Source organism: Pseudooceanicola sediminis (assembly GCF_003575965.1).
Classification (GTDB): domain Bacteria; phylum Pseudomonadota; class Alphaproteobacteria; order Rhodobacterales; family Rhodobacteraceae; genus Pseudooceanicola; species Pseudooceanicola sediminis.
The window spans coordinates 112,883-228,225 of the sequence record NZ_QWJJ01000004.1 but is presented as its reverse complement, the minus strand read 5'-3'; the positions used below and the strand labels follow the sequence as shown (position 1 = coordinate 228,225).

General features: G+C 63.6%; 102 protein-coding genes and 3 tRNA genes (2 of these 105 running past the window's edge). 47 read left to right on the top strand and 58 right to left on the bottom strand.

Annotated elements, in window-relative coordinates; all coding sequences use genetic code 11:
• From DL237_RS06195 to DL237_RS06185, 3 genes are all read right to left on the bottom strand, one after another.
• Positions 1-18, bottom strand: the 5' portion of a protein-coding gene (locus DL237_RS06195; RefSeq protein ID WP_119398166.1) for a M23 family metallopeptidase. The gene continues 1,308 nt to the left of window position 1, outside the view; only the first 18 of its 1,326 coding nucleotides appear in the window; it begins with the start codon at positions 16-18; the stop codon falls past the left edge of the window.
• A 413-nt stretch (positions 19-431) separates the two neighbouring features.
• Positions 432-1,271, bottom strand: coding sequence for a ferritin-like domain-containing protein (locus DL237_RS06190; RefSeq protein ID WP_233544884.1), 840 nt, complete (start codon positions 1,269-1,271; stop codon positions 432-434).
• A 579-nt stretch (positions 1,272-1,850) separates the two neighbouring features.
• On the bottom strand, positions 1,851-2,312 hold the full coding sequence (locus DL237_RS06185; RefSeq protein ID WP_119398165.1) for a peroxiredoxin: 462 nt from the start codon (positions 2,310-2,312) through the stop codon (positions 1,851-1,853).
• Between the two features lie 482 nt (positions 2,313-2,794).
• Here DL237_RS06185 and DL237_RS06180 point away from each other — a divergent pair, with 482 nt between their 5' ends.
• The 6 genes from DL237_RS06180 (at position 2,795) to uvrA (ending at position 14,236) form a co-directional block, all read left to right on the top strand.
• The gene (locus tag DL237_RS06180) at positions 2,795-6,295 is read left to right on the top strand and encodes a YhdP family protein (protein ID WP_158585594.1); all 3,501 of its coding nucleotides are present in this window, start codon (positions 2,795-2,797) and stop codon (positions 6,293-6,295) included.
• A gap of 65 nt (positions 6,296-6,360) precedes the next feature.
• The gene (gene queA / locus DL237_RS06175; RefSeq protein ID WP_119398163.1) at positions 6,361-7,416 is read left to right on the top strand and encodes a tRNA preQ1(34) S-adenosylmethionine ribosyltransferase-isomerase QueA; all 1,056 of its coding nucleotides are present in this window, start codon (positions 6,361-6,363) and stop codon (positions 7,414-7,416) included.
• 124 nt (positions 7,417-7,540) lie between these two features.
• A complete protein-coding gene (locus tag DL237_RS06170) occupies positions 7,541-8,806 on the top strand; it encodes an MFS transporter (protein ID WP_119398162.1) in 1,266 nt (421 codons plus the stop codon).
• A gap of 104 nt (positions 8,807-8,910) precedes the next feature.
• Positions 8,911-9,489 carry a DUF924 family protein gene (locus DL237_RS06165; RefSeq protein ID WP_119398161.1) on the top strand — a complete coding sequence of 193 codons (579 nt, stop codon included), beginning with the start codon at positions 8,911-8,913 and terminating at the stop codon, positions 9,487-9,489.
• Between the two features lie 307 nt (positions 9,490-9,796).
• Positions 9,797-11,191 (top strand): dihydrolipoyl dehydrogenase, encoded by a 1,395-nt coding sequence (lpdA, locus tag DL237_RS06160; protein WP_119398160.1) that lies wholly within the window; start codon positions 9,797-9,799, stop codon positions 11,189-11,191.
• A gap of 177 nt (positions 11,192-11,368) precedes the next feature.
• On the top strand, positions 11,369-14,236 hold the full coding sequence (gene uvrA / locus DL237_RS06155) for an excinuclease ABC subunit UvrA (RefSeq protein WP_119398159.1): 2,868 nt from the start codon (positions 11,369-11,371) through the stop codon (positions 14,234-14,236).
• Between the two features lie 135 nt (positions 14,237-14,371).
• On the opposite strand, the gene DL237_RS06150 is transcribed toward uvrA, so the two are convergent.
• The 6 genes from DL237_RS06150 to DL237_RS06125 form a co-directional block, all read right to left on the bottom strand.
• A complete protein-coding gene (locus DL237_RS06150) occupies positions 14,372-14,812 on the bottom strand; it encodes a hypothetical protein (RefSeq protein WP_119398158.1) in 441 nt (146 codons plus the stop codon).
• 70 nt (positions 14,813-14,882) lie between these two features.
• Entirely contained in the window at positions 14,883-15,272 is a 390-nt protein-coding gene (locus DL237_RS06145) for a hypothetical protein (RefSeq protein WP_119398157.1), read from the bottom strand.
• A 168-nt stretch (positions 15,273-15,440) separates the two neighbouring features.
• The gene (locus tag DL237_RS06140) at positions 15,441-15,905 is read right to left on the bottom strand and encodes a hypothetical protein (RefSeq protein ID WP_119398156.1); all 465 of its coding nucleotides are present in this window, start codon (positions 15,903-15,905) and stop codon (positions 15,441-15,443) included.
• Positions 15,906-16,019: 114 nt separating this feature from the next.
• Positions 16,020-16,895, bottom strand: a complete 876-nt coding sequence (gene mmsB, locus DL237_RS06135; RefSeq protein WP_119398155.1) for a 3-hydroxyisobutyrate dehydrogenase — start codon at positions 16,893-16,895, stop codon at positions 16,020-16,022.
• A gap of 40 nt (positions 16,896-16,935) precedes the next feature.
• Complete coding sequence (locus DL237_RS06130; RefSeq protein WP_119398154.1) at positions 16,936-17,979, bottom strand: enoyl-CoA hydratase/isomerase family protein; 1,044 nt, start codon at positions 17,977-17,979, stop codon at positions 16,936-16,938.
• Positions 17,976-19,115 (bottom strand): acyl-CoA dehydrogenase family protein, encoded by a 1,140-nt coding sequence (locus DL237_RS06125; protein WP_119398153.1) that lies wholly within the window; start codon positions 19,113-19,115, stop codon positions 17,976-17,978. The genes DL237_RS06130 and DL237_RS06125 overlap by 4 nt, the downstream gene beginning before the upstream one ends.
• A 191-nt stretch (positions 19,116-19,306) precedes the next feature.
• Here DL237_RS06125 and DL237_RS06120 point away from each other — a divergent pair, with 191 nt between their 5' ends.
• On the top strand, positions 19,307-19,765 hold the full coding sequence (locus tag DL237_RS06120; RefSeq protein ID WP_158585593.1) for a YkgJ family cysteine cluster protein: 459 nt from the start codon (positions 19,307-19,309) through the stop codon (positions 19,763-19,765).
• Between the two features lie 66 nt (positions 19,766-19,831).
• On the opposite strand, the gene DL237_RS06115 is transcribed toward DL237_RS06120, so the two are convergent.
• Together DL237_RS06115 and DL237_RS06110 are read right to left on the bottom strand one after the other, a co-directional pair.
• Positions 19,832-20,383, bottom strand: a complete 552-nt coding sequence (locus DL237_RS06115; RefSeq protein ID WP_119398151.1) for an RICIN domain-containing protein — start codon at positions 20,381-20,383, stop codon at positions 19,832-19,834.
• A 145-nt stretch (positions 20,384-20,528) separates the two neighbouring features.
• The gene (locus DL237_RS06110) at positions 20,529-22,028 is read right to left on the bottom strand and encodes a CoA-acylating methylmalonate-semialdehyde dehydrogenase (RefSeq protein ID WP_119398150.1); all 1,500 of its coding nucleotides are present in this window, start codon (positions 22,026-22,028) and stop codon (positions 20,529-20,531) included.
• Positions 22,029-22,132: 104 nt separating this feature from the next.
• Between DL237_RS06110 and DL237_RS06105 the strand changes: the two genes are divergently transcribed.
• From DL237_RS06105 to coaD, 3 genes are all read left to right on the top strand, one after another.
• Complete coding sequence (locus DL237_RS06105; RefSeq protein WP_119398149.1) at positions 22,133-23,026, top strand: LysR family transcriptional regulator; 894 nt, start codon at positions 22,133-22,135, stop codon at positions 23,024-23,026.
• A gap of 64 nt (positions 23,027-23,090) precedes the next feature.
• Positions 23,091-23,525, top strand: a complete 435-nt coding sequence (locus tag DL237_RS06100) for a CBS domain-containing protein (RefSeq protein WP_119398148.1) — start codon at positions 23,091-23,093, stop codon at positions 23,523-23,525.
• A gap of 197 nt (positions 23,526-23,722) precedes the next feature.
• Positions 23,723-24,214 (top strand): pantetheine-phosphate adenylyltransferase, encoded by a 492-nt coding sequence (gene coaD / locus DL237_RS06095; RefSeq protein ID WP_119398147.1) that lies wholly within the window; start codon positions 23,723-23,725, stop codon positions 24,212-24,214.
• A 3-nt stretch (positions 24,215-24,217) separates the two neighbouring features.
• On the opposite strand, the gene DL237_RS06090 is transcribed toward coaD, so the two are convergent.
• The 5 genes from DL237_RS06090 to tkt form a co-directional block, all read right to left on the bottom strand.
• The gene (locus DL237_RS06090; protein WP_119398146.1) at positions 24,218-25,180 is read right to left on the bottom strand and encodes an alpha/beta fold hydrolase; all 963 of its coding nucleotides are present in this window, start codon (positions 25,178-25,180) and stop codon (positions 24,218-24,220) included.
• A gap of 55 nt (positions 25,181-25,235) precedes the next feature.
• On the bottom strand, positions 25,236-25,379 hold the full coding sequence (locus DL237_RS20705) for a hypothetical protein (protein WP_199671990.1): 144 nt from the start codon (positions 25,377-25,379) through the stop codon (positions 25,236-25,238).
• A gap of 150 nt (positions 25,380-25,529) precedes the next feature.
• Positions 25,530-26,537, bottom strand: coding sequence for a type I glyceraldehyde-3-phosphate dehydrogenase (gene gap, locus DL237_RS06085; RefSeq protein ID WP_119398145.1), 1,008 nt, complete (start codon positions 26,535-26,537; stop codon positions 25,530-25,532).
• 167 nt (positions 26,538-26,704) lie between these two features.
• Entirely contained in the window at positions 26,705-27,709 is a 1,005-nt protein-coding gene (gap, locus tag DL237_RS06080; protein ID WP_119398144.1) for a type I glyceraldehyde-3-phosphate dehydrogenase, read from the bottom strand.
• Between the two features lie 647 nt (positions 27,710-28,356).
• Entirely contained in the window at positions 28,357-30,372 is a 2,016-nt protein-coding gene (gene tkt / locus DL237_RS06075) for a transketolase (RefSeq protein WP_119398143.1), read from the bottom strand.
• 348 nt (positions 30,373-30,720) lie between these two features.
• On the opposite strand from tkt, the gene DL237_RS06070 reads away from it, so the two are divergent.
• From DL237_RS06070 to DL237_RS06060, 3 genes are read left to right on the top strand one after another with little or no spacing between them, the layout of a single operon-like run.
• A complete protein-coding gene (locus DL237_RS06070) occupies positions 30,721-31,272 on the top strand; it encodes a hypothetical protein (protein WP_119398142.1) in 552 nt (183 codons plus the stop codon).
• Positions 31,272-31,670 carry a cell division protein ZapA gene (locus DL237_RS06065; RefSeq protein WP_119398141.1) on the top strand — a complete coding sequence of 133 codons (399 nt, stop codon included), beginning with the start codon at positions 31,272-31,274 and terminating at the stop codon, positions 31,668-31,670. Before DL237_RS06070 ends, DL237_RS06065 begins: the two co-directional genes overlap by 1 nt.
• 33 nt (positions 31,671-31,703) lie before the next feature.
• Complete coding sequence (locus DL237_RS06060) at positions 31,704-32,045, top strand: MliC family protein (RefSeq protein ID WP_119398140.1); 342 nt, start codon at positions 31,704-31,706, stop codon at positions 32,043-32,045.
• An 11-nt stretch (positions 32,046-32,056) separates the two neighbouring features.
• Here the strand turns inward: DL237_RS06060 and grxD are convergent, their stop codons facing one another.
• The 7 genes from grxD to DL237_RS06025 form a co-directional block, all read right to left on the bottom strand.
• Complete coding sequence (gene grxD, locus DL237_RS06055) at positions 32,057-32,419, bottom strand: Grx4 family monothiol glutaredoxin (RefSeq protein ID WP_119398139.1); 363 nt, start codon at positions 32,417-32,419, stop codon at positions 32,057-32,059.
• 130 nt (positions 32,420-32,549) lie between these two features.
• The gene (locus DL237_RS06050; RefSeq protein WP_119398138.1) at positions 32,550-32,783 is read right to left on the bottom strand and encodes a BolA/IbaG family iron-sulfur metabolism protein; all 234 of its coding nucleotides are present in this window, start codon (positions 32,781-32,783) and stop codon (positions 32,550-32,552) included.
• A gap of 243 nt (positions 32,784-33,026) precedes the next feature.
• The gene (gene purL, locus DL237_RS06045; RefSeq protein WP_119398137.1) at positions 33,027-35,186 is read right to left on the bottom strand and encodes a phosphoribosylformylglycinamidine synthase subunit PurL; all 2,160 of its coding nucleotides are present in this window, start codon (positions 35,184-35,186) and stop codon (positions 33,027-33,029) included.
• A 273-nt stretch (positions 35,187-35,459) separates the two neighbouring features.
• Positions 35,460-35,774, bottom strand: a complete 315-nt coding sequence (locus tag DL237_RS06040; RefSeq protein WP_119398136.1) for a hypothetical protein — start codon at positions 35,772-35,774, stop codon at positions 35,460-35,462.
• Positions 35,775-36,160: 386 nt separating this feature from the next.
• Positions 36,161-36,730: a hypothetical protein gene (locus DL237_RS06035; protein WP_119398135.1), complete on the bottom strand. Its 570-nt coding sequence runs from the start codon at positions 36,728-36,730 to the stop codon at positions 36,161-36,163.
• A 654-nt stretch (positions 36,731-37,384) separates the two neighbouring features.
• Positions 37,385-37,690: a hypothetical protein gene (locus DL237_RS06030; RefSeq protein WP_119398134.1), complete on the bottom strand. Its 306-nt coding sequence runs from the start codon at positions 37,688-37,690 to the stop codon at positions 37,385-37,387.
• A 649-nt stretch (positions 37,691-38,339) separates the two neighbouring features.
• On the bottom strand, positions 38,340-39,260 hold the full coding sequence (locus tag DL237_RS06025; RefSeq protein ID WP_119398242.1) for a LysR family transcriptional regulator: 921 nt from the start codon (positions 39,258-39,260) through the stop codon (positions 38,340-38,342).
• Positions 39,261-39,470: 210 nt separating this feature from the next.
• Between DL237_RS06025 and DL237_RS06020 the strand changes: the two genes are divergently transcribed.
• The 10 genes from DL237_RS06020 (at position 39,471) to DL237_RS05975 (ending at position 50,976) form a co-directional block, all read left to right on the top strand.
• On the top strand, positions 39,471-42,893 hold the full coding sequence (locus DL237_RS06020) for an indolepyruvate ferredoxin oxidoreductase family protein (RefSeq protein ID WP_119398133.1): 3,423 nt from the start codon (positions 39,471-39,473) through the stop codon (positions 42,891-42,893).
• Between the two features lie 85 nt (positions 42,894-42,978).
• Positions 42,979-43,902 carry a lysophospholipid acyltransferase family protein gene (locus DL237_RS06015; RefSeq protein WP_119398132.1) on the top strand — a complete coding sequence of 308 codons (924 nt, stop codon included), beginning with the start codon at positions 42,979-42,981 and terminating at the stop codon, positions 43,900-43,902.
• 43 nt (positions 43,903-43,945) lie between these two features.
• Entirely contained in the window at positions 43,946-44,758 is an 813-nt protein-coding gene (locus DL237_RS06010) for a glutamate racemase (RefSeq protein ID WP_119398131.1), read from the top strand.
• A 106-nt stretch (positions 44,759-44,864) separates the two neighbouring features.
• Complete coding sequence (gene argC / locus DL237_RS06005) at positions 44,865-45,893, top strand: N-acetyl-gamma-glutamyl-phosphate reductase (RefSeq protein ID WP_119398130.1); 1,029 nt, start codon at positions 44,865-44,867, stop codon at positions 45,891-45,893.
• A 9-nt stretch (positions 45,894-45,902) separates the two neighbouring features.
• Positions 45,903-46,361 (top strand): cytochrome c maturation protein CcmE, encoded by a 459-nt coding sequence (gene ccmE / locus DL237_RS06000; protein ID WP_119398129.1) that lies wholly within the window; start codon positions 45,903-45,905, stop codon positions 46,359-46,361.
• Positions 46,362-46,445: 84 nt separating this feature from the next.
• Positions 46,446-47,060 carry a holin-associated N-acetylmuramidase gene (locus DL237_RS05995; protein WP_119398128.1) on the top strand — a complete coding sequence of 205 codons (615 nt, stop codon included), beginning with the start codon at positions 46,446-46,448 and terminating at the stop codon, positions 47,058-47,060.
• Positions 47,051-47,602 (top strand): holin family protein, encoded by a 552-nt coding sequence (locus DL237_RS05990; RefSeq protein WP_119398127.1) that lies wholly within the window; start codon positions 47,051-47,053, stop codon positions 47,600-47,602. The genes DL237_RS05995 and DL237_RS05990 overlap by 10 nt, the downstream gene beginning before the upstream one ends.
• Positions 47,603-47,706: 104 nt before the next feature.
• The gene (locus DL237_RS05985; RefSeq protein ID WP_119398126.1) at positions 47,707-49,668 is read left to right on the top strand and encodes a heme lyase CcmF/NrfE family subunit; all 1,962 of its coding nucleotides are present in this window, start codon (positions 47,707-47,709) and stop codon (positions 49,666-49,668) included.
• Positions 49,668-50,126, top strand: coding sequence for a cytochrome c-type biogenesis protein (locus DL237_RS05980; protein WP_119398241.1), 459 nt, complete (start codon positions 49,668-49,670; stop codon positions 50,124-50,126). The genes DL237_RS05985 and DL237_RS05980 overlap by 1 nt, the downstream gene beginning before the upstream one ends.
• Positions 50,127-50,199: 73 nt before the next feature.
• Positions 50,200-50,976: an enoyl-CoA hydratase-related protein gene (locus DL237_RS05975; RefSeq protein WP_119398125.1), complete on the top strand. Its 777-nt coding sequence runs from the start codon at positions 50,200-50,202 to the stop codon at positions 50,974-50,976.
• Positions 50,977-51,128: 152 nt separating this feature from the next.
• Here the strand turns inward: DL237_RS05975 and gltA are convergent, their stop codons facing one another.
• Positions 51,129-52,424, bottom strand: coding sequence for a citrate synthase (gene gltA, locus DL237_RS05970; protein WP_119398124.1), 1,296 nt, complete (start codon positions 52,422-52,424; stop codon positions 51,129-51,131).
• Positions 52,425-52,502: 78 nt separating this feature from the next.
• Positions 52,503-53,909: a glutamate--tRNA ligase gene (gltX, locus tag DL237_RS05965; RefSeq protein WP_119398123.1), complete on the bottom strand. Its 1,407-nt coding sequence runs from the start codon at positions 53,907-53,909 to the stop codon at positions 52,503-52,505.
• 93 nt (positions 53,910-54,002) lie between these two features.
• On the opposite strand from gltX, the gene DL237_RS05960 reads away from it, so the two are divergent.
• Positions 54,003-56,156 (top strand): ComEC/Rec2 family competence protein, encoded by a 2,154-nt coding sequence (locus tag DL237_RS05960; RefSeq protein ID WP_119398240.1) that lies wholly within the window; start codon positions 54,003-54,005, stop codon positions 56,154-56,156.
• 3 nt (positions 56,157-56,159) lie between these two features.
• On the opposite strand, the gene lexA is transcribed toward DL237_RS05960, so the two are convergent.
• From lexA to trpD, 6 genes are all read right to left on the bottom strand, one after another.
• Positions 56,160-56,867, bottom strand: coding sequence for a transcriptional repressor LexA (gene lexA / locus DL237_RS05955; RefSeq protein WP_119398122.1), 708 nt, complete (start codon positions 56,865-56,867; stop codon positions 56,160-56,162).
• A 97-nt stretch (positions 56,868-56,964) separates the two neighbouring features.
• Positions 56,965-58,149 (bottom strand): molybdopterin molybdotransferase MoeA, encoded by a 1,185-nt coding sequence (locus DL237_RS05950; RefSeq protein ID WP_119398121.1) that lies wholly within the window; start codon positions 58,147-58,149, stop codon positions 56,965-56,967.
• A complete protein-coding gene (moaC, locus tag DL237_RS05945; RefSeq protein ID WP_119398120.1) occupies positions 58,146-58,619 on the bottom strand; it encodes a cyclic pyranopterin monophosphate synthase MoaC in 474 nt (157 codons plus the stop codon). The genes DL237_RS05950 and moaC overlap by 4 nt, the downstream gene beginning before the upstream one ends.
• On the bottom strand, positions 58,619-59,431 hold the full coding sequence (gene trpC / locus DL237_RS05940) for an indole-3-glycerol phosphate synthase TrpC (protein ID WP_119398119.1): 813 nt from the start codon (positions 59,429-59,431) through the stop codon (positions 58,619-58,621). The genes moaC and trpC overlap by 1 nt, the downstream gene beginning before the upstream one ends.
• Positions 59,428-60,099, bottom strand: coding sequence for a uracil-DNA glycosylase (locus tag DL237_RS05935; protein WP_119398118.1), 672 nt, complete (start codon positions 60,097-60,099; stop codon positions 59,428-59,430). The genes trpC and DL237_RS05935 overlap by 4 nt, the downstream gene beginning before the upstream one ends.
• On the bottom strand, positions 60,096-61,115 hold the full coding sequence (gene trpD / locus DL237_RS05930) for an anthranilate phosphoribosyltransferase (protein WP_119398117.1): 1,020 nt from the start codon (positions 61,113-61,115) through the stop codon (positions 60,096-60,098). The genes DL237_RS05935 and trpD overlap by 4 nt, the downstream gene beginning before the upstream one ends.
• Before the next feature lie 308 nt (positions 61,116-61,423).
• On the opposite strand from trpD, the gene DL237_RS05925 reads away from it, so the two are divergent.
• Complete coding sequence (locus tag DL237_RS05925; RefSeq protein WP_119398116.1) at positions 61,424-63,082, top strand: divergent polysaccharide deacetylase family protein; 1,659 nt, start codon at positions 61,424-61,426, stop codon at positions 63,080-63,082.
• A gap of 87 nt (positions 63,083-63,169) precedes the next feature.
• Here DL237_RS05925 and DL237_RS05920 read toward each other — a convergent pair whose 3' ends face one another.
• From DL237_RS05920 to DL237_RS05910, 3 genes are all read right to left on the bottom strand, one after another.
• Positions 63,170-65,008 (bottom strand): peptidyl-prolyl cis-trans isomerase, encoded by a 1,839-nt coding sequence (locus DL237_RS05920; protein WP_119398115.1) that lies wholly within the window; start codon positions 65,006-65,008, stop codon positions 63,170-63,172.
• 141 nt (positions 65,009-65,149) lie between these two features.
• Positions 65,150-66,331, bottom strand: a complete 1,182-nt coding sequence (locus DL237_RS05915) for an aminotransferase (RefSeq protein ID WP_119398114.1) — start codon at positions 66,329-66,331, stop codon at positions 65,150-65,152.
• Positions 66,332-66,606: 275 nt separating this feature from the next.
• Positions 66,607-67,059: a winged helix-turn-helix transcriptional regulator gene (locus DL237_RS05910; protein WP_119398113.1), complete on the bottom strand. Its 453-nt coding sequence runs from the start codon at positions 67,057-67,059 to the stop codon at positions 66,607-66,609.
• Between the two features lie 111 nt (positions 67,060-67,170).
• On the opposite strand from DL237_RS05910, the gene DL237_RS05905 reads away from it, so the two are divergent.
• Positions 67,171-68,037 (top strand): NmrA family NAD(P)-binding protein, encoded by an 867-nt coding sequence (locus DL237_RS05905; protein WP_119398112.1) that lies wholly within the window; start codon positions 67,171-67,173, stop codon positions 68,035-68,037.
• A gap of 266 nt (positions 68,038-68,303) precedes the next feature.
• On the opposite strand, the gene gpt is transcribed toward DL237_RS05905, so the two are convergent.
• Together gpt and fabI are read right to left on the bottom strand one after the other, a co-directional pair.
• Positions 68,304-68,807 carry a xanthine phosphoribosyltransferase gene (gpt, locus tag DL237_RS05900; RefSeq protein WP_119398111.1) on the bottom strand — a complete coding sequence of 168 codons (504 nt, stop codon included), beginning with the start codon at positions 68,805-68,807 and terminating at the stop codon, positions 68,304-68,306.
• Positions 68,808-68,824: 17 nt separating this feature from the next.
• The gene (gene fabI / locus DL237_RS05895; RefSeq protein ID WP_119398110.1) at positions 68,825-69,631 is read right to left on the bottom strand and encodes an enoyl-ACP reductase FabI; all 807 of its coding nucleotides are present in this window, start codon (positions 69,629-69,631) and stop codon (positions 68,825-68,827) included.
• A gap of 161 nt (positions 69,632-69,792) precedes the next feature.
• On the opposite strand from fabI, the gene pdxH reads away from it, so the two are divergent.
• From pdxH to DL237_RS05855, 8 genes are all read left to right on the top strand, one after another.
• Positions 69,793-70,398: a pyridoxamine 5'-phosphate oxidase gene (gene pdxH, locus DL237_RS05890; protein ID WP_119398109.1), complete on the top strand. Its 606-nt coding sequence runs from the start codon at positions 69,793-69,795 to the stop codon at positions 70,396-70,398.
• A 122-nt stretch (positions 70,399-70,520) separates the two neighbouring features.
• A complete protein-coding gene (locus DL237_RS05885) occupies positions 70,521-71,075 on the top strand; it encodes a cold-shock protein (RefSeq protein ID WP_119398108.1) in 555 nt (184 codons plus the stop codon).
• Between the two features lie 144 nt (positions 71,076-71,219).
• The gene (locus tag DL237_RS05880; RefSeq protein WP_321185956.1) at positions 71,220-71,726 is read left to right on the top strand and encodes a DUF192 domain-containing protein; all 507 of its coding nucleotides are present in this window, start codon (positions 71,220-71,222) and stop codon (positions 71,724-71,726) included.
• A 157-nt stretch (positions 71,727-71,883) separates the two neighbouring features.
• A tRNA-Pro gene (locus DL237_RS05875) sits at positions 71,884-71,960 on the top strand.
• 203 nt (positions 71,961-72,163) lie between these two features.
• Positions 72,164-72,721, top strand: coding sequence for a cytochrome b (locus DL237_RS05870; protein WP_233544883.1), 558 nt, complete (start codon positions 72,164-72,166; stop codon positions 72,719-72,721).
• Between the two features lie 571 nt (positions 72,722-73,292).
• A complete protein-coding gene (locus DL237_RS05865; RefSeq protein WP_119398107.1) occupies positions 73,293-76,955 on the top strand; it encodes a vitamin B12-dependent ribonucleotide reductase in 3,663 nt (1,220 codons plus the stop codon).
• A 112-nt stretch (positions 76,956-77,067) separates the two neighbouring features.
• Positions 77,068-77,313, top strand: coding sequence for a hypothetical protein (locus DL237_RS05860; RefSeq protein ID WP_119398106.1), 246 nt, complete (start codon positions 77,068-77,070; stop codon positions 77,311-77,313).
• 310 nt (positions 77,314-77,623) lie between these two features.
• Positions 77,624-80,587, top strand: coding sequence for a transporter substrate-binding domain-containing protein (locus DL237_RS05855; protein WP_158585592.1), 2,964 nt, complete (start codon positions 77,624-77,626; stop codon positions 80,585-80,587).
• Positions 80,588-80,604: 17 nt separating this feature from the next.
• On the opposite strand, the gene DL237_RS05850 is transcribed toward DL237_RS05855, so the two are convergent.
• From DL237_RS05850 to DL237_RS05825, 6 genes are all read right to left on the bottom strand, one after another.
• Positions 80,605-81,933 carry a branched-chain amino acid ABC transporter permease gene (locus tag DL237_RS05850; protein WP_119398104.1) on the bottom strand — a complete coding sequence of 443 codons (1,329 nt, stop codon included), beginning with the start codon at positions 81,931-81,933 and terminating at the stop codon, positions 80,605-80,607.
• Positions 81,930-82,937 (bottom strand): branched-chain amino acid ABC transporter permease, encoded by a 1,008-nt coding sequence (locus tag DL237_RS05845; RefSeq protein WP_119398103.1) that lies wholly within the window; start codon positions 82,935-82,937, stop codon positions 81,930-81,932. The genes DL237_RS05850 and DL237_RS05845 overlap by 4 nt, the downstream gene beginning before the upstream one ends.
• A 3-nt stretch (positions 82,938-82,940) precedes the next feature.
• Positions 82,941-83,645 carry an ABC transporter ATP-binding protein gene (locus DL237_RS05840; protein ID WP_119398102.1) on the bottom strand — a complete coding sequence of 235 codons (705 nt, stop codon included), beginning with the start codon at positions 83,643-83,645 and terminating at the stop codon, positions 82,941-82,943.
• Positions 83,642-84,427, bottom strand: a complete 786-nt coding sequence (locus tag DL237_RS05835; protein WP_119398101.1) for an ABC transporter ATP-binding protein — start codon at positions 84,425-84,427, stop codon at positions 83,642-83,644. Before DL237_RS05835 ends, DL237_RS05840 begins: the two co-directional genes overlap by 4 nt.
• Positions 84,428-84,532: 105 nt before the next feature.
• A complete protein-coding gene (locus tag DL237_RS05830; protein ID WP_119398100.1) occupies positions 84,533-85,717 on the bottom strand; it encodes an ABC transporter substrate-binding protein in 1,185 nt (394 codons plus the stop codon).
• Positions 85,718-85,863: 146 nt separating this feature from the next.
• Positions 85,864-86,775: a LysR family transcriptional regulator gene (locus DL237_RS05825; protein WP_119398099.1), complete on the bottom strand. Its 912-nt coding sequence runs from the start codon at positions 86,773-86,775 to the stop codon at positions 85,864-85,866.
• A gap of 100 nt (positions 86,776-86,875) precedes the next feature.
• On the opposite strand from DL237_RS05825, the gene DL237_RS05820 reads away from it, so the two are divergent.
• Positions 86,876-87,868, top strand: a complete 993-nt coding sequence (locus DL237_RS05820; RefSeq protein ID WP_119398098.1) for an NAD(P)H-binding protein — start codon at positions 86,876-86,878, stop codon at positions 87,866-87,868.
• 120 nt (positions 87,869-87,988) lie between these two features.
• Positions 87,989-88,474 carry a flavin reductase family protein gene (locus DL237_RS05815; RefSeq protein WP_119398097.1) on the top strand — a complete coding sequence of 162 codons (486 nt, stop codon included), beginning with the start codon at positions 87,989-87,991 and terminating at the stop codon, positions 88,472-88,474.
• A gap of 61 nt (positions 88,475-88,535) precedes the next feature.
• Here the strand turns inward: DL237_RS05815 and rutA (DL237_RS05810) are convergent, their stop codons facing one another.
• From rutA (DL237_RS05810) to DL237_RS05800, 3 genes are all read right to left on the bottom strand, one after another.
• Complete coding sequence (rutA, locus tag DL237_RS05810) at positions 88,536-89,618, bottom strand: pyrimidine utilization protein A (RefSeq protein WP_119398096.1); 1,083 nt, start codon at positions 89,616-89,618, stop codon at positions 88,536-88,538.
• Positions 89,619-89,886: 268 nt separating this feature from the next.
• Positions 89,887-90,990, bottom strand: coding sequence for a pyrimidine utilization protein A (gene rutA / locus DL237_RS05805; protein ID WP_119398095.1), 1,104 nt, complete (start codon positions 90,988-90,990; stop codon positions 89,887-89,889).
• Positions 90,991-91,001: 11 nt separating this feature from the next.
• Positions 91,002-92,543 (bottom strand): MFS transporter, encoded by a 1,542-nt coding sequence (locus tag DL237_RS05800; RefSeq protein ID WP_119398094.1) that lies wholly within the window; start codon positions 92,541-92,543, stop codon positions 91,002-91,004.
• 212 nt (positions 92,544-92,755) lie between these two features.
• Between DL237_RS05800 and DL237_RS05795 the strand changes: the two genes are divergently transcribed.
• From DL237_RS05795 to DL237_RS05785, 3 genes are all read left to right on the top strand, one after another.
• On the top strand, positions 92,756-93,442 hold the full coding sequence (locus DL237_RS05795; protein WP_119398093.1) for an isochorismatase family protein: 687 nt from the start codon (positions 92,756-92,758) through the stop codon (positions 93,440-93,442).
• Between the two features lie 12 nt (positions 93,443-93,454).
• Positions 93,455-94,354 (top strand): nitrilase-related carbon-nitrogen hydrolase, encoded by a 900-nt coding sequence (locus tag DL237_RS05790; RefSeq protein ID WP_199671989.1) that lies wholly within the window; start codon positions 93,455-93,457, stop codon positions 94,352-94,354.
• Between the two features lie 222 nt (positions 94,355-94,576).
• The gene (locus DL237_RS05785; RefSeq protein WP_158585591.1) at positions 94,577-95,482 is read left to right on the top strand and encodes a LysR substrate-binding domain-containing protein; all 906 of its coding nucleotides are present in this window, start codon (positions 94,577-94,579) and stop codon (positions 95,480-95,482) included.
• A 77-nt stretch (positions 95,483-95,559) separates the two neighbouring features.
• On the opposite strand, the gene DL237_RS05780 is transcribed toward DL237_RS05785, so the two are convergent.
• From DL237_RS05780 to DL237_RS05765, 4 genes are all read right to left on the bottom strand, one after another.
• Positions 95,560-96,633 (bottom strand): ABC transporter ATP-binding protein, encoded by a 1,074-nt coding sequence (locus DL237_RS05780; protein ID WP_119398091.1) that lies wholly within the window; start codon positions 96,631-96,633, stop codon positions 95,560-95,562.
• Complete coding sequence (locus tag DL237_RS05775; protein ID WP_119398090.1) at positions 96,630-97,472, bottom strand: ABC transporter permease; 843 nt, start codon at positions 97,470-97,472, stop codon at positions 96,630-96,632. Before DL237_RS05775 ends, DL237_RS05780 begins: the two co-directional genes overlap by 4 nt.
• A 13-nt stretch (positions 97,473-97,485) precedes the next feature.
• Positions 97,486-98,346, bottom strand: a complete 861-nt coding sequence (locus tag DL237_RS05770) for an ABC transporter permease (RefSeq protein ID WP_119398089.1) — start codon at positions 98,344-98,346, stop codon at positions 97,486-97,488.
• Positions 98,347-98,411: 65 nt separating this feature from the next.
• Complete coding sequence (locus tag DL237_RS05765; protein ID WP_119398088.1) at positions 98,412-99,731, bottom strand: ABC transporter substrate-binding protein; 1,320 nt, start codon at positions 99,729-99,731, stop codon at positions 98,412-98,414.
• A 275-nt stretch (positions 99,732-100,006) separates the two neighbouring features.
• Between DL237_RS05765 and DL237_RS05760 the strand changes: the two genes are divergently transcribed.
• The 5 genes from DL237_RS05760 to DL237_RS05740 all read left to right on the top strand — a co-directional run bounded on the left by DL237_RS05760 (position 100,007) and on the right by DL237_RS05740 (position 102,969).
• Entirely contained in the window at positions 100,007-101,311 is a 1,305-nt protein-coding gene (locus DL237_RS05760; RefSeq protein ID WP_199671988.1) for an amidase, read from the top strand.
• Positions 101,312-101,404: 93 nt separating this feature from the next.
• Entirely contained in the window at positions 101,405-101,896 is a 492-nt protein-coding gene (locus DL237_RS05755; protein WP_119398087.1) for a flavin reductase, read from the top strand.
• An 18-nt stretch (positions 101,897-101,914) separates the two neighbouring features.
• Positions 101,915-102,508 (top strand): 3,4-dihydroxy-2-butanone-4-phosphate synthase, encoded by a 594-nt coding sequence (locus tag DL237_RS05750; RefSeq protein WP_158585590.1) that lies wholly within the window; start codon positions 101,915-101,917, stop codon positions 102,506-102,508.
• Positions 102,509-102,643: 135 nt separating this feature from the next.
• A tRNA-Asp gene (locus DL237_RS05745) sits at positions 102,644-102,720 on the top strand.
• 172 nt (positions 102,721-102,892) lie between these two features.
• A tRNA-Asp gene (locus DL237_RS05740) sits at positions 102,893-102,969 on the top strand.
• 321 nt (positions 102,970-103,290) lie between these two features.
• Here the strand turns inward: DL237_RS05740 and DL237_RS05735 are convergent.
• The 9 genes from DL237_RS05735 to DL237_RS05695 all read right to left on the bottom strand — a co-directional run bounded on the left by DL237_RS05735 (position 103,291) and on the right by DL237_RS05695 (position 112,508).
• On the bottom strand, positions 103,291-104,148 hold the full coding sequence (locus DL237_RS05735; RefSeq protein ID WP_119398085.1) for a TIGR03915 family putative DNA repair protein: 858 nt from the start codon (positions 104,146-104,148) through the stop codon (positions 103,291-103,293).
• Complete coding sequence (locus tag DL237_RS05730) at positions 104,145-105,395, bottom strand: putative DNA modification/repair radical SAM protein (protein WP_119398084.1); 1,251 nt, start codon at positions 105,393-105,395, stop codon at positions 104,145-104,147. Before DL237_RS05730 ends, DL237_RS05735 begins: the two co-directional genes overlap by 4 nt.
• A 515-nt stretch (positions 105,396-105,910) precedes the next feature.
• Positions 105,911-106,930, bottom strand: a complete 1,020-nt coding sequence (locus tag DL237_RS05725) for an NAD(P)-dependent oxidoreductase (protein ID WP_119398083.1) — start codon at positions 106,928-106,930, stop codon at positions 105,911-105,913.
• Entirely contained in the window at positions 106,923-107,618 is a 696-nt protein-coding gene (locus tag DL237_RS05720; protein WP_119398082.1) for a GntR family transcriptional regulator, read from the bottom strand. Before DL237_RS05720 ends, DL237_RS05725 begins: the two co-directional genes overlap by 8 nt.
• Positions 107,619-107,622: 4 nt before the next feature.
• Complete coding sequence (locus tag DL237_RS05715) at positions 107,623-108,402, bottom strand: ABC transporter permease (protein ID WP_199671987.1); 780 nt, start codon at positions 108,400-108,402, stop codon at positions 107,623-107,625.
• A gap of 3 nt (positions 108,403-108,405) precedes the next feature.
• Complete coding sequence (locus tag DL237_RS05710; RefSeq protein WP_119398081.1) at positions 108,406-109,245, bottom strand: ABC transporter permease; 840 nt, start codon at positions 109,243-109,245, stop codon at positions 108,406-108,408.
• The gene (locus DL237_RS05705; RefSeq protein WP_119398080.1) at positions 109,242-110,324 is read right to left on the bottom strand and encodes an ABC transporter ATP-binding protein; all 1,083 of its coding nucleotides are present in this window, start codon (positions 110,322-110,324) and stop codon (positions 109,242-109,244) included. The genes DL237_RS05710 and DL237_RS05705 overlap by 4 nt, the downstream gene beginning before the upstream one ends.
• Positions 110,325-110,437: 113 nt before the next feature.
• Positions 110,438-111,484 (bottom strand): ABC transporter substrate-binding protein, encoded by a 1,047-nt coding sequence (locus DL237_RS05700; RefSeq protein WP_119398079.1) that lies wholly within the window; start codon positions 111,482-111,484, stop codon positions 110,438-110,440.
• Between the two features lie 49 nt (positions 111,485-111,533).
• Positions 111,534-112,508 carry an isopenicillin N synthase family dioxygenase gene (locus DL237_RS05695; RefSeq protein WP_233544882.1) on the bottom strand — a complete coding sequence of 325 codons (975 nt, stop codon included), beginning with the start codon at positions 112,506-112,508 and terminating at the stop codon, positions 111,534-111,536.
• A 165-nt stretch (positions 112,509-112,673) separates the two neighbouring features.
• On the opposite strand from DL237_RS05695, the gene DL237_RS05690 reads away from it, so the two are divergent.
• The 3 genes from DL237_RS05690 to DL237_RS05680 form a co-directional block, all read left to right on the top strand.
• Entirely contained in the window at positions 112,674-113,624 is a 951-nt protein-coding gene (locus DL237_RS05690; protein WP_119398078.1) for a nucleoside hydrolase, read from the top strand.
• A gap of 350 nt (positions 113,625-113,974) precedes the next feature.
• Positions 113,975-114,967, top strand: a complete 993-nt coding sequence (locus tag DL237_RS05685) for a TRAP transporter substrate-binding protein (protein WP_119398077.1) — start codon at positions 113,975-113,977, stop codon at positions 114,965-114,967.
• A 3-nt stretch (positions 114,968-114,970) separates the two neighbouring features.
• On the top strand, positions 114,971-115,343 hold the 5' portion of the coding sequence (locus DL237_RS05680; RefSeq protein WP_119398076.1) for a cupin domain-containing protein. The gene runs 2 nt beyond the window's last position; 373 of the gene's 375 nt are visible here — the first part of the coding sequence; its start codon is at positions 114,971-114,973; its stop codon straddles the right edge of the window (only 1 of its three bases is visible, at position 115,343).

Below are 115,343 nucleotides of genomic sequence, written 5' to 3'. Positions count from 1 at the left end.
TGCTAGCCGTGTCCTCACGAGGTCAATGTCCCTTGTCGTTCCCCTGCGCCCGTCGTTCATGGTCCCCACCGGGGCGCTTGAAACCTGTTACCCAAGCGACAGCCATGCGGCAACCTTTTTGGCCGGACCGCCTTCGCAGAGAGGCGAAAATTCGCGGATCTGGCGAATAGCCGCCGAAAATAAGCGATGTTTCCAAACTTTCGCGCGCGAAACAAATGGCGCGATCAGTTTGATCGGGGGGTGCGGTGCCTGGGGGGTGGCGTGGCGCGACCGGCGTGCGCAAGGGCGCGAGGGCTTTGCGGATCGAGGACAGGCTGGGGCAGGAGACAGGCTGGGGCGGGAGACAGGCAGGGGCGGGATCGGGTCGGTGGGATGCGTGCCGGCCGGACCTTGCGCGGAGGGCCGTTGCGCGGCCGACGCCGATCCTGAGCTCAGTCCGTCGCGCTGTCGTCCTGTTCGGTGAGGGGCCAGTAGAAATCTGGCGGCAGGCCTGCCTCGGCGCGCTTTTCCGCGTTGAAGGGGGGCTTGAGGACACCGTGGAAATATTTGCGCACGAGGGCGTGGAACATCGGCTTGGGGTCATGTTCGTGCCGCCCACAGAGGTAGTGAAACCATTTCGACCCGTAGGCGACATGGCCGACCTCCTCGGCGTAGATCGTCTCAAGCGCCTGAACCGCCTGTGTAATATCGGCCTTGCGGAAGATCTCGATCATCCCGGGGGTGACGTCGAGGCCGCGTGCCTCGAGAACCATGGGCACCACGGCGAGGCGCCCGAAGAGATCGTCGACCGTGTCTTCGGCGGCGCGCCACATCCCGGCGTGGGCAGGCAGCGCGCCATAGTGGGATCCGAGCGCCTCGAGGCAGTCGCACATCAGGTTGAAATGCTTGCTTTCCTCGTCTGCCGCGCGCACCCAGTCGTCATAGAAGCCCTGTGGCATCGGGACATGGCCGAAGCGGGCGATGATATCCCAGTGCAGATCGACGGCGTTGAGCTCGATATGCGCGACCGCGTGCAACAGGGCGATGCGCCCCGCCGCTGTGCCGGGACGGCGCCGCGGAACGTCACGGGGCGCGCGCAGGTCGGGTTTCTCCGGGCGGGCGGGTTGCAGCGGCGGGGACGCGGTGCCGACGGGGATCGGCGTTCCGGCGTCGCGCGCGGCCCGCCAGCGCGCGGCGTGGGCATGCGAGAGCGCCGTCTTGGCGCGGCCGTCGTCGGTGCTGAGCACCTCGACCGCCATGTCTGTGAGGGTCTGCGGGCGAACGGTTGCCATTTGGGATCTCTGTCATTCGGGGCATATGCCGGTGGGGGAAGAGGCTGTGTGCCAGTGAGGCTAGGGCGCGCGTCGGTGGGGGACGTCGGTGCGGGGCGGTATGACCTGTGCAAGTCATTGAAACCAAAGAAAAGCCACGTCGGTATCCTGACGGTTTCGAAACGGTATCTGAACGGTGTTTCAAACGCCACTGCTGGGGGCGGGTGAGAGGGGCTGAGGGGCGGCGTGGCGGGGCGTTTCGGGGGCTGGGTTTTTCGGGGGCTGGGCGGTTCAAGAGGGCGGCGAGGTTTGGCGTGAGGCGGGGTGAAGGGCGTTGCAGACGGACCTTGCAAGGGCCGCGCGATTGGGCGGGACGGGAGGGGGCGCTGCCCCCGCCAGGCTTCGCCTGTCCCCCCGGGGTATTTACGGCCAGATGACGGGGAGGCCAAGGGACCGTCATATCGCGGGGAGGCAGAGGGGGCCCAGGGTCGGTGAGCGGGGTGTCGGTGGGATGAGGCGGCAGGCCGCGGTGGGGGCTGGCTTGCCTGTGGCGGGAGGGGGACGGCGCGCGGTCGTGTCGCCATCCCCGGGGTGCGGGCGTCAGAGCGCGCGGACGGCAGACAGGACCTCTTCGGCGTGGCCGGGAACCTTGACCTTGTGCCAGGCCCGCCGGACGGTGCCGCTGCCATCGAGCAGGAAGGTGGCCCGTTCGATCCCCATGTAGGTCTTGCCGTACATGTTCTTTTCCACCCATACGCCCCAGTCTTCGCACACGGTGCCGTCGGCATCCGAGAGCAGGTCCGTCCCGAGATCATGCTTGGCGACGAACTTTTCATGTTTGGCGACGGTGTCCTTGGAAATGCCCAGAACGCGGGCGCCAGCGGCCTGAAATTCGGCGGCGAGGGCGGTGAAATCCTTGTTCTCGGTCGTGCAGCCGGGGGTATCGTCGCGCGGATAGAAAAAGACCACCACAGGGGACGGGCGCAGGTCTGAGAGGGTGACGCTGCTGCCGTTGGTGCCGGGCAGGGTGAAGTCGGGGGCGATATCGCCTTCGATGGGCATAGTTTTGCCTTTCCTGAGAAACATTTCGTGCTTCCATATTAAGCGGCGGCGGAAGAGATTAAAGGCATCGTCCGAGATCGGTCGCAAATTCGCGTCACGGGATGGATCGCGTGCCGTCGAGCGGGCACGAGGGGCGCGCCGGGGCAGCTGGCGCAATGACGGGACAGGTAATGGACGACAGGCACAGGTCCGCAGGGGCCGACAGGGAGAGCGCGGGAGATGCCGGGGACCGGGGGGTGGTTCCCGGCCCCGAGAATGCGCATCCCGATGCCCCGCCGTCTATGAGCCGCGGTGTGCCTGGCGGAGCGCCATCGCGAGAAGGTGCCGGGGGAGATCGGGAAGGCGCCGCGGCAAAAGAAGACGGGGCAGGCATAGACAAGGCAGGGAGTGAGGCCGCCAGTGAGGCCGCTGTGGGGACTGAACACTCGCGCCCGGGCAGGAAGGGACGCCTGCGCTTGCGTGCGCGGCGGAAGGCGCGTGTCGTGGGAGAGGCATCTCAGGACGGCGGGTCGCAGGACGGTGGGGTGCAGGACGGGACGGCGACGCAAGCGGACGCGCCCGCCGGGGGCAGGAGACGGTCGCGCTATCGCAGTCGGTACAACAGCCATCATGGACGCAAGCGGCACTGGACCTATCGCAGTTGCGAGACCCTGTTTCTGCTGACCCTGCGCGCGGTCTTTGCCATTGCGCTGGTGGTTCTGGGGGTGAGCACGCTGTATGTCGCAGGCGATGGCGGAAAGCTGCAGGTGCCCGAATGGGTGCGGGCGGAGATCGAGCGCAAGATCGAGGCGCAGACGCCCGGTCTGGATGTCGGGTTCGAGCAATTGTCGCTGGTGGTCGAACAGGGCTGGCAGCCCCGCGTGCAACTGAGCGGGGTCACCCTGTCGATGGGGGACGGGCGCACCCGTCTGACGCTGGCGGACATGTCGGCCCGCATGGCCATGGAACCGCTGCTGCTGGGGCGTCTGCAACCGCGCGAGATTGCGCTGTCGGGGGTTCATCTACGGGTGAGGCGCAATGCCGACGGAGCCTTTGACGTGCTGTCGCACACGGGCGGGATGGCGGCCGAGGGGGGGCTGTCGGGCCAGGATGCCGCCGCCGCGACCCCTGGCGGCAACGGTGGCGCAACCGGTGCCGCGAATGGCGATCAGGACGCCGGGGCGCTGGAGGCCGGGCGGGATCTGGTCGAAGCGCTGGACGAGTTCAAGGCGCTGCTGGGCACCGAGGCGCTGGCCCGTCTGACGCGGATCGACGGGCAGGGCCTGACGATGGTCTACGAGGATCTGCGTGCCGGGCGGCGATGGTCGCTGGATGGCGGGCGGCTGAGCCTGGACAGGGACGGCGCGGGGCTGCGCATCGGCGGGGATTTCGCCCTGCTGGGGGGGCGATCCTATGCGACGGTGATCGAGACGAGCTATACCACGACGCTGGACAGTCCGAGCGGCCAGTTCGCCCTGTCGGTGCAGGACATGCCCGCCGCTGACCTGGCGACGCAGAGCCCGGCGCTGGCGTGGCTGGGGGTGCTGGATGCGCCCTTGTCGGGTGCGCTGCGGGTTGGTTTCGATGAGACGGGGGCGGTTGGCCCCCTGAACGCGACGTTGCAGATCGGGGCGGGGGTGTTGCAGCCGACACAGGGCACGCGGCCGGTTCCCTTCAATGCCGCGCGCACCTATTTCACCTACGATCCCGCCAGCCAGTCGTTGCGGTTTTCAGAGCTGTCGGTGGACAGTCGCTGGGTTCGGTTGGAGGGCGACGGCGAGTTGAAGCTGACAGGCGCGGAAGGCGGGCCGGTTGCGCTGGTCGGGCAATTGCGCGCGACGGACGTGGTGGCGGATCCTGCGGACCTGTTTCCCGAACCGGTGCACCTGGAGGGGGCGCAGCTGGACCTGCGGTTGCAGCTGGATCCCTTTCGGCTGAGCCTGGGGGCGCTGACGCTGCGCCAGGGCGCGGAGCGGATGGTGCTGCGGGGTGACATGGCTGCCGATGCCAGCGGGTGGGGGTTGCACCTGGATGGCCATATGGACGCGATACAGGCGCGCGACCTGCTGCCCTATTGGCCACCGTCGGCGGTGGGAAAGACGCGTGAGTGGATCGATCAGAACGTACAGGACGGTCTGCTGGAAAACCTGCAACTGGGGGTTCGGGCCAGCGAGGGCGGCAAGCCCGACATCTACCTGGGGTTCGAATTCCGTGATCTGACGGCGCGTTTCCTGAAGACGCTGCCCCCGGTCACCGGCGCGCGCGGCCACGCCAGCCTGTTGCGCAACCGGTTCGTGATCGAAGCGACAGAGGGTCAGGTTGCGGCGCCCAAGGGCGCGGGTACGGCGGCGCCGGTGGACATCGCGGGCACGTCCTTCGTGGTGGCGGACGTGACCGAGAAGCCAAGCATCGGCACCGTGCACCTGCGCACGCAGAGCGCGTTGCGCGACACGCTGGCGCTGCTGGACGAGGAGCCTTTCCGGTTTCTGAGCAAGGCCGGCAAGCCGGTCGACCTGGCCGAGGGAGAGGCCGCGGTGCAGGCCGATATCACCTTTCCTCTGATCAAGCGCCTGCCGCTGGAGGAGGTCAAGCTGAGCCTGAACGCCGCCTTGCGCGACGTGGCCAGCGACCAGTTGATGCCGGGGCGGATGCTGCGGGCGCAGAGCCTTTCGGTCACGGGCGATACGGGCACGCTGCGGATTGCCGGGGCGGGCACGCTGGACGGGGTCGCCTTTGATGGCGCGTGGAACACGGCGCTGGGCGCGGGGGCAACCGGGTCGGAGATCGACGCGGTGGTGACGCTGGACGACCGGTTCGCGGGGGCGTTCCTGGCCGGTATGCCCGAGGGCACCATGACCGGCGCGGGCAGCGGCCAGTTGCATGTCGACCTGCCCAAGGGGGGCGTTCCGAGCTTTCGGCTGACCTCGGATCTGCGGGGGGTGGGCCTGCGCATCGATGGGATCGGATGGCGCCTGGGCGAAGCGGCGACGGCGGATCTGGCGGTGTCGGGCACATTGGGCACGCCGGTATCTATCGACGGATTGCACCTGGAGGCACCGGGTCTGAGCGCCGACGGCAGGATCGAGCTGACCAGCGCGGGCAAGCTGGAGGCAGCACGGTTCGAGCGTGTCCGGGTCGGGCGATGGCTGGACGCGCCGGTGGTGCTGAGCGCGCGCGCTGAGGGACAGGCCCCGGGCGTCGCGATCAACGGAGGGTCTCTCGACCTGCGCCATTTGCCGGTTTTACCGACCGGCGGCGGCAGTGGCGGGCCGGTGTCGGCGCGTTTCGACCGATTGACGGTGACCAACTCCCTGCGACTGGACGGTTTCGACGGCGATTTTTCAACCGTGGGCGGGATCACCGGGGCGTTTACCGGCCGCGTCAACGGCGGGCCCGCGGTGCAGGGTCGGGTGATCCGCGACGGGGGGGACGAGGTCGTGCGCATCGATGCGGCCAACGCGGGCGACGTGATCGCGGCCGCGGGTCTTTTGTCGAAAGGGCGTGGGGGCGCGCTGGCGCTGGAGCTGCGTCCAACAGGAGAGAAGGGCAATTTCGATGGCAAGCTGGTGGTCAAGGACCTGTCGATCCAGGACGCCCCGGCGATGGCGGCGTTGCTGAGTTCGATCAGCGTCGTCGGCCTGGTGGAGCAGATGGCCGGGCAGGGCATCCTGTTTTCCGATGTCGAGGCCGATTTCCGCCTGACGCCGGACATGCTGTACCTGCGCAAATCCAGTGCCATCGGTGCCTCCATGGGGATCTCGATGGATGGCACCTATGATCTGGGCGCCAAGACGATGAACATGCAGGGCGTGGTGTCGCCGTTTTACGTGCTGAACGGCATCGGCGCCTTTCTGACCCGCAAGGGCGAGGGGCTGTTCGGGATGAATTTCACGCTGAACGGCCCTGCGTCGGCGCCCAAGGTCGGGGTCAACCCGCTGTCGCTGCTGACGCCGGGGATGTTCCGCGAGATCTTTCGCAGACCTGCGCCCCGCGTTCCAGAGTAGCGGCGGCGCATTGCGAAGCGGGGCCGTTTCGGTGTAGCGCAGCACGCGCTGCCAGGAGAGACGACATGCACCTATCCGATTTCGATTTCGACCTGCCGGAACGGCTGATCGCGACGCGGCCCGCGAAACCGCGGTCTTCGGCGCGGCTGCTGGTTGCGCAGGGGGACACGATCACCGATGCCGTGGTGCGTGACCTCGGCGATTGGCTGCGCCCCGGCGACAGGCTGGTGCTGAACGACACAAAGGTGATCCCGGCGCGCCTGTCCGGCGTGCGCGCCCGCACATCCGATGCAGGCGACACGCAGGCGCAGATCGAGGTGACCCTGCTGGAACCGCGTGCCGATGGCACCTGGGCGGCGCTGCTGAAACCCCTGCGCAAGGTGAGGGAGGGCGAGGTGATCCGCTTTTCGGCGCGCCTGTCGGCTGTGCTGGAGGCCAAGCAGGACGGGCAGGGCTTGCTGCGGTTCGACCTGACGGGCGAGGATTTCGATGCGGCCCTGGCCGAGGCCGGGAACATGCCGCTGCCACCCTATATCGCGGCGCTGCGCGCGCCGGACGCGCAGGACAAGGATGACTACCAGACGGTCTGGGCCAAGAATACCGGTGCTGTGGCCGCCCCAACGGCGTCGCTGCATTTCGACGATGACCTGCTGGGGCGGCTGCGCGCAATGGGCGTCGGGTTCACCCATGTCACGCTGCATGTCGGGGCGGGCACGTTCCTGCCGGTCAAGGTCGAGGACGTGACGACCCACAAGATGCACGCCGAATGGGGCGAGGTGAGCGATGTGGCCGCCGCCGAGATTGCCGCGACCAAGGCGGCCGGGGGCCGTGTGATCCCGGTCGGCACCACGGCGCTGCGGCTGATCGAAAGCGCGGCGCAGGCCAGCGGCGCGATTGCCCCCTGGCAGGGCGAGACGGATATCTTCATCTATCCCGGGTTCCGCTTTGCCGTGTCGGACGCGCTGATGACAAACTTTCACCTGCCCAAGAGCACGCTGATGATGTTGGTCTCGGCCTTGATGGGGCCGGATGTGATCCGGCAGATCTACGCCCATGCGGTTACCGAAAATTACCGATTCTTCTCGTACGGAGATGCGTCTCTGTTGATCCCGCGCGCCTGACGTGAAAAGGCAGGTCGCAGAGATTTTCGCGCGTCGGCGCGTATTAACGTGAATTTGCCGTTCTCATGACCGTTCACGCCGTTGCAGGCCCGGTCAGTTCGGTGCCCTGAAAGGGAGAAGCCGGATGATCCAGGTTCTTAGAAACTCTTGGGCCTTGCTGCTCGGTCTTATGCTGCTGATGCTGGGCAATGGCCTGCAAGGCACCTTGCTGGGTGTGCGCGGCGAGATCGAGGGGTTTTCGACCTTTCACATGTCGCTGGTCATGTCGACGTATTTCGCGGGTTTTCTGGGCGGGTCGCGCCTGGCGCCGGGGATGATCCGGCGGGTCGGGCACGTGCGGGTGTTCGCGGCGCTGGCCTCGTTCATCTCGGCCGTGCTGATCCTGTATCCGGCCTATGCCAACCCCTATGCCTGGATGATCGAACGGCTGATCATCGGGTTCTGCTTTTCCGGGGTGTATGTCACCACGGAAAGCTGGCTGAACAATGCCGCCACCAACGAGACGCGCGGTCAGTCCCTGGCGCTGTATTCCATCGTGCAGGTGCTCGGCATCCTGAGCGCGCAGGGCATTCTGCTGCTGGGTGACCCGGCGGGGTTCGTTCTGTTCATCGTGCCGTCGATCCTGGTTTCGATTTCCTTTGCGCCGATCCTGCTGTCGATTTCACCGACACCGGCGTTCGAGAGTACCAAGCCGATGTCGCTGGTCGAACTGTTCAAGACCTCTCCGCTGAGTATCGTGGGCGTGTTCCTGGTGGGGGGCGCGTTTTCGGCGCAGTTCGGCATGGCGGCCGTTTTCGGCACCCAGGCTGGGATGAGCATTCCGCAGATTTCGCTGTTCATCTCGATGTTCTACGTCGGGGCGGTGCTGGCGCTGTTTCCGCTGGGCTGGCTGTCGGACCGGATGGACCGGCGCTTGCTGATCGGATGCGAGGCCGTGGTGGCCGGGTTCGGCGCGTTGCTGGGCTACGTCTTCGGCGACAGCTTTATCGTGCTGCTGGTGGCGGCGGCGATCATCGGGGCAATGACCAACCCGCTGTATTCGCTGCTTTTGGCCTATCTGAACGACTACCTGGACAGCGATCAGATGGCGGCGGGCAGCGCGGGCATGATGTTCGTCAACGGATTGGGCGCGATCGGCGGCCCCGTGCTGACCGGTTGGGTCATGACGCTGGTGGGGCCGGGCGGCTTTTTCCTGTTTATCGCGGCGCTGCTGCTGGCGACCGCCGGCTACGCCGCCTATCGCATGACGCGCCGTCCCAGCCTGTCGTCGGACGACACCGGGGCCTACGTGGCCGTGATGATGTCATCGTCGCCGGTCGTGGTCGAAGCGGCGCAGGAATGGGCAGCGGATGCGGCTGAAGACGCTTCGGACGATGAAACTGCTGCTTGAGGGCCGGGTTCGCGCCGGAAAGAGGCAAATTTGCCATTTCAATATGGAAAAACCTCTGTAAGGCTGCAACCAAAGGCGTAATGGCTAAAGGAGAGGAGTCCGCCATGATTGCCCCAGAAGAGGTGCTTTCTTTCTGGCTTGACGAAGTTGGGCCGGAGGGTTGGTACACCGGTGGAGACGAGATCGATCAGACCATACGCGACCGGTTCGGCGCCGCATGGCAGAATGCGTGCGATGGTGCCTACGGGCTGTGGCTGACCTATCCCAGCGGTGCGCTGGCCTATATCATCCTCATGGATCAGTTTCCGCGCAACATGTTCCGCGGCGAGGGCAAGGCCTTCAAGAGCGACGCGGTGGCGCTGGCCGCGGCCAAGATGGCGATCCGCCACGGCTGGGACATGCGTATCAACGAACCTGCGCGGCAGTTCTTTTACCTGCCCCTGATGCATTCGGAAAACCTGTGCGATCAGGATCGCTGCATTCGCCTGATGGTGGATCGGATGCCCGAGACGGGCGGCAGCAACATGCTGCACGCCCAGGCGCACCGCGAAGTGATCCGCAAGTTCGGCCGCTTTCCCTATCGCAACGAGGCGCTCGACCGTGCCTTTACCGCGCCCGAGGCCGCCTATATCGAAGAGGGCGGATATGGCGAGACGGTGAAAAAGCTTCAGGCGGCCGGCTGACAGGCAGCGGTCGCGCCTTTTCGGTCCGCATCTTTTCGTTTTGACATGACGCCGCGCCCGGCATCCCGGGGGCGGCGTTTTGCATGTGGGGGCAGGACAGGCATCCATCCAATCCCCGACGCTTGTTGTTTGACAGCGGCTCGCAGGGTTGTGACAGTGGCACCAGCGCGGCGTCCCGTGGTAGCGGGGCGTTGCATGGCAGCGTATCGGTCAGCGCCAGGCGGAAACGCCCGAGCGTTCTTGTGGGTTGCGGAGAGATAGTTTAACATCAAACTATCTTCGAAACGAGTTTGCAGCGGAGGGGCACATGGCGTCCAAATCTTTCGATTTCATCGTGATCGGGGCAGGTCCGGGCGGATATGTCTCGGCTATCCGCGCCGCACAGCTCGGGTTGAACGTGGCGATCGTCGAACGCGAGAACCTGGGCGGCATCTGCCTGAACTGGGGCTGTATCCCGACCAAGGCGCTGCTGCGGTCCTCCGAGGTGTTCCACCTGATGGAGCGCGCCAAGGATTTCGGGTTGTCGGCGGACAAGTTCGACTTTGACCTGGATGCGGTGGTCAAGCGGTCGCGCGGCGTCGCGGCGCAGATGGAAGGCGGCGTGAAGCACCTTCTGAAAAAGAACAAGGTCACCACGATCATGGGCGAGGCGAAACTGGCCGGCAAGGGCAAGGTTTCCGTCAAGACCGACAAGGGCACCGAGGAGCTGACCGCCAAGCATATCGTCGTCGCCACCGGCGCGCGGGCGCGTGAGCTGCCGGGGTTGGAGGCCGACGGTGATCTGGTCTGGACCTACCGCCATGCGCTGAAGCCGCCACGGATGCCCAAAAAGCTGCTGGTGATCGGGTCGGGCGCGATCGGCATCGAATTCGCCAGCTTTTACAACACCTTTGGCGCGGACACGACCGTGGTCGAGGTGATGGACCGGGTGCTGCCGGTGGAGGACGCGGAAATCAGCGCCTTTGCCAAGAAGCAGTTCGTCAAGCAAGGCATGAAGATCATGGAGAAATCCGGGGTCAAGCAGCTGGATCGCAGCAAGGGCAAGGTGGTCGCCCATATCGAAACCGGCGGCAAGATCGAGAAGATGGAGTTCGACACCGTGATCTCGGCTGTCGGGATCGTCGGCAACACCGAGGGCCTTGGCCTTGAGGACCTGGGCGTCAAGATCGACCGCACCCACGTCGTGACGGACGAATTCTGCCGCACCTCGGTCGAAGGTCTCTATGCCATCGGCGATATCGCGGGCGCGCCCTGGCTGGCGCACAAGGCCAGCCACGAGGGCGTTCTGGTGGCGGAACTGGCGGCGGGCGGGCATCCGCACCCCATCAAGCCGGGCAGCATCGCGGGCTGCACCTATTGCCACCCGCAGGTCGCCAGCGTCGGTCTGACCGAAGCCAAGGCGAAAGAGCAGGGGTACGAGCTGAAGGTCGGCAAGTTCCCGTTTATCGGCAATGGCAAGGCCGTCGCGCTTGGCGAGCAGGAGGGCTTTATCAAGACGGTCTTCGACGCCAAGACGGGCGAATTGCTGGGTGCACATATGGTCGGGGCCGAAGTGACCGAGCTGATTCAGGGCTATGTCATCGGGCGTCAGCTGGAGACAACGGAGGAAGATCTGATGAACACCGTCTTCCCGCACCCGACGCTGAGCGAAATGATGCACGAGGCGGTCCTTGCCGCCTACGGTCGCGAGATCCATATGTGATCTGTCACCAGTCGCGCAAATCTGGGGGCGTCCTGTGGGGCGCCCTTTTGCTTTTCAGGTGGGCAGCGCCGCTGCGATGCGGCGAAAACGAACAAGTTCGTGGAATGTTCTTCAATTGCTCTTGGAAGATTGCCGCGCTTAAACTAGATTTCAACCATTCACCCGAGGGGGCCTGTAATGGCGGAACAGAAGAATATCGAGGTGCGCGGCGCGCGCGAGCATAACCTGAAGAACATCGACGTGGACATTCCACGCGATCAGCTGGTTGTGATCACGGGTCTGTCGGGGTCGGGCAAGTCGAGCCTGGCGTTCGACACGATCTATGCCGAAGGCCAGCGCCGCTATGTCGAGAGCCTGTCGGCCTATGCGCGTCAGTTCCTGGACATGATGGAAAAGCCGGACGTGGACCATATCAGCGGTCTGTCCCCGGCGATTTCGATCGAACAGAAGACGACCAGCAAGAACCCGCGTTCGACCGTGGGCACCGTGACCGAGATCTACGACTATCTGCGGCTGCTCTATGCGCGGTCCGGCACGCCGTTCAGCCCGGCGACCGGCTTGCCCATCGAGGCGCAACAGGTGCAGGACATGGTTGATCGCGTGATGGGCATGGAGGAGGGCACGCGCGCCTTTCTGCTGGCGCCGATCGTGCGCGACCGCAAGGGCGAATACCGCAAGGAATTCATAGAGTTACGCAAGCAGGGGTTTCAGCGCGTCAAGGTGGACAACACCTTTTACGAATTGGACGAGCCGCCGAAGCTGGACAAGAAGTACCGCCACGACATCGATGTGGTCGTTGACCGGATCGTGGTGCGTGAGGGGATGGAGACGCGGCTGGCGGATTCGTTCCGTACTGCTCTGGACCTGGCAGAAGGCATCGCCGTACTGGAAACCGCGCCGCGCGAGGACGACGGCGCAGAGCCGGAGCGGGTTACCTTCAGCGAGAATTTCTCTTGCCCTGTCAGCGGGTTTTCCATTCCGTCCATCGAACCGCGGTTGTTTTCGTTCAACGCGCCGGACGGGGCCTGCCCGCATTGCGACGGGTTGGGGATGGAGCTGTTCTTCGATGAGCGGCTGATGGTGCCGGACGCGCAGCTGAAGATTGCGGATGGTGCGATTGCGCCGTGGCGCAAGGGCAAGTCGCCGTATTTCATCCAGACCATCGAAGCACTGGCCAAGCACTATGATTTCGATCCGAACACCCGGTGGAAGGATCTGCCGGCCAAGGTTCAGAAGGCGTTCCTCTATGGGTCTGGCGAAGAGGAGATTGCCTTTCGCTATGACGAAGGCGGGCGCGTCTACAACGTCACGCGGACGTTCGAGGGCGTCGTGCCGAACATGGAGCGGCGTTATCGCGAAACCGACAGCAACTGGGTGCGCGAAGAGTTCGAGCGCTATCAGAACAATCGCCCATGCGGCGTCTGTCATGGGTTCCGCCTGAAGCCGGAGGCGCTGGCGGTCAAGATTGCGGGCCTGCACGTGGGTCATGTCGTGCAGATGTCCATCCGCGAGTCCCTGGACTGGATCCAGACGGTGCCGGAGCAGCTGAGCAAGCAGAAAGGCGAGATCGCCCGACCGATCATCAAGGAGATACGGGAGCGTCTCGGTTTCCTGAATAACGTGGGATTGGAATATCTTACGCTGGCACGTTCAAGTGGTACATTAAGTGGTGGCGAGAGCCAGCGCATCCGCTTGGCCAGCCAGATCGGGTCGGGTTTGACGGGGGTTCTGTATGTGCTGGATGAACCTTCCATCGGGCTGCACCAGCGTGACAACGGCCGTCTGCTCGAGACCCTGAAGAACCTGCGCGATCAGGGCAACTCGGTCCTGGTGGTGGAACACGACGAAGAAGCGATCCGCGAAGCCGATTATGTCTTTGACATCGGCCCGGGTGCCGGGGTGCACGGCGGGCATGTCGTCGCGAAGGGGACGCCGGATGAAATCGCGGCCAACGCGGACAGCATGACCGGGCGCTATCTGTCGGGCAAACGCGCCATCGAGGTGCCGTCCGTGCGCCGCGAAGGCAACGGCAAGGCGATCGAGGTGGTCAAGGCGACCGGCAACAACCTGAAAAACGTCTCGGCCAAGTTCCCGATGGGGATGTTTGTCTGTGTCAGTGGCGTATCGGGGGGCGGCAAGTCGACGCTGACGATCGAGACGCTGTTCAAGACGGCCAGCATGAGGCTGAATGGCGCCCGCCAGACGCCGGCACCCTGCGAAACGATCAAGGGGCTGGAGCATCTGGACAAGGTGATCGACATCGATCAGCGGCCCATCGGGCGTACACCGCGCAGTAACCCGGCCACCTATACCGGCGCCTTTACCCCGATCCGCGACTGGTTCGCCGGTCTGCCTGAGGCCAAGGCGCGCGGGTACAAGCCCGGGCGGTTCAGCTTCAACATCAAGGGTGGGCGGTGCGAGGCCTGTCAGGGTGACGGCGTCATCAAGATCGAGATGCACTTTCTTGCCGATGTCTATGTCACCTGCGAAACCTGCCATGGCAAGCGGTACAACCGCGAGACCTTGGAAGTTAAGTTCAAGAACAAAAGCATAGCGGACGTTCTTGATATGACGGTCGAAGATGCGCAGGCGTTTTTCCAGGCGGTGCCCAGCATCCGCGAAAAGATGGATGCGCTGGTCCGTGTGGGTCTTGGTTACGTCAAGGTGGGTCAGCAGGCGACGACCCTGTCAGGCGGCGAGGCACAGCGCGTCAAGCTGTCCAAGGAGCTGTCGCGCAGGGCGACCGGGCGCACCCTTTATATCCTGGATGAACCGACGACCGGTCTGCATTTCGAGGATGTGCGCAAGCTGCTTGAGGTGCTTCACGAGCTGGTGGATCAGGGCAACACGGTTGTCGTGATCGAGCATAACCTGGATGTCATCAAGACGGCGGACTGGATCATCGACATCGGGCCCGAGGGTGGGGATGGCGGCGGCGAGGTGGTGGCCATCGGCACACCCGAGGACGTGGCCGCCGTCGAGGCAAGCCATACGGGGCGTTACCTGAAGGGCATGCTGAAGAATGCCAAGGTGGCGGCGGAATAGGATATTGCCGCCCGCCCGCGAAATCGGCGCGCGCGGGTGGGGCAATATTCAGTCGCAGGGGATCAAAAGAAAGGGGCGTGCTGGTGATCAGCACGCCCCTTTTTGTCGGGTTGTCATGTCGCCAAGCGGGTTTTATCAACCGCGCGCCTGGTAGAGCATGTTGGCCTCTTGCGTGACGCGATCAATCACCTGGCGCGTGCCGAGATCGGCGCGGTAGATTTGCCCGTCGACGTCGAAATACACCCAGCCGTCCTGCGCGCTCGGCAGGCCATAGCGGGCGGTGTTCAGCAGTACCATGTATTGATAGGGCAGCACGTCGCCTGACTGAAACGCCTGCGCGGTGTTTTCGGTCGCGCCATTGCGCAGGACATTGCCTTCATCACTGTTGAGCGCAGGATTGGAGCCGGGGCGCACGTCGGGCTGAAGGTCGGTGCTGATGGGTTCTGCCGAGATGCAGGCGATGCCTTCGCTCACCGCGTCGCAACTGCGTGCGTTGGCGGCTGTGGCGATCATCAGGGGGAGGGCCAGCGACATCGCGAGCAGGGTCGGCAGGCGCAAAGCAGAATGCGTCATCATCAGGGTCCGTTTCTTGTTTTGTCTGGGTAAAGGCGGTCAGGGGGCAGCCCTGACGCGGCGTAGGTCGTGATCAGTTCAGGATGTCGGAGACAGCACCGATCAGCCGCACGATTTCCATGGTCTGCGAATTCACTTCAACCACGCGATTGTCGACGCGGTAATAGGTGGCATAGGGGTCAAGGCCATACAGACCGGGTTCGCGAACGCGGATAACGTCATCATACCCGGGGTTGATACGGTCCCCAATGACATAGGGCATGACCTTCTTTGCCAGACCGGGCGGCACGCAGGCCGGGGATTTCTTGGCAAGGCCCGGAGGGCATCCACGTGTTTTGGAGTGGGAGGACGCCTTGAAAACCATGGCATCATCAGGGATGAATGCGTTCGCTGATTGCGGCATCGCGGCGAGGGTCGCGGTGCCGAGTGCGACAGTAAGGGCGAGGGGGATCATGTGCTTCATCGGTCTCTCCTTTTCAGCTTTCCCATGTACCGCGTTGCGGCAGGCCGGGATGGCGCCCCGGTGACGGGGGTTCGGCTTGTTTCCGCCGTCTGAAAAGAGAACTCTGGTGCATCCCGAAAAGTTCCGGGGTGCACGTATACTTTGTTAATATTAATGTGGTTCGCGATGTTAGCGGGTGTTTGCCAGCACCGCAAACAGGCCCAGGATCGCGAGGATCGCGCCGGTGTCGTCATTCACGCGGACGATCTTGTCGCCGTCGCGGCGATAGGATTGTCCTTTTGGCAACCTGGGCAATTCTGAGCGTTCGTGCGCAGTAAGCTGGTGGAACTTGCGACCGTCGCGGTTGTCCCTGTGAGCCGTATCGTGTGAGCCTTTGCGGGTGTCGCGCGGTTCGGACTTGACCCTTTGATCCCGACTCGATTGCGGGGCACCGGGTTTGGCCGGGGTCGAATGGCTATTGTCGCGCTGGTTGCTGTTGCTGGATGGCGCGCGCTGATCGGTGCAGGTCTGGCCCTTGCCGCAGTCGTCGGCGGGGCCGGGACTGCGTGCGAGGGCGGGCGCGGATGCCATGCCCAGGGCAAGGCTGCCGGCGAGCATGGTGCGGATGGCGTTACGGACGATGGGATGTGTCATGAAAGGATCCTCTTTGCCTGTCGTTTATTGTGATCGGTTCACGGTTAAACGTGCAGAGAGGATCCTTCCGTCTTGGCCAGCATCCGCTTGGGCCAATTGTTGCCGAGCCGAGGTCTAGCTGCTGCGACCTCGGGCGCGGAAGCGGGGCAACATGGCGCTGAAATCACGGCCCTTGCCGTCTTCCTCTTCGACAAAGCGGGCATAGAGGCGTTCGGCGGCCGCCCCCATGGGGGTGTCGGCATCTGCGCCCTGGGCTGCCAACTGGGACAGGCGCAGGTCCTTCAGCATCAGATCGGCGGCAAATCCCGGTTCATAGCCGTTGTCGGCGGGGGATTTCGGGCCGATGCCGGGGGCGGGACAGTAGCTGTTCATGGACCAGGAGGCGCCGGACGAGGTCGACACCACGTCGAACATGGCCTGACGGTCGAGGCCGAGCTTGTCGGCGAGCGCGAAGGCTTCGCAGGTGGCGATCATCGTCACGCCGAGGATCATGTTGTTGCAGATCTTGGCCGCCTGACCATTGCCGGAGGGGCCGCAATGCACGGCTTTCTGTCCCATTATGTCGAACAGGGGTTTCGCCATGGCAAAGGCCGCGTCCGAGGCACCGACCATGAAGGTCAGCGTGCCCGCGTCCGCGCCACCGGTGCCACCGGAGACAGGCGCGTCGGCGGCCAGCAGACCGTGACTTTCTGCAAGGTCGGCCACGGCGCGGGCGCTTTCGACATCGACGGTCGAGCAATCGAGGTGGCAGGCACCGGGCGTCATCGCGGGCAGAATTTCCGCCGCGACGCGGCGCAGGATGTCACCATTCGGCAGCATGGTGATCACCACGTCACGCCCGGCTGCGGCCTGTGCCGCGCTTCTGGCGGTGGCAAGACCCTCGATATGTACGTCGGCTGTGTCGTAGCCGGTGACGGTATGCCCTGCCGCAGCCAGGTTGCGCGCCATGGGTCCCCCCATGTTGCCGAGGCCGATAAATCCGATGTTCATGTCTGCTCCTCCTCCCAAAGGGCGCACCGACGCGGTGATGTCAGGGTGCGCTGTCGAATGTCAGTTCCTGCGCACCCAGAGGGGCGAGCATGTCGTTCACGCTCTGCTCGGGCACCTGCGTCAGCGCGTGACGCCATTTCGGTTTGCGGTCGCGGTCGATGATCTGGGCACGGATCCCTTCCAGAAAGTCGCCGTGCTGCATCGCGCGGTAGGTAAAGCGGTACTCCAGCGACAGTGCATCGCGGATATTGTCGCTGCCGTGCAGGCGCGTCAGCATTTCCAGCGCGCAGGCCATCGACAGGGGGGCGTTGCGCTGGATCGCCTTGAGGGCGGCAGCGGCGAATTCGTCATATATCTCCTCCTCAAGCGCGGCGATGATCGCGGGCAAATCGCGGCTGCCGAACAAGGCGTCGATCAGGGCGGCCTCGGCGCTGATGCGGCCCGGTTCGGGTTTGCGCGACGCCGCGCGGATGGCATCGGTGCGGCCAGTTGAAATCAAGGTGGATTTCAGCGCATCCCATGCGTCAGCGGGCACGAAGTGATCGGCAAAACCGGCGTGGATCGCGTCGGCTGGCCCCATCCTGGCGGCAGTCAGCGCCAGGTAATCGCCCAGCCGCCCCGGTGCATTGGCCAGCAGCAAAGACCCGCCGACATCGGGAACCAGGCCGATACCGACCTCGGGCATGGCGATCTGGGTGCTTTCACAGGTGATACGATGACTGGCGTGGCAGCCCACCCCGACACCGCCGCCCATGACAAAACCGTGCAGGAAGGTCACGACGGGTTTGGGGTATTCGGCGAGGCGCGCGTTCATGCGGTATTCGTCGCGCCAGAAGGTGCGGCCATAGCTGAAATCGCCTGCGATTCCGGTATCGTACATCTGTCGGATGTCACCCCCGGCGCAAAATGCCTTGTCGCCCGCCGCGTCGATGATCACCAGCGCAACCTCGTCGTCGTGCGCCCAGTCTAGCAGCGCCGCCTCGATCGCCAGGCCCATGTCGTAGGTCAGGGCGTTCAGCGCACCCTCTCGCGTCAGGGTGATATGGCCTGCGCGTCCCGTCTTGCAAATATTGATATCACTCATGCCTTGAGCATCGTCCTTGCTGTGATCAGCCGCATGATTTCGTTCGTGCCCTCAAGGATTTCGTGGACACGCAGATCCCGCACCAGCTTCTCGATTCCATAGTCGGCAAGATAGCCGTAGCCACCGTGGAGTTGCAGACATTGATTGACGATATGCGAGCCTGCCTCGGTGACGAATTTCTTGGCCATGGCGCAGTATTTCGAGGCGTCAGGGGCGTTCGTGTCCAGCTTCCACGCAGCCTGACGCAGAAAAACGCGCGCGGCCTGAAGCTCGATCTCGATATCGGCCAGCCGGAATTGCAGTGCCTGGAACTGGTCGAGGCTGGAGCCGAAGGCGCGGCGTTCGGACATGTAGGTCAGGGTCGCGTGCAGCGCGGCCTGCGCGGCCCCGAGCGAACAGGCCGAGATGTTCAGGCGCCCACCGTCCAGCCCGGCCATGGCATAGGTAAATCCCTTGCCCTCTTCGCCGAGCAGGTTTTCGGTCGGAACGGGACAGGCATCCATCTGAACGGCGCGTGTCGGCTGGCTGCGCCACCCCATCTTCTGTTCCAGGCCGCCAAAGGACAGGCCCGCAGTATCAGCGGGCAGATAGAGGCAGGAAATGCCACGAGGGCCAGCGTCGCCCGTCCGCGCCATCACCAGATAGCCATCGGAATAGCCCCCGCCTGAGATGAAGGCCTTGGTGCCCGACAGGGTATAGCCGTCGTCGGTGCGAACGGCGCGGGATTTCAGCGCCGCCGCGTCCGATCCGGAGCCGGGCTCCGTCAGGCAGTAGGAAAGGACCGTTTCCATGGTCAGGGCCTTGGGCAGGACGGAGTCGCGCAGGGCGTCGTCGGCATAGCTGTCCAGCATCTTGGCGCACATGTTGTGGATCGACAGAAACGCCGCGACAGACGGGCAGGCCATCGACAGGGCCTCGAACACCAATGTCGCGTCCAGGCGGGTCAGGCCGGCCCCACCGTGTTCTTCGCTGACGTAGAGGCCACCAAAGCCGAAATCCGCCATGTCGGGCCACAGGCTTTTCGGGATCTCTCCGGCTTCCTCCCATGTGCGGGCATTCGGCGCGATCCTGTCCTGGCCAAAGGCATAGGCCATGTCGAAAATGGCCTGCTGTTCTTCGCTCAATGCGAAATCCATCGGTCTCCTCCCTGCCGTCGGATGCGACCGATGCCTCCTCAAACGCCGGTCTGTTGCCAGCCGATACCGAGTGGCGGAAAAGGTCAAGGTGATGTTGAAGACCCTTTGCGTTTCCCGCGGGCCGCTGTAATGAGAATCCTGCGCATCGCCGTCGGACCTGTAGCCGCCGGCCGGCGCCTGGGTTCCTGAAATTGTCAAAAGAATCATATGATTGTGTCGCGTGCGGCGCCTGTTGCTTTGGCGGCCACGATAAATACATCCAACTGTTTGCCGAAGATCTTGACCGTGGATTGCCTGATCGGGCCGTGGTCACGCTTGAGGGCAAGACATACATGAAGATGGAGGGGGGCCACTGTGCGCAGCTGATCCCGCTGCCGGGTGGTGGCCTTGCCTGCGCGGTCTATTCGATGCGACCAACCGCCTGCCGGGCCTTTCGGGCGGGCAGCTTTGAATGCGGGCGCAGCCGGCATCACCGCATGGCACAAGCGGATGCGGTGCGGCTGCCCCTCGCGGACATTGTCGCCGTACCACCGCAGTTTACGCCCGCCGATATTCCAGACGCTGCCAATATGCCCGACAGGCCACAGGACAGGCCGCAGGAGGGTGCGGTAAATTCCGTGCCGCCCAGCGAGGGGCCGTTTGCCGCCTGAGGTAGGGGGAAATCTGAGCGAGGCGAAAAGCCTGCGCAGAACCGGCCGCCCTGTTGGATGCCGGTTCTAGTCGCGTTCCCAGCTGTCTGTCGGTTGAATGTGCCAAAGTTGACCAGTGTAGCCGCCGCATTTCAGCAGGATCGGCTGGTTGTCATCGGGTCCGCCGTTGAACACGTCCAGGCACATGCTGGGACCATGCAGGCGCGTGCTGAGCCGCAGATAGCCCATTTCGCCCTGGGTGATCCGCCAGAGCTGCCCGTTGAAATCACTGCACGGGGCCAATTGCGCCTCGCCCCGGTCGGGGCCGCTTGTCACGACGTCGAGGCACATCGAAGCCCCGCGAAACATGGTGCTGAGGCGCCAGAACCCGTGGCCCGCAGGTTGAATGCGCCAGTATTGGCCTGAAACGCCGGAAACCGAGGCGAGTCGCGGCTGGTCGGTCTTCGGGCCACCGTTGACGATGTCGAGGCTCATCGCTGGGCCGCGAAACATGGTACTGAGGCGATAGTATCGCTGACCTTCGAAGTCGGGCGCAGTCGCGGCGCGGGAGTCCTGCGCGAACATGCCCGCCACGGCGATAGTCATCCCCATCAAGGCCTTAGTCCAGACAGGACGCATCTTCAGTCTCCTTGCTCGCGCTGATGTCGGTCTGACAAGTTAGCCTGTTAAGGGCAAAGGAAGGGTTTCACGATTCCCATGTCTGAACAAATAAGGAGGGGGCGGCCAAAGGCCACCCCCGACACGTCACTGTAGCGTGAAATTTCTATTCCATCGCCTTAAAATTGAACTCACCACCATCTTTGATGCCGGAAAACCACCGCGCGGTCACCGTTTTCGTCTTGGTGTAGAAGCGGAACGCGTCCGGTCCGTACTGATTGAGGTCACCGAAAGCCGACTTTTTCCAGCCGCCGAAACTGAAGTAGGACAGCGGCACGGGGATCGGAAAGTTGATGCCGACCATCCCGACATTGACGCGGCTGGCAAAGTCGCGCGCGGTATCGCCATCGGCGGTGAAGATCGAGGTGCCGTTACCGTATTCGTTGTCCATCGTCAGCTTGAGCGCTTCTTCGTAGCTGTCAGTGCGGACCTGGCTGAGGACGGGGCCAAAGATCTCCTGCTTGTAGATCTCCATGTCGGGGGTGACATTGTCGAACAACGTCGGGCCTACGAAATAGCCGTCCTCGTACCCCTGAAGGGAGAAGCCGCGCCCGTCGGTCACCAGCGTCGCGCCCTGGTCGACACCCGACGTGATCAGCCCGTCGATCTTTTGTTTCGACGCGGCGGTGATCACCGGGCCATAGTCGACATCGTCACCCGCCGTATAGGGCCCGACCTTGAGGTTTTCGATACGGGGTACCAGTTTCTCGATCAGCTTGTCAGCCGTTGCCTTGCCGACGGGCACAGCCACCGAGATCGCCATGCAGCGTTCGCCGGCCGCGCCGAAACCGGAGCCGACCAGCGCATCCGCGGCCTTGTCCATGTCTGCGTCGGGCATGATGATCATGTGGTTCTTTGCACCGCCAAAGCATTGGGCGCGTTTGCCATTTGTTGCGGCGCGGCCGTAGATGTATTGGGCAATCGGGGTCGACCCGACAAAGCCGACAGCCTGAATGGTGTCATTGTCGAGCAGGGCATCGACCGCTTCCTTGTCACCATGCACGACTTGCAAGACGCCTTCGGGCAGACCCGCTTCGACGAACAGCTCCGCCAGGCGGATGGCGCAGGACGGCGTGCGTTCGGAGGGCTTGAGCACCATGGCGTTGCCGCAGGCGATGGCCGGCGCCATCTTCCACAAGGGGATCATGGCGGGGAAGTTGAAGGGGGTGATGCCGGCGACGACACCGAGGGGCTGGCGCATCGAATAGAGATCGATGCCGGGGCCACCGGAATCCATGAACTCGCCCTTGAGCATGCTGGGGGCGCCCATGCAGACCTCGACCACCTCAAGACCACGTTGTACGTCGCCCCGGGCGTCGGGAAGAGTCTTGCCATGTTCGCGGCTGATCAACTCTGCCAATTCGTCCATGTGTTCGTTGATCAGCTGGCCGAACTTCATCATCACGCGGGCGCGGCGCTGCGGGTTCGTCGCGGCCCAGCCCTTTTGCGCCTCTGCCGCCTTGGCGACGACGGCGTCGACCTCGGCCGGGGTGGCCAGCGGCACGCGCGCCTGCACTTCGCCGGTGGCGGGGTTGTAGACATCGCTGAAGCGGCCCGAGGTGCCGGCGACTGCGGCGCCGTTGATGTAGTGACTAAGCTCTTGCATGGGATCCTCCAAGATCAGTTGGGCGCAACGTAGTCTTGCATTTCTGCGTGTTAAAGAGGAATTTCTTCAAACGGGTTTTGCAAGAATACTGGTGTGGTGCGGCGATGAATTGGGACGATTTGCGGTATTTTCTGAGTGTAGCACGAATGGAGAGCCTTTCCGGCGCTGCGCGACACCTCAAGATCGACCCGGCAACGGTCGGACGTCGTATCGCGCGGCTGGAAGAGGCGGTAGGCGCCGCCCTGTTCGCCAAAAGCCCGCAGGGCTATGCGCTGACGGATGCGGGCCAGCGCCTGATGGCCCATGCGACGCGGGCCGAGGCCGCCCTGGTTGCGGGCGAGGCGGAAATTGCCGGGCAGGGCGCTGCAGGCCTGTCTGGGCAGATCCGTATCGGTGCACCGGACGGGGTCGCCAATTTCCTGTTGCCGCAGGTCTGCGCCGGTATCGTGGACGAAAACCCGGATCTGGAGGTGCAGATCGTCGCGCTGCCGAGGTTGTTCAATCTGTCCAGACGAGAGGCGGACATCGCCATTACCGTCAGCGCCCCGACCGCGGGCCGACTGACGGTTCAGAAGATCAGCGATTATCATCTGCATCTTGCTGCAACGCGTGGGTACCTGGCTGACCACCCGCCCATCACGCGCCTGGCCGATCTGGCGCGGCATCGGTTGGTGGGATACATCCCCGACATGATATTTGACAAGGAACTGGACTATCTGAGCGAGCTCGGGGCGGACCGCGTGCCTCTGGCTTCGAACTCGGTTTCGGTTCAGTTTCACTGGGTGGTACAGGGATGTGGCATCGGCATAATCCATGACTTTTCGCGCCGCGGTTACCCGGGGCTGGTCAAGGTCCTGCCAGATGTGGTCAGCCTGAAGCGCAGTTTCTACCTGGTGCGTCACGCCGATGACGGTCGGCTTGAACGGATGAACCGATTTGCGGCGCTGCTTGCTGAGCGATTGAAAGCGGAAATCGCTCATTGTGAAGCGCTTGCTTGACTTGGCCTGCACACTACCGGAGGCTTGTTGTCGAGGAGTGAGGTTCAACCAAGGGAGGAATCGCATGCTGGTTCAGCAGATTCTAAAAGGCAAATCCACCGAGGGTGTGTTCACCGTCAGCCCGGATACACCCGTGCATGAAGTGGCCCGGCTGTTGGCGGAAAAACGCATCGGCGGCCTGGTTGTCAGCACGGATGGCAAGCACGCCGAGGGCATCCTGTCGGAACGTGATATCGTGCGGGCCCTTGCCGCACGCGGGGCAAGTTGCCTGGAGATGGCGACTTCGGCCCTGATGACCAAAGATCCGATCTGCTGCACGCTGGACATGATGTCCGACGAGGTGCTGCGCAAGATGACCGAGGGCCGGTTTCGCCACATGCCGGTGACCAAGGACGGGGAGCTGGTGGGCATCGTGACGATCGGTGATGTGGTCAAGGCGCGGCTGACGCAACTATCGGCCGAGAAGGATGCGCTGGAAGGCATGATCATGGGGCATTGAGCCGTCCCTTGACGGGGCGGTGAAACAGCCGGGCGCCACCTGACAGGTGGCGCCTTTTTCATGTCGGGCAGGGGTGTTGCGTGATGCACCCGGGTGGCGTTTGGGGTATTGAGACGTGAAAGTTTCAAGTCGCCCCTTGCAATCGGATGCGCAATATTGTTGCGTGCGGCAAAGGCAAAACCCGTGGAGAGCCCCTCATGCGTATCGGACTGTATCCCGGAACCTTTGATCCCATCACCCTTGGCCATATCGACATTATCCGCCGCGCCGCCGCCTTGGTGGACCGGCTGGTCATCGGGGTGGCGATCAACCGTGACAAGGGGCCGCTGTTTTCGCTCGAAGAGCGTGTGGGGATGATCGAAGCCGAATGCGGGGCGTTGTCGCGCCAGACCGGAACGGAAATCATCGTGCACCCATTCGAGAACCTGCTGATCCAATGCGCGCGCGACGTGGGTGCGGGCATCATCGTGCGTGGTTTGCGGGCGGTGGCGGATTTTGAATATGAATACCAGATGGTCGGGATGAACCGGTCGCTGGATTCCTCGGTCGAGACAGCGTTCCTGATGGCCGATGCCAAGCACCAGGCCATCGCGTCCAAGCTGGTCAAGGAAATCTGCCGTCTGGACGGGGATGTCTCGAAATTCGTCCCCGCCGCCGTCAATGACAAGTTGAAGGCGAAATTCGCCTGACCCTCAGTCGCGCGGCATGTCGCGTGATGCCTGGCGGATGAAATCGGCGCATGCGTCAGGCTGGGTGACGGGCAGCATGTGCCCGCCTTCGATCAGCGTCAAGGAAATCCGGGGGTGCATCGCGACCAGCTCCTTTCCCTGACGGGTATGATCCAGGGTGCGATCCTGGGCACCATAAAGGATGCGAACGGGCAGGGTGAGGCCGTCGTAATTTTCGGACATCTGCTTTAGACCGCGACCCGAGGCCATGAAATCGCGGCTGGTATTGAAAAAATGCCGTGGACGCAGGCCAAGAAGCCCGCCGCCCTGGGTGGGGGCGCTGGCAGGCATCGCCTCGGGCCCGTAGATCTGATCGAGCACCACGGCTGCGTTGCGAAAACCGCCGGGCGTCGCCAGCGTCCAGGCCACCAGCCACCGCAGCCAGTTGCTTGAGATCTTGAGATTGTTGAAAGCCGCCGCCGGAGCGTCCTTGGACGGCAGGGTCAGTGGCGCCAGCAAGGCAAGCCCACGCAACTTTTCCGGAGCATGAAGTGCCATGGCGAGCGAGATCGCACCGCCGAGTGAGTGCCCGACGACGATCGGTTTTTCGATCTTTAACGCCTCCATCACCTCGAACATCAGTGTGGCATTTTCGGCGTGTCCGGTGGGGGCATTGTCGGGGCGATCGGAATAACCCATGCCGGGGCGGTCGATGGCGATGACACGATGGTCCCGCGCCAGGTTGTCGATCAGTCCGCAGTCGAAATTGCCCAGCTGGCCGCCGAGACCATGTATCAGAAGGATCGCCGGACCGGTGCCTCGGTCGACATAATGCAGTTTACCTGTGGAAATCCGCGTGAACTGCCCACGCGGCGGCACGATTTTTTCGATGCGTATTTTCCAGCGCAGCGTATAGGACAGCAGGCCGATGCCCCACAGCAATGCCACGAACAGAAGGATCGCGAGGAGTGTCAGAAGTGTGCTCATTCAGTCCGTCCTGGATGTCTTGGGCTGGGTCCGTCCTGGGCCGAAACTGGGCTGTCTAGCGCCAGAAGGCAATCCATTCCAGAAAGACGGACATCTTGCGCAGCAGGAACAGGCTGTATGTGCCATCGGCAAGGACCGCATCGGCACCCAACCCCGCCAGGATGAGCGCGCTGAGGACGATCGCGGTCGTGTTGGTCATTGCGGCCTCTGCATCCTGAGTGTCGTGATCATTGCCCAGGGCAAAGGATTGGGCAAGACGCGTATTTCAAGGCAAAGGAAAACCCCGACCGCAGGTTTTGCGGGCGGGGCAGCGATACGAAACAGGGAACTTGCAAGTCAGGGTCTTATCTTAGCGGATCAACCCGCCAACGACGCCGGCCATGTCGGCCATGCGGTTGGAAAAGCCCCATTCGTTGTCATACCATGACAGGATGCGCACCATGGTGCCGCCGATGACCTTGGTCTGGTCCAGCGCCACGGTCGAGGATCGCGGATCATGGTTGAGGTCGACCGACACCAGTTTTTCGGTCGTCACACCCAGAATCCCTTTGAGGGGGCCGGATTCCGACGCCTTGACCAGGGCCGCGTTGATTTCTTCTGCGGTGGTTTCGCGCGAGGCGGTGAACGTCAAGTCGACGCAGGAGACGTTGGGCGTGGGGACGCGGATTGCGACGCCGTCGAGCTTGCCCTTGAGCTCGGGCAGAACCAGGCCGACCGCCTTTGCAGCACCTGTCGATGTCGGGATCATCGACATCGCCGCAGCACGGGCGCGGTAGAGGTCAGAGTGTGCCCGGTCCAGCGTCGGCTGATCGCCGGTGTAGGAGTGGATCGTCGTCATGAAGCCATGTTCGATCCCGACGGTGTCGTTCAGCACCTTGGCCACCGGGGACAGGCAGTTCGTGGTGCAGGACGCATTCGAGATCACCATGTGATCCGAGGTTACCGAGCCATGGTTGACACCGTAGACGGCAGTGACGTCGGCGTCGGTGCAGGGGGCCGAAACCAGGACGCGGGCCGACCCGTTTTCAAGGTGGCGCGCTGCCGTGTCACGCTTGGTGAAAAAGCCGGTGCATTCCAGCGCCACGTCGACGCCCTTCCAGGGCAGCTCCTCGGGGTTGCGGATGGCGGTGACCTTGATCTTGCCCTGCCCCATGTCCATCCAGTCGTCGCCGGTCTTTACTTCGCCGTTGAAACGGCCATGCACGCTGTCATAGCGAAACAGGTGGGCATTGGTTTCAACCGACGTCAGATCGTTGACGCCGACGACTTCTATATCGGTGCGGCCGCTTTCAGCGATGGCGCGCAGCACGTTGCGCCCGATGCGACCGAACCCGTTAATCGCGACAGTGGTGACCATGATCCTGTTCCTTTCTTCCGCGCAGAGGCGGGTGTTTTGCAGGTTAGCGCTAACACGTTTGGCCTGAAAATCCACCCTTTGGGGCTAAAGGTCAAGAGGTGCGTGCCCAAACGACAAAGGGCCCGCCAGAATACCTCTGGCAGGCCCTTCATGGACGCATGGACAGCTTAGTGTTGCAGGTGACCAAGGGCCGCGGCGACATCGGCCATGCGGCAGGAAAAGCCCCATTCGTTGTCATACCACGACAGCACGCGCACAAGACGGCCGCCAGAGACCTTGGTCTGGTCGGGCGCAAAGATCGAACTTTGTTCGGTATGGCAGAAATCGATGGAAACCTTGGGTTCGGGGTCATAACCCAGAACATGGCCCATGTGGCCGGCGGCAGCTTCGCGCACCACTTCGTTGACGTCGTTCACGGTGACGTCTTTTTTCGCAATGAACGTCAGGTCGACGCAGGACACATTCGGCGTCGGGACGCGGATCGAGGACCCATCCAGTTTGCCGGCCAGTTCCGGCAAGACCAGGCCGATGGCCTTGGCGGCGCCGGTCGAGGTGGGAATCTGGCTCATCGCGGCGGCGCGGGCGCGGTAGAGATCCTTGTGGCGGCGGTCCATCGTTGGCTGATCGCCGGTGTAGGAGTGGATGGTGGTCATGATGCCGCTCTCGATGCCGATGGCGTCGTTCAGCACCTTTGCCAGAGGCGCCAGGCAGTTGGTGGTGCAGGATCCGTTGGAGATGACCGTATCGCTCTCGACCAGGCTGCGGTGGTTGACGCCATAGACGATCGTTTTCGAGACGTTGGTCGCAGGGGCCGAAATCAGTACGGCCTTGGCCCCGCGTTCACGGTGGATATTGGCCTTGATGCCGTCGTTGAACTGGCCGGTGCATTCCAGCACGACGTCGACGCCTTCCCAATCCAGTTCGGACGGATCGTAGGTGGAAAAGACTTCCATCGGGCCGCGTCCGATGTCCATCGTATTGCCGGCGACCTTGACCTCGTTCCCGAAGCGGCCGTGCACGGAGTCGTATTTCAGCAGATGCGCGTTGGTTTCGATCGGGCCGGTGGCATTGATCTTGACGACATGGACATCGTTGCGGGCGGCTTCGGCGATATGCGCAAGGGTGCAACGCCCGATACGGCCAAAGCCATTGATCCCCAGTGTGATGGTCATCCCGATGTCTCCTGCATGTCAGCTTGGCCCTGTCTATAGACGCGGGTTGTCGCAAGAGTAAGACAAAATTCTATTTAAGGACAAAGTGTTAGCGGAAACATCATCGGTTTTTCAATGGTTGCGCTAACCCTTGGGCAGGGTTCGCGCTAACAGTTTGCGCCAACGGTCGAGAGGTGTTGGGGGCACCGCCCGGGAAGAGAATCTCCGGGATTGAGGCGCGGCAGTGGCACGTCGGTATTTGGGCGGTATCTGAGCGGTAACCGGACGGTGCACGCCGCCTTGGCGGGCGTTGCGTGCCGAAGGCGCGGGCGCGGTATCGGCGCCTCCGCGGCCGGCGCGTGGCAAGACCGGATCGTGAGAGGGCGCATTCGCGACGGGGGCAAACTGCCACGTCGGCGCGCGGCGTCGCCGGAACCGGGTCATGGGGAAATACCGAGAGGCCGGCACGCGCAAAGCCGGATCCTGCAAGAGCGGGGCGCCGAAGTTCCGAAACGCCGGACCCCGCAAGGACGGTCTGCGACCTGCCGGAACGCAGAGTGTCGCGATGGCGAAGAGGGGGGGGGAGCTGTGAAGGGGGTGAAACGCGAAAAGGCCGGGCGGGGAAACGATCCCTTGCCCGGCCTTTTGCAATTCGGTGCGGTCGTGCGTCAGAGCAGCGCCTTGACCTTTTCGGCAATCGCCTCGGCGGTGATGCCGAATTTTTCGTACAGCGTTTCGGCAGGGGCAGAGGCACCAAAGCCCTCCATCCCGACGAACGCCGACTTGGCCTCGCGGCCGCGTTCGCCCATCAGCCACTTGTCCCAGCCCAGGCGCACGCCTGCCTCGACCGCGACGCGGACAGGACCGGCGGGCAGCACGCGCTTGCGGATCGCTTCGTCCTGCGCCTCGAACAGTTCCCAGCAGGGCATGGAGACGACACGGGTGCCGATGCCCTCGGCCTCCAGCAGCGCGCGGGCATCCATGGCGATGGCCACTTCGGAGCCGGTGGCCAGCAGGATCGCCTGACGTTTGCCGGTCGCATCGGCCATGACGTAGGCACCCTGGGCCGAAAGGTTCTTGTTCTTGTGATCCGTGCGCAGCGTCGGCACGTTCTGGCGCGTCAGCGACAGGGTGGACGGGGTGCCTGTCTGGCTGAGCGCCAGTTCCCACGCTTCGGCGGTTTCAACCACATCGGCGGGGCGGAACACCAGCATGTTGGGCGTGGCGCGCAGCATCGCCAGGTGTTCGACCGGCTGGTGCGTCGGGCCATCTTCGCCCAGGCCGATGGAATCGTGGGTCATGACGTAGATGGTCGAGGTGCGCATCAGCGCCGACAGGCGCATCGCGGGGCGGGCATAATCGGTAAAGCACATGAAGGTGCCCGAATAAGGTTTTAGCCCGCCGTGCAGCGCCATGCCGTTCATCGCGGAGGCCATGCCGTGTTCGCGGATGCCCCAGTGCACGAAGCGTCCCTTGCGGTTGTCGACGTCGAAGACACCGAGGTCGGCCGTGAGCGTGTTGTTCGAGCCGGTCAGGTCAGCCGATCCGCCGACGGTCTCGTCCATCACGGGGTTGATCACCTCAAGCGCCATTTCGGACGCCTTGCGGGTCGCGACGTTCGGCTGGCTTTCGGAAACCTGCTTTTTCAGGGCGCGCACGACGGCGGCCAGCTTGTTCGGCACTTCGCCCGCAAGGCGGCGGTTGAATTCGCCCTGGCGACGTTCGGACAAGGCCGCGAAACGCTCTTGCCATGCGGTGTATTCCGACGCGCCGCGCGCGCCGATCGCTTCCCACGCCGATTTGACATCGGCGGGGACTTCGAACGCGCCGCTGGTCCAGCCATAGGCGGCCTTGGCGGCGGCCATCTGATCGGGGTTGGTCAACGCGCCGTGGCCCTTGGAGGTGTCCTGTGCGGCGTGGCCCAGGGCGATATGGGTCTTGCAGGCGATCATCGAGGGCTTGCCGGCGTTCTTGGCGGCCGTGATCGCGGCGTCGATCGCTTCGGGGTCGTGACCGTCGATTTCCTGCACATGCCAGCCCGCCGCCTTGAAGCGCAGGGGCTGATCGGTGCGGTCGGACAGGTCTACCGTGCCGTCGATGGTGATATTGTTGTTGTCCCAGAAGACGATGAGCTTGGAGAGTTCATGACGCCCGGCAAGGGCGATCGCCTCCTGGCTGACGCCCTCCATCAGGCAGCCGTCGCCGGCGATGACATAGGTGTGGTGATCCACGACCTTTTTCGAGAACTGGGCGCGCAGCATTTCCTCGGCCATGGCAAAGCCGACCGAGTTGGCCAGGCCCTGACCCAGCGGGCCGGTCGTCGTCTCGATTGCGTCGGCCAGGAAGTTTTCCGGGTGGCCGGCGGTGCGGGCGCCCCACTGGCGGAAATTGCGCAGCTCTTCTATGGGGAACTGTTCGTAGCCGGTCAGGTGCAACAGGGAATAGAGCAGCATCGAGCCGTGGCCCGCCGACAGGATGAAACGGTCGCGGTCCGGCCAGTTCGGCTGGCTCGCGTCGAATTTCAGGTGCTTTTCGAACAGCACGGTCGCGACATCTGCCATGCCCATCGGCATCCCGGAGTGACCGGAATTGGCGGCGGCAACGGCATCAAGGGTCAACGCGCGGATTGCGGTGGCCTTGGACCAATGTTCGGGATGGGCGGAGCGCAGGGCGTCAATATCCACGGCAGGTTTCCTCTGTCCTGGGGGCGGTGATAGCCGAAATGTTAGCGCTGCTCTTATCAGCCGCACAGTGAAAGGCAAGCAGAGCCGGGCATTTCGGCCAGAAAACGCGGGCTATTTGGGAAAGTCCGGGGCATTCGCTACACTTGCCGTATGTCAACCTGGACCTATGATTCGCCAGATAAGTCAAAAGGCTGGGCGGATTGCTTCACGTGACGCCGGACGATATGAAAACCCGGATGCAAGTGCGCGCGGACCGGGATAAGACAGCCGGAACCAAGGGTTGGCATCGCGATTTTCCGGTGGTTGCCGGGACAGTTGCGCGGGTTGGCCGCAGTTTGATGAGGGCAGATGAGTAATCTCGAAGACTTGCAGGGCCGCATTCTTGCGGCGATGGAGCGCATAGGCGCGGGCCTTGACGGGCTGGAGCCGGTCAGGGAGGCGCCGGAACCTGCCGCACCGGGCGAAAGCGTGGAAGACCTGATGCAGGCGCTTGAGGACGAGCGCTATGTCAGTGCCCAGCTGGAAGAGCGCGTCCGTGCTCTGCATGAGCGCCAGGACGAGCTGGAGGCCGAGCTTGAGACCGCGCGCAACGCGCCAGCGGTGCTGCCGGTGGATGATACCGCCGCCGAGGTGATTGCCGCACTTGGCCAGATGGAAAACGAAATCAACAAGTTGCGGGCCGTGAACGCGCATCTGCGTGAAAACAACCGGGCGATGCGCGACGTGCTGGCCAGCGGTGCCGGCGTCGAGGCCGACCTGCTGAGCGCCTCGGTCGAGGCCGAAGTGGAGGCCCTGCGGGCGGATCATGCCGCGGCACAGGCGCAGGCCGAGGCTATTCTGGCCGCGCTGGCGCCCTTCGTCGCAGAACCCGAAACTGATCCCGAAACCGGAGAGAGCTGATGCCTGAAGTCGAAATTTCCGTTGGTGGCCGCACGTTTGATGTCGCCTGCCAGGAGGGCGAGGAAGCGTTTCTTCAGGCGGCGGCGGCGATGCTGGACAGCGAAGCCTCTGTTCTTGTTGAACAAACCGGGCGTATCCCCGAAACCCGCATGTTGCTGATGTCGGGCCTGATGCTGGCGGATCGGACCGCCGGGGTCGAAGACAAGGTCAAGGGGCTGGAAGACGAGATCGCGGCGCTGAAGGCCGAGCTGACCGCGTTGAAAAGCGCCCCGCCGCCTGAGCCGCAGCGTGTCGAGGTGCCGGTGGTCCCAAATAGCGTGACCGATACGCTGGCTGAACTGGCGGCACAGGCCGAAGCGCTGGCCGACCGGGTGGAGGAGCGCGGCACGGCGAGCTGAGCTGCGCAGGTGTCTGACAATAAGGTGTTGAATATGTTGCGAATTGCGCTGATGTCGCTGATGCTCTCGGGGCTGTCCGGGCCGCTTTTGGCACAGGAGAACCCGCTGATCCGGGCGATCTATACCTGCGAGCGCGGGGTGCAGATCCCGGTGGTCTACATCAACGGCGACACGTCGGTCGCGGTGCTGTGGGCCGAGGGGCAGCTGATCACGCTGGAGCGCGCCGAGTCGGGGTCTGGTGCGCGCTATATGACGCCACCGAACACCTCGGGGTATGTCTGGTGGAGCAAGGGCAACACCGGCAAACTTGACTGGTTTGACAATGACATAGGCGAAGAGGTCACCCTCTTCGCCTTCTGTGAAACCGAGGAATAAACCCCGGTGCGTCAGCCGTTGGCGGCGCGGATCTTTTCGGCGGCGTCCTTGTCGTAGGAAACGCCGTTTTCCTCGAACAGGCTGTCGAGTTCGCCCGACAGGGTCATTTCCGTGATGATGTCGCAGCCGCCGACGAATTCACCCTTGACGTAGAGCTGGGGAATGGTGGGCCAGTCGGAGTAATCCTTGATGCCTTGACGAATGTCTGCATCGGCCAGGACGTTCACGTCGGAATAGGTCACGCCCATGTAGTTGAGCACCCCGGCGACGCGGCTGGAAAACCCGCATTGCGGCATTTCCTTAGTGCCCTTCATGAACAGAACGACGTCGTTTGCTTTTACGACGTCAGAGATTTTTTCTTTAACATCAGTCATTTGGTGTCTCCGTTTGGACGGGCGCGGCGGCTGCGGCAGCCGGTCCGCGTTTGATCGTGATCAGCCAGATATGGCGGCCATCCTAGCGCATTTCACGCGAATTGAAACCGCTCTGACGGGCGGGGCCCTGTCAGGGGGCGCGGGTGGTCAGGGCGAGGGCGTGCAGTTCGCCTGCGGGGCCGTCCATCTTGCCCTTCAACGCCGCATAAACCTCGCGTTGCTGCTGGACGCGGTTCTTGCCACGAAAGCTTTCGTCCACGATCATGGCCGAGAAATGGGCACCATCGTCGCCCTGCACCTCGATCTGCGCATTGGGGAAGCTTTCGCGGATAAGTGCTTCGATATCCGAGGCCTGAATTGACATGCAACTCTCCGTATTCGTCGTCGTGGAAAATGTAGGCCTTGCCGGGTGTGTCCGCAAGAGCCGTGGTTTTTGCCCCCCCTTCGAATGGCGCCCAAGGGCGGTCAAAAAGGGGGGGCGGTATCCGAGCGGTGCCGTGTCGGTATCACGTCGGTATTGTCGCGCGACATTTCAACCGGGCCAGATCAGCACAATCGTCAGCACGATCGGCTGGCCTGGCCCGGCGGCGATGCCGCGTCCTTGCCGTCAGGCGAAGGCGGCAGCGAAGCTGGAGCGATAGAGCGCGGCAAGATCCGACAGCGGCGCGGACTGGCCACCGAAGGTCACGTTGTCGCCGCCGAACTTGCCAACCGAGTGCAGCGGCACCCCGGCACGACCGGCATTGACCATCAGCGCCTCGGCTGAATCGAAGTTGCAGGCGATCAGGTAGCGGCCCTGATCCTCGCCAAACAGCTCTGCCTGGTCGGAGGTGGTCAGGGTGACGCCGGAGCCGGCGGCCTCGGCCATCTCGAAGGCGGCGAGGGCGAGGCCCCCGTCGGAGATATCGGTGCAGGCGGTGATCCAGTCGGTGTTTTCGCGAATGAAGGTGCCGTTGCGCTTTTCGACCTCAAGGTCGACCGGCGGGGCGTCGCCCTCGACCCGGTTGAAAACTTCGGCCAGCAGGGCGGACTGGCCCAGGTGGCTGCCAAGATCGCCCACCATCAGCAGAACGTGACCGTCGCGGGCCTTGCCGGTGATCGCCTTTGACGCATCGGCAATCAGGCCGACCGCGCCGATGGTCGGCGTCGGCAGGATGCCCGAGCCGTCAGTTTCGTTGTAGAGCGACACGTTGCCCGAGACGATCGGCATGTCGAGCGCGGCAACCGCAAGGCCGATGCCTTGGATCGCGCCGACGAACTGGCCCATGATCTCGGGCTTTTCGGGGTTGCCGAAGTTCAGGTTGTCGGTGCTGGCGAGGGGCAGGGCGCCGACGGCAGAGAGGTTGCGGTACGCCTCGGCCACCGCCTGCTTGCCACCCTCGACCGGGTTCGCCTTGACGTAGCGCGGTGTCACGTCGGAGGTGAAGGCGAGGGCCTTTTTCGTGCCATGCACCCGGATGATGCCGGAGCCGAGGCCGGGACCGCGGGTGGTATCGGCCATCACCATCGAATCGTATTGGTCATAGACCCAGTGTTTCGAGGCGTAGTTGGGCGAGGAGATCAGCGCGCGCAGCCCGTCGATGGGATCGACGGAGGGAATTTCGAGCAGCGGTTCGGCGGGCGGGGTCGGCACATGCGGGCGGTCGTATTCGGGGGCATTGCCCGAGAGCGCGCGCAGGGGCAGATCGGCCATCACCTGACCGTTGTGTTCGATGAGAAAGCGATCCTCGGCAATCGTCTCGCCCACGATGGCGAAATCGAGATCCCATTTTTCGAAAACGGCGCGGGCGACGTCTTCTTTTTCGGGGCGCAGCACCATGAGCATCCGCTCCTGGCTCTCTGACAGCATCATCTCGTAGGCGGTCATGTTTTCTTCGCGGCAGGGCACGAGGTTGAGGTTGAGCTTGACGCCCAGCTGCCCCTTGTCGCCCATTTCCACCGCCGAGCAGGTCAGGCCCGCCGCGCCCATGTCCTGGATCGAGATGACCGCGCCGGTCTGCATCAGTTCCAGGCAGGCCTCCATCAGGCGTTTTTCGGTGAAGGGGTCACCGACCTGAACAGTGGGGCGCTTTTCCTCGATCGTGTCGTCGAATTCGGCAGAGGCCATGGTGGCGCCGCCGACGCCATCGCGCCCGGTCTTGGCGCCAAGGTAGACGACGGGCATTCCGACACCGGAGGCGGCGGAGTAGAAGATCTTGTCGGCATCGGCCAGCCCGGCGGCAAAGGCGTTGACCAGGCAGTTGCCGTTGTAGGCGGGGTCAAAGCGGACCTCGCCACCCACGGTGGGCACGCCGAAGCAGTTGCCGTAACCGCCGACACCTTCCACGACGCCGTGCACGAGCTGCCTGGTTTTTGCCAGCGCCGGGTCGCCAAAGGAGAGCGAGTTCATCGCGGCGACGGGGCGCGCGCCCATGGTAAAGACATCGCGCAGGATGCCGCCGACGCCGGTCGCCGCGCCCTGATAGGGTTCGATGTAGGAGGGGTGGTTGTGGCTTTCCATCTTGAAGACGACGGCCTGGCCATCGCCGATGTCGACCACGCCGGCGTTTTCGCCGGGGCCGCAGATGACCTGCGGGCCGGTGGTGGGCAAGGTGCGCAGCCATTTCTTGGAAGACTTGTAGGAGCAATGTTCATTCCACATTGCCGAAAAGATGCCGAGTTCCGTGAACGTCGGTTCGCGCCCGATGATGCGAAGGACTTCGGCATATTCCTCGGGTTTGATCCCGTGGCTCGCGATCAACGCTTCGGTGATTGCCGGTTCTTGCATGATTGTCCCCTCTGACGATGGGCCCCGATTTACGCGACTGGCGCGCGATGGGAAAGGGCTTGGCGCAAAAATGCCGCTGCTGTTGTGTCGTTGCGCGGCACGGCGGGGGATCGGCATGGTTTCAGGGCATCGGAGGGGGCCGAAGGGGGGGGACGCAGCGGTCTGACGCCCCGTGCGCCGACCCCGGACATAAGAGAAGGGGACGCGGCCTGCGCCACGTCCCCTTTCACGCCCCGGTCGGGGCTGAGCGATTCACCTGTGAACGGTTGCCGATCAGAAGCGGGTTTCGGCAGGGTTGGCGGGGACGATGTCGCCGCGGCGGTCATAGGTGGTGTTGCTTGCCAGGGGGATGCCCCGGGTCACGACCATCGGCGCATCGCCGCGTTTGGCGGGCACGATTTCGCCGCGACGGTCGTAGGTGAACTCGGTCGCCACGGTGTTGGATTTTTCGGTGTGGCTGATCGGTGCGGACAGGCGACCGCTGCGTTCGTATGCGGTGGTGTCACGAGCATTGGTCGCGGCCATCGCGGAGAGCGGCAGAAGCGTGGCAACAACGGCACCGGAGATGATTTTTGTAAACGTGGTCATGATCTTGGTCCTTTTCAATCTTTTGCCGGACGATCCCGTCTCGGCGTCTGTAGAGTATCTAGGGGCGCCGATGGGACTTCGGTATGGGCGGCAGTGAACAGCGCGGCTGCATGTGCGCACCGACTGAAAGTGATCCGGCCGGAACGCGATCCGGCGAGCCGGATTGCCACCTGCGGGGGAGGGGAGAGCAGCGGGGGAGACGGGCGGATTCGCGCGGGTGTGGCGCGGATCCTGTTATGCTCAAACCCTGAACTGCGGCCGGCACGCCGGGGGCGGAGACGGGACCGGGATACAAAAAAGGGACCCGGTTTCCCGGATCCCTTTTTCGTCTTGTCGGTCTTGAGCTGGCCCGAACCGTCTCAGGTCGGGGCCGAAATCACCTACTATCAGTTGGTGATGGACTCTTCGCCGGTTTTGGCCTGGAAGGTCGCCTTGATGGCGTCAAAGTCGCCGGTCATGACCAGATTGCCGTCGGTGTTGATCTTGCTGACGGGCAGGATGGCACGCATGGAAGAGGTTTCCAGCATTTCGTCCAGGGCCACTTCGGCCAGCAGGTCACCGTTGGGCTGTTCATAGACGCTGTTCACGGCGCCGACCGATTTGTTGTCGCTGGAGACGACCAGTTGACCGTCAAGCGGCGAGTCGACCAGCTTGGCGTTGGCCAGCAGCGAGTCGAAGTCGCCTTCAGCGACCGGGATCATGTCGGGGCCGTTGGCCTTGGTCGCGATGATGGCGTCGGAGAAGCGCTTGGCCGGATCCATTTCGCCCTGACGGTCGTATTCTTCGTCCGTCACGACTTTGCCGTCGTTCATGCTGGTGACGTCTTTTGCGGACGTGCGACCGGAGTCTTGCTGCGTCGCGTCGTCGCTGTTCAGGGTTTGGGTCTGGGCAACTGCCGCGAGGGGCAGAAGAGCTGCAACGGATGCGCCGGCGAGGAATTTTGCAAAGGTGTTCATGGTCTTACTCCTTAGGTTCGTTCGTCGTTATCGTTGGGAATGCAATGCGCGGTGAGGCGAATGGTTCCGCCGAAATCGCACACATCACGCTCCCGTGATTTGCCGTGAGAGGTGGATTTCGGACGCCGCGCGCTCAGCGATCGAGAATTTCATGAGCCGTTACGGGGTGATAGCCCCGAGGCAGGGCGCCGCGACATGTGCAAAAAACAAAATGTACTTTTCTTGAATGAAGGACGGAATCCCAGGCTGTGCCGGCCTGATGGCGGGCCGCAGGCCGCGCGCGGGCGGTGCATTACCGGGCAGGTCCGTGCAGTCGCGGGGGGATCGGGCCGCACGACACGGCTGTTGAATCGCATGGGCCCAGGGCGTGACGCGTGGGCCAGCGCGGGACAGGCGCAACAATCGGGCGGTTCACAGGTGGAGCAGGGCAAGCGGGCGCGGCGCGGCGATGCGCATGCCGGAAGGCGACGATGCGTATCTCGGCTGGCAGGCATAAGGGCGCGGGGGCGGACATATAGAAAGGGACGCGGTTCACCGCATCCCTTTTCAGGCCCGTGTCCGGGCGGGTGATCAATCACGCGGGGCGATCAATCTTGCGTTGCGATGGCCATCCGTCGTTCTGCCAGACGACCGGCACCGTCTTCTTGGCCGGGCTTATTGGTTGGGGTGCGCCGGAACGAACTCACCACGACGGTCGTAGGTCAGGTTGGTTGCAACGCTGTTGCCTTTGGTCACGGTCAGGGGCTGGTCGCCGGGCTTTGCAGGGACGATCTCGCCGCGGTTGTCGTAGGTGTACTGCGTCGCCACGGTGGTGGAATCCGCGTTGCGGGTGATCGGTGCCGACAGGCGGTTGCTACGGCTGTAGGTCGCGTCGTCTTGTGCATTGGTGTTGGCGAATGCCGACAGCGGCAGAAGAGCGACAACGGCGGCGCCGGAGAGGATTTTCGTGAAGGTAGTCATAGCTTTAGTCCTTTTCAGATTGTCGCCGGGACGATCCCGTCTCGGCGTCTGTGAAGGATCTATGACGGAGGAGCGGCATCCGCTATATGCCGAGATGAACAGTTCAGTTTGCAAAAATGCACAGGGTGACACCCCTTGAAATCACAAGGCGCGCCACGTCGAAAAAACCGGACGTTCAGAGCATGAGACGTGCCGAATCGCTCGGCCCTCCGCAGGGGGCATCTCTGGCATATTTCGTGGGGGATAAAAAAAAGGCCGGACACGAAGTCCGGCCAAGTCCAACAGGGAGGTATGAAGATGATGCGCTGGTAAGCAGCACCATCGTCGAAAGCTGAAATATGCGCCGGAGTTGAAACGATCAAGTCCGAAAATACCCCCATTTCAACATGCCTGCCATGCGCCGGGCGCAAGGGCGGGCTGCGGCGGCGCGGCGCTGACCCTTGAGGGTGGCGCGGGCGGATGGGGTGTATCGGCGGTTCGGGGCGTGTTTCCCTGTTATTGTCAGGCCTTTCGGCCCTGGCCGCCATGGCGCGGGCGAGGCCCGACGCGCCAGCCCCGCGCCCTGGTCATGGCTGGGGGAGGGAGGTGCGACATCTATGCGGGGCGTTTTCCACCGGCGGGATCGTGCGCTCGCCTATGATGCGCATGGTCAGTCGTCCTCGCTCTCACGCTCGCGCAGCTCTCGCAGGTTGCGGCGGTGCGAGATGATTTCCTCCTGCACGAAATCGCGGAAGGCGGCGACGCGCTTGGAATGGCGCAACTCTTCCGGGAAGGCGAGGAAAACGGGGACTTCGACGGATTCGATATCAGGGAAGACCCGTTCGAGATTCGGGAAATCCTCAATCAGGTAATCCGGCAGCACGCCGATGCCGAGGTCGTGGATGACCCCTTGCAGCACGCCGAAGTAATTGTTCACGGTCAGGTTGGAATGCACATCGTTCGCCAGCAGGCGGTTGATCAGCGACGCCCCGGCCGAAACCTGCGGTGCGCTTGGCGCCTGGCAGATCAGGCGGTGCGAAGACAGCTCCTCCAACCGTTCGGGGCGACCCATCTTGGCGAGGTAGCCCGAGCTGGCATAGCACCGCATCCGGATCGACATCAGCCGCTTGCGGATCAGGTCGGCCTGCGAGGGTTCCTTCATGCGCACGGCCACGTCGGCCTCGCGCATCGGCAGGTCGAGCACGCGTTCCTCAAGCATCAGGTCGATCTTGAGGTCGGGGTACTTGTCATAGAGTTTCGGCAGGCGCGGCGCCAGCCAGAGCGTACCGAAGCCGACGGCGGTTGTGACGCGCAGCTCTCCGAAGACCTCTTCTTCGGAATCGCGAATGCGGGCGGTGGCGGTATCGAGCCGTTTGGCCATGGAGCGCGTGGCATCGAACAGCAGTTCGCCCTGTTCGGTCAGAATCAGCCCGCGCGCATGACGGTGAAACAGCGTTGTGTTCAGGCTTTCCTCAAGCCCGCGGATCTGGCGGGAGACGGCGGATTGAGACAGATGCAGCGCATCCCCGGCGTGGGTGAGACTGCCAGCATCCGCAACTGCGTGGAAAATTCTGAGCTTGTCCCAGTCCATCATACCCAATTCTGTTGTTCCTGATCAGATGCGAAAATGTTCATCGCATTCAATGATTACGTCAATGATAACGGGGAAGATACCCGTTTTCGTCGGGCCCCCCATAGCGGCGACTATAGGGCAGTGACAGGAATTTTTTGAATTTTGCTTTCAAAGGTCACCCATCGTGACCTAACGTTGCCCTATATTAAGGCAAGAGGAGGCACAATCATGACCCAACCTCGGATCAGCCTGAACGACAGGTTCGACCTGACCAAGTCCCCGGTGCTGCTGAATGGTACGCAGGCACTGGTGCGGCTCATGCTGGCACAGAAACAACGCGACCGAACACGCGGGTTGAACACCGCGGGCTTTGTCACCGGCTATCGCGGGTCCCCGCTGGGCGCGGTGGACCAGCAGATGCTGCGGGCGCAAAAGATCCTGACCGAGAATGATGTGCGTTTTCAGGAGGGCCTGAACGAGGATCTGGCCGCGACGGCCCTGTGGGGCAGCCAGCAGGCCGAGCTGCGCGGCGAGGGGCGGTACGACGGTGTCTTCGGGTTGTGGTACGGCAAGGGGCCGGGGGTGGACCGGTCGGGCGACGCGATGCGCCATGCCAACATGGCCGGGACTGCGGCGCATGGCGGCGTGCTGATGGCCATGGGCGACGATCATACCGGCGAAAGCAGCACCGTGCTGCACCAGAGCGAATGGGCGCTGGTGGATGCCTACATGCCCATCGTCAGCCCCGCCGGTGTGCAGGAGATCATGGACCTTGGCATCTATGGTTATGCGCTGAGCCGGTTTTCCGGCCTCTGGGTCGGCCTGAAGACGATGAAGGACACGGTCGAGGCGACGAGCGTCGTCGATGGCGATCCCGAACGGATGCAGATCACCTTGCCCGAGTTCGACATGCCCGAGGGCGGGTTGAACATCCGCCTTGGCGACAGCCCGCCCGCGCAGGAAGCGCGGATGATCGACTATAAACGCTATGCGGCAGAGGCGTTTGCCCGTGCCAACCGGATCGACAAACGGGTCTGGGGCAAGCCGGGGGCCAAGATCGGCTTTGTCGCCGCGGGCAAGAACTGGCTGGATCTGCAACATGCGCTGAGCCTGCTGGGCGTCGACGAGGCCGAGGCCGAGCGCCTGGGCATCACAACCTACAAGGTGGCGCAGGTCTGGCCGCTGGACATGCTGTCGTTTCACGACTGGGCCGAGGGGCTGGACCTGATCGTCGTGGTCGAGGAAAAGCGCAAGCTGATCGAGGTGCAGGTCAAGGAGGCGATCTTTGACGACCGCCGGGGCCGTCGCGTCTATGGCTGGCACAAGGGCGGGGGCGCGGGCAACATGCACGGGCCGGAGCTGTTCCAGACAAAGCTGGCGCTGGACCCGGTGATGATTGCAGAGCGTCTGGGCGCGATCCTGATCGAGGAGGGGCGCGACACCGACCGGATCAAGGCGGGGCTGTCGGCGCTTGGCGAGGTGCGGCGCAACGATAATGTCACCGATATTGCCGCGCGCCTGCCGTATTTCTGTTCGGGGTGTCCGCACAATTCGTCCACCAAGGTGCCGGAGGGCAGCCGCGCCTATGCCGGGATCGGCTGTCACTACATGGTGCAATGGATGGACCGCAAGACCGAAGGCTTTACCCACATGGGGGCCGAGGGCGCGAACTGGATCGGCGAGGCGCCGTTTTCGACGCGGGATCATGTGTTCCAGAACCTCGGGGATGGCACCTATAACCACTCCGGGGTTCAGGCGATCCGGGCCGCTTTGGCCAGTGGCGTGAACATCACCTACAAGATCCTGTTCAATGATGCCGTGGCGATGACCGGGGGCCAGGCGAACGAGGGCGGGCTGACCGCCTATCGCATCGCGCGCGAATTGCTGGCCATGGGTGTCACCCACGTGGCCGCCGTCTATGATGAAAAGGAAGAGCTGGACCTGACGCTGTTTCCGAAAGAGGTCAAGCTGAGTGAACGCGCTGACCTGGAAGAGGTGCAGAAAACCTGCACCGGCATCGAGGGCGTCAGTGCCATCATCTACGTGCAGACCTGCGCCGCCGAAAAACGCCGCCGCCGCAAGAAGGGCAAGTTTCCCGACCCCGACAAGCGCGTGTTCATCAACACCGACGTTTGCGAGGGCTGTGGCGATTGCGGCGTGCAGTCAAACTGCGTCTCTATCGTGCCGGTCGAGACCGAGCTGGGGCGCAAGCGGGCGATTGATCAGTCCAGCTGCAACAAGGATTTCAGCTGCCTCAAGGGGTTCTGCCCCAGTTTCGTGACGCTGGAGGGGGCGGTCGTACGCAAGGAGGCCGCCGACACGACCGCGCTGGAGCTGCCCGAGATGCCCGCACCTGAGGTCGCGCCGATCGTGGGGACGCATAATATCGTGCTGACCGGCGTGGGCGGCACCGGTATCGTCACCATCGGTGCGGTGCTGGCGCAGGCCGCGCAGATCGACGGCAAGGGCGCCGGCATGATGGAAATGGCGGGCCTGGCCCAGAAGGGGGGCGCGGTGCACATCCACCTGCGACTGGCCGAAACGCCGGACGCGATCAACGCCATTCGCGTGGCAACAGGCGAGGCGGATGCGCTGATCGGGGGGGATCTGGTGGTGTCGGCGGGGTCGAAAACGCTGGGTCTGATGCGCAGCGGCACGGCCGGTGGCGTGGTCAACAGCCACGAGATCATCACCGGCGATTTCACCCGCAACACCGAATTCGCGCTGCCTGCCGACCGTCTGGCGCTGCAATTGCAGGCGCGTCTGAACGACCGGCTGAGCCTGTTCGACAGTTCCGATCTGGCGAAGGCGACGATGGGCGACAGCATTTATTCCAACATGATGCTGTGCGGCGCGGCCTGGCAAAGGGGGCTGGTGCCGCTGAGCCATGACGCGATCCTTCAGGCGATCACGCTGAACGGGCAGGCGGTGGAGGCGAACAAGCGTGCCTTTGAGATTGGTCGTTGGGCGGTGCTGCATCCCGAACAGGCCGCGGCGATGCTGACGCCGAAAGTGGCCGAAGCGCCCAAGTCACTGGAGGAGCGCATTGCCTTTCGCGAGGCGCACCTGGTGGCCTATCAGAACAAGGCCTTGGCCCGGCGCTATCGTGCGGCGGTGGAGCGGTTCAGCGACGCGGCGCTGAAGGAAGCGGTGGCGAAAAGCTATCACAAGGTGCTGGCCTACAAGGACGAATACGAGGTGGCGCGGTTGCTGCTGGACACGCGCCGTAAGGCCGAGAAGGAGTTTTCGGGCGATTTCCGCATGACCTATCACCTGGCCCCACCCGTGGTCGAAAAGATCGGCAAGGACGGGCGCCCGGCCAAGCGCACCTTTGGTCAGTGGATGGGCGTACCCTTGGCGGTGATGGCGCGGCTGAAAGTCCTGCGCGGAGGGCCGCTCGATCTGTTCGGGCGCACCGGGGAACGCAGGATGGAGCGGGCGCTGATCAGCCAGTACGAGGCCGACATGGACAGGCTGCTGGCCGGTTATGACCCCGAAATGGCTGAAACCGCCCTTGCGCTGGCTGAATTGCCGCAGTCGATCCGCGGTTACGGTCCGGTCAAGGCAGCCAACGAAGCCCGGGCGGCGAAACAGCGCGAGGCGTTGCTGGCCGCACTGCAAGACGGGCCTGTGCGGGCCGCTGCCGAATAAAGGGGATCTTCATACAAAGCTGGAACGAATCCGGGGAGGTGACTAGATAGATCGAATACGCTGCTGATAGCCCGGATAACCAGCCATGACTGCGACTGTCCTGCCAAACCCTGATGGCGCGCGCCCCCCAACCCGGCGACAGGTCGCGCGTGAGCTGTCCTATGCCCATAGTGCGGCCACCAGGGCCGGTCGTGCGGTTATCCGTGTCATGGAAAATGTCCTGGGCCGTCATGCGCTGATCCGGCGCGCGGACGGCTACGATCGCGACATGGAGGAGGCCGGGCGTGATTTCTGGTCGATCATCATGGAGCGCTACGGGCTGAGCCTGAACGTGATCGGTGGGTCGATGGACAATATCCCCGCGACGGGGCCGCTGATCCTGATCGCCAATCATCCCTACGGTATCCTGGACGGGTTGATGATGGGGCACATCCTTCAGGAACGGCGGGGCGATTTCCGGGTGCTGGCCAACCGCGTGTTCAACAAGTCCAGCGATCTTGACCGCGTGATCCTGCCGATCAGCTTTGACGAGACCCGCGAAGCGGTGGCGATGAACCTGCAAACCCGCAAGGAATCGCTGCGCTATCTGGGGCAGGGCGGGGCGATCGGGGTGTTTCCCGGCGGCACGGTCAGCACCGGGCTAAAACCGTTTTCGCACCCCATGGACCCCGGATGGCGCGGCTTTACCGCCCGCATGATCGCCAAAAGCGGTGCAACGGTGGTGCCGGTGTTTTTCGATGGCCATACCTCCCGGCTGTTCCAGATTGCCAGCCATCTGCATTCAACCCTGCGGATGGGGCTGCTGCTGCGTGAATTCCGGACGCGCATCGACCTGCCGGTAAATGTGGTGATCGGTGAGCCGATTGCCCCGCAGGTGTTGGGCGGGTTGTCTGGCGACACGAAAGCAATGATGGATTTCCTGCGCAAAGCGACCTATGACCTGTCGCCGAAGCCGTTGAAAACCTACGATTACGGTTTCGAATTCGATCTGAAATATCGGGCGCAATAGCCCACGGGGCGGTCCCCTCGGCACGGAATGGCAGGCGTGGAACATGGCAGTTGGTATCTTTGATTCGGGTCTGGGCGGGCTGACCGTGCTGGACGCTTGCACAAAGCGTCTGCCGGACGTGCCCTTTGTCTATTACGGCGACAATGCCTGTGCGCCCTACGGTGTGCGTGACGCCGACGATATCTTTGAGCTGACCAAGAAGGGCACGCAGCGCCTGTTCGATGCGGGCTGCGATCTGGTGATCCTGGCGTGCAATACCGCCAGCGCCGCGGCCTTGCGCCGTATGCAGGAAAGCTGGGTGCCGCAGGACAAGCGCGTGCTGGGCGTCTTCGTGCCGCTGATCGAGGCGCTGACGGAGCGTCAGTGGGGCGACAATTCGCCGCCACGTGAAGTCGCGGTGGAGCATGTGGCGCTGTTTGCCACGCCTGCGACCGTGTCGAGCCGCGCCTTTCAGCGCGAGCTGGCGTTTCGCGCCATCGGCGTCGATGTCGAGGCACAGGCCTGCGGTGGCCTGGTCGATGCGATCGAGGAAGGCGACATGATCCTGGCCGAGGCGCTGGTGAAATCCCACGTCGAGGCATTGCAACGCAAGATGCCGAAACCGCAGGCCGCGATCCTTGGCTGTACGCATTATCCTTTGATGGAAGAGGTGTTCCAGGCCGCACTGGGGCCAGATGTCTCGGTCTATTCGCAGGCCAACCTCGTCGCGGAATCGCTGGCCGATTATCTGGTTCGGCGGCCGCAGATGCGCGGCCCGGGCGAGGTGTCGATGTTTCTGACCACGGGAAATCCGGGCCGCGTATCGACCCATGCGACGCAGTTCCTGCGACGACGGATCGATTTCCACGCCGCCTGAGCGCGCCCGGCACCCTGTTGCCCGTGCGCCGCGACCCATTGAAACACCTTGAATGCACGCGGCCCATGCCGCATGTAAGTCTCGTTTACGCGTCTGCGGGGAAACCATGACCAAGAAGATCGCAATCATCGGCGCCTCGGGGTATACCGGGGCCGAGCTTATCCGCCTGATCGCCACCCATCCCGGGATGGAGATTGCTGCGCTGGCCGCCAATTCAAAGGCCGGTCAGAGCATGGATTCGGTCTATCCCCATCTGCGACACCTGAGATTGCCGGATCTTGTGACGGTGGATCAGATCGACTTTGACCGGATCGACCTGGCGTTCTGCGCCCTGCCGCACAAGACCAGCCAGGAGGTGATCCGCGATCTGCCGAAGACGCTGAAGATCGTCGACCTTTCGGCGGATTTCCGGCTGCGTGATCCGGCCGAGTACGAAAAATGGTATGGCAACGCCCATGCGGCGGTCGAGATGCAGCGAGAGGCGGTCTATGGTCTGACCGAGTTCTATCGCGACGAGATCCGCGCCGCACGTCTGGTGGCCGGCACCGGCTGCAACGCCGCGACAGGTCAGTTCACCGTTCGCCCGCTGATCGAAGCGGGGGTGATCGATCTGGACGAGATCATCCTGGACATGAAATGTGCCGTCTCAGGCGCCGGGCGCAGCCTGAAGGAAAACCTGCTGCACGCCGAGCTGAGCGAGGGCTACAATGCCTATGCCGTCGGCGGCACGCATCGCCATCTGGGCGAGTTCGACCAGGAATTCTCAAGGCTGGCCGGTCGGGCGGTCAAGGTGCAGTTCACGCCGCACCTGATGCCCGCGAACCGTGGCATCCTGTGCACCGCCTATCTGAAAGGCGAAGCGCAGGCCATTCATGCCGCGTTGCAGGCCGCCTATGCGAATGAACCTTTCATCGAGGTCCTGCCCTTTGGCGAGACGCCCTCGACCCATCACATCCGGGGGTCGAACTTTGTGCACATCGGGGTGACCGGCGACCGTATCGGCGGGCGGGCCATCGTGGTGTCCGCACTGGATAACCTGTGCAAGGGGTCGAGCGGGCAGGCGATCCAGAATGCCAACCTGATGCTGGGCCTGCCTGAAACCGAGGGGCTGATGATGGCCCCGCTGTTCCCGTAAGGCGCGCCGATGCGCGGGCTGAAAAAGAAGCGGCGGATACAGGTCATCGTTCTCGCGGCGATCGCGCTGATCGCGTCGACCGCGTTGGTCGGCTATGCCATGCGCGACGGCATCAACTTTTTCCGTTCGCCAAGCCAGATCATGGCCGATATTCCCGCCCCGACCGAGCGGTTCCGCCTGGGCGGTCTGGTGGAAGAGGGCACCCTGACCCGCGACGCGGGCGAGGTCATCCATTTTGCGGTGACGGATGGCGGGGCGTCGGTCCCGGTTGTCTACAGGGGTATCCTGCCGGATCTGTTTGGCGAGGGACAGGGCATGATCGGGACGGGGCGCTACGTGAACGGCGTATTCGAAGCGACTGAGATCCTTGCCAAACATGATGAGAGCTACATGCCGAAAGAGGTGGTGGACGCGCTGAAGGAACAGGGTGTCTACAAGCCGGCAGACGGCGCGCAAGGTGGCAGCTGAGCGCGAGCGTACGCTGCGGGAAGGCCTGGTTAACCGGGCGTGTCCCATCCTCGGCACGGTGAAAATCGTGCAGGAGACGCGACCATGTCCACCGAGGTACATCGCATTGCAGAACAGATCGTGGCCCGTGAAGGTGGCTACGTCAACGACCCCGACGATCCGGGCGGGGCGACGAATTTCGGCGTGACGCTGGCGACGATGCGGCGGCTCGGGCTGGATCTGGATCACGACGGTGACGTGAACGTCGCAGATATCAGGGCGCTGAAGCGGGACCAGGCAGTCGGCATTTTTGTCGATCACTACTTTCACCGCCCCGGCATCGACAGGTTGCCGGAAACGCTGTGGGCCAGTGTCTTTGACATGCACGTCAACGCCGGGTCGAATGCCGTCAAGATCCTGCAGCGTCTGCTGTGCCAGATGGGGTGGGATGTCAGCGTCGACGGGATCATCGGACCGCAGACGATCCGCGCCAGCCTCGCGGCGGATCAGGACGCCCCGGACCTGTTGGCGGATGCCTATGGAATCGCGCGGCGGAACTATTATTTCCAGATCGCGGACAAACGCGCAGCCAGCCGCAAGTATGTATGCGCCCGCAACGGCGGCAAGGGCGGTTGGATCCGCCGCGCGGAGGAGTTCATTTCGCCGCGCTATCACCTCACGGAGAGCGACTTTCAGCGGAGGGTCGCGCAATGGGGTTGATCGATATCGTCTTTGGCACGCTGTTCGGCAGCGGCCGCAACGTGGTGCGGGAGACGGCGGAGGTTTTCCGGGTCAATGCAGAGGCGGCATCGCAGCGTGAAAACGAGGCGGTGAATGCGGCGCTGCAACAGCACGCCGGCGAGTTTCGCGATGCACGGCAAGGTTTTGATCGCTTCATGGACGGGTTGAACCGCTTGCCACGCCCGGTAATGGCGCTTGGGTGTATCGGGCTGATGGGGGCGTCTATGGCCAGTCCGGTGTGGTTCGCGGAGCGCATGCAGGGTCTTGCGCTGGTGCCCGAGGCATTGTGGTGGCTGATCGGGGCGGTCGTATCGTTCTACTTTGGCGCCCGCCATCAGGCGAAAGGTCAGGAATTTCAGCGCGATATCGTACAGAGCGCCGCGCGTCTGCCACAGGTCAGCAAAGCGATCGATCAGATGGAAAGCCTGCGCAAGACTGCGCCACCGGCCAGCGTGGCACAGGGGGAACCTAGTGTGGGCGATCCCAACCCGGCGCTGGCGGCCTGGCACGCCCGCAACTGAGGGCATTGGGGGACGCACGGCGAAACAAGGGGCGCGACAATTCGGTCGCGCCCCTACGCGTATTTGAATTGGCTAGAGTGCTGCCCGCGCCCTATAACCGGCACATGTTTACAGAGCTTGGCCATTTCACCCTGATCCTTGCCTTCGTGGTCGCGATCTTTCAGACATTCGTACCGCTGATCGGCGCGCAGAGGCGCTGGCCGGGATGGATGGCGGCAGGAGAGACGGCGGCGATTACCCAGTTTTTGCTGGTCGGATTTTCCTTCGCCGCGCTTATGCACGCATTTGTCACCTCTGACTTTTCATTGCGATTGGTGGTCGAGAATTCGCATTCGGCGAAACCGTTGCTGTACAAGATCAGCGGTGTGTGGGGGAATCACGAAGGCTCGATGCTGCTGTGGATCCTGATCGTAGCCCTGTTTGGCGCTGCGGCTGCATTGTTTGGTACCAATCTGCCGCCGACATTGCGCGCAAGGGTGTTGGCGGTGCAGGGGGCCATAGGGGTGGCGTTTCTGGCGTTCAGCCTGTTCACCTCCAATCCGTTCCTGCGTCTTGCCGTGCCGCCGTTTGATGGCAACGATCTGAACCCGCTGTTGCAGGACCCCGGTCTGGCGTTCCATCCGCCGTTTCTCTACCTCGGCTATGTCGGGCTCTCGATGAGCTTTTCCTTCGCCGTTGCTGCCCTGATCGAGGGGCGTGTTGATGCGGCATGGGGACGCTGGGTGCGCCCCTGGACTCTGGCGGCTTGGATTTTCCTGACCATCGGCATCGCCCTGGGCTCGTGGTGGGCCTATTACGAACTGGGCTGGGGCGGGTTCTGGTTCTGGGATCCCGTGGAAAACGCCAGCTTCATGCCGTGGCTGATCGCCGGGGCCCTGCTGCATTCGGCCATCGTTGTCGAAAAGCGCGAAAGCCTGAAGGCCTGGACCGTACTGCTGGCGATCATCGCGTTCGGGTTTTCGCTGATCGGGGCGTTCATCACCCGGTCGGGCGTCCTCACGTCGGTTCATGCCTTTGCCACCGACCCAGAGCGGGGGGTGTTTCTGCTGGGCATTCTGGCGCTGTTCATGGGTGGCGCGCTGACGCTGTTCGCCGCACGGGCCGAGGCGATGACCTCAAAGGGCGTGTTTTCCACGGTCAGCCGGGAATCGGGCCTGGTGTTGAACAACCTGCTGCTGGGGGTTGCGGCCTTTGTCGTCTTTACCGGCACGATTTGGCCGCTGGTGGCCGAGATGTTCTTTGACCGCAAGCTGTCGGTGGGCGAGCCGTTTTTCAACGTGGCCTTCACGCCCTTCATGGTGGCCATTGGTGCGGCGCTGCCGGTCGGGGCGATGTTGCCATGGAAGCGGGCCAGGCTGGGGCGGGTGTTGCGCAAGCTGGTGCCCGCAGCGGTGCTGGCGGTTGCGGTGGCGGCGCTGGTCTGGGCGATGCAGTCCGGACGGTCGGCCCTTGGACCGGTCGGGATGTTGCTGGCCACCTGGCTGGTGGCGGGGGCGGTGACCGATCTGTTGAACCGCACCGGCACGGGAGGGCTGTGGCGGCTGCGGCGTTTGCCCCGCGCCGATTGGGGGCGTGCCGTTGCGCACGGCGGCCTTGGTGTTTGCATCGCCGGGGTTTCAGCGATGCTGGCCTGGCAGCAGGAAGATATCCGTGTCGTGCAATTGGGGGATACTGTCGATCTGGCTGGCTATCAGATCACGCTGAATTCCGTTTCGCGCATCGAGGGGCCCAATTACATCTCTACCATGGGGGATGTGACGCTGGCCCGGGGAGGAGGGGACATCGCGACGCTGCACCCGGAAAAGCGGTTTTACCCGGTGGCGGGCATGCCAACGACCGAGGCCGCGATCAACAACGGTATCCTGCGCGATATCTATGTGGTGGTGGGCGACGAGCAGGCCGGCGGTGGTTGGGCAATGCGCAGTTATTACAAACCGTTGGCCAGCTGGATATGGGGTGGCGCCTTGCTGATGGCGCTCGGCGGGGCGTTGAGTCTGTCTGACAGGCGCTACCGCGTCGCGGCGGGTGCGGCAAAGCCCACCCGCGCCGAGGTGCCAGCCCAATGATGCGGTGCGGGCTGATCCTCCTGGCGGTCTGGATGGCGCTGTCCGGTCCCGTCCTGGCGGTGCAGCCGGACGAGATCCTGTCAGATCCGGCGCTGGAGACGCGGGCTCGCGACATTTCGCGGGGCCTGCGTTGCCTGGTTTGCCGGAACGAGAATATCGACGATTCCAATGCAGACCTTGCACGCGATCTGCGGATTCTGGTGCGCGAACGACTGGTGGCGGGCGACAGCGACGCCGAGGTCGTGGATTTCATCGTTGCGCGCTATGGTGAATATGTCTTGCTTATGCCGACAGCCGGCGGGGCGAACTGGGTCCTGTGGGGCGCGGGGCCGGGCATGTTGCTGATCGGTCTCGGGATCGGAGTGCTGTTCATTCGCAGGCGGGGGCGGCCGGGAGATGAGCCGGCGGGACTGACAGAGGAAGAGGATGCGCGCCTGCAGGAAATTCTGCGCGATTGACGCAGTGTTTCGGTTTGACGGATTGCCGTCTTCTGGTTCTCTGCGCAAATGTTCATGAGGGAGGACCGACACCGTGACCTATCAGACCATTACGTTGGACATTGCCGACGACATCGCCGTTCTTAAGCTGAACAGGCCGGAGGTGATGAATGCGCTGAACAGCCAGATGCGGGCCGAAATTACCGATGCGGCGCGCAACGTAGCAGACAAGGCGCGTGTTCTGGTCCTGACGGCCGAGGGCCGCGCCTTTTGTTCCGGGCAGGATCTTTCGGACCGGGCCAATGTCGCGAACCCGGATCTGGAGCGGACGCTGCGTGATGAATACCTGCCCATGCTGCGCGCCATTGTCGACTGCCCGATCCCGACGATCAGCGCGGTGAACGGTGCGGCTGCGGGGGCCGGGGCGAACCTGGCGCTGTGTGCCGATGTGGTGATCGCGACGCAGAGCGCCTATTTCCTGCAGGCGTTCAGCCGTATCGGTCTGATCCCGGACGCGGGCGGCACCTACTGGATGCCGCGCAGCATGGGCAGTGCAAAGGCGATGGGGGCCGCATTGTTCGCCGACAAAATCAGTGCGCGGCAGGCCGATGACTGGGGCATGATCTGGGAGGCCGTTGCGGATGAGGAGTTTGAAAAGGTCTGGCAGGGTCGTGCTGCGCATTTGGCGCAGGGACCGACGGTGGCCTATCAGCAGATCAAGCAGGTGATCCGCGGCAATTGGGACCGCACACTGGAAGAGCAGCTGGCGGCCGAGGGCAAGGGGCAGGGCATCTGCGGCAATTCCCGTGACTTCAAGGAAGGCGTGATGTCGTTCCTGGAAAAGCGAGCGCCCAAGTTCGAGGGACGGTAGGGGGCGCTGCCCCCGCCTGGCGGCCCCCCGGGGTATTTTAGGCCAGATGACGAGAGCCAGGTCGCGCAGATGAAAAGAGGGCGGTGCCAAAAGCACCGCCCTTTTACAGTCAAGGCCGTTTGCGTCAGGGCCCTGTCAGTGTGCAGACTCGCTCAGCGGTTTTCGACATCCACGTAGTCGCGCATCGTGGCGCCGGTGTAGAGTTGGCGCGGGCGACCGATGCGCATGGTCGGATCCTCGATCATCTCTTTCCACTGCGAGATCCAGCCGATGGTGCGCGACAGCGCGAAGATCGGAGTGAACATCGAAGTCGGGAAACCCATCGCCTCGAGGATGATGCCCGAATAGAAATCGACGTTCGGGAACAGCTTCTTCTCGGTGAAGTAGGGGTCCGCGAGGGCCTGTTTTTCGAGTTCCTTGGCGACCTGAAGCGTGGGATTGTCCTCGATCCCGAGCAGGTCGAGAACTTCGTCCGCTGATTCCTTCATCACCGTCGCGCGGGGGTCGAAGTTCTTGTAGACGCGGTGGCCGAAGCCCATCAGGCGGAAGGGATCGTTCTTGTCCTTGGCGCGCGCGATGTATTCCGGGATCTTGTCCACGGTGCCGATTTCACGCAGCATTTCGAGGCAGGCCTGATTGGCGCCACCGTGGGCGGGACCCCAGAGGCAGGCGATGCCGGCGGCGATGCAGGCGAAGGGGTTGGCGCCCGAGGACGAGGCCAGACGCACGGTCGAGGTCGAAGCGTTCTGTTCGTGGTCCGCGTGCAACGTGAAGATCCGGTCCATCGCGCGGGCCAGGATCGGGTTCACCTGGTATTCTTCGGCCGGGACGGCAAAGCACATGCGCAAGAAGTTCGACGCGTAGTCGAGGTCGTTGCGCGGGTACACGAAGGGTTGGCCGATGGTGTATTTATAGGCCATCGCGGCGATCGTCGGCATCTTGGCGATCAGGCGGATCGAGGCGACCTCGCGTTGATGCGGGTCATTGATGTCCGTGGAATCGTGGTAGAAGGCCGACATGGCGCCGACCGTGCCGACCATGATCGCCATCGGATGCGCATCACGGCGATAGCCGGTAAAGAAGCGGTGCATCTGTTCGTGCACCATCGTGTGGTTGGTCACGATGGATTCGAACTTCTCCAGCTCGGTGCCGTTCGGCAGTTCGCCGTAGAGCAGCAGGTAGCACACTTCGAGGAAGTGCGATTTGGAGGCCAGCTGGTCAATGGGATAACCACGGTGCAGCAGGACGCCTTCTTCGCCATCGATATAGGTGATGGTCGAGTCGCAGGCGGCGGTCGACGTGAAGCTGGGATCGTAGGTGAACATGCCCGTGCTGCCGTAGAGTTTACGGATGTCGATCACGTCGGGACCGGCGGAGGGCGAAAGAACCGGGAATTCGAAGGTCTTGTCCCCGACGGTGAGAGTTGCCTTTTTGTTCGTATCAGACATTTACTGTTTCCCTTCCTCTTTATCCCGCGCCAGTCCATTCCGGCGCCCCTATTTCTCATGGCCAGTCTCAACGATCGGTTAAGCTGCCCCTTTGGCGTCCTGAAGCCGAAGAATGGTTTCCTCACGGCCCAGGATAAGCATCATATCAAACACACTCGGAGTGGCGCTGCGGCCCGCCAGCGCGGCGCGGAGAGGCCCGGCCAATTGACCGAATTTCATCTCTCGCGCTTCGGCGAAAGCGGTCAATTCGCCCTCCAGATCGTGACGGTCCCAGCTAGCATTTTGCAGATGCGGCGTCAATTCACCCAGTATACCAAGGGATACCGGATCAAGTGACTTTGCGGCCTTTTCATCGGGCAAAATTGGTCGATCAGCCAGGATAAACTCTGCCTTTTCAAGCAGTTCAATAAACGTCTTGGCGCGCTCCTGCAGGAAGGGCATGGCCTGGGTCATCAGTGAAATTTTTGTGTCCGACAGGGGGGGCAGCCCGGTCACCGCCATGAAGGCGCGCAATTCTTGCAGCAGCGCAGCATTTTCCGCAGCCGCAATATGCTGGCCCGAGATGTTGGCTAGCTTCTTGAAATCGAACCGCGCCGGGCTTTTGCCCATCCCGTCGAAACCGAACCAGGCCTGCGCCTGCGCGTCGGTGAAGAATTCGTCGTCGCCGTGGCTCCAGCCGAGACGCGCCAGGTAGTTGCGCACACCCGCGGCAGGATAGCCCATGTCGCGATATTCCTCGACCCCGAGCGCGCCGTGACGCTTGGACAGCTTCTTGCCGTCGGGGCCATGAATGAGGGGGATATGCGCATAGACGGGCAGCGCCCAACCCATCGCGTCATAGATTCCCATCTGGCGCGCGGCGTTGTTGAGGTGGTCGTCGCCGCGGATCACGTGGGTGACACCCATATCGTGATCGTCCACGACCACTGCCAGCATATAGACCGGCGTCCCGTCCGAGCGCAGCAGGACCATGTCGTCAAGCTGATCGTTGCCGATGTTGACCTCTCCCTGGACTTCGTCGCGGATCACCGTCTTGCCTGTCAGCGGCGTCTTGAGGCGAATGACGTAGGCGAGATCCGGATGAGTCGCCGGGTCTGCATCACGCCATGGACTGATGAACAGGGTCGAGCGGCCTTCTGCCTTGGCAGCATCCCGGAACGCCTGGATCTCATCCTGGGTAGAGAAGCATTTGTAGGCGCGGCCCTTTTCCACCAGGTCCAGCGCCACGGCACGATGACGCTCGGCGCGGTCGAACTGGCTGACGATCTCTCCGTCATGATCAAGGCCCAGCCAGGCCATGCCGTCGATGATCGCCTGCGTTGCCTCGGGTGTGGAGCGTGCACGGTCGGTATCTTCGATCCGCAGCAGGAACTTGCCGCCGCGACCCCGGGCATACAGCCAGTTGAACAGCGCGGTACGGGCACCGCCGATGTGCAGGTAACCGGTGGGTGAGGGAGCGAAACGGGTGACGACCTGTTCAGTCACGGGCAGTGTATCCTAACGATTGATTAACTATGCGGCTTGTAGCGTTGCGCATTGTCTATCGGCGGTCCGGAGGGGTGACAAGTGCAGCGGATCGTGACCCTCAGGTCAGGCGGGGTTTTCACCCGGGTCCAGGACAGTCTGCGCGGCGCAATCCTGGCGCAGCGCGGACAGTTGTTTCACTGGTCCCCGATCTGCCTGGGAATCGGAATCGGCAGCTATTTCTCACTGAAGGTCGAGCCTGAGCCGATAACACTGGCGATGCTCTTGCTGTTGTCGGCCGTCAGCGCGGGAATCGCCATTCGGGTCAACATCGCTGTCCAGCCGATCCTGATCGGTGCGGCGCTGATTGCCGGGGGGGTGACGCTGGCCGGGTGGCGCGCCCAGGCTGTCGGCGCCCCTGTCCTTGGCTGGCGATATTATGGGCCGGTGGAAGGGCGGATCGTGGCGATCGACCGATCAGCGTCGGATGCGGTGCGCCTGACGCTGGACAGGGTCAATCTTGACCGCGTCAGCCCGGAGAGGACACCCGAGCGCATACGCATATCGTTGCATGGTCACGCCGGCACCTCTCCGGTGCCCGGCATGGTCGTGATGACCACTGCGCACCTGTCGCCACCTGCCGGTCCGGCAGAGCCCGGCGGATTTGATTTTCAGCGTCACGCCTGGTTCCTGCGTCTGGGCGCGGTAGGATACGCCCAGGTGCCGCTGGTGGCATTGGAGCTGCCCACGCCACGGGATTTGCGGCTGTTTCGTTGGCGCATGGCGCTGTCCGCGCGCTTGCAAGACGCCATACCGGGCGAGGCCGGGGCCTTTGCCGCAGCTGTCGCAGCCGGGGATCGCTCCGGCATGGGTCAGGACACGTTGCGCGATCTGCGGGTTTCGAACCTGGCGCACCTGCTGGCGATCTCCGGGTTGCATATGGGATTGCTGTCGGGATTCGTCTTTGCGGCTGTTCGCCTTGGGCTGAGCCTGTCACGCCGCGCCACCTTGTTCTGGCCGATCAAGACCGTTGCAGCGGTGGCAGCGCTATGCGTGGCGACGGGGTACCTGCTCCTCTCAGGGGGCAGTATCGCAACAGAGCGCGCCTATGTCATGGTGGCCGTCGCGTTGGTTGCGGTGATGGCGCAGCGGCGCGCAATCAGTCTGCGCGCGGTGGCACTGGCGGCGCTGATCGTCCTTTTACTGCGGCCAGAAGCCTTGCTGTCACCGGGGTTTCAGATGTCTTTCGCTGCAACGCTGGCGCTGGTCGTGGTCTTCGGTGTGATGCGCGAAAAGGGCTGGCGCCTCACCGGCTGGTGGGGCCACGTCGCGGCCGTCGTCCTGTCGTCAGCTGTGGCTGGCGCGGCCACGGCGCCGGTGGCGGCGGCACAGTTCAACCAATTGGCACATTACGGTTTGCTGGCGAACCTCCTCTCCGTACCGGTCATGGGGGCCGTGATCATTCCGGCGGCGGTGATCGGCGTGCTGGCGATGCCGTTGTCGCTGGAGGCGCTGCCCCTCTGGATCATGGGGTCGGGATTGGAGTGGATATTGGCCGTGGCCCATTGGGTCGCCGGACTTGAGGGCGCGCGCAGCATGGTTCCCGCACCGCCGCCAGTTGTCTTGCCGATGTTGACAATGGGGGCGCTGATCCTGGCGCTCTGGTCGGGGCGGGGCCGATGGATTGGACTGATGCCGATTGTCGCGGCCGCTGTGCTGTGGGTCCAGGTCGACCGTCCCTGGCTTTTGATCGCGGATACCGGCGGGCTGGTCGGGGTGATGACACCGGACGGGCGGGCGATGAGTCGTGACCGCGCGCAGAGTTTCGTGGCGGGCATCTGGCTGGAAAACGATGGTGACCCGGCCGATCAGGTCGAAGCCGCCCTGCGTTGGCGCGCAGATGCCCGCATCGAGGTGCGACATGCCACCGGCATGCGGGCGGCGGCGCGGGCTGGGCCGTGTCGCAAGGATGGGATACTGGTTTTGAATGTCGGGCGTGACCAGGCGCCAGACGCGACCGGTTGCACCATATTTGATCCCGAAAGCCTGCGGCGCAGTGGTGCAGTGGCCATCTGGCTCGAGGGCGACGATATGCGTCTTGTCACTGCCCAGTCACTACGCGGGCAGCGGTATTGGACAGACCCTGCGATATTTCGCTCCGTCGAGATGCAGATGCAGGAGTTGCGCGGCAGGATCCACCCGAATGCCGCACTGTTGTCTGCGCTCGCGCAGCCCGAGGCGGCGCACCTGAATGCAGGTGCGCACTAGACCTCAGTAACTGCGGATCAGACCGACCAGTCGCCCCTGGACACGCACCTTGTCCGCTGCCAGCAGACGCGGTGGATAGGCAGGGTTTGCCGCCACAAGTTCTACGTTGCCATCGCGACGGAACAGTCTTTTCAGGGTGGCTTCTTTCTCTTCGACCAGAGCGACAACGATATCGCCGTTATCGGCGGTCGAGGTTTCGCGGATGATGACGACGTCGCCATCGTTGATTCCCGCTTCGATCATCGAATCTCCGTTCACCTCGAGCGCGAAATGATCTCCGCCACGGGACAACATGCTGCCGGGTACGGCGATATGATGCGAGACATCGCTGATGGCAGCGATTGGCACTCCGGCGGCGATGCGCCCCATGACAGGCAATTCCATCGCATGAAGCACCTCGAACCCAAGCGAGCCATCGCGGCGTCCCTGAGAAGAGCTGCCCCCGGCACCAGTCTTACGCGGGGTGACGTTGTTGTCCGCGGCTCCGGATGAAATGCTGTCGGGCAACTTCACGATTTCGATGGCGCGGGCCCGGTGCGCCAAACGGCGGATGAAACCGCGTTCCTCAAGCGCCGTGATCAGGCGGTGGATGCCGGATTTGGACCGTAGATCCAACGCTTCCTTCATTTCATCGAACGAGGGCGGAACGCCATCGCGCTGCATCCGCTTGTGAATGAAAACAAGCAGATCCAGCTGTTTCTTCGTCAACATTTCGACGGCTCCTGAACTGGTTCGGTTGATTTCCGTTCTACACATGTTCACGTTTTGTGTCAACAGCCCGACACACGGGAATTGCGCACCCGCTGTGTCAGATCGGGATATAGCGCACGATGTCGCCGATCGCGGCGGCCGGCGCGTCGGGTTCGCGCAGGATCAACGCGTTCGCCTCCGACAGGACCGAAAGCAGGGAGCTGTCCTGTCGGTCGGCCGCAAAAATACCGTCCGGCGTCACGCGGCCACGCAGGTAATGCTCGCGCGTGCCATTCGCGGCCAACGGCTCTGAAAGGCGGGCGGAATAGAGCGGCGCCGGGTTGGCGGGCAGGCCTTGCATGGCGCGCAGGACCGGCGCCACGAAGACATGACCGCAGACAATTGCAGAGACCGGATTGCCGGGAAGGCCGATCATCATGGCACCACCCATCCGGGCACTCATCCGGCCAGCCATCAGGGGTTTGCCGGGCCGCATCGCGACCTTGTAGAAACTGCGTTCGACGCCCAGTTCCTCGGCGACCGCGCCAACCAGGTCGTGATCTCCGACTGACGCCCCCCCGATGGTGATCACCAGGTCCGCACCCTGGGCGAGGGAAAACGCGGATCGCAAGCTTGCGCGCGTATCACGCGCGATCGGCAGCATCCGCGTGCGGGCGCCCAGGCTGCGAAACAACGCGTCCAGTGCGTAGGTGTTCGAGGCGATGATCTGATCAGGGGCAGGGCTTTCGCCGGGCAGGACAAGTTCGTCGCCCGTCGCGATCAGGGCGACCTCGGGGCGGCGGCCGACCCGGACTTGCGGGACATTCATCGACGCAAGCAATGCCAGGTCCGCCGGAGACAGCAGGCGCGGCGCAAGCATCTGATCCCCACGTCGAAAATCAGCGCCCGCGGGACGCACATTTGTGCCGGTGTCCAGGCGATCGCCAAGGGTGATGGTGTCACCCTGGCGCGCGACATCTTCCTGTATCACCACGCGGTCGGTCCCGGCGGGCAGGGGAGCACCGGTGAAAATGCGGATCGCCTCACCGGGACCGGCGGCACCGTCATAGCCGTGGCCCGCTGCGGATTCCCCCACCACCCGAAACCTGGCGCCGGGATGGGCCTGATCCGATCTGAGGGCGTATCCATCCATCGCAGAGCCGTCGAAGGGCGGCTGGTCACGCTGCGCGGTCACCGTTTCGGCCAGGACGCGGCCTGCGGCGGCGCGGAGCGGCACGGTTTCCGCCGTGACAGGTTTTACCAGCGCAAAAAGGGCCTCCAACGCCTCGGCAACGGTGATCATTCGGCCTGGTAGCGGCCGGATTTGCCGCCCTCTTTCAACAGCAGATGGATGCCGCCGATCTCCATCGCCTTGTCGGCGGCCTTGACCATGTCGTAGATCGTCAGCGCCGCCGTCGCCACTGCCGTCAGGGCCTCCATCTCGACCCCGGTCTGGCCGCCGGTCTTGACTGTCGCCTCGATCCGAAGGCCGGGCAGGTCGGGATCGGCAGTGATCTCGATCGACGCCTTGGTTATGGGCAGGGGATGGCAGAGGGGAATCAACTCGGAGGTCTTCTTGGCCCCCATGATGCCAGCCAGACGCGCCACGCCCGCGACATCGCCCTTCTTGGCCGTGCCCTCGGTGATCATCGTCAGGGTTTCGGGCCGCATCCTGACCCAGCCTGCCGCGACGGCCGTACGCGCGGTGCTGGGTTTGTCCGAGACATCGACCATATGCGCATCGCCCTTGCCATCGAAGTGGGTCAGCGCCATCAGATCATCCCGCCGGTCTGCGACTGGCTAAGCAGACTGCGCGTCGCGGTTTCGACATCATCCTGACGCATGAGGCTTTCGCCGATCAGGAAACACCGGGCGCCGAAACGCGCCAGTTCTGCCAGGTCATCAGGGCCGTCCAAGCCGCTTTCGGCGACGATCGTGCGGTTTTCGGGCACCAGCCGGGACAGGCGGCGCGATGTGTCGAGCGACGTCTCGAAGGTGCGCAGGTCGCGGTTGTTGATGCCGATCAGGGGGCTTTTCAAGGCCGAAGCGCGCTCAAGCTCATCATCATCGTGCACTTCGATCAGCACGTCCATGTCCCAGTCCAGGGCGGTCTGCTCCAGTTCTTGCGCCTGTTCGTTGCTGACCGTGGCCATGATGATCAGGATGGCGTCGGCATTCAGCGCGCGGGCCTCGACCACCTGATAGGGGTCGTACATGAAATCCTTGCGCAGCACGGGCAGGCCGCAAGCGGCGCGGGCGCGCGTCAGAAAGTCTTTTGCGCCCTGAAACGATGGTGTGTCGGTCAGCACGGACAGGCAGGCCGCGCCGCCTGCTTCGTAGGCCTTCGCAATGGCTTCGGGGTCGAAGTCGGCGCGGATCAACCCCTTGGAGGGCGAGGCTTTCTTGACCTCCGCGATCAGGCCGTATCCTTCGCGGGACGCCTCGTGCAGCGCGGCGGCAAAGCCGCGCACCGGCTCGGCGCTACGGGCCTCACTCTCCAGCACTTCAAGAGGCTTGGCCTGCTTGTCGGCGGCGATTTCGTCCAGCTTGTACGCCTTGATGCGGTCCAGAACGGTTTCGCTCATGAGGGGGCTCCCGGGTTGGTCCAGTTTATTGCGCTTTCTCCCCTTGCTGTAAGCCAGTTGTTGACCGTTGAAAATGGTCGCGCACCGAAAAATCCCCGGTGTGCAGACAGTGGTGACGGGTGCGGGCTGCATAGGATCAGCGCATCCTGGGCCGTGATCAGCGGGGCATAGGCCTGGGCCGGTTTCCCCCAGAGGAGATAGGCACGTGGCCGATCATTCAGCGCCCCGAGCACCTGTTGCGTCAAGGTCTGCCAGCCGAGTTTGGCATGCCCGTTTGCTGCGCCCGCAGGGACGGAAAGCGCGGTGTTGAGCAACAATACACCCTGTCGCGCAAGAAACCTGAGGTCCGCATCCGGGGGGCACGCCCCAAGGTCCGATTGCATTTCCTTGTAGATATTGCCGAGAGAGCGTGGCAGCGGACGTACGTCGGGTTCGGCTGAAAACGCCAGTCCGTGGGCATGGCCCGGTGTTGGATAGGGATCCTGACCCAGGATGACGACCCGGGTTGCGTCGGGTGGTGTCAGGGCCAGGGCGGCGAAACGCTGGGACGCGGGGGGCAGCACCTGACGCGTTTCCCCGGCGAGATGAGCGCAAATTTCCGGGTAGTTGTCGCGAAAAAACGGCAGGTGCGCCCAGGCTGCGGGCGGCGGCGGGCTGGTTTCAGTCATGCGCGTGACGTGATGCGTGCCAGCGTTTCGATGCTGCGCAGAGCCGCACCGCTGTCGATGCTTTGTGCGGCGATTGCGGCGGCCTCTTTCAAATCGGTGGTGCGCCCGGCCACGATCAGCGCAGCTGCGGCATTCAGCACTACGGCGTCGCGATAAGCAGAGGGGGTGCCGTTCAGCAGGGCGCGGAACGCCGCGCCATTTTCCTGCGGGGTCCCCCCGACGATCGCCTCGAAGGGATGCTCTGGCAAGCCGGCCTCTTCGGGGTGCAATTCGAAATCACGGATGCTGCCATCCTCCTCCAGCGCCGAAACCCAGCTGACGCCAGTGATCGTCAGTTCGTCGGTCCCGTCCGACCCATGGACCAGCCACGCCTTTTGCGAGCCGAGGGCCGCCAGAGTTTCGGCCATGGGGCGGATCACCGCGCGGTTGAAGGCGCCTGTCAGCTGGCGTTTCACGTTCGCCGGGTTGGTCAGCGGGCCAAGGATGTTGAAAATCGTGCGGGTGCCCAGCTCCACCCGGGTTGGGCCGACATGGGCCATTGCCGGATGGTGCATCGGGGCCATCATGAAGGCGATGCCCGCCTCGGCCAGGGCCTCCTGTACGATATCGGCGCTGACCATGACATTGACACCCATCTGGGTGAGCGCATCGGCAGAACCGGACTTTGAGCTTAGATTGCGGTTGCCGTGCTTGGCCACCGGAACGCCGGCACCCGCGACGACGAATGCGGTTGCGGTGGAGATGTTCAGCGTGCCCTTGCCGTCGCCTCCGGTACCGACAATATCGATTGCCCCGTCCGGCGCCGTGACGGCGTGGCATTTAGACCGCATGACCTGGGCCGCAGCTGCATATTCGTCCACCGTTTCACCGCGTGTCCTGAGCGCCATGAGGAAACCACCGATCTGGCTCGGGGTTGCCTCGCCCTCAAACAATATGGTGAAGGCGCGCGCGGCCTCGTCACGGGTCAGCGGGCGTTCGGCGGCGGCGGCGATCAGCGGTTTGATGGCGTCTGACATAGGCGTCTCCTCTCCCTCTTTCCGAGGGCGGATATGGTGGTATAGGGTTCCGAAATACCCCATGGGTGGGGGTGATCCGGCGCTGTGACCCGTGGCCTGTGCTGGCCTCCGGGCCTTGGTCTGGCTGGGCAGCGGGGTTGGAGTGCGGGCGCGTGTCATAGATCCCGCGCTTGTGGCGCAGCGTCAAGGGCACTTTGCGCGCTCGTGCCCGGGCCGGGGGTGACGCGCCGAGGCGATGATGCGAAGATACAGACGGTGCCGCGCCGCTGCGTTGGTGCGGATGTGGTTTTACAATTGAAGGGGCGGACGTGAGACGCGGATTTTTCACCGGTGTGATTTGGGGTGTAGGCGTGGCGGGCCTGGGCCTTGTGACGACGTCACTGAGCCTGCCTCTGCCAGTTGGGCAGAGGCCGGATGCGACGACCGGGGACACGAACGCCGCTGCCCCGATCACCCCGCCTGACGGCAACCCGGCCACAGCTGACCATGCGGGCGACCTTGCGGGCGCCGCCGCGCCGCAGGAGGCCGCGCCACGCGCTGGCCTTGCGGATGTTCCGGCCGGATCGCAATTCAACCGGGGACGCCCCGATGGGCCCGTTCGCCTGCCAGAGGTCGGCGGTGATCAGCCCCAGGCGTCAGGTGTCCTCCGCCCGGAGCGTGCGACCCCTGAGGCGCTGTCCATTCCCCGCGATACGACACGCAATCCCGGACTGCCCGATGCCGCCGCCGTGGAAACGCGCCTGCCGTCCACCGCTTCACTGGAGAGCGAGACGGATCCGGGGTTGCGCCTCGGATTGGTCAGCCCGGTTCTGCCCAGCGTTCAGATACAGCCCCTTGTGCCGCCACGCCAGGACGGTGGCCCGGATATTCCCGCCAGATCTGCGGCGCCTGGGACCGACGTGACCGGCAGGCAGGGCGCGGCACCAGAGACCACGAAGGAGCAAACGGTGCCGGGATTTCCGCTCGGCGATCTGGATGCGCTGGACAGCGCCCCTACGATGACGGTGGCAGGCCCGGATGAACTGCCCGCGCCCCCCGAAGACCCTGACGCCTTGCCCAGCTTGCCCGGCATCAGCGTAGCACGCAGCCCGCAATCCGCGCAGATCCTGAAACCCGATGTTCCGTCAGAGACTGTCCCGCGTGATGATTTTGCGATGTCTGCTGCCCCTCGGCCAGATGTGGCAGGTGGTGGTGGGGCGGGCGATTATGAGGAGGGCGGCACGCTTCAAGTCGGAGCGGAGGCAAACCAAGGGGCACCCGCAGAGGCCCAACCTGCGCAAACCGCTGCCATCGATACCTTTGCGGTGCCTTTCGATGCAACGGATCAGCGCCCGAGAATGTCCATCGTGCTGATGGATACCGGGGCAGATGCGCAGGGCATGATGGCGGCCAGCGCGTTGCGCGGCTTTCCCTATCCGGTCAGCTTCGCGATTGATGTCAACCGCCCCGATGCCGCCGCAGCGATGCGCCGATACCGGGATGCCGGTTTCGAGGTGCTGGCTCTTGCCGGGCTGGACGACGGCGTGTCGGACCCCGAGATTGCCAAACGGGCGTCGGGATGGTTCGCGCAGCTTTCCGAAGCGGTCGCGGTGATGGAGGCGACGCCCGGCGCCCTGCAACAGGATCGTGCAGCGGCCGAAGCGCTGGCCGACACGCTGAGCGCGACAGGGCACGGGTTGCTTCTCTACCCGCAGGGCGGTGATACCATGCGCAAGCTGGCGACACGCGAGGGGGTCGCAGCCGCGACATTGTTCCGCGACTTTGACAGCGAGGGAGAGGCCGCGGCGGTGATCGGCCGTTTCCTGGATTATGCGGCGCTGAAAGCGGATGAGGACGAGGGCGTCATCATGGTCGGAAGGGTGTGGCCACAGACCATTTCGGCGCTGCTGGAATGGGGGCTGGCGGATCGTGCCAGCCAAGTACAGCTGGTGCCCGTCTCGGCCGTGCTGACGCAGCAACGCCGATAGTTCGGGTCGGCAACGCAAAGCCTTGATACCAGAAACCAAAAAGGCCGCCCCTAAGGGCGGCCTTTTGTTCGGACAACCTTTGCCGCGTTATTGCATCTGGGCATTTACCGCGTTCAACGCTTCCTGGTTGATGCGCACGTCTGTCCGCGCGCGGACGTCGGCGCTGTAGGCCTGGTAGATGTCCTGCGCAAGCGAGCTAGAGACCTGATCCGAAAGCGATTTGCGCAGTTCTGCCGTTTGGGAGTCATCTTCGGCAGGGGGGACGATCTGATCGAGGCGCACGATCAGGACCGACCCCAGGCCATCGGTGATCTGAACGTCGCCCTCCTGCATGGCAAAGACCATCTGGTTGAAACCCTGCGGCGTGCCGAGAACGGAGCCATTGCGGCTGACGTTTGTCTCGGTTGTCAACGTCAGGCCAAGATCTTCCAGCGGCGTGCCATCCCTGAGCGTGGCCACCAGCGTCTCTGCCTTGGCGCGCAGGCGCGCCTCGGTTTCTGCCGTGGTCCAGTCCTCGGCAACCTTGTCACGGGTTTCGGCCAGCGGAATGGGGGCGGCAGGGATCACTTCGTCCAACCGCAGGGCGAAGAGGCCGCCATCGTCCAGTTCGGTCACGGTCGGATAATCCTCGGCGGTCACGTCGGCGGCGGCAGAGGCGAAATCCGCGTAACCCGCGATGCCCTCGCTCATGCCTTGCGACCAGTCGATGGTGCCCAGTTGCAGCGGCGTTTCCTTTGCGACGTCTTCGAGCGTGGCGCCACCGGCGAGCAGATCCTCTACCGGCTCCATCTGTTGCGCGACCAGACGGCGTGCGGCATCTGCGGCCAGGTCGGTGCGGATCGTCTCCGCCGCCTCGTCATAATCGGTGCTGCTGGCTTGCAAGACGCCGTTCACACGGAAGAGGGCCGGTCCGAGGTCGCTGTCAAGCGGCCCGACGACATCGCCCTGCTGGGCGGCGAAAACGGCGTCACCCGCCGCGCCAAGATCATCCTTGCCCAGATCCCCGAGGTCGACATCGGACAGGGCCAGACCCCGATCGCTGACCAGCGTGTCAAAGTCGCTCTCGCCCGAGTCGAGCTTTGCCTTGGCCGCCTCTGCCGCATTTTCGTCAGGAAAAACAAGGCGTTCGACAAGTCGCCGCTCAGGTTGTTCGAATTCGTCTATGCGGGCCTCGTACTGCGCGCGGATGGTGTCGTCGTCGATCTGAACCTGGTCCATCATCATGTCGGGGGACAGTTCGGCATAAGTGATGCGCTTTTTCTCGGGCGCGGTGTAATCCGCGATATTGGCATCGTAGAACGTCTGAAGCTGTTCGTCGGTGGGGGTCGGAACAGGTGTATCCAGGCCGTCGGGCGTCAGCGTCGCATAGGTCACGGTGCGCTGTTCGGCCACGTAATTGGCCAGCGTGTCAGAGTAGACGGCAGGCATCCGGGTTGCGGCGATCACCGCTGCCTGAAGCATCGAGCGGGCTGAGTCAGACCGCATGTCGGATTCGAATTCCGCTTCGCTGATGCCGGCACGGTCGAGGGCGAAGGTGTAGCTCTCGCGCGAGAACTTTCCCGTAGCATCCTGAAATGCCGGGATTTTCACGATCTGGTCACGAAGCTCTTCATCACCGATCGACAGGCCGAGGCGATCTGCCTCGTTGTCCAGCGCGCGGTCGTTGACAAGGCCCGCGACCACCGAGTTGGTGATGCCGAAGGCCTGCGCCTGGGCGAAACTGATCGGCTGGCCCATCTGCTGTTGCAGCTGCGCCATCTGATCCTGCACGCCCCGGGTATAGGCATTGATACGGATCGGCTTGCCGCCAACCTCGCCGATATTGGTCACGTTGCCGGTGAAATTGGTCGCGCCAAACCCACCAAGGCCCAGGACCAGGAGCACGAGAAGGCCCCAGACCAGCATGTTGGATTTCTTCATCGCCATACGGCGTCCTCCGCTATTTCCGTTGCGCGCCAAGGGGTTGGCAGGCAACGCTCATGCCATGCGCCAAAGGTGCCGGGGGGTGCCCGGCGGCGCGTCTGGCCCTTGTTAAAGCCTTGCCGGGTAAGGGGCAAGGCGGGGTTCTCAGCCCTGTGAAGAGGCGGTGAGCCGGTCGATGAAACGGCCGATCCCGGCGGTGTCGAGATTGGCAAAGGCGATGCGCATCTGGCGCGCGCCGTTGGCGCCACCGGCGGGCGTGAACATGGTGCCGGGCAGCATCAGGATACCCGCGTCGCGGACCAGCTGCGGCGCGAGGTCGGCCGAGGATTTCGCTGACGGATGAGAGGCATAGGCGAAATAGGCGCCAGCGGAATGCAGGGTCCAGCCGGCGCGGGCCAGCGCCTGGCGTCCGGCGAACATGGCAGCACGACGCGCGAGGATCTCGTCCCGTTCACCGGCGAGCCACTGGCCGAGGTTTTCCATGCCCCACAGGGCCGCGATCTGGCCCAGCTGAGGCGCGCAGATGGCCACCGTATCCAGAAATTTCTCTATGTCTGCCAATGTCTTGGTAGAGGCGATCACGGCACCTGTGCGATGGCCCGTCAGCCGATATGCCTTGGAAAAGGAATAGAGGTGGATCAGCACATCGTCCCAGTCGGGATCGGTGAACAGGTCATGCGGGGCGTCGGACGAGGAATGGAAGTCGCGATAGGTTTCATCCACGATCAGTTTCAGCCCATGCGCACGCGCCAGGTCACGGAAGGCCGCGATGAGGGCGGGCGGATATTCCATCCCGGTCGGATTGTTCGGCGTCACCAGAACGATGGCCCGGGTGCGTGGGCTTATCAGCGCCGCCGCGCGGTCGGGGTCCGGCATCATGTCGGCTTCGCATGGCAGGGGAACCGCATCGACCCCCGCCATGTCGAGCCACATTTTATGGTTGAAATACCAAGGGGTTGGCAAGATCACCTCGTCTCCCTGAGTGGTCAGGGCGGTGATCGTGGCGCAGAAGGCCTGATTGCAGCCGGCGGTGATGGCCACCTGTGCGGGGGCGATGGTTCCGCCATAGGCGGCGGACCAGTCGGCGGCGATGCGGGCGCGCAGGGCGGGCAACCCGAGGACGGGGCCGTAGAGATGGGTTTCGGGCGTGTTCAGCGCCTCGGCCATGGCCGCGATCATCGGCGCGGGGGGCGGTGCGACGGGCGCCGCCTGCGAGACGTTGATCAGCGGGCGGTCGGCGGCAAACGTCAGCCCGTCGAGCCAGCGGCGCGCCTCCATCACGGGCGGAGAGAAGGTGGCGTCGGTACGGGTCAGCGCGTGGTTCATTCAAGCCTCTGAAAACGTTGATTTCTGACGTCGGTATTTGGGCGGTATCTGAGCGGTTTCCGAACGGTGCGCGTTGCTGCCATCCGGGGACCGTGGACCGGGTCAGCGCAGAGGCTAGCAGGGCGGCGCGGGGAGGGAAAGCAATGCCTGCAACATGGCCCCGCATCCGCGCTGGCGCCGCCGGGTGGGGGTGCAAGCCGGGAGGGGACCGAAGCCGGGAGGGGGCCTGAAGTCGAGAGGCGGCCTGACGTCGAGAGGGGGCTGGTGACGTTCGATCAGGCCATGGCCGCCTCTTTCGCATCGAAGGCCAGGCGGGCATCGCGGATGGCGTCGTGATGGGCGCTGGCCCAGCCGACGAGGCCCACCACCGGCACCAGCGAGGATTCCCCCATGGCCGTCAGCGCATATTCGACCGAGGGCGGTTTCGTCGCAAACACCTGGCGTGACACCAGGCCATCGCGTTCGAGATTGCGCAGCGACTGCGTGAGCATCCGTTTCGAGATGTCGCCGACGGCGCGTTGCAGGGCGCTGAAGCGGTGCGGCGCGTGGGACAGGGCGATCAGGATCAGCAGGCTCCATTTGTCACCCACCCGGTCCAGCACGTCGCGGACCGGGCAGCGCGACTGGTCGAGGGCGCGGGCCTCGCCCGCCTTGGCGCGAAACACTTGCAGGACGGCGCGGGCTGGGGCGTCCAGCACCACGGGGTTACCTTTAGGTTCCCTTGTCATGAATTGGTGCCTCCTTACAGGGTGCGGATTGGTGGTCTACGTCTGAGACCATAGCCCGATTCGAGACTCGCCGACAGGCGGAGAGTGACGGGACCCTGAAGGAGACGAAAAATGGACGAGAAAGTATTGGTGACCGGCGCATCCGGTCAATTGGGCGCGCTGGTCGTTGAGGCGCTGCTGGCGCGTCTGCCGGCGGCGCAGGTGGTGGCGTTGGTGCGCCGCGAGGAGGCCGCGGAGGCGCTGCGTGCGCGCGGTGTCGAGGTTCGGCTGGCAAGCTATGATGACCGGGACGCGCTGGAGGCCGCCTTTGCAGGCATCGGGCGGTTGCTGCTGATCTCGGGCACCGATTTTGACAGGCGCGTCGCGCAACATGCCAACGTGATCGAGGCGGCACGTGCGGCAGGCGTCGGTTTCGTCGCCTATACGTCGGTCCTGCGGGCGGAGACGTCGCGGTTGATGGTGGCCGAGGATCACCGGCAGACTGAGGCGGCCCTGGTCGCATCCGGGTTGCGCTATGCCCTGTTGCGCAACGGCTGGTACACCGAGAACTATACCGCGTCGGCCCCGATGGCGGTGGCACATGGGGCGCTGATCGGTGCCGCGGGGTCAGCGCGGATCGCCAGCGCCGCCCGCGCCGATTATGCCGAGGCCGCTGCCGTGGTGCTGAGCGCGCAACAGCCCGAGAGCGGCAGGGTTCATGAGCTGGCGGGCAGTGAGAGCTTTGGCCTGGTGGGCCTGGCAGCGGTGATCAGTGCCGTGTCGGGCAAGGAGGTGCCCTATGTCGACATGAGCGAGGCGGCGTACAAGGCGGCGCTGGTAGAGGCGGGGTTGCCCGATCCGATCGCGGATCTGCTGGCCTCAAGCGATGCTGCTGCGCGCGATCATGGCGACCTGGAGGGGAGCGGTGCGGAGCTGGAGGCGCTGATCGGGCGCGTGTCCACGCCGCTGCGCGCCAGTGTCGAGGCGGCGCTGGCCTGAGACGGGTTGGCCTGAACCGCGGGCGGATGATGCGGGAGCATGGCGGGTGCGCCACGGGGCGGGGGGGGAGGGGGCGCTGCCCCCGCCTGCGGCCCCCCGGGATATTTCCGACAGGGAAACATCTTGGGGGGCGCCGGCGGTGAGGTCTGGTCGCAGCGGGAGGGGCGCAGCCCGGCGAGCTGCGGCCCGATTGCAGTCGGCGTGGCGGGCAGGGCCCTGGCGCAATGCCTTGGGGACAGGGGCGGGCGCGGGGTGGCGGCGCGGGGTTATTCGCGGCCGCGGAAAGGTTCGACGTATTGCAGTGCCATGTCCCAGGGGAAGAAGATCCAGGTGTCTTGCGAAACCTCGGTGATGTAGCTTTGCACCTGGGGTTTTCCCAGTGGTTTGGCGTAGAGCGTGGCGAAATGCGCCTTGGGGTAGAGGGCGCGGACCAGTTCGAGTGTCTTGCCGGAATCGACCAGGTCGTCGATCACCAGGATGCCGGTGCCATCGCCCATCATCGCCGCGTCGGGGGATTTCAGGACGTGGGCTTCGGATTGGCTCTGATGATCGTAGGATTTGATCGAGATCGTGTCGACGGTGCGGATGTCGAGTTCGCGGGCCACGATCATCGCCGGGGCCATGCCGCCGCGGGTGATGGCGACGATCGCGCGCCAGGCCCCGTTGTCGGGGCCGTGACCATCGAGCCGCCAGGCGAGGGCGCGGGCGTCGCGGTGAAGCTGATCCCAGCTGACGTGGAAGCCTTTTTCGTGCGGCAGTCTGTCGGTCATGGCGCGTCTTCCTCGGTTCAGGTCTTGTCGATGTCGGGGGCGTCGACGGCCTTCATGCCGACGATGTGATAGCCCGAATCAACGTGCAGGTTTTCGCCCGTGACGCCGGAGCCGAGATCGGACAGCAGGTAGAGCGCGGATTTGCCGACATCGTCGATGGTCACGTTGCGGCGCAGGGGCGAGTTCAGCTCGTTCCATTTCAGGATGTAGCGAAAGTCGCCGATGCCGGAGGCGGCGAGCGTCTTGATCGGGCCGGCGGAGATGGCGTTGACGCGGATGCCGTCCTTGCCGAGGTCTTCGGCGAGGTATTTCACCGAAGCCTCGAGCGCGGCCTTGGCGATGCCCATGACGTTGTAGTGCGGCATCACCTGTTCGGCGCCGTAGTAGGTGAGGGTCAGCATCGAGCCGCCGTTCGGCATCATCTTTTCCGCGCGCTGTGCGACAGCGGTGAAGGAATAGACGGAAATGTCCATCGTCAGGGTGAAGTTGGCGCGGCTGGTGTCGACGTAGCGGCCGCGCAATTCGTTCTTGTCCGAAAAGCCGATGGCGTGGACGATGAAGTCGATCGTGTCCCAATCCGCCTTCAGAGCGTCGAAGGCTGCGTCGATCGAGGCCTCGTTCGACACGTCGCAATCATAGAGCCTGGTCACGCCGAGCTGGTCTGCCAGGGGCACGACACGTTTCTTGAACTGATCGCCCATATAGGTGAAGGCCAGTTCGGCCCCCGCGTCAGCCAGGGCCTTTGCGATGCCCCAGGCGATGGATTTGTCGTTGGCAAGGCCCATAATCAAGCCGCGCTTGCCCGCCATCAGAGTGTTCGCCATGCTGCGCTCTCCGCCCTGTAATTTCCGGTCAAACTCCTTTAGGCGATAGGGGGGGGCGCTTCAAGCCTGCCGAATGCAGCGGGTGGCGGTAAAACGCGGCCCAGGCACAGTTTTCGCGGCGATGCGGTGCAATCGTCCGTGTTTGAGGAAAGGAATGCGGCATGGCCGATCGTGAGGGTATCTTTGCCGGGCAGGACCCGTTTGCCATTGCGGCGGCCTGGTTGGCCGAAGCGCAAGAGAGCGAGCCGAATGATCCGAACGCCATTGCGCTGGCCACCGTCGACGAGACCGGGCTGCCCAATGTACGCATGGTGTTGTTGAAGGAAATATTGGCGGACGGGTTCGTGTTTTATACGAATTACGAAAGTACCAAGGCCCGCGAGCTTGACCTCGGCGGAAAAGCTGCGTTTGTCATGCATTGGAAGAGTTTGCGCCGGCAGATTCGGGTTAGGGGAACAATTTCGCGTCTTGATGGCGTGGAAGCGGACTCCTATTTCGCGTCGCGGTCGTTGAAATCCAGACTGGGGGCTTGGGCGTCGCGGCAATCGCGACCCCTTACCTCACGAGCGGCGCTCATGGCCGAGGTTGCGAAAATTTCCGCAACCAAGGGCATGAACCCGCCCAGACCCCCTTTCTGGGGTGGGTATCGAGTGTCGCCGAGTGAGATCGAGTTCTGGGCAGATGGCGCGTTCCGATTGCATGATCGGTTCCGCTGGACGCTTGATTCAGAGTCGGAGACCTGGACTGTTCAGCGTCTCAACCCCTGAATTACGCCTGTTTTTGCAGGCGTAACCTTGATTTATCTCGGTTTTGAACGCCTATTTATGTGATCCGTACCGCTTGGGAACATTGTGGTGGTGCGGACGCTTGCAGAAAAACGGGGATAGAATTGAATCAATTTGACGATAGTACCCGGACGGTCGATGGCCATGTGAAATGGTTCGACCCGTCTCGGGGATTCGGATTCGTCGTCTCGCAGGAAGGAGGCGGTGATATTCTTTTGCACGCCAACGTCCTGCGGAATTTCGGGCAAAGCTCGATCGCGGACGGCGCGCGGATCGAAATCATCGTGCAAAAGACGCTGCGGGGAGAGCAGGCCATCGAGGTCCTGCATATCGAACCGCCCGAAGGCGCAGGCATGGCGATACTCGAGGATTTCCGCAGTCTCGATCCGGACATGATCCGGTCGGTTCCGATGGAGCCGGCACGGGTGAAATGGTTCGACAAGGTGAAGGGATTCGGCTTTGCCAACGTGTTTGGCCGGTCCGAGGATGTATTCATTCACGTCGAGGTCCTGCGGGCCTCGGGGTTGTCGGACCTGGCGCCGGGCGAAGCGGTGGCCCTGCGCGTGATCGATGGCAAGCGTGGGCGCATGGCGACCGAGATCTGCCCGTGGGAAGCGGCCAACCGGGACGGGGAGGGCGCATCGCAGCCTGTCGAGTGAGCAGGGGCCCGGCGGTTGCCGGGCCTGCCCACTGGCCCATATTGTGGGGTCGGATATCATGGTCACGCGCAGCGGGCGCCGGAAAGATCATCCGGCGCCTGCTGCGCGCGTGCGAAAGATGTGGTCGACCCAAGAGGAACACTGATGATGCGACACCTACCCATCGCCCTTGCCAGTCTCTGTTTCGGATTCGTCGCGCCGATGGCAGCCGTGGCGGCCAGTGCCCAGAGCTGTCGTCAGGACAGTGTCGAACTTCGCGGCGACTGGGGCAGCGCGCGGTTTCGCGTGGAAATCGCGGATGATGCGGCAGAGCGTTCAAAGGGGCTGATGTTTCGCGAGGAAATGTCGAGCGGTGCCGGGATGCTGTTCATCTATGACCGCCCGCAGGTCGCCAGTTTCTGGATGCGGAACACGCTGATCCCGTTGGACATGATCTTCATGAACCCGGCGGGCGAGGTCACGGCGATCCAGCGCATGGCAAAGCCGCAGGACGACACCCCGCTGAGCGGGGGGGCAAACGTGCTGTACGTGCTGGAGATCAACGGCGGGCTGGCCGAACGGATGGGGTTGGATGTGGGCAGCCAGATGCGGCACCCGGCGATTGCGCCTGATCTGGCGGCCTGGCGGTGTGACGCCGACGCGGAGGAGTGAGTGTGCGCGCCGTGTCGGCGGGTCCTCGCATCCGATTGCGGGCGGGCGATCGGGGGGCTGCGGGGCCGTGGCGGCAAGGCCGCGATAAAGTTGCTGTGCAAAACCTGCGCTTTGGGCTTTTCAAACCGTCGCGGCTTCGCTAGAGACGACCTCGGTTCGGGGCGTAGCGCAGCCTGGTAGCGCATCTGTTTTGGGAACAGAGGGTCGGGAGTTCGAATCTCTCCGCCCCGACCATTTTTCAGCCTTGTTGAGACCTGTGACCCCGGTGGATCTTTCGCCGGGTGTTGGCGCGTTTGACAAGTGGTGCGATCACGCGATGTTCAGCAGCTTTGGCTTGCCGCTGCGCCGCGGTGCGGCAATATCGCCGTGACAGCCAGGTTTGCCGCCCAGCCAGCACAGAGCCAGAACGACCCGCGCAGGCCGGGCAGGAGACAATCATGAACAACGACAGGCCCCGCGTGGGCTGGATGGACACGACCCAGACCTATGGGCGGATCAGCCGCGCCCTGCATTGGGGGCTGGCGATGCTGATTCTGTGGCAGTTCCTGGGCATGGCGGTAAAGCTGATCCTGGGGCGGGTGCCGCTGGCGGGGTTCTTTGTCGGATTGCACCAGCCGGTCGGCCTGGCGATTTTCACTCTGGTCGGGCTGCGCGTGCTGTGGGCGCTGCTGAACCGCGGACACCGGCCCGGACACGGGGCGGGGGTGGTCGGGCTGGCCGCGCGCGTCGGTCACCTGGTGCTTTATGCGTTGATGGTGATCGTGCCGCTGCTGGCGTTGCTGCGGGCCTATGGCAACAGCCGCGCCTTTGCGCCCTGGGGGTTCGAGATATTCGCGCCCCGGGCCGAGGAGATCACCTGGATGGTGGGTCTTGGCAATGCCGCGCACGGGGTGCTGGCCTGGGCTTTTCTGGTGCTGATCGCGGGTCATGTGGCGACGGCGCTGGTGCACCAGATCGTGCTGCGGGACGGCACTTTGCGGCGCATGGCACGCTGAACAGGCCGCTGCCGCAGCCATAGGCGATTCTCTGGCTGCGGCGATGGTGGGACATTTCCCTACCATATGTTGTGTCATACGGGTGTTGCACCCAAGGCATATGGTGCCGCCATGTCACAAAAAATGGCACATGCCTGTCCACAAGGCGTTGTGGACAACTTCAGGTAATACCTGAATGCGCGGGCCAAATCGTCTGAAACGCAAGGCTTTTTACGTGTGGAATAATCCACCGGAGAATCGGTGCGATTTACCAGCCGCTGTGAGTATTTCCGTCAACCGCAAAGATTCACTTTTTTCCGTCCAAGTTGTGTTGACCGACGCCGGAAAAATACACCAAATTGTTGCGGCAGGCGGGGTGTCCACTAGATCTAGTGGCCTCGACGGCACAAAGAACAGAGACATAAGAGCATTCGCCGGACCCCCGGCGATGACGGGCCGCGCAACGCAGGCCATGGCTTCTTTGTGCCCGGAAACCGACGGCATTGGTGGGGTGAACCGGACCCGCGCGCAGAAGACCGTGCGCCACGGCTCGGACATTCAGGCGAAAAGCTAATTCGATGAGGCACATCACATGAAGATCGACCGCACGTTCACGACGCAGGGAAAAGATGCCTACGCGGGTATCAATTTCGTCACGACCACGTCCGAGATCCGCAACCCGGACGGGACGGTCGTCTTCAGGCTGGCCGATCTGGAAGTGCCGCAAAGCTGGAGCCAGGTGGCCAGCGATGTGATTGCCCAGAAATATTTCCGCAAGGCCGGCGTGCCGAGCGAGACCAAGCGCGTGCGTGAAAAAGGTGTGCCCGAGTTCCTGTGGCGGTCGGTGCCGGCGCATGACGATGTGACGTTTGGCGGCGAGACTTCCTCCAAGCAGGTGTTCGACCGGCTGGCGGGTGCCTGGACCTACTGGGGCTGGAAGGGCGGCTATTTCACCTCCGAAGCCGACGCACAGGCCTATTTCGACGAAATGCGTTTCATGCTGGCGACCCAGAAGGGCGCGCCGAACAGCCCGCAGTGGTTCAACACCGGGCTGCACTGGGCCTATGGCATCGATGGTCCGGGGCAGGGCCACTACTATGTCGATTACAAGACCGGCAAGCTGACGAAATCGTCCTCGGCCTATGAACATCCGCAACCGCACGCCTGCTTTATCCAGTCGGTCAAGGATGACCTGGTGGGCGACGGCGGCATCATGGACCTGTGGGTGCGTGAGGCGCGGCTGTTCAAATACGGATCGGGCACCGGCACCAACTTTTCCAGCCTGCGGGCCGCGGACGAAAAGCTGTCGGGTGGCGGCAAGTCGAGCGGCCTGATGGGGTTCCTCAAGATCGGTGACCGCGCGGCGGGCGCGATCAAGTCGGGCGGCACGACGCGCCGCGCGGCCAAGATGGTGATCGTCGACGCCGATCACCCGGACGTTCAGGAATACATCAACTGGAAGGTGAAAGAGGAGCAGAAGGTTGCCTCGATCGTCGCCGGTTCGAAAATGCACGAGCAGAAGCTGAACGCGATCTTCGGCGCGATCCGTCAGTGGGACGGCAGCACGGAGGACGCGGTCGACCCGTCCAAGAACCCTTCGCTGAAGGATGCGATCCGCGACAGCAAGAAGACCGCGATCCCCGAGACCTACATCAAGCGCGTGCTGGATTATGCCAGGCAGGGCTATACCAGCATCGAATTCCCGACCTACGACACCGACTGGGACAGCGAGGCCTATGCCAGCGTTTCGGGCCAGAACTCCAACAACTCGGTCCGGGTGACGGATGCGTTTCTGAAGGCCGTCAAGGACGATGCCGACTGGGAGCTGATCCGGCGTACCGATGGCGGCGTGGCCAAGACCATCAAGGCGCGCGACCTGTGGGAAGACATCGGCCATGCGGCCTGGGCCTGTGCCGATCCGGGCATCCAGTACCACGACACCGTCAACGCCTGGCACACCTGCCCCGAAGACGGCGCGATCCGCGGGTCGAACCCTTGTTCGGAATACATGTTCCTGGACGACACGGCGTGCAACCTGGCGTCGATGAACCTGCTGACCTTTCTCAAGGACGGCGCGTTCCAGGTCGACGATTACATGCAGGCGACGCGTCTGTGGACGCTGACGCTGGAAATCAGCGTGACCATGGCACAGTTCCCGTCCAAGGAAATCGCGCAATTGTCGTATGATTTCCGCACCCTGGGTCTGGGCTATGCGAACATCGGCGGGTTGCTGATGAACATGGGCTATTCCTATGACAGCGACGAGGGGCGCGCGCTGTGCGGCGCGCTGAGCGCGATCATGACCGGCGTCGCCTATGCCACCAGTGCCGAAGTGGCCGGAGAGCTGGGCCCGTTTTCGGGCTATGCGCGCAACGCCAAGCACATGCAGCGCGTCATGCGCAATCACCGCAACGCAGCCTATGGCGCGACCGAGGGCTACGAGGGGCTGGCGATCAAGCCGGTGCCGCTGGACCTGACGAATTGCCCCGATCCTGCGCTGACCCAGCTGGCGATGACCGCGTGGGACGAGGCCGTGCGCCTGGGCGAGGCCCATGGGTACCGCAATGCGCAAACCACGGTGATCGCGCCCACAGGCACCATCGGCCTGGTGATGGATTGCGACACGACGGGGATCGAGCCCGACTTTGCCCTGGTCAAGTTCAAGAAGCTGGCAGGCGGCGGCTATTTCAAGATCATCAACCGTTCGGTGCCCGGCGCACTGGAAAAGCTGGGCTATGGGCCGGCGCAGATCGAGGAAATCATCGCCTATGCCGTCGGTCATGCTTCGCTAGGCAATTGCCCCGCGATCAACCATACGTCGCTGATCGGCCACGGTTTCGGCCCGCGCGAGCTGGAAAAGGTCGATGCCGCGCTGCAAGGTGCCTTTGACATCCGGTTCGTGTTCAACCAGTGGACGCTGGGCGAAGAGTTCTGCAAGCAGACCCTGGGCATTCCGGCGGCCAAGCTGAACGACCCCAGCTTTGATTTGCTGCGGCACCTGGGCTTTACCCGCAAGGACATCGAGGCGGCGAACGACCACGTTTGCGGCACGATGACCCTGGAAGGCGCGCCGCATCTGAAGGACGAGCACCTGTCGATCTTTGACTGCGCCAACCCCTGCGGCAAGAAGGGCAAGCGCTATCTGTCGGTCAACAGCCACATCACCATGATGGCGGCGGCGCAATCGTTCATCTCGGGCGCGATCTCCAAGACCATCAACATGCCGAACGATGCCACCATCGAAGACTGCAAGGCGGCGTACGAGTTGAGCTGGTCGCTGGGGATCAAGGCAAACGCGCTGTACCGCGACGGGTCCAAGCTGAGCCAGCCGCTGGCTGCCGCGCTGGTCGAGGACGACGACGAGGCCGCGGAAATGCTGGAGACCGGCACGCCACAGCAGAAGGCGGCCGTCCTGGCGGAAAAGATCATCGAGAAGGTCATCGTCAAGGAGGTTGCCCGCGGCCGCGAGAAGATGCCCGAGCGCCGCAAGGGCTATACCCAGAAGGCCATCGTCGGCGGTCACAAGGTGTATCTGCGCACCGGCGAATATGAAGACGGCAACCTGGGCGAGATCTTCATCGACATGCACAAGGAAGGTGCGGGGTTCCGCGCCATGATGAACAACTTTGCCATCGCCGTTTCGGTGGGCCTGCAGTACGGCGTCCCGCTGGAGGAGTTCGTCGACGCCTTCACCTTCACCAAGTTCGAGCCTGCGGGCATGGTGCAGGGCAACGATTCCATCAAGAACGCGACCTCGATCCTCGACTACATCTTCCGCGAACTGGCGGTCAGCTATCTGGATCGCACCGACCTGGCCCATGTCAAACCGCAGGGCGCGAGCTTTGATGACCTTGGCAAGGGCGTCGAGGAAGGCGTGAACAACGTCAAGGAAATGAGCGAGGCGGCCGCGACCAAGTCGCTGGAGGTGCTGAAGCAGATCAGTTCCACCGGGTATCTGCGCAAGCGGCTGCCGCAGGAGCTGATGGTGCTGAACGGCGGCGGACTGGGCGATGTCGTCAGCCTGGCGCCCCGCAGCAGCGGGGCGGCACAGGCCGCCGTCGCGGTCAGCACGAGCACGATGGCGACCTCGACCACGGCGATCAGCAGCGGGGCCGTCAGCATGGATGCCCGCGTCAAGGCCAAGATGCAGGGCTATGAAGGCGAAGCCTGTGGCGAATGTGGCAACTATACCCTGGTGCGCAACGGGACCTGCATGAAGTGCAACACCTGTGGCGGCACGTCTGGGTGCAGCTGAGCCCGCTGCCGCAGGCCGTGACAGCCAGGTCATCGCGTGGCCCGTTGCCGAAACGGCGGGCCACGCAAAAGAAACCAATAATAAAAACAATACCTTGAGGATACTTTCAGAAATGCAGTTGATAATCGGAACCCAGGCGATCACCCCTGCCGACGTGCGCCAGATCCCCGGCGGGATCGAGGCGGAGCTGGCCGGCGATGCCCTGACGTGTTTTCTGGATGGGGCCGCCAACGGCGCATCGATGGAGCTGCATGGCGGGGCGCTGGATCGTCATGCCGTTGACGTGACAGAGATCCGTATGCACGGCTGCGCCACCAAGGTTACGCTGATGACGACGCATGAAATGGCGCTGAACTGACGGGGCGGGCCGGCAGGTCCCTCGCGCCCGTTTGAAAGCTGTTCGATCCTGACCCGCCGGGGCCTTCGTGCCGTCCGGCGGGTTTTCGTGTTGTGCGGTCGGTCGGTTCGTTGCGTGGTTGCGGAATGTCGAAGGTTTCCCTTTGCGGTTGTTTACAGTCTGTTCTTTGTCCTAAGGTAGATCTCTGACGTCTGTTATAGTTGGTGCCCGCATGGTCCGAGGACTTCGTCTTATTGTCAGTCTCATCGGGTGCCTGGCGGGTCCAGCCACAGTCCATGCCCAGGGGGCCGGCAGTGCCGGGCAGGCGACAGTGCCGTGGTCGCCCTTTGCCGGGCGGTACGAGGCCGCACCGGACGGATCGCTGACCGGGTATTACGCGGACCTGACGCGCCTGATCGGCGAGGCCGCAGGGCTGCGGATCGATTACCGGGAATACGACAGCATTTACGAGGCGCTCCGATCGGTTGGAACGGGCGAGACGGATATGAGGGTCGGTGTGCCGGACCTGCCGGTCCTTGGGGACAGCCTGCTGTCGGATCCGATCGCGGAGGCGGGGGTTTACCTGTTCGTGCGCAACGACCCCGAAGTGACCCTGACGAGCGAAAACATGCGCGGTCAGTCGATCGGGGTCATCACGTCGGTCTTGCGCCCGCCTGCCGCCGTGGCTGGAAGCGGCGCAGACGTGACGATTTTCGAAGACGCCTACGGGGCATTCGGGGCGCTGGTCACCGGGCAGCTGGACGGGGTCGTGACATCGTTCAAGCAGGCGACCGACCTGCTGCGCAGCACCCGGTTGGATTATCGCGTCAAGATATCGGGTGCGGCGCTGGAGCGGCATGAGATCTATGTCGCGGTGGCCCCGGGACGGCCCGATCTTTTGCCGCCGATCAATGCGGCGATTGCACAGCTCAAGGCCGATGGCGACCTGGAGAGGGTGCTGACAAGCTGGAACGTGTTGCGTCCGGCATCTGTGCCGGATGTGCTGAACGTGGGGGTGACGAATTTTCCGCCCTATCAGATTATCACCGATACCGGAGAATTCACCGGCTACGGCGTCGAGGCGCTGCGCGATCTGGCGCAGCGGACCGGTCTGACGCTGAATTTTCGCCAGATCACCACCAACGAATGGGCACGCGGCCCGGCGCAGGGCACCTACGACATGCTGCCGCCGCTGAGCATCACGGACGAAAAGCGCGCGGTGATGGATTTCACCATCCCGATGCAGCAATCGCCGTATTCGATCTTCATGCGGCGCGGCGAGAGCGCGGGGATCTCGGCGTTGCCGGATCTGGTGGGCAAGCGGGTCGGCGTGGCGGCGAACAACTGGGCGCGACAGGTGGCCATGCGCCAGGAGGGCCTGGACCTTGTGATCTTCGAGAACGCCGAGGACATGCTGGCGAGCCTGCTTTCGGGAGAGGTGTCTGCGGTGCTGTATGCGACGCAGACGATGGAGCGCCTGGCCGAGGTGGACGGCAGCAGCGAGCAGATCGAGGCGGTACAGCCGCCCTTTACCCGGACCGAGCGCGCGATCGCCCTGCGTCCTGGCCTGTCGTCGATCCGTGAGAACCTCAACGCGGTGATCCCGGGGTACCTGTCATCGGAGGAATACCAGAACCTGCGCAACCGATGGCTGGCCGCGCCGACGTTCTGGACCGCCAGCCGGATCTGGCTGGCGCAGGTGATCATCGGCACCATCTTCGTGCTGGGCGCCCTGGGGTTTGTCGTGCTGATCCTGCGCGCGCGCCGGGTGGCGGTGATCCACGCGCGCCGCATGGAAAGCCTGTCGAACCGGTTTGGCGCGATCCTGAACACCGCCCGCAGCGGTATCCTGGCGCTGAACAGGGACGGCCGGATCGATACCGCCAATCCGGGTGCAATCCACATGCTGCAACTGCCGAACCAGATCTGGCCGGCGGAATGGCCCGACAACATCAGTTTCCTGGATCCCTATGATCTGTCGCCGCTGGAAGCGTCGAGCGACCCGGTGCGCAGGGCCCTGTCGGGGGCCGTGCTGAAAGGCGAAAAGGCCGTGCTGACCACCGCGGCCGGGGCGGATCCGATTCATGTGCATGTCTCGTCCTCGCCCGTCAACGACCCGTCGCAGCCCGAGCTGTCGTCGGTCATCGTGCTGGAGGATATCACCGATCAGGAAAGCGCCCGGCGCATGGCGGAACGCGCCAGCCGGCTGGATGCGCTTGGCCAGCTGACCGGGGGCGTGGCGCATGATTTCAACAATATCCTGGGGACGATCGAATACGCGACCGAGCTGGCAATGGAGCGGACGGACGATGACGGGCGCAGGTATCTGCGGACCAGCCTGGGGTCGGTGCGGCGCGGTGCGGAACTGACCACGCGGTTGCTGACCTTTGCCAAGCGGCAACCGGGCAAGCGGCGGTCGGTGACGCTGAAGGACGTTTTCGCGGATCTGCGACAACTGGTTGAGCCGGTGCTGGAGCGGTCGGTGACACTGCATTTTGACGAGGTTTCCCCGACCTTGCAGGTCTGCTGCGATCCCAGTCAGCTGGAAAATGCGCTGTTGAACCTGTGCCTGAACAGCCGCGACGCGCTGGTGCAGGATGGGTCGGCAGGGTCGATCCACGTCAGTGCGGTGGTGACGGATGACCTGGGGATCAATGGCCGCCCGCTGGTGGCGATTTCCGTTCAGGATGACGGCCCGGGCATGTCACCGGAGGTGCGTGAACGCGCGACCGACCCGTTTTTCACCACCAAGTCCGCGCGAAAGGGTACGGGGCTGGGCCTGGCCATGGTGTATGGTTTTGCCGATCAGTCCGACGGCTGGATGGATGTTCTGAGCAGATTGGGCGAGGGGTGCCGCATCACGGTATATCTGCCGATGGGCGAACAGATCGAGGATGCGACACCGGGTGCGACGGCATCCACCGTGCACATGGGCAAGGGCGAGACGATCCTGATCGTCGAGGATCAGCCGGACCTGCTGCTGATGCTGTCCGAGGTTCTGAAATCGCTGGGCTACAAGATCGTGTCGGCGCCCTCGGGCAAGGATGCCCTGACCCTGCTGCAAGACGGGGTGACGTTTGATCTGCTGTTGACGGATATCGTGATGCCGGGTGGTGTCGGGGGCTATCAACTGGCCGAACGGATGCGGGCGCTCGGGATCATGCTGCCGATCGTCTACATGTCGGGCTATTCCGGCATCGGCAAGGACAGTTATCATTCGGTGCCCGGTGCGGTCATCGCCAAGCCCTGTTCCCCCGCCGAGTTGTCGGAGGTGCTGAGGCGCGCCCTTGGCTAGGCGCGCCTCGGCTGGTTTCACTTTTCGGGCAGCAGGCCGCGCGGGCTGAACCGCAGCACGACCAGCAGGATGATCCCCATGACAAGCATCCGCATATGCGCGGCCGAATTCAGCAGGTGATCCTTGAGCGGTCCGTCGGCGAAGGGCGAGGCCGCCCAGCCCATGATGTCGGGGCCCCAGTCGCCTGCCTTGACCCAGAGGTACCACACGAGGATCCCCCCCAGCACCGAGCCCCAGTTGCTGCCCGATCCGCCGACGATCACCATGACGAGGATCAGGAACGTATATCGCAGCGGGTTGTAGCTGGCGGGGGTCATCTGACCGTCGAGCGAGATCATCATCGCCCCTGCCAGGCCGATCACCGCAGACCCCAGCACGAAGATTTGCAGGTGGCGGCGTGTGACGTTCTTGCCCATGGCGGCGGCAGAGATTTCATTGTCGCGGATCGCGCGCATCATGCGGCCCCAGGGCGATTTCAGCGCCAGCTCCGTCCCCCAGATGAGCAGGAGAATGACAATCACGAACAGCACGAGGAAGGCCAGCTTGACCGTCAGCGTGGATGCCAGCGTCGGGTCGATGCCCCAGTTTTGGGCCATCTCGACAAAGGTGGCGCTGCTTTGCAGGTCGATCTCGTACGGGACCGGCCAGGGGCGGGGGATGCCGTTGACGTTGAGGACGCCGCGATCCAGCCATTGTTCGTTCTTGAGGATGGCCACGAGGATTTCGGCAATCCCGAGGGTCGCAATCGCGAGGTAATCCGAGCGCAGGCCAAGGGCCGTCTTGCCAACCAGCCAGGCGGCCCCGGCAGCCAGCAGCGCCCCGATGGGCCAGGAGAGCAGCGTCGGCCAGCCAAGGCCGCCGAGGTTGCCCGCAGCCGAGGGGTTGATCGCCTCGATCACTGTCACTGCGGGATCGAAGAGCCAGCGAAAGGCGAAGAAGCCCAGGATCAGGATGGCTGTCACAAGCAGGGCGCGCACCGGCCCGCGCGTGCGTCGGTAGGCCTGAATGGCCAAAAGCACCGCGATTATTGCCACGGCGAAGGCCGTCAGGATGCCGGGGCCGCCGGCGCGGAACGCCCCCGGTGTCGGCGCGGTCGAGATCAGCACGGGCGCCAGTCCGCCGAGCGCGAGGAACCCCATCGCGCCGGCGTTGAACAGCCCCGCATAGCCCCACTGCATGTTGACCCCAAGGGCCATGATCGCCGACAGCAGACCCATGTTGAGGATGCCGAGGGTCGAATTCCAGCCTGACGTCAGCCCCTCGATCACCAGAAGGGCGGCAAGGATGGCAAAGAACAGCGGGCCACGCAGGCTGCTCGACCGGCTGGGTTGATGGGTTCCGCTCATACGATTTTCCCCTTCAGCAGGCCCGTCGGTCTGAAGATCAGCACGAGGATCAGGATCGTGAAACTGACGGCGAATTTATAATCGGTGGAGAGCAGCTGGACGAGGCCGTCCGGCTCCCACGCAGGGACCAGGTAGGTGGCGACCTTTTTCCAGGCGTAGGTCAGGCCGACCTCGGAAAAGGAAATCACGAAACCACCCAGGATCGCACCCACGGGACTGCCGATGCCGCCGACGATGGCCGCGGCAAAGATCGGCAAAAGCAGCTGGAAATAGGTGAACGCCTTGAAGGACTTGTCCAGCCCGTAGAGGGTGCCTGCGATGGTCGCCAGGGCGCCGGTGATGATCCATGTGACGGTGACGACGCGGTTGGGGTCGATGCCGGAGAGCAACGCCAGGTCTTCGTTGTCCGAAAAGGCGCGCATGGATTTGCCGGTGCGCGTGCGATTGAGAAACCAGAACAGCAGCACCATGACGGCGACAGCGGTGATCACGGTGATAACCTGGGTCGAGCGCAGCGTCAGTGGTTCGCTGAGGCCGGTCATGTCGCGCCATTGCCGGGCGCTGATGACGAAACGGACGCCATCGTCGAAGTTGATCTGGTCAACGCCGATCAAAAAGCGGGTCAGGGCGTTCATCACGAACATGACCCCGACCGAAACCATGACAAGGACGACAGGGGCCGCACGCACCTTTCGGTAGAACCGGTAGACCGTCCGGTCGGTGCCGAGCAGCAGGGCCGCCGTGATCACGATGCCGAAGGGCAGGGCCAGCAGGGCCGTCGGAAGCGGGCCGAGGGTGATGCCGAGACTTTGGAACCCCCAGGTGATCAGGATTACGATGCCGGTGCCAAGGGCCATGGTATCGCCATGGGCAAAGTTGGAAAACCGCAGGATCGAATAGACCAGCGTGACCCCGAGCGCCCCGAGCGCGAGCTGCGCGCCATAAGCGGTGGCCGGGATGATGACGTAATTGGTGAGCGCGACAAGCGCGTTGATGACATCCATCTCTCAGCCCCCCAGAAAGGTACGGCGGACCTCCGGATCAGCCAGTAGGGCCTGTCCGGTGTCGGTGTAACGGTTTTCGCCCTGCGCGAGGACATAGCCTTTATCCGCGATTTCAAGAGCTTGTCGGGCGTTCTGTTCAACCATCAGGATCGAGATGCCGGTACGCGCGACCTCGATGATGCGATCGAAAAGCTCGTCCATGACGATGGGGCTTACGCCTGCGGTGGGTTCGTCCAGCATCAGCAGCTTGGGCTGCGTCATCAGCGCGCGGCCCACCGCGACCTGCTGGCGTTGCCCGCCCGAGAGTTCGCCCGCGTTCTGGCGGCGCTTGTCCTTGAGGATGGGGAACAGGTCGAACACCTGCGCCATGGTGGCGCGGTAATCGTCGTGGCGGATGAACGCGCCCATCTCCAGATTTTCCTCGACCGACATGGTGGGAAAGACGTTGTTGACCTGCGGCACAAAGCCCATGCCCATCTTGACCCGGTCCTGCGGGGAAAGGGCGGTGATGTCCTGACCGTCCAGCGTGACCGAGCCTGACCGCAGCGGCAGCATCCCGAAAACCGCCTTCATCGCGGTGGATTTGCCCGCGCCGTTGGGGCCGACGATGACGGCGATCTGGCCCTTTTCAACGCTGAGCGTACAGCCGTGCAGGATGTCGGCCTTGCCATAGCCGCCGGTCATGTCGGCGGCGTTGAGATAGCTCATTGCGCGGCCTCTTTGGTTTTGTTCTTCAGGCCCGTGCCCAGATAGGCTTCGATAACGGCCTCGTTTTCCATGATATGCGCGGCGGAGCCTTCGGCCAGCACGTGCCCCTCGGCCATGACGATGACCGGATCGCAAAGGCGACCGATGAAATCCATGTCGTGTTCGATGACGCAGAAGGTATAGCCCCGTTCGCGGTTCAGGCGCACGATGGCATCGCCGATGGTGTTCAGCAGGGTGCGGTTGACGCCTGCACCGACCTCGTCAAGAAACACGATCTTGGCATCGACCATCATCGTGCGCCCCAGTTCCAGCAGCTTTTTCTGACCGCCCGAAAGGTTTCCGGCTTTTTCGTCGCGCAGGTGCGAAATGGTCAGGAAATCGAGAACCTCGTCGGCTTTTGCAAGCAGGGCGGCTTCCTCGTCGCGGATGCGTTTGCGCCCGATCAGCGTATTCAGCAGGGTTTCACCCGATTGCTGGGAGGGCACCATCATCAGGTTCTCGCGCACGGTGAGGGAGGGAAACTCGTGCGCGACCTGAAAGGTGCGCAGCAGGCCCTTGTGAAACAGCTCATGCGGTTTCAGGCCGGTGATGTCTTCGCCGTCCATCGTGACCCGGCCGGACGTCGGTTCATGCACCCCGGCGATGACGTTGAACAGAGTGGATTTTCCGGCCCCGTTGGGACCGATCAGCCCGGTGATCGAGCCTTTGGCGATCTCAAGGCTGGCACCGTCGACAGCCCGGAACCCGCCGAAGGATTTGACTAGATTTTCGACCCGGATCATGGGGCCCCCCGACTTTATGCGTTACGCTAAGATCGCGCCGCAAAGTTCTGTTATAAATCAAGAATAGCCCGAACGGATTCGGGCTATTCTCAGGGTTAGGGCAGCTTAGCGGTATTTGACCGTTTCGATCTTGCCGTCCTTGATTTCGATTTCGCGGAAGGTGCCTGCCGCCTCGCCGTTGCCGATCATGTTGACGGCGGTCGCGCCTTCGTAGTCGATGGCGGTGCCAGCGGCGATCAGTTCAAGCGCCTTTGCCAGCTCGCCCGGATAGATCTTTTCGCCGGGACCGTTCGCGATCTCGGTGATCTTGTCCTTGTAGACCTTGGGGTCGGAGGACCCGGCAGCCTGCATGGCCAGCAGCATCAGCGCCGCACCGTCATAGGCCGCGCCCGAATAGGCGGAGGAGCCGTCGTAGCCGGCGCTTTCTGCCATCGAGAGGTAGGTCTCCATACCCTGACCCTCGGAATCGGGCAGCTGGCCGAAGGACCCTTCGATCTCGGACCCGAAGTTGTCTTCGAGCGTCTGGCTGACCATGCCATCGGGGAAGATGAAGGTTTCGAACGCGCCGGTATCCAGGGCGCCGCGCAGCACACCCGAGCCGCCCTGGTCAACGTAGCCGACGACCGCCAGCGCGTCGCCACCTGCGGAGGCGAGCGAGCCGACTTCGGCGGAATAGTCACCCTTGCCGTCTTCGTGTGCGGTCGAGATCGTGACAGTGCCGCCCTGCGCCTCGAATGCCTTCTGGAAGCTGTCGGCAAGACCTTTGCCGTAGTCGTTGTTGGTGTAGGTCACGGCGACCGAGCTCAGACCCTTTTCCATGATTTCATCCGCCATGACTTCGCCCTGGCGGGCGTCCGACGGGGCGGTGCGGAAGAACAGGCCGTCATCCTCCATGTCGGAGAGAGCGGGCGAGGTGGCGGAGGGCGAGATCATCACGATGCCGTTCGGCATGGCGACGTTTTGCAGCACGGCGGTGGTTGCACCGGAACACATCGCGCCCATGATGCCCTTGACCCCATCAGACGTGACGAGGGTTTCGGCAGCGGCAGTTGCAGCGGCGGCGTCGACACAGGTCGAATCGCCGCGCACCGGCGTCACGGTGTCGCCGTCCAGCAACTTGCCGGAATCAGAGACCTCCTTGATCGCCATTTCCGCGCCTTGGGCCATTGCGGGGGCCAGCGATTCCAGCGGGCCGGTAAAGCCAAGCAGGACGCCCATCTTGATCTCGTCAGCGTAGGATGCGCCGGCGCACAGACCGATGGCGGCAGAGGCCAGAAGAAGCTTTTTCATATTGATACTCCCATGTTGGAACTTGCGTTCTGGCCGAAGATTAATTTGCGGGCAATCAAAAGGAAAGGTCCGTGTTAGCGCCCGTCAGCTTTGGTTTTCCCGGTGCTTTTCGGGGTCGAAGGGGGTTGGGCCGCGCGCGTGTCCGATCATCGCGCGTCGCCAAAGCGCGTGAAGGAGGCCGCCAGAGAATCGAATGCCGCGCGGACGCGTGGCACCTTTGACAGGTTTTCGTGCATGACGATCCAGGTTTGCAGCAGCGCGACCTCGAAGTCGGGCAGCAGATGGACGAGGCGGTCGTCGCCCGCGCCCAGGGGGACCTGCATGATGGCGATGCCGAGACCCGCCCGCGCCGCGGCGACCTGCGCGGGGTGGCTGTCGATGCGAACGACCATTCGGTCGCGCAGCAGGTCGGCGCCCAGCCTGCCAGCCAGGATCAGCCTTTCGGCAAGGGCAAGGTCGCGGTGATTGCGATCTGGCCCGATGAAATCATGCCGCGCCAGGTCCGACAGGGTCATCGGGGTGCCACGCTGGCCCAGGTAGTCGGGGGCGGCGAACAGGCCCAGGGGGATCGACGCGACCTTTCGCGCGATGAGCGCCTTTTGCGTCGGCGTCACGGTGCGAACGGCAATGTCGACCTCTTGTGCCAAAAGGTCCGCCGGCAGGTTGCTGAGGGACAGTTCGATCTGAAGGTCTGGATGATCATTGCGCAGGGTGCGCAGCATCCGGGGGATCACCTCGACCCCCATCACATCGGGCACGCTGATGCGGACGGTGCCGCTGACGTCGGTGCCGACCGAGGAGCCTTGCCGCACGAACAGGTCGGACGCCATGGCCATCGCCCGGGCCGGTTCACGCAGCGCCAATGCTGTTTCGGTTGGAACAAGGCCATTGACCGAACGGGTGAACAACACGGTGTCGAGTGCGCGTTCCAGTGCGTCGATGCGGCTGCGCACCGTGGGATGCGATACCCCGAGTCTGCGCGCTGCGGCAGACAGGCTGCCATCCTCGAGGACGGCGAGGAAGATACGCTGATCTTCCCAGGAGACAGGTTTGCTCATAAGAATTATGATAGCTGTTGTTGGTATTCTTGCAATTCTTTTTCAGGTGCGGCGGAGGCATTCTGTTCCCGACATCTTGGGTCGACAGAGGAGTTGCGTGATGACTGTGAACAGGACAGCTTTGGTTCTCGGGGCGACGGGCGGCATTGGCGGCAGTATTGCCAGCGCGTTGCTGCGTCAGGGGTGGCGGGTGCGCGGGATGGCACGCACACCGCCGCAGCCCGGCGCCAACGTGCCCGGCCACGTGGAGTGGATCAGGGGCGACGCGATGCGGCGGGATGACGTGGTGCAAGCCGCGCAGGGCGTGTCTGTGATCGTTCACGCGGTGAACCCGCCAGGGTATCGCAACTGGGAACAGCTGGTTCTGCCGATGATCGACAATACGATTGCCGCGGCGCGTGCCGCTGGTCAGGCGCGCATCGTCTTGCCGGGCACGATCTACAATTACGACCCCGCCGTGACCCCCCTGGTCGCTGCCGAATCCCCGCAGACGGCCACCAGCCGCAAGGGCCGCATTCGCGTCGCAATGGAGCAAAGGCTGGAAGAGGCCGCGGGCGACGTGCCGTCGCTGATCCTGCGTGCCGGGGATTTCTTTGGTCCGGGCGCGCGCTCAAGTTGGTTTTCAGACGCGATGGTGTCATCGGGACGCCCCCTGCGACGCATCATCAATCCGGCGCGCGGCGCGGGCCACAGCTGGGCCTACCTGCCCGATCTGGCGCGGGCGTTTGCCCGGGTACTGGAGGAGCCCGCCCGGTTGGGGCCGTTCGAGCGGCTGCAATTCGCTGGACATTGCGACGTGGACGGGGCGCAGATGGTTGCGGCGATACGTCAAGCCGCAGGGCGCCAGCTGCGCGTTTATCCCTTTCCGTGGTGGATGATGCAGATGGCTGCGCCGTTTGGTGGCTTTCCGCGCGAAGCGGCAGAAATCGCACCGTATTGGCGTCATCCCCTGCGATTGGACAATGCGGGATTGGTCGCGCTGATCGGACCGGAACCGCACACGCCCTTGCAGGATGCCGTGCAGGCCGCGCTGCTGGATCTGGATCGCGTGGAGGGGACGGGGGACAGGCTGGCGCGGATTCCGGCGCGCTGAGGCCGGACGTCTTGATCCTGCCCGAGAAAATCTCAGCACGTCGTTCAGAAACTTCTGCTTGTTGGGGGCTGACAGGTTGGCAAGCTGTGGCCAGGCATGTGCGGACAAGGGAATGACACAATGCAGGCTATGGGCGAGAATATCGATATGGGCGCGTTCTGGCGTACCTTGGGAGAGCGGGCCATCGGCGCCACGCTGGTCACGGCGCAGGGGGCAGACGGGCCTACGGGATTTCTGGGATTGTCGGCCGCCCATGTCTGCGCAAGCCCGCCGACGATGCTGGTGTCGATCGATCGCAAGACAAGTGCCCTGGGTGCGGTGCGCGAGAGCGGCCATTTCGCCGTGAATTTCCTGCCCGAAGGAACGGCCGCGCTGGCGAATGCCTTTGGCGGCAAAGGCGAGAAGGTATTCGCGCCCGGCGCGTGGGATACGCTGGAGACGGGCGCACCGTGTTATGCGACGGCCCTGGGGGTGTTCGACTGCGAGGTCGAGCAGATCGTCGAACACGGCGATATCTCGATTGTCATTGGTCGCGTCCGCGCGCTGCGGGCCACCGGGCAGGGTGCGCCGTTGATTTTCTTTCGCGGCAAGTTCCTGTCGGAGTGATCCGGGCGCGCATGGGCCCCGCCGGTATGGCGAGGCCGATCTCATTCGAGGGCGCGGGGCCTTATTCCGCCGCGATGCCGATATCCTTGCGGCAGGCCATCAGCGGCTGAATGTGCTGACCGAAGGCATCGATGCCTTCGACGAAATCATCAAAGGTCATCATGATGCCCTTGACGCCCGGCACGGCGGCGGCTTCGTCCAGCATTCTCGCGACGGTCTGATATGACCCGACAATCGTGCCCATGTTGAAATTCACGGCGCCTTCGGGAAGGTTGATCGCCTTGGCGGTGGAGTTTTCGCCTGCCGTGCTGTCGGCGGCGCCCTGGACCCCCATGTAGGACAAGGCCTCCATGTCGGCACCTTCACGATAACTGTCCCACTTGGCACGGGCCGCTTCGTCGGTTTCGCCCGCGATGATCATGAACAGGACATAGGCGCCGACGTCACGGCCCGAGGTCCTTGCGGCATCGCTGAGGCGGGCCGCAGTCGGGGCGAAGGCAGTGGGCGTATTGATGCCGGAGCCGAGCACAAAGGAATAATCGGCGTAGTTCGAGGAAAATGCCATACCTGTGTCGGATTGACCGGCTGCGACGATTTCGATCGGGCTGGAGGGTTTCGGGGAGAGCTTGCAATCGTCCATCGTGAAATGCTTGCCCTTGAAATCCGAGGTGCCATCGGACCACAGGTCTTTCATCACCTGCACATATTCGCTGGCGTATTCATAGCGATATCCGAAATATTCATCGCCCGGCCAGACGCCCATCTGGGTGTATTCGTTCGGTGCCCAGCCGGTCACGATGTTGATCCCGAAACGGCCCGGCGCGACGCTGTCGATGGTCGAGGCCATCCGCGCAACGATGGCTGGCGGCAGCGTCAGGATCGCGGTCGAGGCGAAGAGCTTGATCTTGCTGGTGACGGCGGCAAGGGCCGACATCAGGGTAAAGCTTTCCAGGTTGTGATCCCAGAATTCGGTCTCGCCGCCAAACCCACGCAATTTCACCATTGAGAGCGCGAAATCCAACCCATAGCCTTCGGCCTTTTGAACGATTTCGCGATTCAAATCAAAAGATGGCATGTATTGTGGCGAGGATTTTGAAATCAGCCAGCCGTTATTGCCAATAGGAATGAAAACACCCATGTCCATGTCGAATCTCCCTCGTTGTTCAGATATTGACTTCAAGATTTTCGCAGCTTTGTGGGGGGCGTTCATCTACAAAGCCGCGTTTCACCTTGACGCGTGGGCGGAAAAATCTTTGCTGCCTATTATGCGCGCAGGCCGTTTCGACGTCTTTTTTGGATGTGGAACTGGACGGTGACGCTTTGCGTAAGCCTCTGTAATAAATAACGTCGCTCTATGGCAAACGCATATGGCATTTCGGGTGTCGTGCCATATCCTTCCCGAATAAACGCGGCTATGCGGCTGCCGCGTTTGCGCCAGAGGTTGCGTTTCTTGTTTTCATCAATGGTTGAATGTATTGGCCGAATTGCTCAATTCCGATGACAAAGTCATCAAACGTCAACATCAGCCCTTTCAACCCCTTGGTGGATGCAATTTCATCGAGCATTGCGGCAACCTGCTCATAGGAACCGATCAGTTTCAGCATCCCTGTCGGCTGCGGATTGGAAATGGCGCGGGTAAGTGCAACGGCCGTCGATCCCTCCTTCGAGACCTTGTCCATGCCTGCCTGGCTGGCCTGCCATTCCAGCGCTTCGATGTCTGTACCTTCCTTGTACAGGTTCCACTTGGCCCAGGCGGCTTCCTCCGTGCGATCCGCGATGACCATCAGCAACAGGAAGGCGCCGGTGTCACGCCCGTGTTTGTCGGCTGCTGCGTTGACCTTGGCCACCATCTCGCGGCTCTTGCTGGTTTCGTTGATGTTGCCGCCGGCACCGACAAAGTTGTAATCCCCGTAGCGGGCAACGAACTCCATGCCCTTCTCGGACTGGCCGGCACCGACGATCGGGATGCGGTTCCCCGTGGGTTGGGGCGACAGTCTGCAATCGTCCATCTGAAAGAAATCGCCCTTGAAGTTCGACACGCCCTCGCTCCACAGCTCCTGCATGACCTGCACGTATTCCGAGGCATAGTCATACCGGCGGGCGAAGTGTTCTGGCGTCAGTTCGATCCCCATCTGCTGATATTCCTTGGGCTGCCATCCGGTCACCATGTTCACCCCGAACCGACCCGGCGCTATGGAATCGATCGTCGTGGCCATCCGCGCGGTCAGGGCAGGTGGCAGGGTCAGCATCGCGCAGGACGCGAACAGCTTGATCCGGGTTGTCACAGCGGCCAGGCCGGCCATGAGCGTAAAGCTCTCCAGGTTGTGGACCCAGTATTCCGACGGCCCGTTGTAGCCGCGCAGCTTGATCATGGATAAAGCGAAATCCAGCCCGAAATGCTCGGCGCGCTGCACCACGATCTTGTTCAGATCAAAGCTGGGCATGGTCTTGGGAGAGGTGGTGGAGATCAGCCAACCGCGGCTGCCAATCGGGATGAAGACGCCAATCTGGGTCATGTCGCTTCCTTTCAAAGTCTCTCGGCCACCGTGGGGCGGTGCGCTGCGTTGTCTTCAGCTTTGGTCAGACCGGGCGGCGCGCCAATCGACTTATTTCGCCGGGCAGCTTGAGATTTTCTCAGCCCCGGCCTGGCGGGGTGGTCGGGGCCGGCTTGCGCGGCTTGGTCGCGGGACAGGCTCGGCTGGCTGTCGCACCTGCCCAGCCGCCATAAAACGGGAAGGGACAGGAGGGGGATCAGGGCCATCAGCGCGAAAGCCGCGTGAAAATCAGAGAGTGTCATCTGTGGCGACGCCCCCTGCAACAGTGACAGCAGCGCAGCGGAAAGCGAGATGCCAAGGCCCATGGCCAGTTGCTGGAATACCCCGGCAGAGGACACGGCGCTCGACAGTTGATGTTCGGACAGGGCGGTGTAGGTCAACGTGTTGGCCGCGTTGAAGTACAACGTGCGGATGGTGCCGGACACGACGCAAAGGGCCAGCAGCGGAAAGAGCGGCCAGTCCGGGCCGATCAGGGCAAACAGGGCGACGGAGGCCGAGCCGGTCAGCGTCAGAGCGATCATGACGGCGCGAAAGCCGTGACGCGCCAGCATTCCCCTGAGCAAGGGTTTCGATGCAAAGGAGCCGAGCGCCGCCATGGCCGATAACAGACCGGCGGTGATCGGGCGGAACCCCAGCCCCAGTTGCAGGATCAGCGGAGTAAGAAACGCCATCGAATTCAAACCGATACGCCCGATCCCGCCGGCGATGACGCCGGTGGCAAAGGCGCGTTGCGAAAACAGCGACAAATCCAGTGCGGGGGCCGTCAGGCGACGCGAGTGACGACGGTAGACGGCGAATATCGCCACACCTGCGCTCGCAAGGCAGACCGCCCCGAGTGGCCCGTAACGCGGATGGCCCAAGGCCTCGATCCCGAGTTGGAACATGGCCAGGGACAGACCGGCCAGGGCGAACCCGCCGAGGTCGAAGCGCTGCGCGCCGACCGGCGCCTCAGGTTCGATCAGGCGCAATGCCCCGGCGATGGCTGCTGCGCAGATCGGCAGGTTGACCAGGAACAGCAGCCGCCAATGCGCCATTTCCACCAGCGCCGCGCCGATCAACGGTCCGATCAGCGGTCCGATCAGTACGGGGATCGTCAGCCATGTCATGGCATCCAGTGTGCGCCCGCGCCCGAAGGCGCGCAGCACGATCATGCGCCCCACGGGGGTCATCAACGCGCCGCCGAACCCCTGGATAAGGCGAAAGGGCACCATCATCCACAGCTCCGGCATCAGGGCGCAGAGCACGGACGCGGCCATGAAAACACCGATTGCACCGCAAAACACCCGCCGCGCCCCGAAACGATCGGCAAACCAGCCCGACACCGGCATGAACACCGCGAGGCTGAGCAGATAGGCCGTGATCAGCACGTGCAGCGACAGCGGTGCGCGCCCGAGGTCGTCGGCGATGGTCGGGATGGCGATCGTCAAAAGCGTTGAATCGATGCCCTGCATCAGAAAGGCGCAGGCAACCACAAAGGCGATGGCGATCTGGCGACGTTGAGACAGTATGTACAAGCGACACCTCCACACGCGCCGGGCGGGCGCCTGCAGAGTGAATGGTCCGGGCGCGCTCAGATCGTCAAAAGAGAAAACCTAAAGGCCGCGCTTAACTTTTCTCAGCACGGGTGGGCCAAGGTTTTCTCAGCATCCGCCAGAGATTTCCGCATTCGGCCTGCGCCGCCGTGCGTCATAGCCTCTTGGCTGACAGGGACAGGCAAAGGTGCAGCATGAACCGAGTTTGGGAGAGCTTTCTGACCGAGGACGACCGCGCACTGACGCGCAGCAGATCCCTGCGTGTGCCGCATGGTCCGGGGCGGGTGAACGCGCTGCTGGTGATCGACATGCAGGTCACCGCGATCGGAGAGGATCGCCCGATCGTCGAGCAGCTGGACAGGTTTCCCGGCGCATGCGGACCCCACGCCTGGCGCGCCATTCCCGTGCAACAGCGCCTGCTGGAGGCCGCGCGGCGGGTGGGTATGCCGGTGATCTATTCCAAGCATGTCTTTCACCCCTACACCGGCCTGGCAAAATCGGCGTCGGGTGTGTTCGCCGCCAGTGACCCGCGTTCCGAAATACAGGCCGAGGTCGCGATGCAGGCCGGCGATATCCTTTTGGAGAAGCAGACACCTAGCTGCTTTACCTTCACCAATCTGCACATGATCCTTCAGGAGTTGGGCGTCGACGGATTGCTGACGGTCGGCAATTCGACATCGGGGTGCGTGCGCGCCACCTGCGTCGAGGGTGAGGCGATGGGGTACAAGATGATGGTGGTCGAGGAGGCAGTCTTTGACCGCATCGAGATGAGCCACGCTGCCGCCTTGTTCGACATGCAGTTCAAGATCTGCGACGTGATCGACGAGGCGGCGGCGATGGCCCTGATCGCCGGCCCGGCCGCCGTGCAGAAAACCGCCTGAGGAGGCACGCTGATGATGCCATCAGAACGTCGAGTTGACCGCTTTGTCGCCGCCGCGCTTCAGCTTGGTCCGGCCTCGGCCACCATTGCCGAAACGGTCGACAGGATCATCGATCTGCTGGCACGGGCCGCCGCACAAAAGGCGCGCATCGCGGTTTTGCCCGAACTGGCGCTGACACCTTATTTCGCAGCCGAAATTCGCCCTTCGGTCGAGCCGTTTGCATCCGTATCGCAGAATGCCGAGGCAATCAGCCGCATCGGCAAGGCCGCGCAGGAACATGCCATCGCGGTGGTTCTGCCGCATGCGGAGGCCGCCGAGGCCGGGCTGTACAATGCAATGGCCTTTATCGATGCGGCAGGAGAGGTGCGGGGCAGGTTCCGCAAGGTGCACATTCCGGGGCAGACCACACCGGATCCGGCCAAGGACATCACGATCCTGGAAAAGCGCTATTTTCTGGACGGCGACCTGGGGTTTCCCGTCTATGATCTGGGCCCGGCGCGGGTGGGCGGCATGATCTGCTATGATCGGCGGTTTCCGGAAAGCTATCGGGCGTTGATGCAGGCGGACGCCGAGCTTTTCGCGGTGTCCTACAATACGCCGGTGATGAATGGCGGCACGCTGGAAAAGGCCCGCGCGGCATCCCGCCTGGCAATTTGCGGCGGAGCGTTCGCCAACGCGACCTATGCCATCGCGGCGGGCAAGGCCGGGGTGGAAAACGGCGTGACCTACATCGGGGACAGTTTCATCTGTAGCCCCGAGGGCGAGGTGATGGCCACGGCACAGAGCATGGACGACGAAGTGGTGGTGGCCGAGCTGTCGATGCCTGAACAGCAGGCGTTGCGCGCACGTTGGAATTTTGCCGCAAACCTGCGCCCGGATGTATATCGCGCCCGCCATAGCGATGCCGCCTGATCTGGCGCCGCAGGAGAGCCGAAGAATGCGCAGGACCATGTGTATTTAGGCAATTCGGGGCGCGACGCTCAATAAAACACCGTTTTCCCTTTGTGCGGGTCACGTCAAATCCATGCCGCTTGCCGCGTCGAAGGGCGCTGTGGTCTGCTGATTGCAGGGTGAGGAACCGCCCGTTTTCGGGCTTTCTGCAACAGCGGGGATGACATGCGAAAAAGAGCGCCCTTGAATGCTATTCGCGCCTTTGAAGCGACGGCGCGGCACGGCTCGGTCGTCAAGGCGGCGGATGAACTTTGCGTCACGCCGACGGCGGTCAGTCATCAGATCCGGATGCTGGAGGAGTTCCTTCAGGTGCAGTTGTTTCTGCGCAAGAACAGTCGCATCGAACTGACCCAGGACGCGCGCGCCAATGTCGCACGGATTACGCAGGCGCTGGACCTGATCAACGATGCAGTGATGTCGCTGACCCAGTTGGAAGAGGACGTGCGCCGCCGGCTGACGGTGTCCGCTTCGACCTCGGTTGCGTCGCTGTGGCTGATGCCACGGTTGGGCGAATTCATGGAAATCGAGCCGGAGGTCGACCTGAACGTGCGCACCTTCATTTCCCGCCGGGAAGCCGAGGAGCAGGAGAGCGATTTTCGCATCCTGAACTGGCAGACGACGCTGGACTGCCAGGTCGAACCGCTGTTGGAAGAAGATATCGTGCCTGTCTGCTCGCCCGATCTTGCGGCGCGTTTCGGTAATGATGCCAAGGAGATACTGGCACATGCGCCGCTTGTGCATGTTGACCGGTTGCAGGACGGGCTTGAAGGGACCTATCCCGATTGGACGCGCTACCTTGCGGAATACGGGGTGTCGCGGGGCGATGTTTCGCATGGGCCGCGCTTCAACCAGGCCTCGACCGGGATCGACGCGGCGCGGGCCGGCGCCGGGGTTCTGCTGGGCCGGTCGCTGCTGACGAGCCAGGCGATTGCGCGCGGGGATCTGATCAAGGTGGCGGACATCTATCCGATCCGCAGCGCCTATTACCTGTTGTCGCCGTGGAAGCCTGACAGCCGCGAAACAATGCAGCGATTCAAGGACTGGATCCTGGGCAAGGTGCGTCAGAACGCGCTGGTGCACGCCGCCTGACCCGCCGGTTCGAAAGCGAGCGAAATGCGAAAGGCCGCCCGGTGAGGGCGGCCTTTCTTGCGTGCATCGGGTCGCTGTCAGCCTGCCTGCATCGGGTCCAGGACATGTTCGTCCGAGGGGTGCCAGCTCATCACAGCAGTGTCCCCGATTTGCGGGTTTTGGGCGAAATACTCGGTATCGCTTTGCAGCACCGTCATCTCATCGCCCAGCGTGGTTTGAAGGGTGATGCGCACAAGGTTGCCTTGATATTCAATCATTGCGATCTGTCCTTCCAGACTGCGCATGCCTGGCGAACGGCCCAGGCGGCAGCGGTCGGTACGCACGGAAACCTGGTGCGTATCGCTGGTCAGAACGTTCTGGCCACCAAGAAACCGCGCCACGAAGGCGTTGGTCGGCGTCTCGAACACCTCGCGGACCGGGGCGGCCTGCATGATTTTCGCGTCATTCATCACGACGATCATGTCCGACAGGGCCAATGCCTCGTCCTGGGAGTGGGTGACATGGATGAAGGATATACCCAATTCTTTCTGAATCCTTTTCAGCTCCGAACGCATCTTGATCCGCAGGAAGGGATCAAGCGCCGAGAGCGGTTCATCCAGCAGCAGAACCTTTGGGCGGGTGATCAGGGATCGCGCCAGTGCAACGCGCTGTTGCTGACCCCCTGACAGCTGATTGGGCAGGCGGTCGGCCAGGTGATCCATCTGAACCAGTTCGAGGTAGGCGCGGGCCTGCTTGCGCCGCTCGGTCGTGGCGACGCCGCGCACCTTGAGCGAAAAGGCGACGTTGTCGAGCGAGGAGAGATGCGGAAACAGGGCGTAGTCCTGAAACATCATCGAGGTGCCGCGGTCGACCGGCAGTTTGTGGGTCACTTCCTCGTCATGGATCAGGATCGCGCCCTCGGTCACGTCTTCATGTCCGGCCAGCATGCGCAGCGTGGTCGATTTTCCGCAACCCGAGGGGCCGAGCAGGCAGCAATAGCTGCCCCGGGGGATGCGCAACGATATGTCGTCGACGGCCGGTGCGCCGGGACCGTAGCTCTTGGTGACCGCGACCAGCTCTGCGTCGAAACGGTGGCCTTGCGTGGCCTGCTTGAGGTGCGTCTTTTCAGGCTCTGGCAGGGCGGCTTTGGGTTTGAGCTGGCTCAGGTTCATTGTGCGGTCCTCGAAGAGCGGCGCTTGGCCAGCCGCGTCATGATGAGCAGTGACGCGATGACCAGCGAGAAGGAGACGAAAGTGGTGACGGTGCCCACGGCAAAGATCACCGGTGAGGTCGCGGCGGTCAGCAGGCCGGTGATTTCCATCGGCATGGTGTTGCCGGTGCCGACATTCAGCTGCGTGCGGGCGGTTTCCTCGTAGGAGGAGGTCAGCGAGGCCATGGTGATGGCGATGATACCGGGCAGGATGATCGGCACGATGACCATCCAGAACCGCTGACGGGCATTGGCGCCGAGGTCGGTCGCGGCTTCCTCATACGCCGGGTTGAAGCGGCCCAGAACGATGAACATGATCAGCATGCCAAACGGCAGGGTCCAGGTCAGCTGGGCGCCGATACCCGAGGAGAACCAGTTCACCCGCCATCCCAGCAGGTTGAACGTCAGTGCGATGCCGAACCCGACGAAGATACCCGGCAGCACCATCGAGGCAATGGCAGAATAGAAGACGAAGTTTGCCCCCGGAAACTTGCGCCGATAGGCCATGCCCGCCGAGACGGAGATGATCATCGTCAGCACCCCGACGATCAGAGCCAGCCGGATCGAACGGCGGAAGGCCGACGGAATGTCGCCCACGCCTTGCCCGCCGGTGCCCTGGAACAGCACCTGGAACCAGTGCGTCGACCAGCCGACCATTGGGAAGGACATGCCGCCCTGCGGCCCCTGGAACGACAGCACGTAGACACAGGCCATCGGCGCATAGAGGAAAACGGCGTAGGCGCCCAGAAGCGTGGCGAGGACATAGAAGCTTGCCGGGCGTTTGCGTTTGCGCGTAGCCATGGCGGACCCTTCCTTATTTCGTCAGTTCTTTGCGAATGTCGGCAAAGCGCAGCAACAGCGCCACGAGGCCCAGCACGATGGCCAGCATCAGCACGGATTTCGCGGCGGCGGGGGGGTACTGAAAGGCGTTCAGTTCGGTCACGATGGCCATGGTGGCGGTGTTGACCTGACCGCCGGACATGGTCTTGACGATGAAGAAATCGCCCATCACCGCCGTCACGACAAAGATCGTGCCGATGGCAATGCCCGGGCGGGCCAGCGGCAGGATGATCTCTCGGATGATCTGGAATTCCGAGGCCCCGGCGTCCTGCGCAGCCTGGATGATCGAGCCGGGGATCTTCATCATCGAGTTCGAGATGGTGATCACCATCGGCATGGTCAGCAGGTGGATATAGGCGACCAGGATGGCGAATTCGGAATACATCAGCCAGGCAACGGGCTGATCGACGATGCCCAGGCCGAGCAGCGCCTGGTTGACCAGACCCTCGCGCCCCAGCAGCGGCACCCAGGCAACCGCGCGGATCGGTCCGGAGGTCCAGAACGGGATGGCGATGGCCGCCAGCAGCATCAGACGGATTTGCAGGGTGCGGACATGGAAGACCAGGAAATAGGCAATGGAGAAGCCCAGGGAAAAGGTGATCACCCAGACGATGGCGACGAACTTGAACGTCGTTTCATACAGATCGAGGGTCAGTTGCGAGGTCAGCACGTCCTGCCACGACCCGAGATATATCTCGGGAAAGACGCGGGCAAAATCGTAGTCCAGAAAGCTGACGACGATGATGATCAGCAGGGGCACCAGCACCATGGCGGTAAAGATGATCCCCATCGGCGCGACCTGAAGCAGCGATACGGCTTTGGGATTGAGCTTCATGAATAGCCTCTGTGTAAGGGCCGGGGTGGCCGCGGCACGCCCTGCGCCGCAGCCGGGGTGCGGGATCACGCTGCGATGAAATCCTGCCAACGCCGCACAAGGTAGCGGTCTTCGTCCATCAGCGAGTTCCAGATGCCGATATTGCCCATCCGGTCCCACAGGGCGCCGCCATCGCGCACGGCGCCTGCCGTTTCCATCACCTTGCCGAAGGGGTTGAGGATGTCGTCGGTTGCCGCCTTGCCCTCGTACCAGTAGCCGTATTCGTTCTCGGTCATCATCGGCTGCACGTTTTCGGGCACCGAGTTGTAGAAGCCCTGGCGCGAGATGAAGGCGCCAACCCAGCCGGAGTTGTACCAGTTCATGTATTCGATGGCGCAGTCGCGTTGCAGGCCGTCGAGGTGGCTCATGCCCATCATCATGATGTACCAGCCGCGATAGCCTTCCTTCATGCCGTTGTACTTGCATTCGATCCCGCGGGTGCGGACCTCGGTGACGGCAGGGGCCCACATCGATTCAAGCACGACCTCGCCCGAGGCCATCAGCTGCACGGATTGCTCGAACGTGGTCCAGAAACTGCGGAAATGGCCGTCCTTCTTGTAGGCGATCAGCTTGTCGATGGTGGCGTCGATCTCCTCCTTGGTCATGTTCCCCTTGTCGACGTAGGTGACATCGCCCATGGCCTCCAGCGCCATGGCGGCGTCGGGGACACCGACTGCCACACCATCCTGCAAGGCGACCTTGCCGTTGAAATCGGAACTGAGCAGATCGGCCCAGCTTTCGATCGGGCGGTCGATCAGATCGGGGCGGATGCCGATGGTGTCGGCGTTATAGTAAAGCGGCACGCCGACCAGCCATTCGGTCGGGGTGAGCGAGTATTCCTTGGCCTTTTCAGAGGTATAGTATTGCGCCTTGATCGGCGCATAGCCCTGCATCGAATAGGCTTCGCCGTTGGGATAGGTGCCTTGCGTGAACAGCGGCACGGTCTTGTCCCACCATTTGTAATCCTTGACTGCCAGCGGCATCAGGATGTCACGGCCCAGAAAGTATTTCATCGAGGTGTTGGGCACGTCGACCACGTCCAGCGTGTCCGGCTGGGTCAACATGCGGTTGGTCTGGGTGGTCTGGTCCAGCGTCTGCATCTCGACCGTGAAGCCGAGGTCCTTGTTCGCCTGTTCCGCGATATTGGGGATGGTCGAATAGCTTTGCCCGGCGTGGACGATCTTGACGTCCTTGATGTTCTGCGCCCAGAGCATCGGCGCGGGGAACAGGCTGGCGGCACCGGCGGCCGCACCGGTTTTCAGCAAGGCACGGCGCGACAGGCCGGTCGGTGCCGGCGTGGTGCCGGGGGCGGTGGTGCTGGCGTCTTTCGGTGTCTTGGGTGTCATACATCCCTCCTGCGGACGTGAGTGGCGCACGGCCCATTTTTGCGACCTGCCCATGTGCCTGAGCGGCATTTCGTGGGGGTCCGGGTCCTTGATGCGCTATCGCTTCTGTTGGTCGTGCGGATTGGGTGGCGTCTGGGCGCCCCTGTCAAAAGTGTCGCGGAGGCAGGCGCGATCGGGCAATTGAAGAAAACTCACGCAGAGGCTGAGGAAAGCTGCGGTGCAGCGAAACGCAGATGCTGTTTAGGTGGCAGCGACCCGTACCGCAGAGGCCCCCGATGAACTCCGAACACCAGTTTGACAGCCCGAACCCCTTGTCCATGACTGCGGGCGCCATCGTCCGCGCCGTGGCCGAGGGGCGCCACAGCGCCGCCGACATCGCCGAGGCGACCATCGCCGCCATTGAGCACCGCGAGCCGGATGTGCAGGCCTTTGACTATTTTGACGCCGGTCTGTTGCGCGCGCAGGCGGCGGCGATCGACAGTGCCGGGAGTCGCGGACCGCTGGCCGGCGTAACGGTTGGCGTCAAGGACGTGATCGCGACGCACGACATGCCGACGGCCCATAACACACGGCGATACGAAGGCGTGCGCCCCGGCGTCGATGCCGCCTGTGTCGACACCCTGCGTGCCGCCGGGGCGCTGATCGTGGGCAAGACGGTGACCACCGAATTCGCCGCTGGTCAGCGGGGCGGCAAGACGCGCAATCCGCATGACCCGACACGCACGCCGGGGGGGTCCTCCTCGGGGTCGGCGGCGGCCGTGGCGGCGGGAATGTGCGCGGTTGCCCTTGGTACGCAGACCGGCGGGTCGACCATACGGCCGGCCTCGTTCAACGGCATTTTCGGATGGAAGCCGACGTGGAACGTGATCTCGCGCGAGGGGCTGAAGGTCTATTCGCTGACCTGCGACACGCTGGGCCTGTATGCCCGGGACATTGGCGATCTGGAGTTGCTGGCAGATGTCTTTGACCTGGATGCGGCGCCGACACCTGACAGCCTCGAGGGGCTGCGTATCGCCCTGTGCCGCACGCCGGTCTGGGACGCGACCGAGCCTGCCATGCGCGACGCCCTGGGGCGCGGCGCGACGTTTCTGCGCGGGCAGGGCGCGCAGGTGGTCGAGCTGGAATTGCCGTCGATTTTCAATGACCTGCACGCCGCGCATTCGATCATCCTGGCGCGCGAGGGGCGCAGCGCCTTTCTGAACGAGGTCCGCCGGTGCCCGGATCTGCATCCGCAGTTTCTGGACATGGTGGGCAACGCCCGCCAGATCACGCCGGACCAGGCCCGCTGGGCCTATGCCCATGCCGACACCTGCCGCGCCGCCTTTGACGAGATCGCGCAGGGCTTTGACGCGGTCATGACGCCCTCGGCCTGTGGCGAGGCGCCGGTGGGGCTGGACTATACCGGGGATGCGACGATGAATTCGATGTGGACGCTGTTGCAGGTGCCGGTCGTCTCGGCGCCTGGCCTGACAGGGCCGAACGGGATGCCCCTGGGCCTGTCGTTCGTTACCCGTCGTTACGCCGACCGGACCGCGCTGGCCATTGCGGGGCTGGCGACGCAGGCCATCCTGGAGGGGTGAGGAATTTTCAGCATTGCCGCCATGAAACGTCAGTCGCCGGGATCGGACGGCCCGCCTAGTCTTTGGAATAGCGACGCAAACAGGGAAAATGACATGCGCCACAGCCACGTCAGCCAGACGGCCTTTCGCGACGGAATGGCCTGCCTCGCCGGGGCGGTCAATATCGTCACCACCGACGGAGACGCAGGGCGGTCGGGGTTCACGGCGTCGGCCGTGTGTTCTGTTACCGATACGCCGCCGACGCTGCTGGTGTGCCTGAACCGCAGTTCGTCGGCGGCCCCAGCGTTTCTGGAAAATGACGTTCTGTGCGTGAACACGGTGGGGCCGGTGCATCAGGATCTGGCCATGCTGTTCGGTGGCAAGACCCCGATGCAGGCGCGGTTCGAGACGGCGGCCTGGGGGCGGGCGGTGACCGGCGCACCGGTGCTGGAACAGGCGGTCGTCAGCTTTGATTGCCTGATCACCCATAGCCATGCGGTCGGCACGCATGAGGTGCTGTTTTGCGAAGTGGTGGGCATCGTGCAGGACGCGGGCGCCCCGGCCTCGGCCTATTTCGGGCGGCGTTTTCATGAGCTGAGGGCCTGACGCATGGTGCTGCAATACATGGAATTTCATCACAAAATTGCGCTGACTGACGAGATGTCCGCGGCCTGTGATGCGTTGGTGGAGGGGCGCATGGTCGTGCTGGCGGGCACACGGGCCGGGCCGGTGGTGATGATGGCCGCCGGCGCGATCACGCCGCGCAGCGTGAACTTCATGGCCCGCGAGGCGCGCGGCCTGTTGGGCATGGCGCTGACACCACGCAAGGCGGCGATGCTCGGGCTGTCGTTGCAGCCCCGGCGCGGCGCGGCAGAGCGGCCGCTTTATACCGTGTCGATCGAGGCGCGCGAAGGCGTCGAGACGGGCATATCCTCGGCGGACCGGGCACGCACGATCCGGGCGGCGACCGAGTGTGAAACCGGCGACATGATTGTTACGCCGGGACATATCTTTCCCCAGATCAGCGAAGGCGACACGAGGGGGCAGGCCGACTGCGCGCTGGCCTTGCTGAGGGCCGCAGGGCTGCCCCCGGTTGCGGCGCTATGTTCGATGATCGGGGCCGAGGGCGCCACGCCGAGCGACACCGAGGCGCGGGCCTTTGCCGCCGCGCATGGGCTGGTCTGTGTTGATGCCATGACCATTGCGCCGCTGGTCTGAGACGGTAAAAAGCTGCCACGTTCCAATGGGTTGGCGGGCAAGGGGGCGCCCCCGATGCAGGAAGTTTCACAACGGGGGAAATTCCCGCTTGACGGCTGCGACCCCTCGCCATAGAACGCGCTCCACGGCAACTGCGCGGTTGTAGCTCAGTTGGTTAGAGTACCGGCCTGTCACGCCGGGGGTCGCGGGTTCGAGCCCCGTCAACCGCGCCATTGCCGTGATATGAAGCGCCCCTTCGGGGGCGCTTTTTTCATGTTCGACAGCCGGTTGCGGCACGCCGATGCGCAGCGGCAAGCCCCGTCGTAAGATCGCAAAAAGATCCCGCCTCGGGGGGCATTTTTGCATTGACGCCCCCGCCGCCCCGGTCTATTCCGCCCCTCACGCGCGGTTGTAGCTCAGTTGGTTAGAGTACCGGCCTGTCACGCCGGGGGTCGCGGGTTCGAGCCCCGTCAACCGCGCCACTTTCCCCCCAAGGTATCCGAGCTGTGACACGCCCCACCGGGGCGAGGATAGACCTTGGTTAATACGCGTTTTTGCGACGTCGGTATTGCCGCACGGCGCGTTGGCGCGAACAGGGGTCTTTTCACAGGTTAATTCAGGAAAACCGCGATTTGGCACGTCGGTGCCTGCGTCGGTATCCGGGCGGTATCTGAACGGTGGGCGTTTGCGCCGCGCGACAGGGTTAATGCAACGTACGCCGCGCCGCGGGATCGGTCCGGCACGGCATTTGCAGGTGTGGTCTGCCCCTCCTGTCTCGGCAATTGGTCTGGGCTGCGCAGCCGCTAGCGACCCACCTTGGCGGTGCCGTGGCGACCCTGTGCGGCGCGTGACCGCTCGATCATGTCGAGTTCGCGGGCGCGGGCCGTCGCCATCAGGTCGGGGATCAGGGCGGCCTCCGGCAAGTTCTTCCAGTATTTCATCGGCATCTCGCTGAGCATGGCGCGCGGGTTCAGGCGGGCAGGGTTGAAGATGGCGCTGTAATACGCCTTCCAGACCTCTTCCAGCGGATCACCGGGGGCGGCGTCGGCGGCGCTGGCGCCCGGGCCTTGGCGCAGGGTCGTCCCGTCCCAGTGAATAGCGGCATCCGGTGTCAGGATCGACCAGTGCATCGTCGCAAAGCGACCGACGAAAAACGCGGCATTGGTGCGGGTGATGTGGTGGTCGGGTTCGAACCAGGCGACGAAGCGCGACTGGCCCTCTGCCGCATCCCCGTCCTGGCCCGGCATCGTGATTTCGCGAAAGCGCACAAAGGCCCGCATCTTGTGCATGTCGCGGCGGACGGCCTGCGACAGCCCCTCGACCCGGCGACGCAGCGGGTCGGTGGCGTCCTGCATCAGCGCGGGCCGGTGCAGCACCCGCAGCAGCAGCGCGTAAAGCAGCGAGAATCGCTCAGGGTCGCGGTGCAGCACCACGCTGCGCGCCAGTTGGATGAAATCGCGCGGCACGTTCAGGCGGGCGGCGGAAGGCGAGATCGGAGCGACCGGGGCGCGGTGCGGCGTGGCGAACAGGTCGGCGGGCTGATCCCCGACCTGCCAGAGCACACGGTCGGCGGGCACGCCGGAGCCTGCCAGGGCGCGTGCCGCGTCGCGCCAGCCATCGAAATCGTCCGGGGCGTCGAGCCGGATGACATGGTGGGTCATACCGCAAACAGCTCCATCTGCTTTGGTTTCGGGGTGATCAGCGCCTTGAGGTCGGCGCTGTCGGTCAGCGCCAGGGGCCGCCAGTCTTCGCAGATAATGAAGGGGCGCAGTTTCTTGACCGAGGTCGTGGCGCGGGCCACGTCGGCCAGGCGCAGGCTGCGATAGCGGCGCGCCTTGAGCAGGCGATTCACGGCCGTCGGCCCCAGGCCGGGGATACGCAACAGCATCTCGCGCGGGGCGCGGTTCACGTCGACGGGAAACTGTCCACGGAATTTCAGCGCCCATGCCAGCTTCGGGTCGATGTCCAGCGGCAGCATTCCGGTGGCGGTATCGGCGACCGATGTGACCTCGGCCAGAGAGAAATCGTAGCAGCGGATCAGCCAGTCGGATTGATAGAGCCGGTGTTCGCGCTGCATCGGCGGGCGTTGCAGTGGCAGCACGGCGGAGGCATCGGGGATCGGGCTGAAGGCCGAGTAATAGACGCGCTTGAGCTTGAACCGCGTGTAGAGGCCCGAGGCGCGACGCACGATGTCGCGGTCATTGGCAGCGTCGGCCCCGATGATCATCTGCGTCGACTGGCCGGCGGGGGCATAACGGGGCGCGGATTTGTAGCGTTTGCGGGCATCCGCGCCGTCTTCGATCACGGTGGCCATGTCGGCCATCGCGCCTTCGATCTGGGTTTCGGATTTTTCCGGGGCAAGGCGTTCGAGGCCCTGCCGGGTGGGCAGTTCGACATTGATCGAGACGCGGTCGGCGTAGCGCCCGGCCTGCGCGATCAGTTCGGCGTCGGCATTGGGAATGGTCTTGAGGTGGATGTAGCCGCGAAAGTCGTGGTCTTCGCGCAGGGACCGCGCGACCTCGACGATCTGTTCCATGGTGTAGTTGGCGCTGGCGATGATGCCGGAGGACAGGAACAGCCCTTCGATGTAGTTGCGGCGATAGAAGTTGAGGGTGAGGTCGACGACCTCGGGCGCGGTAAAGCGGGCGCGGCGCACGTTGGAGCTGCGGCGGTTGATGCAGTAGTGGCAATCGAAGATGCAGCTGTTGGTCAGCAGGATCTTGAGCAGGCTGATGCAGCGCCCGTCGGGGGCATAGGCGTGACAGATCCCACCGCCGCCGGTGATCGACCCGATGCCGGTGCCATCGCGCGAGTCGCGCTTTTTCGCCCCCGAGGAGGCGCAGGACGCATCGTATTTCGCCGCATCCGCGAGGATGGTGAGTTTCTGGCTGATGTCGAGCTGTGCCACGCGATGATCCCTCTCTTTAGCCCGGTCCCGGTTTTCACTGGTCCCGGTTTTCACTGGTGCCGGTTTTCACTGGTGCCAGTTTTCACTGGTGCCGGTGCGCCCGTGTGCATCCCGGCGCCTTTGCAAAGCCTGCAAGGGCCATTTGCAAAGCGACGAGTAACGCGGCTGGAACAAAGATAGAACATGTATGAGCGAGCGCAAGGGGGCGGCGGCGGATGCGCCGAACCTGGCCGCGGTGCGACAGGGTTGGGGCGGGCGCCAGACGGGGCGCCCGAGGCATTTGGGGGACAGGCCAGGGGGCGGGCGAGCGGCCAGTGTGGGGCCGGACCTGGTGAGGGGACAGGCCCCGGCCCAGCCCCGGGCCTTTAGGTCAGGCGGGGCGGGTCATGGACGGCTTTGGTGTTGGGCCGGGAGCGGATTGGGGCCGGGATCAGATTGGGGCCGGGATCAGATTGGGGCCGGGGGCAGCTCAGGGCGCAGATCAGGGCAGGGCTGGGTTCAGGGCAGAGTAGGGATTAGGGCAGGGCCTGGCGCACGAGGCGGGCGATTTCGGCGGCCAGTTCGGCGGCGAAATCTTCGGTGATGGCGGCAATATGCGGGGTGAGGATGGCGTTTGGCAGCGTGGCAAAACGTGCATCGGGGGTCGGTTCTGATTGAAACACGTCCAACGCCGCCCCGGCGATCGTGCCATCGGAAAGGGCGCTGATCAGCGCGTCTTCGTCGATCACCGATCCGCGCGAGATATTGACGACAAATCCGCGTGGCCCGAGGGCGCGCAGGATGGCAGCGTCGATCAGGCCAGTGGTCGCCGCCCCGCCCGGCACGGCCAGGACCAGGAAATCGGCGCGTCGGGCCAGCGCGGCAAGGTCGGGTTCATGTGCCCAGGGGGCATCGGGGCGGGCGGCTCGGGTATGATAGAGCACGCTGAGCCCGGCCCCGGAGAGGCGCTGAGCGATCAGCCAGCCGATGCGCCCCAGCCCGACGACGCCGACGGTCTTGCCTGCCACGCGGGTGCGGTGGCCAAAATGCGCGTTGGTCCATTGCCCCGACCGGACATGGGCGTCGGCGCGCGGGATGTCGCGGGCCAGCGCATAGAGCAGCGCGATGGCCATGTCGGCGGTGTCGGAGGAGACGAGCGCGCCGGTATCGCACAGCTCGATCCCGCGGCGTGCCAGGCCGGCATGGTCGAAACGGTCGCGTCCCGCCCCGGCCGACACGATGCGCCGCAGGTTGGGCAGCAGGTCGAGCAGGTCCGCCGCTGCCCCGTTGACGGCCGAGGTTACGGCACAGGTGACGGCGGCGCGGCGGTCGGGGGACAAGCTGGCGAGCCGGTCGTGCGGGATCGGCGTGCCCAGCGGGCGCAGCTGGTCATGAACCGATGCCATCATGTAGCCAAGCAGGGGAATGTCGGGACGGGGCGCGACGGCGCGGTCCGGGCCGGGGTCGCCGTCGTGGTGAAGGCCGGCGGCCTGATCGGGATCATGGGGCGAGGACGCGGTTGCAGCAGCGGCACGGAGGGCGGTTTGATCAGTCATTTTCAGGGCGGGTCTTTTCGGAATCGATGAAAAGCTGACGGGTGGTTTCCCAGGCGCGCCAGACCAGTTGTTCGGTGATGTCGCGGGCGGCGTCGGGGCGACCGGCGCGGATTTCGGCCACCATCCCGGCGTTGCTGGCGATCATCGAGGACAGCATTTCGGGCATCTGGCGATAGGCGCGATAGCGATAGCGCAGCGCCGAGACATCGAGCTGGCGCAGCAGGCGCACCAGCACGGAATTGCCGCACATGTCGTGCGACAGCATGGTCATGCGCACGTTCGCCTCGAACCCGGCGAGGGGGTCGCCGCGATCATGGGCGGCGCGCATCGCGTCCAGCTCGACCTCGAGCGCTGTGGCGACGCGGGCGTGGTCGGGCAGGGCCGCGAGAAGGCCCGAGCAGGCCGCTTCGAGCGGGGCGCGGCAGAGGGTGATCTCGTCCAGGGTCTGGACCGACATTTCCGTCACGCGGGTGCCGATGCGGGGGCGGCGTTCGACCAGGCCTCGGTTTTCGAGGATCTGGAACGCTTCGCGCAGGGGCGAGCGGGACACGCCGAACTGTGCGCAGATTTCGACCTCGCCCAGCTTTTCGCCGGGGCGATAGGCTTCGCGCACGATGGCGGCCTGCATACGGTCGGCCACTTCGAGCCCGATGGGGCGCAGGTTCAACTGGGAATCAAGCTGGGCCATGGCGTCAGTCACGCCGCCCGAACAGCAGATCGGCGGCAACCACCAGAACAAGGGTCATCAGGATGGAGACGGTGGACACGGCGGCGGCCTCGGGGGTGAAATTGAAACGCAGGTAGTCGAACAGCTGGATTGGCAGGGGGGCTGATCCGGTGCCCTTGAGAATGAAGGAAATTCCGAAAGTGTCAAAGCTGATGATGAACGCGAAGACCGCCCCCGTCGAAAGCCCCGGCGCGATCAGCGGCAGGGTCACGCGGCGGAAGGCGGTATAGCGCGAGGCGCCGAGGGTCCGCGCGGCCAGCTCGATGGAGTCGTCGCGCCCCTGAAGCGAGGTGTTCACGTTGAGGAAGATGAACGGCAGGGTCATCAGGACGTGACCGGTGAACAGGGCGATCTTGTGTTCGGTGCCGACGCCGATTTCGTAAAAGAAGAACAGCAGGGCGATGGCGGTCAGGATTTCCGGCAGGATCAGCGGCAGCAGGACGCCGATGCGCACGGCCTCGGCGTGCTTGCCGGCGTGGCGGGTGAAGTAGAGCGAGGCCATGGTGCCCAGCACCAGCGAAACGGCGGTGGCGCAGGCGGCGAGGGTTGCGGAATAGGCGATGGCGTTGAGGAAGATGTCGTTGTTCAGGAAGGTCCAGAACCAGCGCAGGCTGAGGCCCTGTGGCGGAAACGTCAGGAAGTTGCCCGCGTTGAGCGAGGCGAGGACCACGACGAGGATGGGCGCCAGCAGGAAGACGTAGACCAGCGTGCGGAAGACGGCGAGCAGGGGGGTGGCGATACGCATCTCTCAGGTCCACTTCATGCGGGTCAGGCGGGCGAAGATCAGCACGACGAGTCCGGCGCTGACGGCCAGGATCAGCGCCATGGCCGAGCCGAACGGCCATTGGTACTGGTCGATCAGGGCGTCGATGACCAGCAGGGTCGTGGTCTTGACGCGCATCCCGCCGACAAGCGACGGCGTGACATAGGAGGAGATCGCCAGCACGAAGACAAGGATGCAGCCCGCCTGCACGCCCGGCATGGAAACCGGAAAGGTCACGCGGCGGAAGATGGTGAAGCGGCGCGCGCCCAGGGACCGCGCGGCCTGTGCAATGGCGGGGTCGATGGACTGGAGCGAGGACAGCAGCGGCAGCACCATGAACGGCAGGAACACATGCGCCAGGGCGAGGACAACGCCGAAGTTGTTGTACATGAGTGGCAGTGGCCGGTCGATCAGGCCGAGGTTGCGCAGGGTGGCATTGATGACGCCGGAGTTGCCCAGCAGGATGGTCCAGCCGTAGCTGCGCACCACGATGCCGACCAGAAGCGGCGAAAGCACGATGCCATAGAGCAGGCCACGCCATTTTCGCGACGCGGTCGCGATGTGCAGGGCGATGGGATAGCCCAGGATCAGGCAGACCAGTGTCGTCGCCATCCCGAGCGCAAGGGACGAGGGCAGCGACAGCGCGTAGTAGGGCTGGCTGAAGAACTGTTGGTAGCCCTCAACGCTGAAGCCCTGGCCATAGGGCTGACCGTCGGCGGTGGCCCGAAAGCTCATGATCAGGACGGTGACGTAGGGCAGGATCACGAAGACGAAGATCAGCGCCGCAACGGGGGCGATGAGAAGAGAGGCGCGGAACCGTTTCATTGGGCGCGCTCCGGTGCGGGATCGGGCAGGGGCCAGAGGCGGGCCGGGTCGAAGGACAGCCCGACGGTGTCGCCTTCGGAGACGTGCTGCGTGGTGGGGCCGGTGACGAAGAGGGCGCCGCACTCGGTGGCGACGGTGTATTCGACGTGACCGCCGCTGAAATAGCGCTTTTCGATGCGGCCGGGCAGCTGGCCGAGGCCGGGGCCGGTCAGGGTGATCTGTTCCGGGCGGGCCATCACGCGCAGACGATCCGGTGCCCCGGCGCGTGCCGGTGCCGCGCAGGGCGCGATGTGCAGGGGGGTGCCGCCCGGCAGGGTGACGGTGGTGCCCTGCGCATCTGCCCCGGCGACGGGCAGGTCGAGGATATTGGCATTGCCGACAAAGCGCGCGACACGTTCGGAGGCGGGGCGGTTGTAGACGTCTTCGGGGGCGGCGGCCTGCGCGATTTCACCGTCGAACATGACGACGACGCGGTCGGACATGGTCATCGCCTCGTTCTGGTCGTGGGTGACGTAGATCGTCGTGATGCCGACGCGTTTTTGCAGGTCGCGGATAAAGCCGCGCATTTCGTCGCGCAGCTTTGCGTCGAGGTTGGCGAGGGGTTCATCAAGCAACAGGATCGCGGGTTCGATGACAAGGGCGCGGGCCAGGGCGACGCGTTGCTGCTGTCCGCCCGACAGCGCCTTTGGATAGCGGTCGGCATAGGGGGTGAGCTGGACCATCTCCATCGCGCTGGCGACGCGGCGGGCGATGTCGGCCTTGGGGACACGGCGCATCTCGAGCCCGAAGGCGAGGTTCTGCGTCACGGTCATGTGGGGAAACAGCGCGTAGGATTGAAACACCATGCCGATGTCGCGATCCTCGGGCAGTTTGCGCGAGATATCCTTGTTGTCGAAGCATATGCGGCCGTCGGTGATATCTTCGAACCCGGCGATACATTTCAGGGTGGTGGACTTGCCGCAGCCGGAGGGGCCGAGCAGCGACACGAATTCTCCGTGCGTGACGTCGAGCGAGATCGCCTTGAGGGCCGCGGTCTTGCCGTAGAGTTTCTGGAGAGAGCGGAGGGAGACTTCGGTCATGGGGTGGGGGCCGTTCTTGGATGAAAAGCCCGCCCCAGTGAAAGGCAGGCCGAACCTGGAAAAAAATCCCGTCCTGCGCGCGGCAGGACGGGAAGTCGGGGAGGTAACGGGGGTTACGCGCCGAAGATCTCGTTCCAGCGACGTGCGATTTCTTCGGCGTTGTCGTTCATCAGGTCCCAGTCCCATGCGATGAACTGATCCATCGCGGCACCGGAGACGGGAACGTCACGCGCCAGTTCCTCGGGGACGGTCACGGTCTTGTTGACGGGCGAGACGAAGAATTCGCGCATCAGCAGATCCTGACCGACCGGTCCGAGGACGAAGTTGAGGTATTGGTAGGCGGCATCGCGCGCCGGGGTGTTCTTGCAGATGTTGAAGGTCTGGTCCCACATCATCAGCCCCTCGGCGGGGATGGTGCAATCGACGGGCAGGCCCTGGTTGCGCAGCCGGGCGATTTCACCGAAGTCGAAGGGCGCGATGGCGATTTCGCCGGTGGCCATCGCCGTGCTCATGTTGAAGTCGGTCTGGTAGACGGGGCCGAGTTCCTTGAGCATTTCGAACCCGGTGTCGAGATCGTCCATGCCCTTGCCGTACATCATCGAGGTCAGCATCAGGAACATCTTACCGGCGGAGTTCTTGATGTTGTAGAGACCGATGCGGCCCTTGAACTCGGGGTTTTCCCAGAGATCCTTCCAGGAGGTCGGCGGGGTCGAGACCATGTCGGTGCGATAGCCCAGCCCGATGGGAGAGATCAGGCCAACAGCCGCCCAGCCATCCGACGCAGTGGTCGCGACCGGGTAGAGATCGGCATAGTTCGGCAGCTTGGAGAGATCGAGTTCCTCGAAATACCCCTCGGAGCGCAGGACGGTGGCGTAGATCTCGTTCGTCATCAGGCAGCTGTAGGGCGGGTTGTCGACACCGGCGGCGCGCAGGTTGGTCATGTAGGTGCGCCCCAACCCGATATCGAGCGTCGGGTCGATGCCGGTGTCGGCGGTAAAGCCGGGAATCAGCGTGTCGCGCCAGAATTTTTCCCAACTGCCGCCATAGGTCGTGATGACGAGGTTTTCGGCCTGCGCATAGACGGCAGGCACGTTGAGGATGGACGCGCCGCCCAGGGCGACAAGCGCCTTGAGCATGTGGCGACGGTTGAGGTCGTTCATGTATCTGGTTTCCCTGCTGTTTGGTGCCGTGTTGGTGCCTGACAGGCCCTCAGGACGTTTTTTTGCGGTAGTCGTAGTTCTTGTTGAGCCGTTCCAGCAGATAGTCACCGTAAAGAACCGGTTTCATCTGCGGTTTTTCGCCCGCATCGAGCATGGCAGGCGGGCATTCCACCAGCGCGCGCATCGAGGGATCATAGAAGAAGGGCTGCGAATAGCGGTCGCGTCGGCTGAGGTTCTTGACCCGGTGGGGCGTGGAGACAAAGCGCCCGTTCGACCATTTCGCCAGAATGTCACCGACGTTCATCACGAAGGTGTTTTCGATCGGCGGCGCGGGAATCCATTCTCCCCGCTTGTTGCGCACCTCTAGCCCGCCGACGTTGTCCTGCTTGAGCAGGGTCACGAAACCATAGTCGGTATGGGGGGCAGAGCCGAACAGCTCTTCCTCGTCCTTCTGTTCGGGATAGTGCAGCAGGCGCAGGAACAGGGTCGGGTCCTGGAAATGCTGTTCGAACCAGTCGCGGGGCAGGCCAAGCGCCTCGGCCAGGCCGCCGGCGATGCGTTCACCCAGCTTGGTCATTTCCGCCATGTAGGCCAGTGCGGTTTCGCGGACCTGCGGCAGGCTTTCTGGAAACTGGTTCGGGCCTTGCAGCGGTTCGCCGGCATGGGGGGCCCCCTCGGGGACCTCGTGCATGACCATCAGGCTTTCGGACTGGTTCGGCTTGGTCACCTTGGCCACCGACGACGTGACGATCGTCGACGTCGACATCGGCATGTAGCCACGGTGGAAGTCGTTGATCTTGAGCTTTTCCTTTTCAACGTCGGGCAGGGCATGAACGGCCATGTTCATCTGCCGCATGCGTTCCACCAGATCCTCGGGGACGCCATGATTGGACAGGTAGGCAAAGCCCGAAGTCTCAAGCGCCGCCTTCAATGCGGCGACGGAAGCCGCTCTTGCCGTGTCCGATGCCTCATTTGCGAGCCCGGAAAGGTCCACGATCGGAATGTTGTCGAATTCACCTTTCACACTGCACCTCTTGTTTGCATATTGTATACAGAACCGATCAAGTGCCGTGAGGGAAGTGTTGTTTTCCGCCTGGCCGGAAAAAAATCTGTTCCCCACAGCGTGACGCACAAAATTGAAGCGCAGACTCATCATTCGGGGCTGCACCACAGGAAAAGGAAGCATCGAATGCCGCGAACCCCAGTCATCATAGATACAGACCCTGGCCAGGATGACGCATTCGCGATTCTGCTGGCACTGGGCGCGCCCGAGCTGGAGGTGCTGGGTCTGACCACGGTTGCGGGCAACATGGGGCTGGCGCAGACCACCGACAACGCGCGCCGTATCGTCGAGCTGGCCGGGCATGGCGATCTGGCCGTGCACGCCGGTGCGCCGCGGCCGCTGCTGCGCGCGCCGCGCCCGGTGCCCGAGATCCACGGCGACACCGGCATTGATGGCTGGGATTGGGCCCCGGCGCGACAGGGGCCTGCCGAGGGTCATGCGGTGGATTTCCTGGTGCGGACCGTCATGGGCCACCCCGAGCCTGTGACGCTGATCGTGCTTGGCCCGCAGACAAACATCGCGATGGCGCTGCGGCGGGCCCCGGAGATGGTCGATAATATCGCGCGGATCGTCTTTATGGGCGGGGGCTATTTCGAGGGCGGCAACATGACCCCCGCCGCCGAGTACAATATATTGGTCGATCCCGAGGCGGCGCGGATCGTGCTGGGGGCAGGGGTGCCGGTGACGGCGGTGCCGCTGGATTGCACCCATGCGGCATGTGCGCCGGTGAACTGGTCCGCGACCCTTGCGGCGCATGGCGGCGAGGTGATGCTGGCCTGTGCGGGGATGATGGAATTCTTTGAACGCTACGGAAATGCCAAGTACGGCACAGCGTCGCGCCCACTGCATGATGCGGTGGCCGTGGCCGCGCTGATCTGGCCCGAGCTGTTCGAGGGGCGGCTGTGCCCGGTCGATGTGGAATGCGCGGGCGAGTTGACCACGGGCATGACGGTGGTGGACTGGCTGCGCCAGACGGGCAAGCCGGACAACTGCCTGTGGCTGAACGGCTGCACCGATCCGGCCGAGCTGTACCGCCGGATCGAGACCGCGCTGCTGCGCCTGCGCGCGCCGCACTGAGGGGCGTCGCGGCGGTTTCGCTGCGCCAGGCCTTTGACGAATCAGGATCGGTTTTCGCGGTAGCGTTGGTTTCGCTCTGCGTACGCTGCGCGGCGGCGTTCGAGGAGCGAAACAGAACGCACGTCATGCGGGTGTTCATGCGCATGCGCGATCGGCATAACACTCCGGCGTTGTCGTTCCTGATTTCATTTTTCCATAGTTAAATCAATTTGTTGAGGTTCCCTTTCAGCAAAAATTCTCCACCACGACATCAGGTCAATTGACACGGCGCCACGCGCTGTTTCATTATCGTATAGCGTGTTTTGAGGAGTGAAACACGGCCATCTGACCAAGGGAGGGGAGGCCCTGAGATGAAACATTTTTTCCTGAGTACGGCTTTGACGACGGCAATTGCCTTTGCGCTGCCACTGGCGGCGACGGCGCAGGAGGTGACGATCAAGATGGGGCACGCGGCCTCGTCCAAGCACATCTTTCAGACCGGGCTTGAGATGTTCGCGGCCAAGGTGGCGGAAAAGACCAACGGCAATGTCGCGGTCGAAGTTTACGGCGACCGGCAGCTGGGCGACGACAAGCAACTGCTGGAAGGTCTTCAGATCGGGCTGATCAATGGGGCGCTGGTGTCGGCCCCGACCTTGCCACTGGTGTTGGGGGCGTCGGGGTTCGATGCGTTGCAGATGCCCTTTGTCGTGTCGAGCTATGGTCAGTTGTCCGAGGTTCTGACCTCGGATCTGGGGGATGAACTGCTGGCGACACTGGACGACAAGTCGATCAAGGGTGTCGGGTTCGTAGAGGCCGGTCAGCGGCATTTCCTGTCCGCCGGCGATCCGGTGACGGAAACCGCCAAGTTCGCCGGGCTGAAGACCCGCATCGTGCCGATCCCGCTGCACAAGGCGATCTGGGAGGCGATTGGCGTCAACCCTGTCGGTATGGCCTATGGCGAGGTCTATTCGGCGCTGGAAACCGGCACGATCGACGCGGTCGAGATCAACCTGTCCTCGATCCAGTCCGAAAGCCTGTATGACGCCGCCGATCAGGTGACGCTGACGGGCCAGTATTTCTGGCCGGGCGTGATCATGTTGTCCGGGGCGACCTGGGACAGTCTGAGCGATGCCGACAAGGCCGCCGTGGCCGAAGCGGGGCGCGAGACAACGACCGAAGCCTATGCGCTGGCCGCCGAGCAGGAGGCCGACACGATAGCCTTTCTCAAGGATCAGGGCGTCACCATCAACGAACTGTCTGACCTGGATGTGATGCAGGCCAGGACGGCCTCGGTCGTTGACGACTGGGTGGAGAAGGACCCGATGGTCGCGCGCTTTGTCGATGCCTTTCGGGCGGGGAACTGAGGGATGGGCACGCCGAACGTCTACCGCTGGGAAAGCCTGCCGCGCGAGGAGGTCCGCGAGGGCGTGTCGCGCACCGCGTTTCGCGGCGAGGGGGCGCTGATGGTGATGAACTGGTTGCAGCCGGGAATGGAGAAGAAACCCCATTCGCACCCGTTCGAGCAGCTGGCCTATATCCTGTCGGGTCGGGTCCGTTTCGAAATCGGTGACGATGTCGTCGAGGTCGGCGCGGGCGAGGTGGTGCGCATTCCCCCCGACGTGGTGCATTGCGGTGAGGTCGTGGGCGATGAGACCGCGATCAATCTGGATGTCTTTGCGCCAACGCGCGACGACTATCTGCACCTGACCGCCTACCAGGAGCCCGACTTTCAGAACGGCT

Coding starts and splice junctions, on each gene's coding strand:
- mmsB (WP_119398155.1), bottom strand. CDS start 16,895: ATGAACATCGGATTTATCGGCCTCGGCAACATGGGGGGACCCATGGCG.
- DL237_RS05835 (WP_119398101.1), bottom strand. CDS start 84,427: ATGATCCGGGTCGAAAATCTAGTCAAATCCTTCGGCGGGTTCCGGGCT.
- DL237_RS05870 (WP_233544883.1), top strand. CDS start 72,164: ATGAACAACGACAGGCCCCGCGTGGGCTGGATGGACACGACCCAGACC.
- DL237_RS06150 (WP_119398158.1), bottom strand. CDS start 14,812: ATGATGACGCATTCTGCTTTGCGCCTGCCGACCCTGCTCGCGATGTCG.
- coaD (WP_119398147.1), top strand. CDS start 23,723: ATGCGTATCGGACTGTATCCCGGAACCTTTGATCCCATCACCCTTGGC.
- DL237_RS05815 (WP_119398097.1), top strand. CDS start 87,989: ATGCAGGCTATGGGCGAGAATATCGATATGGGCGCGTTCTGGCGTACC.
- gap (WP_119398144.1), bottom strand. CDS start 27,709: ATGACCATCACACTGGGGATCAATGGCTTTGGCCGTATCGGGCGTTGC.
- DL237_RS06185 (WP_119398165.1), bottom strand. CDS start 2,312: ATGCCCATCGAAGGCGATATCGCCCCCGACTTCACCCTGCCCGGCACC.
- DL237_RS05905 (WP_119398112.1), top strand. CDS start 67,171: ATGGACGAGAAAGTATTGGTGACCGGCGCATCCGGTCAATTGGGCGCG.
- DL237_RS05935 (WP_119398118.1), bottom strand. CDS start 60,099: ATGACTGAAACCAGCCCGCCGCCGCCCGCAGCCTGGGCGCACCTGCCG.
- DL237_RS06125 (WP_119398153.1), bottom strand. CDS start 19,115: ATGGATTTCGCATTGAGCGAAGAACAGCAGGCCATTTTCGACATGGCC.
- DL237_RS06170 (WP_119398162.1), top strand. CDS start 7,541: ATGATCCAGGTTCTTAGAAACTCTTGGGCCTTGCTGCTCGGTCTTATG.
- DL237_RS05760 (WP_199671988.1), top strand. CDS start 100,007: ATGAACTCCGAACACCAGTTTGACAGCCCGAACCCCTTGTCCATGACT.
- DL237_RS05820 (WP_119398098.1), top strand. CDS start 86,876: ATGACTGTGAACAGGACAGCTTTGGTTCTCGGGGCGACGGGCGGCATT.
- DL237_RS06065 (WP_119398141.1), top strand. CDS start 31,272: ATGCCTGAAGTCGAAATTTCCGTTGGTGGCCGCACGTTTGATGTCGCC.
- DL237_RS05825 (WP_119398099.1), bottom strand. CDS start 86,775: ATGAGCAAACCTGTCTCCTGGGAAGATCAGCGTATCTTCCTCGCCGTC.
- DL237_RS05715 (WP_199671987.1), bottom strand. CDS start 108,402: ATGCGTATCGCCACCCCCCTGCTCGCCGTCTTCCGCACGCTGGTCTAC.
- DL237_RS05790 (WP_199671989.1), top strand. CDS start 93,455: ATGATGCCATCAGAACGTCGAGTTGACCGCTTTGTCGCCGCCGCGCTT.
- DL237_RS06145 (WP_119398157.1), bottom strand. CDS start 15,272: ATGAAGCACATGATCCCCCTCGCCCTTACTGTCGCACTCGGCACCGCG.
- DL237_RS05865 (WP_119398107.1), top strand. CDS start 73,293: ATGAAGATCGACCGCACGTTCACGACGCAGGGAAAAGATGCCTACGCG.
- DL237_RS05685 (WP_119398077.1), top strand. CDS start 113,975: ATGAAACATTTTTTCCTGAGTACGGCTTTGACGACGGCAATTGCCTTT.
- DL237_RS05880 (WP_321185956.1), top strand. CDS start 71,220: ATGATGCGACACCTACCCATCGCCCTTGCCAGTCTCTGTTTCGGATTC.
- DL237_RS06140 (WP_119398156.1), bottom strand. CDS start 15,905: ATGACACATCCCATCGTCCGTAACGCCATCCGCACCATGCTCGCCGGC.
- DL237_RS06070 (WP_119398142.1), top strand. CDS start 30,721: ATGAGTAATCTCGAAGACTTGCAGGGCCGCATTCTTGCGGCGATGGAG.
- DL237_RS05795 (WP_119398093.1), top strand. CDS start 92,756: ATGAACCGAGTTTGGGAGAGCTTTCTGACCGAGGACGACCGCGCACTG.
- DL237_RS05780 (WP_119398091.1), bottom strand. CDS start 96,633: ATGAACCTGAGCCAGCTCAAACCCAAAGCCGCCCTGCCAGAGCCTGAA.
- DL237_RS06105 (WP_119398149.1), top strand. CDS start 22,133: ATGAATTGGGACGATTTGCGGTATTTTCTGAGTGTAGCACGAATGGAG.
- DL237_RS06060 (WP_119398140.1), top strand. CDS start 31,704: ATGTTGCGAATTGCGCTGATGTCGCTGATGCTCTCGGGGCTGTCCGGG.
- DL237_RS05775 (WP_119398090.1), bottom strand. CDS start 97,472: ATGGCTACGCGCAAACGCAAACGCCCGGCAAGCTTCTATGTCCTCGCC.
- DL237_RS06130 (WP_119398154.1), bottom strand. CDS start 17,979: ATGAGTGATATCAATATTTGCAAGACGGGACGCGCAGGCCATATCACC.
- DL237_RS06115 (WP_119398151.1), bottom strand. CDS start 20,383: ATGCGTCCTGTCTGGACTAAGGCCTTGATGGGGATGACTATCGCCGTG.
- DL237_RS05735 (WP_119398085.1), bottom strand. CDS start 104,148: ATGACCCACCATGTCATCCGGCTCGACGCCCCGGACGATTTCGATGGC.
- DL237_RS06030 (WP_119398134.1), bottom strand. CDS start 37,690: ATGACTACCTTCACGAAAATCCTCTCCGGCGCCGCCGTTGTCGCTCTT.
- DL237_RS05830 (WP_119398100.1), bottom strand. CDS start 85,717: ATGAAAAAGCTTCTTCTGGCCTCTGCCGCCATCGGTCTGTGCGCCGGC.
- DL237_RS05755 (WP_119398087.1), top strand. CDS start 101,405: ATGCGCCACAGCCACGTCAGCCAGACGGCCTTTCGCGACGGAATGGCC.
- gltA (WP_119398124.1), bottom strand. CDS start 52,424: ATGTCTGATACGAACAAAAAGGCAACTCTCACCGTCGGGGACAAGACC.
- DL237_RS05990 (WP_119398127.1), top strand. CDS start 47,051: ATGGGGTTGATCGATATCGTCTTTGGCACGCTGTTCGGCAGCGGCCGC.
- DL237_RS05720 (WP_119398082.1), bottom strand. CDS start 107,618: ATGGCCCAGCTTGATTCCCAGTTGAACCTGCGCCCCATCGGGCTCGAA.
- DL237_RS06020 (WP_119398133.1), top strand. CDS start 39,471: ATGACCCAACCTCGGATCAGCCTGAACGACAGGTTCGACCTGACCAAG.
- DL237_RS05705 (WP_119398080.1), bottom strand. CDS start 110,324: ATGACCGAAGTCTCCCTCCGCTCTCTCCAGAAACTCTACGGCAAGACC.
- ccmE (WP_119398129.1), top strand. CDS start 45,903: ATGCGCGGGCTGAAAAAGAAGCGGCGGATACAGGTCATCGTTCTCGCG.
- grxD (WP_119398139.1), bottom strand. CDS start 32,419: ATGACTGATGTTAAAGAAAAAATCTCTGACGTCGTAAAAGCAAACGAC.
- DL237_RS06110 (WP_119398150.1), bottom strand. CDS start 22,028: ATGCAAGAGCTTAGTCACTACATCAACGGCGCCGCAGTCGCCGGCACC.
- queA (WP_119398163.1), top strand. CDS start 6,361: ATGCACCTATCCGATTTCGATTTCGACCTGCCGGAACGGCTGATCGCG.
- purL (WP_119398137.1), bottom strand. CDS start 35,186: ATGCAAGAACCGGCAATCACCGAAGCGTTGATCGCGAGCCACGGGATC.
- DL237_RS06010 (WP_119398131.1), top strand. CDS start 43,946: ATGGCAGTTGGTATCTTTGATTCGGGTCTGGGCGGGCTGACCGTGCTG.
- DL237_RS05690 (WP_119398078.1), top strand. CDS start 112,674: ATGCCGCGAACCCCAGTCATCATAGATACAGACCCTGGCCAGGATGAC.
- DL237_RS06050 (WP_119398138.1), bottom strand. CDS start 32,783: ATGTCAATTCAGGCCTCGGATATCGAAGCACTTATCCGCGAAAGCTTC.
- DL237_RS05920 (WP_119398115.1), bottom strand. CDS start 65,008: ATGGCGATGAAGAAATCCAACATGCTGGTCTGGGGCCTTCTCGTGCTC.
- DL237_RS05915 (WP_119398114.1), bottom strand. CDS start 66,331: ATGAACCACGCGCTGACCCGTACCGACGCCACCTTCTCTCCGCCCGTG.
- DL237_RS05840 (WP_119398102.1), bottom strand. CDS start 83,645: ATGAGCTATCTCAACGCCGCCGACATGACCGGCGGCTATGGCAAGGCC.
- DL237_RS05765 (WP_119398088.1), bottom strand. CDS start 99,731: ATGACACCCAAGACACCGAAAGACGCCAGCACCACCGCCCCCGGCACC.
- pdxH (WP_119398109.1), top strand. CDS start 69,793: ATGGCCGATCGTGAGGGTATCTTTGCCGGGCAGGACCCGTTTGCCATT.
- fabI (WP_119398110.1), bottom strand. CDS start 69,631: ATGGCGAACACTCTGATGGCGGGCAAGCGCGGCTTGATTATGGGCCTT.
- DL237_RS06035 (WP_119398135.1), bottom strand. CDS start 36,730: ATGAACACCTTTGCAAAATTCCTCGCCGGCGCATCCGTTGCAGCTCTT.
- DL237_RS05860 (WP_119398106.1), top strand. CDS start 77,068: ATGCAGTTGATAATCGGAACCCAGGCGATCACCCCTGCCGACGTGCGC.
- DL237_RS05995 (WP_119398128.1), top strand. CDS start 46,446: ATGTCCACCGAGGTACATCGCATTGCAGAACAGATCGTGGCCCGTGAA.
- moaC (WP_119398120.1), bottom strand. CDS start 58,619: ATGGCGCTGACCCACTTCGATGGCAAGGGCGATGCGCATATGGTCGAT.
- DL237_RS06090 (WP_119398146.1), bottom strand. CDS start 25,180: ATGAGCACACTTCTGACACTCCTCGCGATCCTTCTGTTCGTGGCATTG.
- DL237_RS05750 (WP_158585590.1), top strand. CDS start 101,915: ATGGAATTTCATCACAAAATTGCGCTGACTGACGAGATGTCCGCGGCC.
- DL237_RS06100 (WP_119398148.1), top strand. CDS start 23,091: ATGCTGGTTCAGCAGATTCTAAAAGGCAAATCCACCGAGGGTGTGTTC.
- DL237_RS05950 (WP_119398121.1), bottom strand. CDS start 58,149: ATGATCACCGTTGCCGAGGCGTTGGAGGCCCTTTTTGCGCTGGTAAAA.
- DL237_RS05725 (WP_119398083.1), bottom strand. CDS start 106,930: ATGACTGATCAAACCGCCCTCCGTGCCGCTGCTGCAACCGCGTCCTCG.
- DL237_RS06015 (WP_119398132.1), top strand. CDS start 42,979: ATGACTGCGACTGTCCTGCCAAACCCTGATGGCGCGCGCCCCCCAACC.
- DL237_RS05845 (WP_119398103.1), bottom strand. CDS start 82,937: ATGGATGTCATCAACGCGCTTGTCGCGCTCACCAATTACGTCATCATC.
- trpC (WP_119398119.1), bottom strand. CDS start 59,431: ATGAGCGAAACCGTTCTGGACCGCATCAAGGCGTACAAGCTGGACGAA.
- gap (WP_119398145.1), bottom strand. CDS start 26,537: ATGGTCACCACTGTCGCGATTAACGGGTTCGGTCGCATCGGGCGCAAC.
- lexA (WP_119398122.1), bottom strand. CDS start 56,867: ATGTTGACGAAGAAACAGCTGGATCTGCTTGTTTTCATTCACAAGCGG.
- rutA (WP_119398095.1), bottom strand. CDS start 90,990: ATGACCCAGATTGGCGTCTTCATCCCGATTGGCAGCCGCGGTTGGCTG.
- DL237_RS05985 (WP_119398126.1), top strand. CDS start 47,707: ATGTTTACAGAGCTTGGCCATTTCACCCTGATCCTTGCCTTCGTGGTC.
- trpD (WP_119398117.1), bottom strand. CDS start 61,115: ATGTCAGACGCCATCAAACCGCTGATCGCCGCCGCCGCCGAACGCCCG.
- DL237_RS05700 (WP_119398079.1), bottom strand. CDS start 111,484: ATGAACGACCTCAACCGTCGCCACATGCTCAAGGCGCTTGTCGCCCTG.
- lpdA (WP_119398160.1), top strand. CDS start 9,797: ATGGCGTCCAAATCTTTCGATTTCATCGTGATCGGGGCAGGTCCGGGC.
- DL237_RS06165 (WP_119398161.1), top strand. CDS start 8,911: ATGATTGCCCCAGAAGAGGTGCTTTCTTTCTGGCTTGACGAAGTTGGG.
- DL237_RS06040 (WP_119398136.1), bottom strand. CDS start 35,774: ATGACCACGTTTACAAAAATCATCTCCGGTGCCGTTGTTGCCACGCTT.
- uvrA (WP_119398159.1), top strand. CDS start 11,369: ATGGCGGAACAGAAGAATATCGAGGTGCGCGGCGCGCGCGAGCATAAC.
- argC (WP_119398130.1), top strand. CDS start 44,865: ATGACCAAGAAGATCGCAATCATCGGCGCCTCGGGGTATACCGGGGCC.
- DL237_RS05770 (WP_119398089.1), bottom strand. CDS start 98,346: ATGAAGCTCAATCCCAAAGCCGTATCGCTGCTTCAGGTCGCGCCGATG.
- DL237_RS05910 (WP_119398113.1), bottom strand. CDS start 67,059: ATGACAAGGGAACCTAAAGGTAACCCCGTGGTGCTGGACGCCCCAGCC.
- rutA (WP_119398096.1), bottom strand. CDS start 89,618: ATGGACATGGGTGTTTTCATTCCTATTGGCAATAACGGCTGGCTGATT.
- DL237_RS05980 (WP_119398241.1), top strand. CDS start 49,668: ATGCGGTGCGGGCTGATCCTCCTGGCGGTCTGGATGGCGCTGTCCGGT.
- DL237_RS06025 (WP_119398242.1), bottom strand. CDS start 39,260: ATGGACTGGGACAAGCTCAGAATTTTCCACGCAGTTGCGGATGCTGGC.
- gpt (WP_119398111.1), bottom strand. CDS start 68,807: ATGACCGACAGACTGCCGCACGAAAAAGGCTTCCACGTCAGCTGGGAT.
- DL237_RS05710 (WP_119398081.1), bottom strand. CDS start 109,245: ATGAAACGGTTCCGCGCCTCTCTTCTCATCGCCCCCGTTGCGGCGCTG.
- DL237_RS06190 (WP_233544884.1), bottom strand. CDS start 1,271: ATGGCAACCGTTCGCCCGCAGACCCTCACAGACATGGCGGTCGAGGTG.
- DL237_RS20705 (WP_199671990.1), bottom strand. CDS start 25,379: ATGACCAACACGACCGCGATCGTCCTCAGCGCGCTCATCCTGGCGGGG.
- DL237_RS05850 (WP_119398104.1), bottom strand. CDS start 81,933: ATGAGCGGAACCCATCAACCCAGCCGGTCGAGCAGCCTGCGTGGCCCG.